Below are 115343 nucleotides of genomic sequence, written 5' to 3' on the forward strand. Positions count from 1 at the left end.
TAATTTTTCGCCACAAATTACACGAATCTCCGCGAGTAGCTCGATAATGTAAAACAAGTTGGTGTTAATTTCTTGAGGAGACCCTTCGTTCCTCAGGGTGACAATATTGTGTAAGAAAGATAGACTAAATTATCATCTGCATTCCATTCTATACACAGCCGAAACCCATATAAAACGAAGAAAGCTCATGAAATTTCATGAGCTTTCTTAAATTCTGTAAGTAAAGGAAATTGTTGCTACACGGCTATCAAGATTATATCTTTTATCAATACTGGTTTGTCCGATAACCGAATTGATATTGTATTTATTGGTATTAAAAATATCGGTAACATTAAATTTTACGCTGCCTTTTTTAGCAAGTAGTTGTTTTGATAATCCGATGCTAAAATCGAAGAAACTATCTCTCTCATAAATTCCAACATTCGATTTTGATTGATATTGTGCATTAGCCTCTGCTTTCCAAGTATCTGTAATTGTAAATGAGTTTTGAACACTTAAGTTTAATGTAACTATTGGGTTGATTGTGTTGGTATTGATTATGTTTCCTTCAAATTTATTCTCGAAAACATTTAAGAGCGTGTTTACAGACCACCATTTATAGATATCGGTTGTATTGGTGATATTTATACCATAATTATATGATTTATCAGCATTGATTTGTGTTGTCACTGTAGTGTTATCTGCGGGATTATAAACATAGATTTCGGTAAAAACATCTTTTGTTTGGTTAAAATATACAGAAGCCATAAAAGCGCTTTTCCAAGAATATCCTATTTCTGACGAATGAGTGATTTCTGGAACTAGATTTGGATTTCCTTGTGAGTAATTAAACGTATCATCGTAAAAACGGAAAGGGTTTAAATCAAATTGACTAGGTCTATTGATTCTCTTACTGTATGAAGCATGCATAGAATGGTTACTACTCAATTCATATTTTAGCGAAAGGCTTGGGAACCATTTTAAATAATCGTCTTTGTGATTCTCATTTAATGTTTTCTGGTTAATATTAATCGCAGTATATTCAGTTCTTACACCACCCTGAATACTCAGCTTCTCTAGTCGATATTTGTAATTGGCATAAGCAGCATAAATTTGTTCATTGTATTCGAAATGATTTGTGGAATTAAGATCAACGATCCATTGATTATTATTGTAATATTCATAAACTGAAGGATTATCATTATTTTTTAGACCAGCTTTAAAGCCCCATTCCAAAGTTTGTTTGTCTTTTAATGGATTTGTAAAATCAACTTTTCCTGTAAAAACCTTCAATTGAGACGGGATATATCCTCTCCGGTCATTAATAGTTGTTCCAGGAATTAAATTTTGTGCACTTTGGAATTGATTAGATCTAAATTTTGAAGTTTCATATTCAAAATCAAAAGACATATTTTTACCTTCCGTATTAAACTTATGTACTCCCGAAAAAGCATATGTATAATCATACCACTTTTCCTTACTATCATTATAAGTCAAAGCATCAAATTGTAATACATTCAAATTATTATATAGTGTATTTCCTCCGTTAGCAATATTTTCGTAGCGACCAATTTTTGCGTCAAGCGAAACTTCTAAATTTGTTTTAGAAGATATTTCATACGATGTTCCTACTTTGAAATTATTGGATGTAAGCGGTTCGTTTGTTGTAGAATGCTGATAATTCTTCGTAGAAATTTCTTGCCTGGTGTTATCAGTATATTGAATTTGTTCGAATTTTTTGCGTTCTTCTTCACCTCTAAAAGTGTAGCTGTAATTACCAAAAACGCCAAATTTATCTTTGTTATAGCTTAAATTCAATCCAGAATTTGTTCTGTTTTTTCTACCTCTCCCATAACTGGAAAATACGGTTCCTTTTATGCCTGCAGTACCTGGTTTTTTTAATATAATATTGATCATTCCAGCTTTACCGGTTGCATCATATTTAGAAGAAGGATTTGTAATAACTTCTATTTGTTTAATATTAGATGAGGTTGTCGATTTTAAATAATTGGCGAGTTCCTTTTGCGAAAGCGGTGTTAATTTGCCATTTATCATAACGCCAACACCTTGTTGTCCTCTTATCGATAATTCTCCATCCTGAGAGACTACAACACCTGGTGCACGCATTAAAACATCCAGAGCAGTTCCTCCTTCGGACACAATACTGTTTTCTACATTAAAAATCATTCTATCTGATTTTTGTGTGTAAAGAACTTTCTTTTTTGTAATTACAATTTCATCTAATACGTTTATTGATGTTTCGACAATGCTATCTTTTTCTTTCTCTGTTTGCGAGTATCCATATACAGAAAAGGCGAGCATGATGGATGTTATAATATTTTTCATATTATCTGTTTTAATTTTTGAAGAATAATAAAACGGCTTATAAGTTGATTAAGCCTTAAGGGTATAGTTTATTTATGAGAATTTATTTTATGGAATAGAAGTTTTAGATAATTAAATGGAATCTTTAATTGGTAAAAAAATCAATTTATTTGGATGTTTTTGCGGAAGATAAAATAGGCTGTTTGTAAGTGTAGAATGCAGCGTTTTTGTGGTGTAAAATAAAAACATGATGATATGTTATTTGAAGTTTTTAAACCTCAAATATATAACTATTTATAACAAGTCTAAATAAAAATAATTTTAAATTTAACTTGAAATTATAACTTGTTGGGAATTAGTTGTTAGCGGAATAAACGATAGATTTGTAATGTAAGATATGACTTGTTTATAGGGCTAAACATTTAAAATTTATAAAAGACAAAAAATGGAAGAAAGTATTGATTTCGCTTGGCACGAATAGAAATGATGTTTAAGATACTTTTGGATTAGCTTATAATGGAAATCACTTTTTGAAATTTTAAAAGATAGCTTAACAGAGACAATTTTGGGTTTAGATATAATGATTGAATTATATTGAAAAGGCTCGTTTAATCAACGAGCCTCTTATTTAACTTGAGATAGATTTACTTAAAATCTAAAATTATAGAATCACCATATCTTCCATTATTATAAACGCTAACTCGCGTACTTCTTGGAGATTGTTGTCCCATAAAAGAAGGAAACATTTGATATAAACTCATATAATATTTTAATGTTGTTTTTTCTGGATTTAATGTGACATGGTATTCTGTAAGATTGTATGTGTTGCCATTAGCAGGAATGCTAAGTCCTGGAATTAGATTTGTGCCAGTAAGGATTAATGTGTCCGAATAATTATATGAAGTTTGATTGGCTGATATAATTTTTGGAGCATTTTCGGCTAGGACATCAATAGTGTAATTGGTTTCAGCTTTAATTTCTCCGTTCAATTTAACTCTTAATTTATAATTATTGGCGGTTAGTATTCTTTCATCAAATTTAAAATAAAAAGCAGTATGTATTTTATTTTCACTAGTGTAACTTACAGGGTCAAAATAATTTAATAAATAAGAATTTTTATCATTTTCAAGATACAATTTATAATTTGAATCAGATAATAAATCAATGTTACTTAATTGTCCTAATGATACTGCTCTAATATAACATTTTGTAATAGTTGATGTAATTTCTGGTTTTATGATATGAACTTTGTAGACATTACTTGTACCATTTTGGGCAGTTACTGTATATTCTAGCCCAGAGGTAAAGTCTTGGCTGATTTCTGCATCAGGTGATATTTTAGCTAAGGGTGAGATTGTTATTTTAGGAAAAATATTTGTAATATCTTTATATGTAGTAATATTAATCGATAAGTTGGTTTGGTCTATTATTCCTGTGAAAGTTTCATTATCAATATTGAATTTAAAATCAAGAATTTTCTTTTCATTTGATAAAGGAGTATTATTTGTGATAACGTTATAAATAACTTTGTTACCATTTTCAGCAGTAATTGTATATGTGATTTGCTTATTGAAATCTTGTGGGATTTTATCAGGAGAAATTGTTGCTTTTTCAGAAATTTCAATATCAGGAATTATTTGATTTTCTAATTCAATACCTTTTGTAGTTAGAGTGATTGTCTTTGCAACATCGTCAATTTTGCCAATATAGATGTCACCCTTTAGAGATGTTAATTTAAATGTAAGGATTTTGTTTTCAGAACTTAATTTTTGGGAATCATCTTTTGAACAATTAAATAATAATAAAGTGGTAAGAAAAATTAGGAGTGTTTTTATTTTCAATTTTTTGGTTTTTAGTTATAGTTTTTAATTTTAGTTAAATTATTTAGTAATCTCTCTAAATACTGCTTCCAGGTTTTTATTTTTCTGGTTTAATTGAAGCGTTTTTAATCCATTGGCAGTTGCAAAGTCAAAAATAGCCGGACGCATATCTTTTTCTGTAACAAAAGTCAGTTCCCAAGTCATGTCATGAGTATTTGTATAAGAAGAGATGTTTTCTAGTTTTGCAATTAATTGTTCTTCAATTCTATAATCAAATTCTACCTCGATAACTTGTTCTTTGTTTTCAGAGATTAGCTTATCCAGTTTTTTGTCAGTAACAATTTTTCCATTGTTAATGATAATTACTCTGTCACAAATAGCTTCAACTTCCTGCATAATATGTGTTGATAAAAAAACAGTTTTGTCTTTACCTACATTCTTAATTACGTTTCTAATTTCTATTAACTGGTTAGGGTCCAGACCTGTTGTGGGTTCGTCAAGAATTAAAACATCAGGATTGTGTAATAAAGCATTTGCCAATCCTACACGCTGACGATATCCTTTAGATAATTGCCCTATTTTTTTATGACTTTCGGCTGACAGTCCTGTCAGTTGGATAACTTCTTCGATTCTAGATTTTACAACCTTATAAACATCAGCATTAAAAGCCAGATATTCACGAACGTACAAATCTAAATATAACGGATTATGCTCTGGTAAATACCCAATAGAAAGCTGTACCGCCTTGGTATCAGTCATGACATCATGACCGTTTACAAGGGCAGAGCCTGAATCGGCTAGCAAATAAGTAGTTAAGATTTTCATCAAAGTTGACTTTCCTGCTCCGTTCGGTCCAAGAAATCCAACGATTTCACCTTTTTCAATCGAAAATGAAATTTTATCCAATGCTTTTTGAGTACCGTAACTTTTTGATATGCTGTTTACTTCTATCGACATGACTTTTTTATTTGATGCAAAAGTAAACAGAAATCTGCTTGATTGCTAAATTTTTGTCTTTTAAAGAAATCATAAAAAAAACTTAAATACCAGCAGTAGCGGCACCGTTATTGTTAAAGGAGTATTAAATTTAATATATTACAAATGAAAAAAATGTTAGTTGTTATTGCATTAGCTGTAGTTAGTTTTGCAAATGCTCAAAAAGGAACTGTATTAGTTGGTGGAAGTGTTGGATACTCTTCTCATAATGTTTCAAACCGTGGAAATGATTCAAAAGAAAGTGTATTTAATTTTTCTCCTAGAGTAGGATACCAATTTAATGATAATTGGACTGTTGGGGGTGAATTTACTGTAGCTACTGCAAAAGAAGAGTTTGGTAATAATGAGAATAAAATCAACAATTTTGCATTAGGTGCTTTTCTTCGTTATACTTTGCCTTTGAACCAAACTTTTTCAGTTTTCGCTGATTTAGGTGCAGGTTTCCAAAATCAAAAAGATGAAGTTTATAATGGTTTTGTTACTACTACCGCAAAAGCAGATGGTATGTATGTAGGTATTACACCAGCTATTTTTATCAACGTTAAGAAAGGTTTTGGTTTAAACTTTAATATTGGTGGTTTAGGATATAGTGCATTAAGCTATGAGCACAATGGACCAGATGTTAATGATTTCAGCTTTAGTTTTGGTAAAGCATTTAACATCGGAATTTCTAAGAATTTCTAATTTTTAGCATATATTTCAATTTCAAGAAAGCACTCCAGTTGGGGTGCTTTTTTTGTTAAAGTGTTTTTTGAAAATAAAATTTCTCGTTTAGCCTCGATAGAAACGGTATCCTGTTGTGGCGTTGTTCGCCATAATAGATATAGTGTATAGCGAGACTCAAGATGTTTTGAAAACTAAATTTCTGCTCCTAAAAAAATAATGTCAACATTAGTGAAGTCGAAATTAACTCATAATTACAAGAATTTCGACTCCACTAGTTGACATAAAAAAACAAAAATATAGCTAAATAAAAATTATTAGTTCACTGGGTTTTCTACAGTTGCTCTCATTTCCTGAGCAGCAGCAACCATTTCGATTAGGGCTTTTTTGGTTTCATCCCAATGGCGCGTTTTTAAACCACAATCCGGATTTACCCAAAGTTGGTCTACAGGAATTACAGCCGAAGCTTTTTCTAATAATTTTACCATTTCTTCGCTGGAAGGAACGCGAGGAGAGTGAATATCATAAACCCCAGGACCTATTTCGTTAGGATATTTAAAATCGGCAAAAGCATCTAATAATTCCATTTGCGAACGCGAACATTCAATTGTGATAACATCGGCATCCATATCGGCAATATTCTGGATAATGTCATTAAACTCGCTGTAACACATGTGAGTATGTATTTGAGTATCATCTTTTACGGCACTTGCCGAAATACGAAATGCTTTTACAGCCCAATCAAGGTAAGTTGCCCATTCTTCTTTGCGTAACGGCAATCCCTCACGAATAGCTGGCTCATCGATTTGGATAATTTTAATTCCAGCATTTTCTAAATCTACAACTTCGTCTCGTATCGCCAATGCAATTTGAGTGCAAGTTTGAGAACGTGGCTGATCGTTACGTACAAATGACCATTGCAAAATTGTTACAGGACCAGTTAGCATTCCCTTAACCCATTTAGGAGTTAATGATTGTGCATATTCCGACCATTTTACAGTCATAGGTTTTGGTCTCGAAACATCACCGTAAATTACTGGAGGTTTCACACAACGGCTACCATAACTTTGTACCCAACCATTTTTGGTAAAGGTAAAACCAGCCAATTGCTCGCCAAAATATTCCACCATATCGTTACGTTCAAATTCTCCATGAACAAGAACATCGATACCAGTTTCTTCCTGAAAACGAATCGTATCTTCGGTTTCTTTCTTAATTAAATTGTCGTATTGTTGTTGCGTTAATTCCCCTTTTTTAAATTTGGCTCTCCAGCTTCTTACTTCAGGAGTTTGTGGGAATGAACCGATTGTTGTAGTAGGGAATAATGGAAGATTTAAAGCGTCGATTTGTTTTTTACGACGAATAGCAAAAGTGTTTTTACGCTGATCATCACCAGAAGTAATGTTTGCCACACGATTTTTAACCGATTCGTTATGGATTAATTTTGATGTTTTTCTATTTTCGTTAGCCAAAGTGTTTTCTGCAAATCGAATAGAGTTTGCTGTATCTATTTCTTTTGAAGCAAATTGTTTCAATAAAACAACTTCTTGTATTTTTTGTTTAGCAAAAGCCAACCATTGTTTGATTTCGGGAGTAAGCGTTTGGTTGTTGGTTTCTAATTCTAAATCGCAAGGACTATGAATTAATGAGCAAGAAGGAGCAATTAATATTCTGTTTTCACCAAGAGCCTTAGTCGCTTTTTCGATAATTGCCAATGAATTTTTAAAGTCATTTTTCCAGATGTTTCTTCCATCTACCAAACCTAGAGAAAGATTTACATTTGGAGATAAGAGATTAGATTCTAAAATATCATCTAATTGTAACGGACAACGAACTAAGTCTAAATGTAAAGTATCTACTGGCAAAGCCAATGCTGTAGCTAAGTTTTCTCCAAAACAATCGAAGTAATTAGCAAGAATAATTTTTATATTCGGAAAACGCTTGTTGATTTCTGCATACACTTTCGTGAAAACGTTTCTTTCCTTATCCGTTAAGTTTAAAGCAAGGAAAGGTTCGTCTAATTGAATGTAAGTTGCATTTTCGGCTTCTAATTTTTCGAAAATTTCAAAATACACAGGAAGTAATGCTTCAATAAGGTCAATTCGGTGAAAACCTTCTTCTTTTTCTTTTCCTAAAAGTAAGTAAGAGATTGGCCCGATAAGTACAGGTTTTGTAGTAATACCTAAATCATTTGCTTCTTTGAACTCATTGATTATCTTTTCTGAAAACAAAGAGAATTTTTGGTTTTTTGTGAATTCAGGAACAATGTAATGGTAATTGGTATCAAACCATTTTGTCATTTCCATGGCAACAACATCTTGTCCGTTTTTTTGCGAACCTCTTGCCATTGCAAAATACAAATCGATAGAAGAGTTGGTTCTTGCAAAATCATTGTAACGCTCAGGAATTGCTCCCAAAGTCAATGTTAAATCCAGAACCTGATCGTAAAATGAGAAATCATTCGACGGAATTAAATCAATACCGGATTCTGCTTGTAATTGCCAGTTTTCTTTACGGATGTTCTTTCCAACAGCCAGAAGCTCTTCTGCCGAAAGTTGTCCAGCCCAGTATAATTCACTAGCTTTTTTTAACTCTCTGTTGCTACCAATTCGGGGATAACCTAAATTATTTGTTTTCATTTTGTTTCAGTATTTTTTACTGAACAAATTTATTGTATTGGATTTTAAAACTTATATTTGGATTTTATTTAAGTAAATAAACTTTAATTAGTTCGTTTTTAAAGATTATAATACTGATTAATTCTCGTCAAACGAACTCTAGCCGTAAAAATTACTATGGAAAATTTAGATAAAACCGATTTGGAGATCTTGAGACACCTTCAAGAGGACTCAAATATCAATACAAAAGACCTAGCAAGCAAATTATTCCTGACTGTTACGCCTGTTTACGAACGTATAAAGAGATTAGAACGAGACGGATATATTACCAAATATGTTGCGCTGCTAGACAAGAAAAAAATGAATTGTGGTATGACCGTTTTTTGTAACGTTCGATTAAAAGAACATGCGAAAAACGTAGGAAGCAATTTTGTAAAAGATATTGTCGCGCTTCCCGAAATTATAGAATGTTATAATATTGCCGGAGATTATGATTTTATGCTAAAAATTCTTGTTCAGGATATGACCAGTTATCAGGATTTTGTAATGAATAAATTATCTACTATTGAAAACATAGGTAATACAAACAGTATTTTTGTAATGGGAGAAATCAAACACAGTACGGCATTAGAGTTTTAATACTATTTTGCCACGAATTTCAGGAGTTAACACAAATCATTGTGCTTAATTAATTCTATCTAACTCTTTGCGAAAGGAACGCGGATTATGCGGATTCGCTAAGGCGAAAACACGGATTAAAATGGATTTTATTTTTGATTGTTTTTAAATCAGTTTTAATCCGTGGCTTTACTTTTGTAAATCCGTATCATCTGCGTCCCTTTATAGATAATTTAAGTTAGCAACACTTTGTTAAAGTCCCAACAAACCTACTTTCTTCAAATCTGTTGCATATTTTTATTCAATATTATCCTAAAATAAAATGTAATTTTGGGGTTTTAGATGCCAATCTAAAAGCTAAAATCAGAAATCAACAATTAAAAATGAACTGGGAACAACTTTTATCACTAAAACGCCAAGGCGATACTAGCAAAAGATTACGTGTAGAACAAGATGATACGCGTTTGGGATTTGAAGTAGATTATGACCGAATAATATTTTCATCGGCTTTTAGAAGTCTACAAGATAAAACGCAGGTAATTCCGCTTTCCAAAACAGATTTTGTCCATACCCGATTAACGCATAGTTTAGAAGTTTCGGTAGTAGGACGTTCTCTTGGACGTTTGGTAGGAAAAAAAATCATCGAAAAATATCCTTTTTTAAAAGAAGTTCATGGTTATCACATGAACGATTTTGGAGCTATTGTTGCAGCAGCATCATTGGCACACGATATTGGGAATCCACCTTTTGGACATTCGGGAGAAAAAGCCATTGGAGAATATTTCTCAATAGGAAACGGACAACAATATAAAGAGCATTTATCGGATAAAGAATGGCAGGATCTAATAGATTTTGAAGGTAATGCCAACGGATTTTCTGTTTTAACGGCAAGTCGCCCGGGAATAGAAGGAGGTCTCCGAATTTCATACGCTACATTAGGCGCTTTTATGAAATATCCAAAAGAGAGTTTGCCTAAAAAACCAACCAATAATATTGCGGATAAAAAATACGGTTTCTTCCAGACCGACAAAGACTTTTTTAATAAAGTAGCTGCCGATATGGGAATGTTACCTAATAAATCGGGAGAAGATATCGGTTTCGAAAGGCATCCTCTTGCTTATTTAGTCGAAGCGGCAGATGATATTTGTTATACCATTATTGATTTTGAAGACGGAATAAATCTTGGTTTAGTTTCCGAGGATTATGCTTTGGAATACTTGATTAAACTTGTAAAAGATAATATTGGTGTTGCCAAATATAAAACGTTAACTACCAAAGAAGATCGTATTAGTTATTTGCGAGCTTTGGCAATAGGAAGTTTGATAAATGATGCTGTTAGAGTTTTTATCGAAAATGAAGAAGCTATTCTTGAAGGTAAATTTCCATTTGCATTAATGGATAAAAGCCAGTATAAAGCACAAATGGATGATATTATAAATCTAAGTGTTCAGAATATTTATCAAAGCCGTGAGGTAATCGAAAAAGAAATTGTGGGTTACCAAATTATCCAAACACTTCTGGATAAGTTTATAACGGCTTTTAATAATAAATACAACGGAAAAACATCTAACTATGATACTTTGATTTTGAAAATGTTGCCAGAAAAGCATCATTTAGAAAAAGAAGGATTGTACGAAAGATTATTACATATCTGTCATTATGTTTCATTATTAACCGATGGAAATGCATTGGAATTATATGAAACTATAAACGGCAGAAAAACAACTTAGTATTTAAAAGGCGTACACTACACCAACTCCTAAAACTTGTTTTAGTTGCGCCTTTGGTCCTTCTGTAACTTGCACGCCATCAATTTCTTTTTTGGATTTGATGTCATCGTCATAAACAAAATGCACACCTATGTTGGCTTTAACATATTCATTTACAACCAAGTCTAATTTAGTGGCGTAATCGATATCAATATTTCCAAATCTATTAAGGTAATCGGTATAAAGACTGAGACGATTTTCAAAAAACATATTTTTGAAAATTTCATTTTTGGTATACCCTGTTAATAAAATACCAAATTCAGCTTTTATTTTTTGCCCATTTTCAATAAGAATTTGGTTATTAGGATCGAATGGGTCAGGTGCATAAACTGCTTTTTTAACACCAAATGCTCCTTGATCTGCTAAAGTTTGGTCTAGAACCAAAGTAGTTTTTAAAGTGATTGGTGAGAAATAAAAGGTGCGATTTTTTTCTTTATTTGCGTTTTCAGCTCCTGCTCCTAAGAACACATAGGCTGGGGCAAAAAGTTTCGAAATCGGGTTATCTGTATTTGGGTAAGAATATCCATTAGTGAATTGCGAATTGAAATTGAATTTGGCCGAATAATACCAATTCGAAAGTGTGTCTTTTCTAAATCCATAAGTAGAGTTAAACATGAAAGCATCATCGGTCTTTCGTAGTTCAATACCATCCTGCTTGTTTAAACCATATTTTAAGAGAAGTTCATTGGCCCATTTATGATTGCCATTTGTATATACCCTTGTAAATTCACCTTTAAAAAGACCAGAAATAGAGCTTGTTCCCCCGGCACTCCAGTTTACAAAAGCAATTTGGGTAATGTCAAATCCTAGTTTATTCTTTTTAGCCCAATTTGAGACAGTATCTGGTAATTGAGTTTGAATTACGGGTACCAATTGAGTTTGAATTAAAGATTTCTGAGCGAAATTTTTAGACGAACAAATTATAAAAAGTACTAAAATAGATAAACGGAATAATTTCATTATGGCATTTTTTGTTTTGGCTTCGCAAAATAATTATTTTTAACCAAGAGAAAAAAGATTTTCTAAACTTTTAACGTCAATATTACACAATTGTTGTAATTGAGTAATAGTTCCATGTTCAATAAATACATCAGGAATCCCTAATATTTTTATCTTGGCAGTATAATTATGAAGCGCCGAAAACTCTAAAATAGCGGTTCCAAAGCCTCCATTTATAGTACCGTCTTCAATAGTAATTATAGTTGTGAAATTGGTTAAAATGTAGTGTAATGTCTTGTTGTCTAGAGGTTTAATGAAAGGAAAGTCATAGTGGGCAATCGAGTCTGGGTTGCCCATATTTGCAAGAGCATTTATCACATTATTTCCAATAGCTCCACTTGATAAAACAGCAGTTTTATTACCTTCTTTAAGGCAAGTCGCGGCTCCAATTTCGATTGTAGCATAATTCTTAAAATAATTCTTTTGCCAATCGGCAATTACACCTCGACCTCTTGGATATCGAATCGCGATAGGATGTTCTAATCCTAGTTGTGCAGTATATAAAATGTTTTGTAATTCGATTTCATTTAATGGTGCATGAATTATCATATTCGGGATGCAACGCAAATAGGCAATATCGAAAACACCATGATGAGTTGCGCCATCTTCTCCTACTAAACCGGCTCTGTCCAAACAAAAAATAACTGGTAAATTTTGTAATGCAACATCATGTATAACCTGATCGTAGGCACGTTGTAAAAAAGTAGAGTATATGTTGCAAAAAACAATCATACCCTGAGTTGCCATTCCAGCAGCAAGTGTTACAGCATGTTGCTCGGCAATACCTACATCAAAAGCACGCTTAGGAAAAGCATCCATCATAAATTTAAGGGAGCTTCCAGAAGGCATTGCAGGTGTTATACCAACAATTTTTTCATTCTTTTGAGCCAAATCCAAAATGGTTAACCCAAAAACATCTTGATATTTTGGCGGAAGATTATCTTCAATTTTAGGGATAATTTCTCCAGTCGAAGCATTAAACTTTCCAGGAGCATGATATTGAACCTGATTTTCTTCAGCTTGTTGTAAGCCTTTTCCTTTGGTAGTAACAATATGCAGGAATTTAGGACCTTTTATGTTCTTTAATCGTTTTAATTCTTTTATCAAGGCAAAGATATCATGCCCATCGATAGGACCCGAATAATCGAAATTTAATGATTTGATCATGTTATTCTTCTTCGGATTTTTTCCTTCTTTTACAGCAGTGAGGTATTTTTTAAGCGCACCTACACTTGGATCGATCCCAATAGCATTATCATTTAAGATAACCAATAAATTTGCATCTGTTACACCAGCATGATTCAAACCTTCAAAAGCCATTCCCGATGCGATTGAAGCATCACCAATTACTGCTATATGTTGTTTGTTGAAATCGCCTTTTAAATTAGAAGCAATTGCCATTCCCAGCGCTGCCGAAATAGATGTGGAGGAATGTCCTACACCAAAGGTGTCATAGTTGCTTTCGGCTCTTTTAGGAAAACCGGAAATGCCATGAAGCTGGCGATTGGTGTGAAAATTTTCTCTTCTTTCAGTCAATATTTTATGCCCGTAAGCTTGATGACCTACATCCCAAACCAATAAATCGTCGGGCGTGTTAAATACATAATGCAATGCAATTGTCAATTCAATTACACCTAAACTGGATCCTAAATGTCCTTCTTTTACCGAAACAACATCAATGATAAACTGGCGTAATTCCTGAGCAACCTGACTAAGCTGTTCTTCTTTTAAAAGACGTAAATCGGCGGGATTGTATATGTTCGAAAGTAAGTTGCTTTTCATTGTAGGATAAAAAGCGAATTTACGGTTTTAAATTTAATTTTCTTTGTTTTCTGTTTTTGTAGAGTCAATTGCTGGTACTGATGATGTTGGTTTAAGTGTTGAATCTATTGCAGGTTTTAAAATATTTTCAGATTTTAAAACTGGTTTTACTAACACAATGCCAGCTATCATTCTTTTTAAAGGTGTTCCACCTGTAGTTTTTATATCGTCTACATATGGCGGAGGTAGTGGCGGCGGAGGTATTGTGTCATTTGAAGTACTTTTTTTTGATATTGTTTTTCCAATGGTTGGATGTTGTTTAGTAGTAGTTTGTATAACTTCTATTTTGTCAATTTTTTGTTTGTCTCCGTTTTTATCTTGACAACTAAACAATGTAGTTCCCATAGCAATAAACAATGCTAATAAAAAGATTTTATGATATTGAGTCTGCTTGTATAAAACTTCAGTCGGAATTTGAATTATTATGTTTTCTAATTGAGAATTTTTAAATCTACCACAAACACTTTTGTTCTGATTTGCCATAAAAAAATGCTGTACTTCATCAGGTAACATCTTTGTGAAATCAACTACAGTTTTAGAACAACTAAGGCAAAAACGACCGTTTTCGGCAGGCGTCATTTTATCCCAATTTTCATTGCAAGGCTCAGGAATACTTATTTTGTGTTTTGTAGGCATATTTTATAAATCAAAAAATAAATGTAATAAAAATTACTCCTTAAAAATGTATTTTTGTTTTATGATAGATATTTTTACCGATGAGTATTTTATGAAAAAGGCTTTGCAAGAAGCCGAAATGGCATTTGATAAAGATGAAATTCCTGTTGGAGCCATAATTGTAATTGATAATAAAGTCATTGCAAGAAGTCATAATTTAACCGAATTATTAAATGATGTTACGGCTCATGCCGAAATGCAAGCGATAACTGCTGCAGCTAATTTTTTAGGAGGAAAATATCTAAAAGACTGTACGCTTTACGTAACACTGGAACCTTGCCAGATGTGTGCAGGTGCTTTATATTGGAGTCAGATTTCTAAAATTGTTTTTGGAGCAAGCGATGAACATCGTGGTTATGAAAAAATGGGAACACAATTACATCCTAGAACTTTTGTTGTTCGTGGTGTTATGGCAAATGAAGCTTCGGATTTAATGAAACGTTTCTTTGCCAAAAGAAGGAAATAAAAGATTCTTATTCTTTTGAAAAAAGAATAATTACTACCGTAGTTTTTCTTCTTAGAAGTAATTAAAATTTACAGTACTTTTATTACAATATAAAGACCATTTTATTAGTTATGGTTTTGAATTGTAAAAGGCATGTTTTTATGTGCAATTGTAATTTTGTAATAATTAACTCTATATGAAAGTGAAAACAAAAGGATTAGTTTACGTGTTTTTTGTATTTTTTATTTTTCAGGCTTGTGGCAGGAAATCTGCTGCCGATTTTAACTCTGATTTTTCATTGTTCAAATCGTATATAACCAGTTTTACAGGTGGGATTGTCTCGTCTCAATCGGATATACGTGTTGTTCTGGCTTTTGATAAAAAAGACTGGAAAATCAATCAGGTTCTGAATGATGATTTAATTGATATTTCTCCAAGTATTCATGGAAAAGTTGTAGCGCTTTCGAATAATACAATTGCCTTTATTCCAGAAAAAAAATTAAAGGCAGGAACCGAATATCAGGTAACGTTGAATTTGGATAAATTAATTACGCTTCCAAAGAAAGGGAATGATGATAAAGATCTTTCCAAATTCAATTTTACTGTAAAAACCATTAAGCAGGATTTTATTGTAAATACGATGGATGTTCAATCGTATAGCAAAGAATATCAATACCTGAATTGTGTATTGAAAACAGCCGATAATATAGATTTAGAAACAGCCAAAAAGCTGGTTTTAGCAAGCCATAACGGAAAAAATCTCAATATTAAATTTGATAAAGCAACAAGTTCCGGAAAAGAATTTAAGTTTATTATTGATAGTATTCAGCGTTTATCTGCCGAGAGTAATCTGGAGATTTCTTATGATGGAAGTGGTTTTGATATTGATCAAAAAGGCAAAATGGATTTCTCGATTACAGCAATAAATGAGTTTAAAATTATAAAAGTCGATATCCCGGATGAAAGTAATCAATCGGTATTAATTAATTTCTCGGAACCATTAGAGAAAGGACAGGATTTTAAAGGGTTGGTAACAATACAAAATACTAATAATTTAAAGTTTTCGACACAAGGGAATATTTTAAAAGTTTTTTTTAGTAATGAAAAACCAGTTAAAGAGGTCGTACATGAAGTTGCGGTCGCGATTGTTGATTCAACGAGTACAGTAGTAGATAGTGCAGCAGTAGACAGTGTTGCTGTGGTTGAGCCAGTAGTGCAGGAAGACGTATCGGAACCAGTATCTGATCAAACTATAACAGGCGAGTTATTATTAGAAGTTTTTCAGGGAATAGAAAGCCAGTATGGTCGAAAAATGGCCAACAATTATTCTGATAAAATTACTTTTGACCAGATAAAACCAAATATTCGTTTTATAAAAAATGGTACTATCCTACCAAGTTCAAATAACCTTAAATTGAATTTTGAAGCAGTAAATCTTGCAGCTGTAGATGTAAAAGTTTATAAGATTTATAAAAATAATATTCTGCAGTTTCTTCAAAATAATGAATTAAACGGAGCTCAAAATTTAAAACGAGTCTCTCAACCCGTTGCAAAAACTACACTTAATCTTAAGGAGAATACATTAATTAATCCGACCAAGTGGAATACTTTTGCTTTGGATTTATCCAAAATTATCACGCCGGAACCTGGAGCAATTTATAGGGTAGAGTTCTCATATAAAAAAGCGTACTCTCTGTATAAATGTGAAACTAGCGAAGAAAACCCAGATAAGACTACAGAGGAAGAAGATGTTGATGAAAACGATGTGAACTACAGCGGAAATTCATATGATGACTATTATTATGATGATTACCAGTGGAGAGAAAGTCAAGACCCTTGTACAGGTTCGTATTATTATAATGCCAAAATTGGAACTAATATCCTAGCTTCAGATTTGGGGGTAATTGCCAAAAGAGGAGAGAATAAGTCTTATTTATTTGCAGTAAATAATATAATTACTACCGAGCCGGTTTCAAATGCAAGAGTAGATTTATATAGTTTTCAGCAACAAAAATTAGCAACAGGAACAACCAGTAGTGAAGGAATTGCTTCTTTTCAGTTGGATAAATTTGCTTATTTTGCTATTGTTACTTTAGGTACTCAATCGACTTACGTAAAGCTTGATGATGGAAATTCATTGTCTGTAAGTAATTTTGATGTTGCCGGCGAAACGTTGCAAAAAGGGCTTAAAGGGTTTATTTATGGAGAGCGTGGTGTTTGGCGTCCGGGAGATAATTTGTATTTGTCTTTTATGCTAAATGATGCTGCGAATAAATTGCCTAAAGCGCATCCAATAAAATTTAGATTAACAGATCCAAACGGAAAAGTCACTTATCAAACGGTTCAAAAATCGAATGATTTAAATCATTATGCATTTACAGTTCCCACAGATCCAGATGCGCCAACAGGAAATTGGGAAGCTATGGTAAGTGTGGGAGGCGCAAAATATTATAAAAGCATAAAAATTGAAACTATTAAACCTAACCGTTTAAAAATTAAAAATACTTTCAAAAATGCAATATTATCTTCTTCATATCCAAACGTAAGTAATCTTGAAGTTACTTGGCTTCATGGTGCTATTGCTAAAAATCTGAAGGTAGAAATACAGGCAAAATTTTCACAACAGCACACTACTTTTAAAGGATATGAAAAGTTTGCTTTTGATGATTTAGTTCGTCAGTTTAGTACCGAAGAAATTAACATTTTTTCAGGTAAACTAGATGAAAATGGTAAAGCGTCGGTAAATATTGAGCCTAAATTACAAGGGCAAGCACCGGGAATGCTTAAAGCTGCTTTTATTACCAAAGTGTATGAAGAAGGAGGGGATTTTAGTACCGATGTTATCTCAACTACTTACTCACCTTACAAAACATATGTGGGAGTAAAATCGCCAGAACCTACAAAATATGGAATGCTGGAAACCCGAGCAATGAACCGATTTGATATTGTTACCGTTGATGAAAACGGAAGGCCAAAATCGGTGAGAAACCTTGAGGTAAAAGTATATAAAACCGAATGGCGCTGGTGGTGGGATGCTTCGAGTGATAATTTGTCCAATTATAATTCGTCAAATTCAACGACTTCGTACAAAACTTTTAGAGTAAATACGGATGCAAGCGGTAAAGGGAGCGTACAGTTTGCATTGGCTGATGAAGAGTGGGGACGTTATTTAATTCGTGTTTCGGATGAAATAGGCGGGCATGCATCAGCAATAACAGTAAATATCGACTGGCCAATATGGTCTGGAAAAACAAGAAATACTGATGCTTCGACTGCAAATATGCTTGTTTTTTCTACAGATAAAAAGAATTATGCATTAGGAGAAAAAGCAAAAATATCTTTCCCTTCAAGTGAAGGCGGACGTGCTTTGGTGTCTATTGAAAATGGCTCGAAAGTAGTACAGACACTTTGGGTGAAAACCGAAAAAGGAGAGACTAAAGTCGAAGTTCCAATTACGGGAGCGATGGCGCCAAATGTGTACTTTAATATTACACTTTTGCAACCACATGCATCGACTAAAAATGATTCGCCAATTCGTATGTATGGAATCGTTCCAATTGAAGTAATTGATAAGACCACAATTCTTACTCCAAGTATTTCAATGCCTGATGTGCTGAAACCTGAGCAAACGTTTCCTATAAAAGTAAGTGAGAAATCGGGAAAAGAAATGACCTATACAATCGCAGTTGTCGATGAAGGTTTACTTGATTTAACTCGTTTTAAAACTCCAAATGCATGGGATAGTTTCTATGTACGTGAAGCTTTGGGTGTGAAAACCTGGGACGTATATGATGATGTTATCGGTGCGTATGGCGGTAAAGTGAATCAGATTTTTAGTATTGGTGGAGATCAGGATTTAGGCGGTGGAAAAGCAAAAAAAGCAAATCGTTTTAAACCTGTAGTTATTTATCTTGGACCATTTAAATTAGGAAAAGGAGAAACGAAAATACACCAGGTAAAATTACCAAAATATATAGGTTCGGTAAGAACTATGATTGTGGCTGGAGATGCAAATACGAGTGCTTACGGAAGTGTAGAGAAAGCAACTCCTGTACGTAGTCCGCTAATGGTATTGGCTTCATTGCCTAGAAAAATTTCGCCATCGGAAAAAGTGACTATTCCTGTTACGATTTTTGCAATGGAAAAAAATATTAAAAATGTTACTGTACAAATAAAAACAAGCAATGGATTAAGAGTGGTAGGAAGCCCAGCCCAAAGATTGACATTTACACAGCCAGACGAAAAAATGGCTTATTTTAATTTAGAAGTTGGAGGTATGACAGGTATTGCCAAAGTGCAGGTTATCGCTACATCAGGAACAGAGAAATCAGTTTATAATGTTGAAATAGACATGACGAATCCAAATCCTGTAACGAATACTTTTACCGATGTAATTTTAGAGCCTAATAGTTCTAAGACGATTGTATGGAAAACATTTGGAGTTTCGGGAAGTAATAAAGCAAAACTAGAAGTATCCTCAATGCCAACTATTAATTTAAATGGGCGATTACAATTTCTTATTCAATACCCGCATGGATGTGTGGAGCAAACAACTTCATCAGTGTTTCCTCAGTTATTCTTAAATGATGTTGCTGATATTGATGCTACACGCCAACAACTTATTCAAAAGAATGTTGCGGCAGGAATTGCACGATTAGGGAGTTTTCAATTGTCAAATGGTGGACTTTCATATTGGCAAGGAAATACAATTGCCGATGATTGGGGAAGTTCATACGCAGGACATTTTATGGTTGAAGCGGAGAAAAAGGGCTATGTTTTACCGATAAATTTCAAATCAAAGTGGCTTTCGTATCAACAAAGAGAAGCGAAACAATGGAGATTTGAGCCGCGTTATGGGAATGATTTGGCGCAAGCATACCGTTTGTACACATTGGCTTTGGAAGGTTCGTCTGATTTGTCTTCAATGAATAGGTTGCGTGAAACCAAAGGGATTTCTAATGAAAGTAAATTACGATTGGCTGCGGCTTATGTTCTGGCAGGGCAAAAAAGTGCTGCTTCGAGTTTGTTATTAAGTAGTAAAATTGATGATGAATCGACAAATTATAATTATTACTATTATGGTTCGAGTGATAGAAATCGCGCAATGGCATTGGAAACAATGTTATTATTAGACCAGAAACAAAAAGCATTTGCAATGGCAACGAAACTAGCTAAGAGTATGGCAAGTGACCAATGGATGAGTACACAAACTACTGCTTATTGTTTATATGCAATGTCTAAATTCTCAATGAATAATGGTGTAAAAGGAATCGATATACAGTTTAGCCAAGATGGAAAAAGCCAAACTATAAAAACTTCAAAAACTGTTGCTGATAGAAGTTTAGTGGCTAAGACAGGTTCTAATAGTATTACCTTGAAAAACAATAAAAAGAACACAATTTATATTCGAGTGTTAAATACTGGAATTCTTCCTATAGGTCAGGAAAATGTCGTTCAGAGTAATGTTTCGGCTAGTATAGTTTTCAAAAACAGAAAAGGAGGAGTGATTAATGTTTCGAAAATTGCTCAGGGAACAGAATTTATCGCTGAAGTAACTGTTAGGAACCAAAGAAACGAACGTGTTGAAAATGTAGCGTTGTCTCAGATTCTACCTTCAGGATTCGAAATTGTAAATACACGTTTCACCGATTATGGAGATGCAATCAATAATGTTGCCGATTATATTGATATTCGTGATGATAGAACAAATTTCTATTTTGGACTTAAAGCTGGTGAAACCAAAGTGTTTAAAATTCTCTTGAATGCGTCTTATTTAGGAAACTATTATTTGCCAGGATTACAATGTGAAGCAATGTACGATAATACATTCTTAGCAAGAACTAAAGGATTCTGGGTTGAGGTGGTGAAGTAGAATTCGTATCCTAACAGGTTTTGGAAACCTGTTAGGTATTGTTTGTAATTGATGAGAAATTTTTAAAAGAGATATATAATTATTTTTTTAACTTACTAAGTGTTTATTAGAAAAGGAAAAGTATTAAGAATAAAAACTAAAAAAGATACCTAACAGGTTTCCAAAACCTGTTAGGATATAAAAAAACAAAAGATGTAATGAAAAAAGATATTTTCGAGACAGGCCAATATTATCATATATACAATAGAGGAAATAATAAGGAGAATATTTTTATTGAAGAAAAGAATAATAATTACTTTCTTGAAAAAGTGAAAAAATATCTTTTGCCTATTGCAGATATTTATGCCTATTGTTTACTCAAAAATCATTTTCATATAGTATTGAGAATTAAAGACGAAAAGGAATTGCCTGAAAAATTAAAAGAGAAATTACATTTACCTTTTTCGAATTTGTTTAATTCTTATTCCAAAAGTATAAATAAATCCTATGTTAGGACAGGAAGTTTGTTTCAGGAGCATTTGCAAAGAAATAGGATAGAAAGTGAAGTTTATTTAAAGCAATTAATTGTATATGTTCATTTGAATCCTGTAAAGCATAAGTTTGCGAAGTATTTTGAATCCTATTTGCATTCTTCATATCGCTCTTATTTGTCTAGTAAAATAACAAGTATTGATAGAGATTATATTCTTGAATTATTTGGAGGATTAGAAAATTTTAAGGTTTGTCATGATGAAAGAAGAATTGTTTATGAGGGGATGATTAATGATATAAGTTTAAGTGACGAATAAAAAAATAGTAAGTTATCCTAACAGGTTTCTAAAACCTGTTAGGTATTATTAGTGGGTCATGTTAAATAAGAAGGAAAGGATTTTATCTAGGATTGAAATAGATGCCTAACAGGTTTCCGAAATCTGTTGGGGATTGTTAATAGGTTATATTGAACAGGAGGAAGGGTTTTTATCAAGGATTGAAATAGATACCTAACAGGTTTTGGAAACCTGTTAGGATATGAAAACAATGAGATTAAATTGAAAAATAAATTAAAAGCGTCGCTTCAGCGCATTATAAATTGGATTAAACGGAATAAGATAAAATCACTACTAGCATTTTTGTTAGTGGTGATTTATTATTTTTCATTACCACGAACATTATTTCAAGAGCCTTATTCTACCGTTATTGAGAGTAAGGAAGGAGAGTTATTGGGGGCGAAGATTGCTCGTGACGGACAATGGCGTTTTCCTGCGCAGGATAGTGTTCCGGATAAATTCAAGAAATGTATTGTATATTTTGAAGACGAATATTTTTATAGACATCCTGGTTTCAATCCCGTGGCTATGGTAAATGCGATTAAACAAAACAGGAAAGCAGGGAAAGTGGTTCGAGGAGGAAGTACGCTTACTCAACAAGTAATTCGATTATCGAGAAAAGGAAAAGGCAGGACTTATTTTGAGAAATTTCTCGAAGTTATTCTTGCAACAAGGCTTGAGTTAGGATATTCCAAAGATGAAATATTAGAGTTATACGCTGCACATGCGCCTTTTGGGGGAAATGTTGTGGGATTAGAAATGGCTTCATGGAGGTATTTTGGAGTAAAATCTAATCAATTATCATGGGCAGAGAATGCAACTTTGGCGGTATTGCCAAATGCACCGAGTTTAATTTACCCAGGAAAAAATCAAATAAAATTATTAGAGAAACGCAATCGCCTTTTGCGTAAGCTTAATGAAGAAGGGATTATTGATAAACAAACTTATGAGCTTTCTATAGATGAACCACTGCCTATGAAACCATTTGATTTACCTCAAATCGCACCACATTTATTGCAACGCATTGCCAAAAAACAAGAAGGAACGCGAGTGAAAACTACAGTAGAGTTTGCGTTGCAAAATAGAGTGAATCAAATTGCAAAATATTATTACAATCAATATAAGCAGAATGAAGTTAGTAATCTGGCAATTTTGGTAATTGATGTTTCTAATAGAAATGTGATAAGTTATGTTGGGAATTCCCCAACGGATAGGGATCATCAAAAAGATGTTGATATTATAGATGCACCCAGAAGTACAGGAAGTATTTTGAAGCCTTTATTATATGCTGCAATGCTTGATGATGGTGAATTATTACCTAATACGCTAATTGCTGATGTGCCAACTCAAATTGCAGGTTATACACCTCAAAACTTTAACTTGACGTTTGATGGTGCTGTACCTGCGCATCGTGCTTTATCACGTTCTCTTAATATTCCTGCAGTTTTGATGTTACAGGATTTTGGCGTGGATAAATTTTATGAAGAACTACAAAAATTTCAATTAAGAGATATTTCAAAATCAGCGGATCATTACGGATTATCACTTATCCTTGGTGGTGCCGAGAGTAATCTGTGGGATTTATGCCGTACGTATGCAAGCATGTCATCGACGGTAAATTATTTTAATAAAAGTAATGGGAAATATAGAACAAAAGAATTTACAGAATTAAATTATGAAAATGATTTTAAGACCGATTTTGGGAATGAAAGTAATCAGAAGAATATCTTAGGTGCTGGATCAATTTGGTTAACGTATAATGCGATGGAAGAGGTTAACAGGCCGGAAGGAGATGAAGCATGGAAGTTTTATGATAGCTCGCTTAAAATTGCATGGAAAACAGGAACAAGCTTTGGTAATCGCGATGCTTGGGCTATAGGAACAAATTCCAGATATGTTGTTGGGATTTGGGTTGGAAATGCAACGGGAGAAGGAAGACCAACGTTAACAGGAGTTACAAGTGCTGCACCAATTTTATTTGATATTTTTAATTTATTACCGAGGCAAAAATGGTTTACAACTCCTTATAAGGATTTGGACGAGGTTGAGGTTTGTAGTTTAAGTGGTTATTTGGCTAAGGAAGGATGTCCGATAATTAAACAATGGGTTACCCGAAAAGGGAAAACTACCTCTATATGTCCATATCATAAAACGGTGCATTTAGATAAAACAGAGGGATTTCAGGTAAATAGCAGTTGTGAAAGTGTTGATAATATGATTGTAAAGAATTGGTTTGTTCTGCCTCCAGTAATGGCATGGTATTATAAAAGCAAGCACATAGAATATATGCAGTTACCACCTTTTAGAGAAAATTGTGTTGGGACACAAACGGCTTCTATGGATTTTATTTATCCTAAGACAAACAGTAAAATTTATTTGACAAAAAATTTCAATAGTGAAGTGCAACCAGTGATTTTTAAAGTAGCGTATTCACAAAGAGAAAGTCAGTTGTTTTGGTATGTCGATGATGTGTATAAAGGGGTTACTAAAATCTTTCATGAAAAACCAATTGTCCTGACTGCCGGATTTCATTACATTACAGTAGTAGATGAATTTGGGAATGAGATTAAGAGAAGAGTTGAGATTGTACGGGAATAAAATATGATAAAATTAAAACATTCTTAAGTGACCATAAACATTTTTATTATTGGTGAATCTAAAAGTAATGCCTAAAGTAAACCCTTGGATTACTGGTTTTTTTTCTTTGTTGAATGGTGTTGTATAGCCAAAACCTAAATCTAGTATGTTTAAAAATGTAAGACCAGCGAGTGCATAAGCATTTTTATTTGAGCCACCTGCTTTTAAAAATATTGATTTCTGAATGTTATATGATAAATGCACATCTGGCAAACCGTAATATTTACCGTCGTAACTAGTGATTCCATATCCTAAGCCTAGAAAGAGTTTGTTTTCTTGCTTGCAATCTAAGCAGAATTCCAATCCGCCAGTTAATTGACTTTTGGTTGCAATTGAATATCCTAAATAAAGAATTGGCCACTCAGGAATTTCAAATTTAGAATTGTTGTTGGTTTTGTAATTGAAATCTCTGAAGTCTAGAAGAGTTTTGTTTTCGTTATACCATTTTGCTTTTCCGACCAGATATTCACCTTCTTTATCTTTTGAATATCCTTCAAATTGTAATTTGTTACTTTTTAAATAATAATCATTAATTATATAAACGGAATCAATGGATGTTATTTTGTATCCAATGGCATTTTTAGTTTTTATTTTTATCGGTTTGATTCTGTAGTAAATAGCAGATTCTCTGGAGGTGTTTTTCCAATTCTGGTCAAAAAAGATCGTGTCATTTTGAGCGGAAATTCTTGATGCAAATAATACAAAAATTGCCAGGAGGTAATATATGTTGTTCCTTTTAAAGAAATTATAGGTGTATTTTGTTGAAAGCATTTTGCAGTTAATTTGTGTTGTTTTAAAACTAATTCAAATCTAGGAAAAATACTTTTATCGATTGGGTTTGTTTGAATAACTTATAGATTGATTTTCGGGATTATTAATTAAAAAGCACAAAAAAACCGCCAATCTTTCGAAAAGCGGTTTTTTGTTTTATTCTTTAATAACATTTCCATCTTTATCATAGAAATGATATTCTAAATACGTGTAAGCGTCACGAGGTATGATTTTTACCCATTTTTTATATTCAAAAAACCATTTTGAACGTATTGATGGAAAACCTTTACTGAGGTATGCAGCCACAAATGGATGTGTGTTAAGCACAACTTTTTTGTGGGTTTTTAAATGTCTTTCCAGATCAGCTGTGATTTTATCAATGATTAAAATTGGCGCTTCAATCTCGCCATGTTCATTGTTAGGATCTTCTTCTCTGGTTTTAATGTTTACTTCGGGTCTTACTCTTTGTCTTGTAATTTGAACTAATCCAAATTTGCTAGGCGGTAAGATTTTATGTTTTGCTTTATCGTCGCTCATTTCTTCTCGCAAGAAGTCGAACAAAACCTTCCTGTTTTCAGGATTAGACATATCGATAAAATCAACTACGATTATTCCACCCATATCGCGCAAACGTAATTGTCTGGCAATTTCGGCAGCAGCAATCATATTAACTTCCATGGCTGTGTCTTCTTGATTAGTGGCTTTATTAGAACGGTTTCCGCTATTTACGTCTATAACGTGTAAAGCTTCTGTATGTTCAATAATAAGATAAGCCCCTTTGCTCATAGAAACAGTTCTTCCAAATGAAGTTTTGATTTGTCTTTCAATATTGTATTTCTCGAAAATGGGAGTGTCATTTGATTGATAAAACTTAACAATCGATTGTTTTGAAGGGGCAATTTCTTGTAAATAGTCCTTCGTTTGATGGTACAACTCTTCATCATCAATTTGAATACCACTAAAGGTATCATTAAATACATCTCTCAATATTGAAGAAGCTCTGTTGAGTTCCCCTAATACCTTAGATGGATGATGAGCAGTTGGTAATTTTTTACACATTGCAGTCCATCTGCCAAGCAGGTTCTGCAAATCTTTTTCTAATTCGGCTACGTTTTTGCCTTCGGCTACTGTGCGAACAATAACACCAAATCCTTTAGGTTTGATCGATAATACAAGTTTTTTTAAACGATCCTTTTCTTTTTTGTCTTCTATTTTTTGTGAAATAGAGACACGGTCAGAAAAAGGAACTAAAACAATAAAACGTCCAGCCAAAGATAGTTCTGCACTAATTCTTGGACCTTTAGTTGATATTGGTTCTTTTACTACTTGTACTAAAACAGATTGATTGGCACTTAAAATATCAGTAATGGTACCGTCTTTATCAATCTCTTTTTCAAACTGAAAGGTTTTTAGGGAGAAATCTTTTAATTTACCTGCGCTTACAAGTTTTATGAATTTCAGTTGGGAAGCTAAGTTAGGTCCTAAATCGTGATAATGTAAAAAGGCATCTTTTTCAAAGCCAACATTTACAAAAGCAGCATTAAGTCCAGCAACTGGTTTTCTTATTTTGGCAATAAAAATATCACCAACCTGAAAATTGCTTTTCTCTTCTTCCTTGTGTAATTCAATTAGTTTTCCATCTTTTAATAAGGCAAAATCTACGAAATCAGAACTTGATCGAATGATTAATTCTTTATTCATTTGTAAATTTTTATCCACACTCTTCGATTTTAGATTTTAGAATTTAGGATTTAGATTTAAAAAAAAAATCTGAAATCAGAAACCTTTAATCTGCAATTAAATTGTAAGGATGGATTAAACAATAATTTTTAACAGGTATTGAACCCGGGGAAAATTAGCTGGCAGTAAGCAGTTTTAAGTAATCAGTTGACTGAAGGCTATATACTGATGGCTGAATACTAATTTTCAATTTCAATGAACGTTTAAAAAGAAAAAAGTAGTTTAAAACTACTTTTTCTTTTTGTGACGGTTAGCTCTCGCTCTTTTTTTACGTTTGTGCGTTGCTACCTTATGTCTCTTTCTTTTCTTACCACTTGGCATATCTTGTCGATTTTATGATTAATTAATAGTATTATTTTGCTTCGTTATTTGTTTTTACTCCTTCTACAAAAACTTTTGCAGGTTTAAACGCAGGAATGTTGTGTGCTGGAATTTTAATAGTGGTATTTTTAGAAATGTTTCTTCCAGTTTTTTCAGCTCTGGTTTTTACAATGAAACTACCAAAACCTCTTAAATAAACATTGTCTCCAGTTTCTAATGAAGTTTTTACTTCATTCATAAAAGTCTCTACAGTTGCTTGAACATCACCTTTTTCAAGACCTAATTTTTCTGAAATTTTCGCTACGATATCTGCTTTCGTCATTTTCTTTCCTATTTATAATGGTATACTATTTTTTTGAGTTTGCAAATATAGGAATTAAAAAAACAAATATTCAAGCTAATTCGTTAAATTTTAATTACATAAACTTTTACTTTTGTTGTCTAATATTTAATGATGAGTTTTTCTAAACAATTGATAAAATGGTATTTACAGAATAAACGCGATTTGCCATGGCGAAATACTACCGATTCTTACCCTATTTGGCTATCAGAAATAATGCTTCAGCAGACAAGAGTAGCGCAGGGAATGCCTTATTTTTTGTCATTTACAAAAACATTTCCTACTGTTTTTGATCTTGCTAACGCTCATGAAGAACAAGTTTTGAAACTTTGGCAAGGTTTGGGGTATTATTCTCGTGCTCGAAATTTGCATCAAACGGCACAATTTATAGCAAATGAATTGAATGGAGTTTTCCCAGGTAATTATGCCGATCTATTAAAATTAAAAGGAGTAGGGGAATATACCGCCGCCGCAATTGCTTCTTTTTCTTATAATGAAGCTGTTCCTGTAGTAGATGGGAATGTGTTTCGGGTTTTGTCACGCTATTTCGGTATTGAAACTGATATTGCAGCAGCTTCGGCCAAAAAAGAATTTTCAGCTTTGGCTAATGAATTAATGCCAAAAGATAATCCTGCTATTTTCAATCAGGCAATAATGGAGTTTGGTGCCTTACAATGTGTTCCCAAAAGTCCAGATTGTTCCGTTTGTGTTTTTAATGATAGTTGTGTCGCTTTACAAAAGAAGAAAGTAGATGTCCTACCTGTAAAATCTAAAAAAATAAAAGTGTCTACTCGCTTCTTTAATTATTTGGTTGTTGAAGATGATTTAGGGAATACGGTTATACAAAAGAGGACAGCAAAGGGAATCTGGCATAATTTATATGAATTTCCATTGCTGGAAACAGATGCCGAAAAAGACTTTGATTTTGTTTCGGCACGTATCCGTGATGATTTTTTTAGTGACTATTCTATTATAGGTGTGGAAGAATGGAATTCGAAAAGTATTATCCATAAATTGTCACACCAGCATTTGCATGTCAAATTCTGGAAAATTAAGGTAAAAGGGATTGTTTTGAAAGGAATCAATGCTCAGGATTTGAAAATATATCCTTTCCCGATTGTGATTCATAATTTTATCGAAGCAGAATAAAATAAGTTTCCAAAAAAATGTATCTTTGATAGAAATACTATAGAATATCATGAACGGAACATTAAATAAAGTGATGTTAATAGGTCATTTGGGTGACGATGTGAAGATGCATTATTTTGATGGTGGGAATTGCATTGGGCGATTTCAGCTGGCAACTAATGAGATTTATATTAATAAGACTACTAATGAAAAGATCACTTCGACAGAGTGGCATAATTTAGTTGTTCGAAATAAAGCCGCGGAAATTTGTGAAAAATATTTATCTAAAGGTGATAAAATTTATATCGAAGGACGAATAAAATCCCGTCAATGGCAAGCAGAAGATGGTTCAACAAAACATACAACAGAAATTCAGGTAACAGAGTTTACTTTTTTGACAACGAAAAAAGAGACGGAGGGACAGAAGCAAATTCCTCCTTCAGAATCATCAAAAAACACTAACTTTGACGCTTCGAATGATGGTTTGCCTATTAATGATTTACCATTTTGATTGTTTAACTAATTCTTTTTAATTTGGACCCAGAGCCCAGTTTATACCTTACTAACACTTTAGATACCAACATGATCGTTGGTTTTATTGGAATTTTTATTTTACTATTCTGTTCGGCAGTAGTTTCAGGTGCCGAAGTAGCACTTTTTTCGTTGTCTCAAAAAGATATTGATGAGGCATTGCAAGAAAATGTATCCAAAGGCAGGATAATTTCGAACCTTTTGGATAAACCCAAAAAACTTTTAGCAACATTGCTTGTAGCAAATAATTTTATTAATATCGGAGTTGTTATTTTATTCTCCTTTGTTGGTAGAGATATTTTTGAAGCAGTAGCAGAGATTTCTCCTGTATTGAAATTCATTCTGGAAGTAATTTTGGTTACATCCTTAATATTATTGTTTGGAGAAGTTTTGCCAAAGGTTTATGCGAGCCGCAATAATCTCAAATTTGCCCAGCGGGTAGCTTATCCTATAGCTATACTGGATAAATTGCTTTCTCCGATAAGTTTGCCAATGCGTTCGGCAACTATTTATTTGCATAATAAATTAGGAAAGCAAAAGACTAGTTTTTCGGTAGGTCAATTATCTCAGGCTTTAGAACTTACAGATTCTGATGATACCTCAACCGAAGAACAAAAAATATTAGAAGGGATTGTTTCTTTTGGAAATACAGACACAAAGCAAGTAATGAGCCCGAGAATTGATATTTTTGCATTGGAAATTTCAGAACCTTTTGCAACTATTTGCCCTAAAATCATTGAAAAAGGATATTCCAGGATTCCAGTTTATAGAGATAATATTGATCAGATTGAAGGAGTTTTGTTTGTTAAGGATTTACTTCCTTATATAGATAAAGTAGATTTTGATTGGGTAACGCTTATTCGGGAACCTTTTTTTGTTCCTGAAAATAAGAAGTTGGATAATTTGCTAAAAGATTTTCAAAGCATGAAAAGTCACTTAGCAATTGTAGTTGATGAGTATGGTGGTACTTCGGGATTGGTTTCTTTAGAAGACGTGATCGAAGAAATTGTTGGGGATATTAGTGATGAATTTGATGATGAACATATTAATTTTTCTCAAATAGATGATAAGAATTACCTGTTTGAAGGAAAAATAAATCTTAAAGACTTTTACAGAATCATTGATGTAAATGAGGATTTATTTGAAATACAAAAAGGTGAAGCGGAAACATTAGGAGGATTTATTCTAGAAATCATTGGGAATTTTCCAAAAAAGAATCAAAAAATAACTTTTGAGAACTGCATTTTTACAATAGAGGCAGTGGACAGTAAGAGAATTAAACAAATAAAAGTAACAATAGAATAATGCTTAAAAAATCAATTGCCATAATTATACTTTTTATAATGACATTAATGGTGTTTAGTTGTAAAGATGATGTTGTGCCTAAGCCGGCAAGTTATTTACGATTGGATTATCATGAGGCTAAATATGTGAATTTTGAGAATCAATGTCCATTTGCTTTTGAGATGAATGCAGATGCTATTATAAAAGGAGAGAAAAATTGTGGGTTTACGATCTTATATCCCAAAATGAAAGCAACGATCTATCTTACTTATAAACCGGTAAATGGCGATATAAATAAATTATTAAAAGATGCTCAGAAATTAACCTATGAGCATGTTATTAAAGCCGATGATATATTGGAGCAACCGTATTTAAATAAAGATAAAAAATTATACGGTATGTTTTATCAAGTTGATGGAAATGCGGCTACAAACTCACAATTTTATATTACAGACAGTATTAAGCATTTCGTTACAGGTTCGGTTTATTTTTATGCAAAGCCCAATTTTGATTCTATTATGCCGGCTGCAAGTTATATTAAAAACGATATGCAGCATTTAATGGAAACTATTAAGTGGAAGTAGAAAAAACATCATATACAAAAAAAGAGCATTCGTTACGGATGCTCTTTTTTTGTATGACCAAAATCGATTAAATTACGATTTCATATTCGAAACTTTATATGTTTTTCCGTCTCCTGTAGCTTGAACTATTTTAGTTAAGTTTTCTGGATTTTGAATAGTTTTGTCAAAAGTTACAGTAGCAGTTTTTTTCTCAAAATCTACTTTTGCGTCTTGTACACCATCTAAGTCAGATAATTCGCTTTCGATAGTTTTAGCGCATCCCATTGCACAAGTCATTCCTTCGATATTAAAACTTGCAGTTTGTACATTTTGAGCAGCAATTTCTTTGTGTACTTTAGGAGCGGCTGCTTCAGTTGTAGCTACTTCTTTAGTTTCTGCTTCATTCTCATTTTTTTTACAACTAATAAATAAAAGACCTGCGATTGCTAAAGTTGCTATTGATTTTGCGATTTTCATATTGTTTTGTTTTAATAGGTTTTCAATTGAATTTGTTTGCAAAATTAATAAAAAACGAATGTGTAATTCATAAATTTATTACAATTTTGCATAAAAAACGGGTATTATGAGTTCAAAACAATTAAAATGGGTTTACTTAACAATATTGGCGTTGGTTTGGGGAAGCTCTTTTATATTAATAAAAAAGGGGTTGGTTGGTTTAACGGCTATTCAATTGGGATCTTTGCGAATTATTTTTGCATCCTTATTTTTGTTGTTAGTTGGTTTTAAAAGCTTAGCCAAAATTCCGCATCACCAATGGAAATATATTGCGCTGACTTCTGTTTTTGGAACGTTTACTCCTGCCTATCTTTTTGCTATTGCCGAAACACAAATTGATAGTTCGATTACGGCAATTTTAAATTCATTAACGCCTTTAAATACTTTGATAATTGGAGCAATGATTTTTGGAATTCAATTTCAGAGAAGGCAAATCTGGGGTGTTTTTATTGGTTTAGTGGGGTGTTTATTATTGGTTTTTAATGGAGCAATAAGTCATCCGGAACAAAATTATTATTATGCCGTTCTAGTGGTGATAGCTTCGCTTTGTTATGCGATAAATGTAAACTTGATTAAGAGATATTTGTCCGATTTAAGTTCGTTGAGTATTACTACAGGTAATTTTGCAGTATTGTTAGTTCCTGCGGTCTTAATCTTGAGTTTTACCGGATTTCATGAAGTGATTTATGACGAAAAAGTTCAGCATTCTATTTTGTTTATAATTGTCCTGGGGGTAGTGGGGACAGGTATCGCAAATGTTTTGTTCTTTAAGTTGATACAAATGTCTTCGCCTGTATTTGCAACTTCGGTTACTTATTTAATTCCTATAGTGGCTTTCTTTTGGGGATTTCTGGATAATGAAATGCTTACGCCAATTCAGCTTCTGGGTGCTTTTATTGTTTTAATAGGGGTTTATTTGTCAGCGAAGAAATAGACTTTTGTGAAAAGTAAAATATAAAAAAAGGATTGTCAAAGCTTTTAAAACTTTGACAATTCTTTTAAAAATCTTAGTACCTCAGTACCTTTGTGACTTCAAATTTTTAAAGGAAATCTTTATCCGTAACGTCTTCGTTAATCTTTACTTCCGATATTTTTATATCTAATTCAAAGCCTACATTTTGAATGATGTTAAAGGGAACTTTAACTCCTTTTATTTCTTTGTAATCACCAAAATTTGTTGTTTGTGTAATTGTTTGTCCGCCTTGTTCGGCTGTTTTGGACTTTGCAACTTTTAATCCGGATTTTGTGTCGTAAAAGTATGTTGTCTTGCCGTCTTTTATTGCGTATGCCTCGTTACCGTTAACAGGTTCGATACGATCAATCGTTAATCCGTCTTTTTTAGCAAGTTGTAATTCTTCAAATGGAGCTGCGCCAGCTTTCATGTCTGCAAGATCAGAGCCTTCAAGGGTCTTTTTTTGTCCTTGTTGTTCGATGTAAGCGCCTTTTTCATTAACGACCTGTTTCATTAAATTCATGGTGCCCATTGCAAGCGAAACCATCATTTTTCCTTTTGCATCCATTTTGGAAGTAAAACTTAGCGGGGAAGGAGCTTGTGGGATTGTGGTTGATCCAAACATTGCAATAGTTTTTACAGCTGTAACATTTTTCTCTCCACCAATAGCTTTTATGTAATTGTTAAATACGCTTTTGGCAGTGATTCCGGCGGGAACTTCTTTTTTTAATGTTGGTTTCTCTGTTGGATTAGCGTATTTGTCAAAATAGCTTATCGGAATATTTAATTTCTCTAAGCCTAGAATTACTTCAGAACCTTTTCCTGTAATCACAATTCTCATATTATTAAGAAGGAAATACTTGTTGGCTACTCGAAGTATTTCATCTGGAGTTACACTGTTAATTGTCTGGATATATTTTTCATAAAAATCGGCAGGAAGGTTTTCTGTTTCTATATTCAAAGCATATCTGGCTACAGCTTGCGGTTTCTCGACCTGCATAACGAATCTTCCTATGTATCCCGCCTTAACTGTTTTTAATACTTCATCTGAAACTTTTTCGGATCGGATTCTTTTTATTTCTTTTATGAATTCGACTACAGCGCTATCAGTAACAGCATTTCTAACTGCTGAAGACGCTTTGAATTTTGTTACATATTTTCCGCTTCCTATGCCCGAACTAGCGCCGTATGTCCATGCATGTTGTTCGCGCAAATTCATGTTTAAATAACTATTAAAATCTCCACCTAGTATTTGATTTGCTATTACGGCAGGGAAAAAATCTGGGTCGTTCATCTTTAAATTTACTGTGTTGACCAAGGTTATTTCGGATTGTACAGCATTTGGAACATCAACAAAATTAATTTGAAGTTTAGAAACATTCTCAGGGGTAGGGTAGGTTTCTTTTGGTTGTGTCTTTTTCTCCCATTTTCCAAAAAGTTTTTCTACTGCTGCTTTGGTATCTTTGAATTTTATATCACCAATAACTACCAAGTAAGCATTCTCAGGAACAAAATGGGTTTTGTAATTATTCTCTACATCGGCTAGGGTTACATTTTTTAATGTCTCTTCGGTAGTGAATTCTCCTGATGGATGGTTTTTTCCAAAAGCTAATGCGTCAACCACTCTGCTTTCAATTGCTGGAACGCTTTTTTCATCGGCTTTAAGTCCTTCTACTAATTTAGCTTTTTCTTTATCAAATTCGGCTTGTGTGAAATTTGGTTGTAAGGCACCTTCGGCTAAAAGTTCCAGGATTCGTCCTGAATATTTCGAAAGTGAGCTTGCATAAGCGCCTTGTGAGCTAAAATTAAGGCTTGCTCCGTAAAAGTCTATTTCTTCATTAAAAGCTTCTTTGGTTGTTTTTTTAGTTCCGTTTCCAATTAAACTGCTTGTTAGTTCATCTACACCTTTTTTGTTTCCTTCGGCAAAAGGGGCATTGTCTAAAGTAAGATTAAAACTTACTCTTGGGAGTTTATGGTTTTCAACAACCAAAACCTTCATCCCGTTTGCTAAAACAAAGGTTTGTGGTTTTTTTATGTTTACTACGGGCGAATTTCCTGGTTTTGGTTGCGGGCGATCTTGTGCTTGCATAATTCCTGTTACGAATAAAAGGATTAAAATAATTTTTCTTTTTTTCATGATTCTAAGAGTCTTAATTTTGTGCCTTTGTAGTAGGAACGTAGTCTAAAATTAAACGTTGATTAGGATTCAGATATTTTTTGGCCACATCTCGAATTTCTTCTCGAGTGATAGAATGATATAGGTCGATTTCGGTATTTATAAGGTTTACATCACCATAAAGTAAGTAGTATGTTGCTAGGTTTTCGGCTATTCCTTCTACGCTTGAGTTTGTGTTGACATAATTATTGTCAAACTTGTTTTGTAGTTTTTGGTAATCTTTCTCCGAAATTAAATTGGTTTGAAGTTTTACAATTTCTTCATCAATTTCTTTTAATAAATCAGCCGATGTATAAGGAGTCATTGGTAGACCGTATAATATGTACATACCATAATCTTCTTGGCTAAAGCCTACTGCGCCAATTTGTAAAGCCATTTTTTTATCGTCGACTATTTTTTTGTACAGTTTAGAGCTTTTTCCATCACTTAAATAAGAAGAGATTAAATCAAGAACTCTCGCATCTCTGGTTTTCATAGATGGAGTTCTGTATGAAGCAACGAGCATCGGAATTTGAATGTTTGGATCTTCATAAGTTGCTTTGATAGTTTGAGTAATAGGCTCTTCTGTAAAGGTTTGTTTTTGTAGTTTCTCTCCTTTTTTTATTGGACCAAAGTATTTTTGAACCCATTCTTTGGTTTTTGTCTTGTCAAAATCTCCTGCAATTACTAAAACAGCATTGTTGGGAGTGTAGAATTTTTTATTAAATGCTTTAAATTCGTCCAGAGTGGCAGCATCCAAATCTTTCATAGAGCCAATTGTAGTCCAGCGATACGGATGATTCTTGAACATGTTTTTCTTTACTTCCGGAAGAATGTTTCCGTAAGGCTGATTGTCATAACGGGTTCTTTTTTCTTCTTTAACAACTTCGTTTTGAGTATCAACTCCAATTTTATTAATTACAGGATGCATTAATCGTTCTGATTCCATCCATATTGCTAATTCGAGGTTGTTCGAAGGAAAAACTTCATAGTAATAAGTTCTGTCATCAGAGGTGTTGGCGTTATTGGTTCCGCCATTGGCAGTTACAATTTTCATCCATTCACCACGTTTTATATTCTCGGTTCCCTCAAATAATAGGTGTTCGAAAAAGTGTGCGAAACCAGTTCTGTCCGGAGTTTCATCTTTGGACCCTACGTGGTACATTACAGATGTTATAACAACTGGTGCCGAAGAATCATTGTGCAAAATAACGTGCATGCCATTATCTAAATCGTATTCTTCGAAAGCTACTTTTTGAGCCGAAGCTACTCCACCTAACATAAGTGCTGCACTTAGCATAATTATTGGATTTTTCATAAAGGTTAATAATTTTTTCATTTACAATTAATAAGTAAAGATTAACTAAAATAGTTACATCAAAAATAACTTTTTTTAATTACTAATTGAAAAACAGTCTGTGTTTTGATAAATCATTAACAGTGTATTACTATAATATTGATTTTGCATTAGTTAGAAAGCCTTGAAAAATAAGAATTAATACTTGTGTAATAAATTTACTTTAAGAAATTGCACAGTAAATTATTAATTGTATATTTGCAACCTTAAAAATCAATAAATCAATTTGGTATGTATGCAATCGTAGAGATAGCAGGGCAACAATTTAAAGTAAGCAAAGACTTAAAGGTTTTCGTTCACAGATTAGCTAATGAAGAAGGTTCAAAAGTTTCTTTTGACAAAGTTCTTTTATTAGATGATAATGGGAATGTAACTTTAGGCGCCCCAGCTATAGAAGGTGCTTCAGTAGAAGCTAAAGTGTTACAACACTTAAAAGGAGACAAAGTAATCGTTTTCAAAAAGAAAAGAAGAAAAGGTTACAAAAAGAGAAATGGTCACAGACAATATCTTACTCAAATTGTAATTGAAGGTATTACTGCAGCAGGAGGAACTAAAAAAGCAGCGGCTAAAAAAGCAGTTGTAGCAGAAGAAGTAGCTACTGAAGAAGTAGAAGCTCCTAAAGCGAAAAAAGCAGCTCCAAAAGCAAAAAAAGAAGCTACTAAAGAATAATAACAATATTTAAACTCATACGTCATGGCTCACAAGAAAGGTGTCGGTAGTTCGAAGAATGGTAGAGAATCAGAATCAAAACGTTTAGGCGTTAAGATTTTTGGAGGTCAAGCTGCTATTGCTGGGAACATCATCGTTAGACAAAGAGGTTCAAAACATAATCCAGGTGAAAATGTTTACATCAGTAAAGATCACACACTACACGCAAGAGTAGCTGGAGTTGTAAAGTTCCAAAAGAAAAGAGATAATAAATCATACGTTTCTATACTTCCATTCGAAGCATAATAAGTAAGATTGTATATCATTATAAAAACCCGTTTCTTTCGAAACGGGTTTTTTGTTTTTAGGAAATTGATCATAAAAAGATAGATCAGTTATGGTATTTTAATTTGTGTAAGTTTTTTAGCTAAATAATAATCCGGTCAAATTTTAGATTAATTTATTATCAGTACTTTTGGACTGATTAATCTATTTGAATTTTGAAAAAAATAATATTACTACTGCTATTGCTTTTTTGCGTAAGCATGTCTGCTAAAGAAATAAAAGAAACATCTGGTAGTTTTACTAATCAAGTGGCGTCGTTAAGCGATTCGCAAAAAAGTATATTGTATGAATTTGCTGTTTTGCAAAATAATGGTTCTGATGCCGATGTGTATTGGTCAAAACATAAAAGTCAGTTTCCGGTATTTAGTAATGATGTAAGGGATGGATTAGCCAAAGAAATTTTTGCAAATTCCCATGTGTTGTATATTCCTGTAAAGGATTCGCCTATCGAATTATGGATGCGTGCGCAATCACTCACAACCTGGATGTTGTATTTAGCTGCATTTATTGCGGTATGTGCGGTGATGGGATTGTTGCGCAATTACTGGGGTTTAATTATAAATATACTTATAAAACAATTTGCACCTTTGTTCAGGGTATTGTTTTCGGAAATTTTACTTACCTATGAATTACTGTTAATTGGTGCTGTTTGTATTGTTTTTGGGTGTCATATAGATGATATGGTGTTTCGTACGGTTGTGATACATGTTGGTGTTTTTTTGATATGGAGTCAGTCAACTGCCATTTTTACTAAAAAGTATCTGGTTAGAAAGTATATTTACGAAATAAAAAATAATTTCTGGGAAAATGAAAAATGGGAAGTGGTAAAGACAATTTTTCTTCCTGCGGTTTTTGTTACAGCGGCTATTTTGTGTGTATTGTATAAAGTACCAGGTGATATATTTTATAATTATGAAGTTGTTTTAACGAGTCTCGTGGGTATTTATGCTTTGCCTATTTGGCGTCCAATTGAGAAATATATTTATCCTATCCTGATTCCTTATAAGGATACTTATATAGAAAAGAGCATTTATGCGCTTGCAACTTGCACTGTTCTGGCATTACTGATTGATACTTTGTTTGTATGGCTATCAAATGTTGATTTATCTTATGTGATAACGGCTTTAACATCTTTGCTGATTATATCATTTTTAATTTTGTCTCTTAAGGTTAATTACCAACACAATTATAAAAATTATTTTTACTTGCAGTTTGTTATAATTCTTTTCTTTTTATCTGTTTTGTTGTATAGTTATCATATTCAATCGGGTGAAATGATTTGGGTATCATTGCTTGGGGCTTGTATTTTTATTGTTATCAAGTATTGGGAAATTCCAACGTTTTTCTTTAGTTGGAAAAGACGAAATGGTTCGATGGCGTGGGGTTTTTTAGGAATGGCCGTTTTATTATGGTTGCTTGCTAAAGGGATTTTGTATGTTTCGCATTTGTTATACGTGGTTTAGTTTTTGTGTTGAAAATGTATTTCTTTTTTTAGATATATTTCTTTTTGGAGAGTATCTTCCTGAGTGTTTTCTTTAAAATAAAATTCTTTGTACTCTAGTGATTCCAGTGTTTTTATTAAGACAGTATCTTCTTCCAGGGCTTTAACCCAGATTAAATCGTACTTCCTTTGTGTTGCAATTTCCTCGGTGCGTTTAAAAAGAGTTAGTATTTCTTCCTGACTAAAGTAAATAACATGGTCAATGCCAATCGGTTTATCGGCTCCAAGATTTTGGTTGTAGAGTCTTGAGGAATTCAGTTTCATGAAAGATAGCGGAGTTTCGCCTTCGTAAACGGTTAATATTTCGACTGAAAAATCATTCTGTATTTTAAATATTTTTTCGCGAGAGAGGTTTTTTGCTGCATATTCTTCGCCTGATGTTTTGGATTGGCTAAATAAATCGCTGTAGAAACGTTTGGCTTGATTTTCCATCCAGGCAACATTTTCAAGAATTATAACTACAAATTTTGCAACTTTAGGCATGTCTTTATTTTTTATCAATTACTAAATTATTATTCAGCAAAGCTGCGTTTATTAGTGCAGTTTATAAAGGGCTAGATGGTGTATATGTTGGTCATAAAGGCGGTAGTGCTTTATGATATTTAATCCTTCTTGCGGTATTCCATTGGGGATAAACCAGTGTGGTTTTTGAAAAATTTACCAAAAACAGATTGGTTGGTAAAGTTTAGTGTATCGCTTATTTGGTTTATAGTTAAGGATTTGTTTTGTAATAATACTTTTGCTTCCAGAATTACGACATCATTTATCCATTCTCCGGCAGTTTTTCCGCTAATGCTTTTAATTACTTCCGATAGGTATTTGCGTGTTACATTTAATTGATCGGCGTAATATGTGACTGTTCGGTGGGTTGAGAATTCTTTGAAGAGAATTTCTTTAAATTTTTCAAACAACGGGTTTTGAGTTACGCTATTCGAGATTTTTTCTTTTATACTATCAAGTTCATATATTAGTATATAAAGATAACTTCTTAAAATGGCGGCTTGATGGTTGGTGTTGGTATTTGTTGCTTCTTGAATTAGATTGAAAATTTTATCAAATTTAATTTCAGTCTTTTTCTCAAGATTGAATACATGCATTTGGCTGTTTTCGAAAAAATCGTATTGTGTCAGGAAAAAGACATTAGCCTGATTTTTGAGGAAAAATTGAGGTTTAAAGAAGATAATATCAATTAGAATTTCATCACTATTTTTTGCAAAGCTTCTTATTACGGTAGGGGATAATGCAATTATTGCCGGAGCATGAATTATAGTTTTTGTAAGTCTCGTTTGCATTATGATGCTGCCTTTTATCAGGAATTCTATGGCGTAACTTTCTGCTCGATAGGGTTCTTCTATATAGGGATGACTCTGTGTTTGAATAAAGAAGTAATCGTCTTCGTTGTTTATTGTTGTGAATAAGCTTTTGTGATGTTCAAGGGAATATGTTGTGATTTTGTTCATCAAAGAGACTTTTGTTTTAAATAACTTTTTTAAAAAGTGTGTAACTTTTAGTATTGTTAGATTAATTTAATTCCCAAGCTTCTATAAGAATCGAGTACACTGTCATCGCTTGGTAAATCTGTAATAAGAGTGTTTATATCTTCAAGATCACAAACTTTAAATGGTTCTGTATTGTTTATTTTTTCAATGTTCCCTAAAGCAATTGTTCGCTTAGAATTGGCTAACATTATGCATTTTACTTCTGCTTCATCATTAAAAGTTGCCGATATTCCAAATTTACTCTGTATTGCACATGCGCCCATAAAGTAAACATCGGCGATATAGCTTCTAGTTTCTTCACAAGTTTTAGAGCCCAAATTAGTTTCAGTGTGTCTATTATAAATACCTCCTAAAATAATAATTTCGATATCTTTAAATTTCTTCAGGATTGGTATGAGTGCTATATTATTAGTTACAATTCTTAGATTTGAATTCAATGGAAGATGAGAAGCTATTGCGCACACAGTAGTGCCACCGTCCATAAAAACTGTCTGACCGTTTTTAATAAATTGTTGCGCTTTTAGGGCAATTATCTGTTTGCCATCCGAAAGGTATGACGCTCGATCTTGAAAATTCAAAGGATTTTTTGATATTGAAATTGCCCCCCCTCTAACTTTTGATAATAGCCCATTATTGTGGAGAAGGTCAATATCTCTACGTATGGTATCTTCAGATACTTTGAGGTCTAGCGCCAATGTATCATAAGTTACTTTGCCTTCTTGCTTCAGTAATCCAAGTATGTGGTCAAAACGTTCTTCTTTAATCATGGAATTTTATTATTAATACAAATATAGTAGGTTAAACAATTTTTAAGAGTTTTGATAACTGATTAATTTCTTCAAAAACAACTGCACCCATATCTGTCATTCCTTTTTTATTGAATCCATTAGTAAGTCCGTATACGTTAAAACCGTCTTTTATCCTGTCTTTTATTTCGGAAATATTATCCACAATCACAACACATTGCTTCGGTTGATATCCCATAGTCTTTGCAGCATCCAGATATAATCTATTGTTTGGATTACTGTTTGTTATTCCGCAGGTTGTAAATGTTTTTTCAGGAGGAAAAAAATGATGTAGGTTTGTTGATTTTAGATTAAGTTCAATTTTCCCCCGAGGGATATCGGATACTATACAAAATGGAGTTTTTAGTAGTTCAAGCATTTCTTTGACTCCTTCTTTGGGTTCAAGCCCTTGTCTTAATTCGGTGTATATTTTTTCTTCCAGCTCTTTTTCAAAGTCGACAGGAAGATTAATCTCAAAAAGATTTTTAAGAAGTATTATGTTTTGTTCTATTCCTTTTTCGCTAAAGAGACGAACAGCTTCATCCAGTTCTATGTTTATTCCATGTTCTTCGGCTTTGTCTAGGAGAACAGAAATTATTATCGTTTCTGTATTTAGTAGAACAGTATCATGATTAAATATAATACACTCGGGAACCTGAGGAATTTTTTTATTTTTCATATCTTAAAATATTTTATTCCTGTTTTTTTAACCTATAAACTGTTGCCACCAATACCAATAAGACGCCGCAGAAGCCTAATGCTATCGGTAAAGAGAATAAGTTTGCAATTAAACCAAGTAAAGCAGGTCCTGCCAATTGTCCTGCATATCCCATAGTCGTAATAGCAGGAATTGAAACTGTTGGGGATATGTCCTTTAATCTGCCGGCTTCACTTAAGAAAACAGGAACAATATTAGCTGCTCCTAACCCTAAAAGGATAAAGCCAAATAATGCTGTTATAGTCCATGGAGTAAATACTGCCAGAAACAACCCTGAAGCAGCAACGAGACTTCCTGTAATGATAACTATTTTACCGTTAAAACGCGATACTATTTTGTCGCCTGCCAAACGCATTGTTGCCATGGCAATTGAAAACATTGCATATCCTATTCCTGCAAACTCTTGGTTGATACCTCGGTTTTCATGTAGGAATAGTGCGCTCCAGTCGAGCATTGCGCCTTCTGAAAGAAAAACGACAAAACACATAATCCCCAGAAAAGCGACACTCTTTTTTAGCCAAGAGAAAGATTTTATTTTGGTTTCTTTTTCTGAAGTAAAACTCTTTATAGCAGCTTTTTCGGTCGCCATATCAAAAAGAGAACGATATTGTGAGGAAACAATCAAGATAAGTAGCATCGAAATACTTACCGCAGCTGTAATAGGTTCTAGACCTAACTTCATTAAGAATCCTAAGCCTAAAGAGCCAAAAAGTCCACCAATGCTAAAAAGCCCATGTAGAGAAGACATTATAGGCTTACCGTATAGATTTTGTACCTGAACACCATGTGAATTCATGGCGACATCTACCGTACCAACCGATGCACCAAAGATAAATAATGCGATGCCCATTGTTAATGGAGTGTTTAAGATTAATAGTAATGGTAGTGTTGTTGCCATAAGCAATGTGGCGCAAAGAATAACGATCCTGTTGCCATATTTGTGTCCCAGATACCCGCTTACAGGCATCATGGTTATTGCGCCACAACCTAACATTAGGAGTAGTAAGCCTAAACTGGCATCATCAAGGTTTAATCTTTGCTTTGCATTTGGAACCATTGGTGCCCAGCTTGCTATTCCTAATCCGCATACTAGAAACATTGCTTTTGTTGCATTTTTAGCTTTAACTATATTGTTATTCATAATTCATCTATTTATAATATTTGCAAATTAATGCAAATATGCATTAATTTGCAAATATTATTTAAGTAATTAAATTTTAATGATGAGAAGAGCGAACTTCTGTGTTAGGTAAAAAGTAAGAAAATTGTAAGTAATTGTGGTTATAGGTTTGATTTAATCCTTGTGTTGAGAATTTGTAATCAGACACTCGTAATAGTGAGGATTAAATGAAGAGTTTTTTATGAAAATATAAGATATAATAAGCTTCTTACGAACCTGTTTGCGAATTATTTTTGCAGGATTTAAAGAAAAATTTCAATAAGATAATGCTTAGAAGTCATTTGTATTTCTGTTTAAAAGAGTTGATAAATTGTAGTAAAAATATTTATTATATTCGCTTGAAGAAAAACTAGCTTTTTGTGTAAAGCGAAATCTATATTTTGAAGGCTTGCTTATTTTGCATAGCAATTGGAAAAAATTATGAACCTTAATAATGTTAAAAAATATAATGAATGGGTAAGATTGATTTATTAATTATTGTAACGGTTGTTTCCTTGTTTATTTCATTATTTCTTGCTTTTTTTTTGTTTGCAGTTAAGACAAAACATAAGATAAGTAATTATCTTTTTGCTACTTTTTTAATATTATCAGCGATAGATACCAGTCAGACTTTATTTAACTTAATAGTTGATAAACCTTCAAATTTTGGAATGTTAAGAGGTTTATGTGCTTTCTTGCAAATTCCTGTTTTTTACCTTTATGTATTATCTGTTTGTTACTCTGATTTTAAGCTTAAACCTAAACACTTATTGCATCTGCTTCCATTTGTAATTGCAAATGCAATTTTGATACCTCGTTTTTATGCCGTAGATGTTGCTTCTAAGATTAATTTTATTCAAAATTATCAAAATAAGATTGAAATACAGTTCAATCATATACTTATACATGTTCAGTTAATTGTATATATTATTGCTGTTTTTATGGTTTTAAGAAAGGCAAAAAAACTATATCTCGAAAATTGTACAGGTACAAGTATTAGTTCTTATAATTGGCTGTTTCAGTTTACAGTTGTATTGACTATTCTGTATTCGGGTGCTCTTTTAAAAAATGTTTTCAAGTTCTCTGATTATCCCTACGTTTCTGAATGGATAAAAATTGGACTCCTCGTATTTCAGTTATTTATTGTTTGTTGGTATTTATTTAAAGCATTAAATAATCCTGGATTGTTCAGGAGTATTGATTCAAAATTACAACTGGTTTCAGATATTGTTTTAGAAGAAAAAAATAATGCACAATTGGCTGTAAGTGAAAAAGAATACAATGAGGATTTATTAAAATTGCAGCAATATATGGCCGAAGAAAAACCATTTCTAGATCCTTCCTTAACAATTCAGGATGTTTCTAAGGGTATTGCAATTCCTGTTAGGGATCTCTCGCTTTTAATTAATCATAGGTTAGAACAGCATTTTTACGATTTCATTAATACCTATCGTATAGAAAGTGCTATGAATATTTTAAAAGATGTTACAAAAAGTAAGGTCACTATTTTAGAAATTTTGTACGATGTAGGTTTTAATTCAAAATCTTCTTTTAATACTGCTTTTAAAAAACACACCGGTTTTACTCCTACAGATTATCGCAAAGCATTGTAATTTATCGCTTTGTAGTTACTCGTACTTGTGTTTTTAAATATTCGTACTAGTTTTTAAGAACAAATGCGTTCGAATATTTTTACTCGGTCGCGTAGGTTTAACTTCTCCAGCATCTTTGTATCGAAATAAATTCTTAACCTTGAAAATTACGATACAATGAAAAACATTATCTATTTATTACTTCTTATAGTAACAGTTGCAAGTGCTCAAACAAACAAAAAAGTAGCATCAAAAGAGAAAGATTATAGCTTTCTTACAGACAGTTTAAATATTGATAAACAATTAGAAAAGTATAAACTGGCAGGATTTAGTCTTGTTGTTTTTAAAGACTACAAGATTGTTTATACAAACCAATTTGGTGTAAAATCAATAGATTCTAAAGAGAAAATAGATCAAAACACTGCTTTTTCTACAGCTTCAATTTCTAAACCAATCACTGCGCTTCTTTGTTTTATGCTCGAAGAGAAAGGATTGATTAATTTAGACGATCCTATAGATGGTTATCTAAAACGCTGGCATTTGCCAAAGAGTAAGTTTATCGAAAATAACCGCCCAACGTGGAGACAATTTCTTAATCATACGGCTGGTACAACACAAAGCGGATTTGCAGATTATTATGAAGGAGATACAATCCCGACAATAAAAGAAAGCCTTTTAGGAAAGATTCCGCGCTATGATAAAGAAATTGATTTCTTGTTTACGCCAGGAACGGGTTGGGCGTACAGCGGTGGTGGTTATGTAATTGTTCAGATGGCATTAGAAGATACTTTTAATAAATCTATTGCAGAATTGGCGAAGGAATATATTTTCTCTCCTCTTGGATTAAAAAATACTACAATGATACAGCCTAATGAAAAAGGATTCCCTAAAAATGTAGCACTCGTTCATGACGAAAATGAAAAGGTTATTAGAACAGGTTTGCCAATCACGCCACAAGTTGGGCCGTCAGGAATGTGGTCTACACCGACAGATTTAGCTAAGCTTGCTATCGAGATGCAAAATGCCTTACGTAATAAAAACAACAAAGTGATTTCTTATAATGTTGCAAAAAAAGTAACAGAAGTAACTGCTTTAAAAGATGCTGTTGGTGGGTGGAGTTACGGATGGCAAAAGTCTTTTGGTTATAATAACTATGATTGGTTTATATGTAATGGTTCAAATACAGGAGTAGGAGGTAGTGTTTTTGCTACTATGACAGATGGAAACGGATTTACATTTCTTACCAATGGCGAAAAACCGAATCGTTTTCCTGTGATGGGACAGACACAAAAAAAACTTCTTAGCCTGATGGATTGGAATGGAAAAGAATCTAATGAGGAAATTCAGGAAATGCCTGCAAGTTTAAAAGAAAAACTAATCGGAACTTATGATGATTTTCTTTATGCACAGGGAGTGGAAACCAAAATTGTAGAAAAGAATAATCGTCTTTATGTTGAATCTATGCTATTGGATCATTTTAAAGGGAAAAATGATAATGAGTTGGTGTATCTTAAAAACGGATTATTTAAAATTATAGATTATCCAAACTTATTAAAATTTGATTTCAGCAACGGAAAGCTTAGTTCTGTAACCTTAATGAGAGATAATCTGACGAGTGAAGTATCGGTAGTTGCTAAAGTGAAATAAACTATTAGGATTGATTGAAGATTTTATTTTTACTTTTAGTTGTTTAATTGTTGTTGAAAAAAAAACTCCATTAGAAATAATGGAGTTTTTTGGTGGTTATTAAGAGGTTGTTTGTGTGGTATATATTCCTTTATTTATTTGAAATGAATGCTTACAAAATATATTAAATATTTTGATTTGTTTATGTTTTATTACTATTACTTTTTTGGGCAAAACATTTCCTATATTAGCAGAAAGGAAACTCATTTGTGCTCAAGTATTAAAATTATTGCAAATATTTGGTTTATGTTTGATATTGATAATTGAGTGGAAAACTTTGAAAAACACTACAATATGTATACAAAAATACTATTAATTCAAGAAGTTCTTGAAAATGATAAACCAGATTTTCGCTTAATAAAATCTGATTACTTCCAATGGACTTTCGAGCATCGGAGAACCAAGTCAAATGATGATCCGGATTATTTCCCATTTCTTATTTTTGGTGAAAACTTAAATGTTATGCGTCAAAATCCAGGAGCTGAAACAAAAATTTTTAAAAATAAAAATGAATTAACTTTTATAGATAACTATTGTGTTCCAGCAGGATTTACAATTGCTGTTTTATTTCCAAAAAATTATATTCCAAAAGCTTTGAAATTCAAGGATAAATCAATTATACCAGTAAATTATCAAGGACAATTCGTAGCTAAAGCTCCTGGACAGTTTGAAATCGCATATAATTTTTTAGAAAAAAGATGCGCAATAATATTCAACATCCATGAGAATGTTTGTTTCGGGTTTAAATGCAAAACTATAAAAGTTGAAGATGAGGATTTTCCGCGAACAGAAAATACTTATGCGGATGAATTTTTTGAAGTAAGTATCGATGCAGAACTGCTTAAAGTTGAAGTTATTAGAAATGAAGATTTGCTTATTATTAATGAAGTTCTCAATACTACAGATTTAGAGGATTTAAAAAATTCTATAAATGAAGTGTTAATTTCATTAAAAGACGGGAATAAACCGAAAGCTAAATCTGCTTTTGACAGATTTACGAAATATGTTTTAAACGGTACATCATTGACGGGAAATCTTACTAAGATAATTGACTCTTACAATGAGGGAGGTACTCCGCAAAAATTTGTCGCGAGTTTGTTAGAGCATATAAATTGGTAAAGAGGTTTGGTTGTGTATATTCACAATCCGTGGTCATAATATTGGTTTGAAATTTTTCAAAAACCATAAAAAAAACTCCATTAGAAATAATGGAGTTTTTGGTAGTTTTAAAAGGTTTATTTTCCTTTTAATAATTTTTCTAAATATTCAATCTTTTCTTTTTCAGATTGAAGTAAACGTTCGTAAAGTTCAACTACTTTATCAAGTGGATTGAATGAACAATTATGATTTACGGTTGGACCACTGTTAATTACTGCTCCTTCATAATTATTTTGAATGTTATTTAAAACTGTTTCGTCGCTATAATTTTTAATTGCTTCTGCTGAAACTCCTAAAATATTTGCAATTGCTTGTAATTTATCTTCTTCTACAGTCTCGCTTCCTTCAATATTAGATATAGATTGTTGGCTTACTCCAATTGCAGTAGCCAAAGCCTCTTGTTTCATACCACGTAGCTCTCTAATTCGGCTAATATTTCGGCCTATATGTTTTGGTTTTGTTGCTGTGCTCATAGTTCAAAGATATTTAAAATTCTTTTAAAAAACTGGTTTTGGTAAAAAACAAGTGCCACTTGGTAAGATACAATTCATAATGGTTCGATACAGTACTAAGTCGTCTTTCCTTGCGTGTAATAAACAAAAATAGAGAATATAAGTAATTGTTTAACGTGTAAAAAACAAAATTATGGGAGCACAAGAAATTAAAAACTCTGAGGACTTTAAGCGATTAATCGCGAGGTATTTCACGACAATAAAACCCACAAATGATAAAACGGGTATTTATATCGCAGAAATCAGCGTGTCTGGTTACTGTGAGCTTTCATATGTTATTTCTAATATCCTAAAATTATGCATTCTGGCATTAGATCATGAAACACTTGGAATTTCAAAGACAGCCAAAGATTCTTCTATCGATATTGCATTAATATTAAAAGTAGTTACGCAGTTGCTTCCTATAGATGAAATAGAATTTCTGGATGAGATTAATAAAATGGTTGTTACGGATCTTGATTTAGTGGATTTGGAATCTGTGCTCAGAACAGTAAATTGTGAGTGAAAAAATAAGACATAAAAAAACTCCATTATTTCTAATGGAGTTTTTGGGATATTATTAAGCTTTAGAAAAAGAAATAACCGACAGATACTTGAAATACGCTGTTTTTATTTTTAAAAGAAGAATTATCTACATTATTAATATCAGTTAATCCTAGATTATATCTTACGCCAAAATTAAGTCCATTGTCAAGTTTATAGCCTAAGCCAAAATTAACACCAAAATCAACAGTATTAAACGAATCTTTTACGTTTGTCTTTTCATTTTTGGCGGCAAGTAAAAAGCCTATTTGCGGTCCGGCTTCAACACTCAATCCTTTTGTTACATAATATTTTCCCATTAAAGGAATGTTCAGATAACTTAAGGCAATTGTATTATCATTGAAACTATATCCCTGACCAGAATACATTAATTCAGGTTGAAAAGAGAATTTATCTGAAATTGGAATTTCTGATAAAACACCAAAATTAAATGATGTTACAACATCAGCATCTTTGGTATTATCTCCGCTGATATTTGCAAAGTTTAAACCTCCTTTAACGCCAAATTTAATTTTTTGGGCATTAACATTTGTGAATCCTAAAACTGTAACAACAGCTAGTAATAAAAATTTTTTCATAAAAATTGATTTGAATTATTTGAAGCCAAAAGTCGCATAAGAAAAAGTAGAAAAGGTTTCAAAAGCTTAAAATTGGATAAATCGGTACCTATTTGCTGGTGTTTTTGTATTCATTTGGTGTCTGACCAGTAACTTTTTTAAAGGCTTTATAAAAAGTCGTTTTTGAAGTAAAGCCAGATTCTAATCCCATCGTCAATAAATTATAGTTTTCATATTCAGAATTTGAAATCATTTCCTTAACAGCTTCAATCCGATAGTTATTTATGTAATTGGCAAAGTTATCCTCTGTTATCGTGTTTATAATTTGTGAAACATATCCTGGGCTTATGCCTAGTTTTTCGGCAACTTTTTCTCTGTTTAATGTACTATCAGTATAAATGTGCTGATCCTTGCAAAGATGTTCTAGTTTTTGAAAATAAAGATTATCTGCTGTGATAGATTCTCTATATTCTTCTGGTACAATATTTTCTGCAATTTCCAGATTGCTATACGAAATAGCTAAATCTTTATTATTTAGAAAATTGTAAATAGCACCTTTGTCTTTGGCTAGTTTGTATTTGTAAATGCCTATATAAGCTGTCCAGTGAATTATGAATGTTGCAGATAAAGCTAGGACGTTCATAGTAGGGGAGATGTCATATTGAAAAAATAAGCCGGCTAGGCAGGTAATAAGCCAAGCAAATAACAATGAAGAAATAATTGTTAATAAAGTAATTGTCCATTTTTTTTCCTGTGAATCTTTTAAATGCCTTATCATAAAATAAGAGTAAAGCGGCAGAAATGGGATGAATGTAACGGCTAAAAAAAGTTGAATCAGACCAAGTGTTGTAATTAGATTGATGCCTGACTCGGGAATAGTATAAATTCCAGCAACACGATCAAGATCGTATGTAATATTAAGGACAGCGGAGTAGGTAAATGGAATAAAACACAAATAAATTTTTTGTTTGCTTTTTACAGTATCATCAACCCGGTTTATAATAAATAGGAATATGAAAGCAGGTATTAGAAATACCCACTCGATGTGGTCAATAAAGCGTAGAAATGGATAGGAAGTAAATGCGTCTTCAATCTCAAAGACATGATTCAGTAAAATAATTGAAAGTGTAAATATTAAGTATGCCAGGTATTTATTTGAATTACTATTGAATAAGGAAGACTTTAAAATAATTAAGCCTAAGACTATTCCCTGAAAAATCGCAATATTTAAAAGTGTTGTGTAAATCAAATTTTTAATATAAAAGTTGTTTTTTTGATTTGTTTTGGGATATCATGGTAATTAGGAATTTTTTAAAATATAGCCTATTTCATACGAATTGATGAGGCGAAATTATGTTAATACTGATGACTTCCTTAATAGATTAAGAAATGATTAACTAAAATGATTTATTAATTTGTATAAAAAAATAGCCCTAACTCTCCAAAGTGTTCCTGATAAAAGCTATGCTAATATATCTGACTTTGTGCAATTTTTTTAGTGGTTATAAATTGTACATTTCTAAAAATATCCCGATAGCGTGGATTTACAATCCGTGTCTGCAAAAGATTTTCAAGAAATGGAAACATAAGAGAGGCTGTCTCAAAACAAAAAAAGGATGTCTCTTTTTATTTTGAGACAGTCTTTTCTTGGTGTAGTGTCAGGGATTGTAGTCAAAGACTTAATACCAATTTTGACGTTTTTCGATAATATGAAATAAAAATATTTTGATCTGAAAATAATTATGTGCAACTATGTAAAAAGTTTTTATTTAATTATTGTTTTAAAACCTATAGCCTAAATTAAAAACAAATCTCGTAACATGATTGTGTGATTTTTTGTTATTGAAAACACTACCAGAAATAATTAAATGACGTAATACAAATGTCGGAAGAAAATTGAAAAATGTTATAAGTATTCAGAAATATCAATCCAGGCAATAGAATTATGAATATGTCCGGGATATATTGCACTAAAAATTAGTTTACTACCATTAGGGAAGAATTTTGGGTGTTGTGCATTAAGTTTACCCGTTGGGTCTGTCAGTCTTACGGGATGGTTTTCAGGCTTACTTAAATTAAATAAATAGATTGCGTAGCAGCCATCTCGGTTGCTCTCGAAAGCAATATAGTTTCCATCTGGTGAAACAGCAGGGGCTCGTCCTTGAAAACACTTCTCAGGGTGATTTAAATTTGCTAAAGGCTCCATAGGCATCGATAAAAATTCTTTGCCGTCTTCGACATTAAGGAAAATATAGTTTTCATTCTGATTGTAACTAGTATTACCTTCGCTTGAAGCCTGGCCAGCAAACGCAATTAATTTGGATTTATTTGGGAAAACTGCAGGCATGCCGCCAAGCACTGCATTGCCATTAATATCCTTACCGTTCATGTTGGCAATAATAATATTTCCGTGAACATCTAATAGTGTACTCCGCGGATGTGACGGCTGCTTACTGTTCATTACAACGAAACCTTTAAATGGTGGATTAATGGCCCATTGCGGATAAATACAATTAATTGTATTTTTAATCTGTTTTAGGTTGTTACCAGTGGCATCAACTGTCCAAACAGTAAGGTTGCCCCCATGTTCTAAATTTAAAGCTATCGTATCGTCAGTCCAAGCAGGTCTGGTTTGTTGGAGGGAATCACAGTTATTAAGAAAAAGTTGTGGAACAGGCTTGTTTAGATTATGGACAATAAAGAGCTTGGTGGACAACGGCCTCAATTCAGAAGCGTAGGATGTTCGTTCAAATACTACAGCTTTACCGTCCGGACCAATAGCTGGTCGGTAGTCATTAAAACTGCCTTCTAATGTAATCCAATTTAGTGATGGATAATCGTTCATATTTTGATGGGTGTTATTGATTAAATAATCAGTTTTTACATTCACCAAAAGCAGACTTGCTGCTTGGAATCATAATATTCAAAATAAATATTATGGAACTTATAGATAAGAATACTTTATGTTATGTCAAAGTAGCCAATAATCTACGAACTACGATATTAAGATATGATTCCTTCAATTTCAAAAAAGGATTATAAAGTACTCAAAATTAGAATATTTTTATTCTTGGACTATACGTAAAAATACGTGATTTTAATAAACAGTTATAAAAGCTGATACGAGAAAAACAGCCATTTTATTTTGACAACAAAAGTACAAATGCTCCAGCCGAATCATTCAGTGCTAAAATAAAAGCATTTCGGTCAAGATTCAAAGGTATTGGAACTATAGAATTCTTCTTTTTCTGACTAACTAATATTTATGCTTAATTTTTATCGCTTCACAGATTTTGGTATTGATTCTCTAATACTTATGATTTGCAATCTGTGGACACTCGCTAAGGCATAAAAAAATTCCTTAATTCCTTAAGAAGTTTCTGGGTGGTCCTTACGAGCCTGTTTATGAATCATTTTCTACATGATCTAAAGAAAATTTCAATGAGGGGAGGATGAGGAATTATTTTTATTTATCTTAAAAAGGTTAATGAATTGTAGTGAAAATATTTCTTATATTCGCCTGAATAAAAGTATCTTATAGCTAAAATTCGACAAAAAAAAGTTGCATTGATGCCATTTTATGGCTGGAATAACTAAGTTAGTGGTAATAGTAATGACACATAGAAGATATGAAAATAGACAAAACAAGTCGGACAGCTCAATATATGGCTTTATTTAGGGCATTGGAAACAAAACACATTTCAAACGATAAATTGTTTTCTGACCCTTATGCCATACACTTTCTCGAAGCTAAATTGAGATTTGTTACCCGTATGTCTAGATTTCCTATTCTAAGGAAATATATAAGCAAAATTATTCAGAAGAAAATTCCAGGTGCATTTTCATCAGGAATTGCAAGGACGAAATATATTGATGATTTGTTGCAATCAGCGATTATAAATGGAGTAAAACAAGTTGTTATTTTGGGTGCAGGCTTTGATACGAGAGCGTTACGCCTTGATTTTCTTCAATCACTTCCTGTAATAGAAATTGATCATCCAAACACTTCAAACTTTAAAGTCGGAGTATATAAAAATCGTATTAGTCATGTTTCTAAAAATATTAATTTTTTCCAAATTGACTTTAATAAGCAAAATCTAGAACAATTAGCCGAACAGCATAATTTTGATTTTACAAAACCTACCGCTATAATTTGGGAAGGTGTCACAAATTATTTAACTGAAGATGCAGTAAAAAATACTTTTGCATTTATTTCAAAATTTGCAAAGAATACTCATGTAATTTTTACTTACATCCATAGAGAAATTCTTGAAAATCCAGATTCTTTCATAGGTGGAAAACAACTTTTAAGAAATCTAGAAAAGCTTGAAGAACAGTGGACTTTTGGTTTTTTTCCAGAAGAATTACCAAATTATTTAAATCAATTTGACTTGAAACTTATTGAAGATCTTGGCGCAACCGAGTATCGTGAAAAATATTTGCCAAATCGAACAGAAAATGGATATGAGTTTTATAGAGTGGCGATGGCTATAAAGGAATAACTGTTTTAAAAGAAAAAAACCTATGAATCTTTCGATTTACAGGTTTTTAAATGTTTCGGGGTTTGAAAAGATTGATAAAGTTGCCTTTTACTTCTTTTGCCCTTTTGTGGGGAGAGCAGGATTCGAACCTGCGAAGTTCACACAGCAGATTTACAGTCTGCCCTCGTTGGCCGCTTGAGTATCTCCCCAAATCCGATTGTGTGGATTTCAAATCCGTGGACACTCGGTAAGGCATAAAAAAACTCCTTAATTTCGTAAGGAGTCTTTTGGTGGGCGATGAGGGGTTCGAACCCCCGACCCCCTCGGTGTAAACGAGGTGCTCTGAACCAGCTGAGCTAATCGCCCTATTTTACTAGGTTGCTATCGTTATGTGATTGCGAGTGCAAATATAAGACTGTTTTCTGCATTACCAAAACATTTTTAAATAAAATATAATAATAATTTACAGTTAGTTTTTATGCTATTGATATTTAGTTATTTGGAAATGAATTTTTTTTAATAAATTTTTATCATCTGGCTCAAAAGATTCGTTTTTGAACTATTCCTCTTTGTTTAATGGCAATTCGGCTACTACAAATGTGCTTCCTCCCACAAAAATAAAGTCGTTTTTGGTCGCATTTTCCTGTGCTGCGATAAAAGCATCCGAAACTGAATCGTAAGTTTTACCTATTAAATCATATTTTTTAGCATTTTCCTGTAAAATTAATGTGCTTAAACCTCGAGAAGAGTTAGGACTACAGAAATAATATTGTGCTTTTTTAGGAAATAGGGGCAAGACAGAATCTAAATCTTTATCATTTACAACTCCTAATACAATATGTAAGTTATTAAAAGTCTCCTTCTGGATTTGGTTCATTACTATAGCTAGGCCATTTTTGTTATGAGCCGTGTCGCATATTATTTTAGGATCCTTGCCAAGTTGTTGCCATCTTCCTTGTAAACCTGTATTGGCAACAACGTTTAATAATCCAGTTTTAAGATTTTCGTCGGATATTTTAAATTCATTTTGAGTATTCAGGATATGGATAGTTTCCTGAACAGTCTTTTTATTATGTTGCTGATAATCGCCAATTAAATCAGAAGGGTAAACTTCGGTAATTAAATCTGAGGCAAAATATATTTCAGAATGAGTCTCTTTTGCTTTAGCTAAAAAAACAGGTTTTGTTTCGGGAGTATATTCTCCAATTACTACAGGTACATTTGGTTTAATTATTCCTGCTTTTTCGCCTGCAATTGCTGCTGGAGTTGTTCCTAGAAACTGAGTGTGATCTAAGTCGATATTGGTAATAACAGAAATCAGGGGAGTAATGACATTAGTTGCGTCTAATCTTCCGCCTAAGCCTACTTCTATTATAGCGATATCTACTTTTGCAGTAGCAAAATAATCAAAAGCTAAACCTACAGACATTTCAAAAAAACTCATATCATTAGATTCAAAAAAAACTTTGTGTTTGCTTATGAATTTAGAAACAAAATCTTCTGAGATTTCTTCACCGTTAATTTTAATACGTTCACGAAAGTCTTTTAAATGTGGCGATGTATAAAGCCCGACTTTATAACCAGCTTCTTGCAATACCGAAGCAAGCATATGAGAGGTAGATCCTTTTCCGTTTGTTCCAGCCACATGAATACATTTTAATGAATTTTGCGGATTGTTTAGATGGTCAACCAATAGTAAAATGTTGGTTAAGTCTTCTTTATATGCCGAAGCCCCTTGTAGTTGGTACATTGGGAGTTGGTTGAACATCCATTCGGTAGTTTCTTGATAGTTCATTTATTTTGAGTAAAATAGTTGTTGATTGAAATAATTTTCGTTTTTTTTAGTTTAATATAACAGCGAAAAGTATCTTTATTGCAAAATTGGAATATTTTTTAGAATTAATTATCAAATACAAGAATTAATATATGTTTAGCTTCATTCAATTACAAGCGGATACTATTGCAAATGCCGCATCTAACGTAGTTATCGAAAAAATTGCACCAAATACAGAGATTTCTGTTTTAGGATTTATTTTAAAAGGGGGATTTTTCCTGATTCCAATTGCCATCTTATTATTCTACACTTTTTACGTTATCATCGAACGTTATTTATACATAAGTAAAGCTTCAAAAATTGACCCTAGATTAATGATGGATGTAGGTGTAAACCTTAATTCTGGTAATCTAGATATGGCGAGAAGTATTGTAGAAAGAAGTAATACTGCTGCTGGAAATATTCTTAAAGAAGGTGTTCTGGTTATAGGAAGACCAATTGCCGAGATTGAATCGAATATGGATCGTGCTGCCGATATTGAAATAGGAGAGATGGAAAGACGTTTAGGTCACCTTGGTCTTATTGCAGGTATTGCACCAACATTAGGTTTTATTGGTACTATTTCGGGAGTTATTAAGATTTTTTATAGCATTTCGGTTACAGAGAATATTAGTATTGGTAATATTTCTGGTGGTTTATATGAGAAAATGATTAGTAGTGGTTCTGGTTTAATTGTTGGTATTATCGCTTATAGTGCATACCACCTGTTGAATGGGAAAATTGATGATTTCGCATTAAAAATTCAAAAGCAAATACTTGAATTTGTAAACATAATTCAAAGATCATAAGATATGTCTATTAAAAGAAAAAGAAGATTTCATGCCGAGGTGGCAACTTCATCGCTAAGTGACATTATGTTTTTCTTGCTGTTGTTTTTCTTGATTATATCTACATTGGCAAATCCTAATGTTATAAAAATGACATTGCCAAAAGCCAAAGCAAACGAAAAAACAAACAAACAATTTATAAGCTTATCGGTTACAGAAGATAAAAAATTTTACATTGATAAACAGCCAGTAGATTTTGAAGAGTTAGAAACAACGTTAATGTCTAAATTAGGTACAGATAAGGAGCAAACAGTAATCGTAAGGATTCCGTTTAATCTTCAGGTACAAGATTTGGTAGATGTGTTACAAATAGGGGTTAAAAACAATCTTAAGTTTGTTATCGCAACAAGTCCTAAGTAAGTTAGGATTATAGTAATAAAAAAGGCTTTCTGAAATTTTCAGAAAGCCTTTTTTATTGTCTTATACTTTTTAATTTAAATTGAAATTGTAAATAATCTTACCAACTTGTTTTTCGGGAGCATCGCTACTAGCATCCCATTTTGTATTCATAGCTGCTATTTTAGCTTGATCTAGTAGACATTTTGCTGTGTTTGTAGTTCCTTTAATTCCTGCAATAGCGCTTATCGTTCTTCCGTTTCGGTCTACAGAAACTTCTACAACTACTCTTCCTACTTCGTTGCAGGTATAGTTTGGAGCTGGTTTAGATAATGCCTTTCTGTTTCCAAGAGAATAACCTGATCCACCACCAGAACCACTTCCTGATCCTCCGCCACTTCCAGAACCGTATCCGCTACCTGTTCCTATACCGTTGCCAGTTCCGTTTCCTCCGCCGGTTCCACCGCCAGAACCTCCAGTTCCATAATATCCGTTAGAACTTAAACTTCCATTTGATTTTCCTTTGTTTCCTGAGACTTTATCATCGCCATCGCCACCTTTATTAGAGCCTTTTAAAAGACTTGATAAGGCATCGTTAGTCGAATTCGAAACTTTAGGTTTTTCAACAACAGGTTTCGGGTCGGGTTTGGTAACTGTTATAGGCTTTTTGGTTTTTTCCTTTTCAGGAATAACAACGCTTTCTTCTGTAGAGTTTTCTTGTGTTAGTGTAGCTTCTTCAGGAGTTGATTTTACAGGCGTTTGTTTTGCGTGATTTTTAACTTCTAGAACTTCACTTTTGAAATTTGCACCAGAGCCCAGATCGCTATCACCAAAGTTTACGGTAACGCCACCACCTCCGCCACCTCCAGCGAGTTCGGTCAGACTATTTGCTGGTGGCCAAAATCGGATGAAGAACAACAATAATAGTATTGTTGCATATATAAGGGTAGAGAGTAGTAATGATTTCTTTTTATCTGAAGAAATGGATGAACTCATTTTTATGCTGAATTTTTATAAGTGTATTAGTAAAACGCATAAAATTACTGAAAATTGTTTACAATCAAAGGGAGTAAGGGATTTAACCGCAAAGTTTTTAAATATTTGGCCTTGGGTATTTAACTGCAAAGGTTTTAAATCTATTGGAGAGAATTAACCGCAGAGAGCGCAATCCCGAAGCTTCGGGATACACAAAGATCGCAAAGGTTTGGAACAAGGTTAATTTTTTTAATCCTTTAATCTGTGGCGAGAAAAAATTAACCACAATGCGCGCAAAGGTTTACGCAAGGTCACAAAGTTTTTAAAATGTGGTAATCTTTTTAATTCTTTTAATCTGTGGCAAGAAAAAATTAAAGACAAAGTTTATGAATAAAAAAAACGAACCAAATCGATTTTAATCTAATTCGGTTCGTCTTTAAATTGTGGTATAAAAAATTATACTAATTGTTTCAGTGCAATTTCAAATGCTGTTGCACTGATATTTGTTTTTGATGCATTTAAAGCGTGGGCTTTTTGGATTGCATTTTTTATAATATCCGAAGTATCATTAAAGATTGCTTCATCGGTCATTTGTACTTTCTTTTCCATGAAATATGCAAAAACACGAGCCATTCCACAGTTAGAAATAAAGTCAGGAATTAAACTCACTTTACTATCTACTTCTTCCATGATAGAGCCAAAGAAAATTTCTTTATCGGCAAAAGGTACATTTGCACCACAAGAAATTACTTCAAGACCATTTGCAATTAAAGCATCGATTTGATTTTGAGTTACCAATCTTGAAGCAGCACATGGAGTGAAAATTTCGGCTCCGATTGTCCATATCTTTTCATTAATTTCTTCAAACGGAATCATGTTTTGAGCAACAAGTTTGTTACCATCTTTTGCTAAAAATAATGCTTTGATTTCTTCAAAAGAAAAACCTTCTTCGTTAATCAAACCACCATCTCTATCGATAATCCCGATTACTTTTGCGCCCATATCTGCCAAGTAAAAAGCAGCTGCAGAACCTACATTTCCAAAACCTTGTACAATTGCTTTCTTACCTTTTACATCACCACCATAAGTAGCGTAAAAATGACGAACAGCCTCAGCAACACCAAAACCGGTAATCATATCGGCTACAGTATATTTTTTGGTTACATCTGGTGAGAATTTAGGGTTTTCGATTACCTTGATTACACCCTGACGTAATTGTCCAATTCGGTTAATTTTATCAGCTTCGGTAGGTTTAAAGTGTCCGTTAAAAACTCCTTCTTGTGGATGCCAAACACCGCATTCTTCGGTCATTGGAATTACTTCGTGAATTTCATCAACATTTAAATCGCCACCAGTTCCATAATAACTTTTTAGTAATGGAGAAACTGCTTTGTACCAGCGTTGTAAAACACCTTTCTTTCTTGGGTCATTTGGATCAAAATTAATACCAGATTTAGCGCCACCAATCGCAGGACCAGAAACTGAAAATTTTACTTCCATTGTTTTTGCCAATGATAAAACTTCGTTCATATCCAAACCTTTTCGCATACGAGTACCACCACCGGCAGCCCCACCTCGAAGAGAATTAATTACTGTCCATCCTTCGGCTTCAGTTTCAGAATCCTTCCAATTGAATACGATTTCAGGTTCTTTATTTTCGAATTTCTTTAATAAATCTTTCATTTTCTGCGATATGTTTAATTTTCACAAATATAAAAAAATGGATAATGCGAAATGTGTATTTAGTAAAATATTTCAGATGACTTATTTTATGTTAAATTTTTAACTAAAATTCTTTAAAAATAATTATTTACCTAATAACTGATTCTTTAGTTTTTCATCAGCAGGTTTATCAGATAACCAGATTCCGAAGAGTGCTTTTTTGAATTCAAGTCCCTGAATTTTTCCTTTTAACTGATTGTTTTTATAAATCCAAACAGAGGTGTCTGAAGGAGAATATACAAGTTTAAAAATATTTTTTTTATTGATATCACCCATAAAGTAGCTTTTGAATTCTTCTATTTTTGGTCGTAATGTTTCTATGTTGCCTGCGTATGTTTTTTTGAAATTATCATCTATTGCTTTCATTAATTTCGCTGAAGATACTGTTGCAGAAGTAACTTCAATTCTAACGCCCATTGGTGTATCGCTATCCAGAATAAATTTTGGATCTTGGCTCAATTGAGATAAATATAATGCTTGAAGATATGTTCCTGGCCACATTGTCGATTTTCCACCACCACCATTTAACGATAATGTTTTACTTTGAAATTGAATTGTTCTCGGTATTGTTACTCCATCAATAGTGAAGGTTTTTTGAGCTGCTACAGTCGAGAATTGTAAAGTAAGAATTAATGTAAATAAAAGTAATAAGTTTTTCATTGTATGGTATTTTATGATTTTTGCTAAAATACGCCTAATTTATATGTTCTTAAAGTATTTTGCGTCCCATTTTTCAGGAAATGCCTTATACTTAAGTATTTTGAAAACAGTATTTATTTGTAAATCAGTATATTGTAAAACAAGAATAATCCCGAAACAAGAGAAGTTTTCTAGAGTTGTTATACCAGTTAAAAAACCTATTTAGTTTTGCGATTTTGATATTATAAGAAGTAGAAAAACAAAAGTTACTTTAAGTTTAAGAATCTTGTTTTCAGGAATTATGATGTTTGTATTTGATTAAAGAAATTGGATTTATCTAACCAAAAAATGATTTTAAACAACGATACAATTTATAAAAACAGGTCTGTTTTTATAAGGTAAAAAGTACATATAATTTTCGGGATGCAATAATTTGCAAAATCCAGTAATTTGCTTGTAGCTTAAATACTATAATATTTGATTGCTAGTAGTAGAAAATCTATATGAATCCGAATTGTATCAATCAGTCGAGGATTTATTTTGAGGAGAATTAAAAGAATGCAATCTATTAAATACAGCTTCTCTAGTTTTCTTTACCCAATGAAGCTGTATTTGTTACTGATGTTTTTTTTAATCAAATTATTAGAGAGGATTATTTACCTAATAATTGATTTTTCAACTTTTCATCTGCAGGTTTATCAGATAACCAGATTCCAAAAAGGGCTTTTTTGAAATCAAATCCCGGAATTTTCCCTTTTAAAACGTCATTTTTATAAACCCATACAGAGGTGTCTGTTGGAGAGTAAATAAGTTTGAAAACATCTTTTTGTGTGATTTCATCACTTAGTAAACTTTTGAATTCTTCGATTCGTGGTCGCAATGCTTGTAGGTTGTCTCCAGCCGATTTTTCGAAACCACTATTCATGGCTTTTGTTAATTTGTTTGAAGATACCATTGAAGAAGTAATTTCAATACGAATTGCCATTTCTGTATCGCTATCGATAATAAATTTTGGATCTTGACTTAATTGTGATAAGTATAATGCTTGGACATATACTTCTAACCACATTTTTGATCTTCCGCCAGCGCCATTTAATGATAAAGTTTTACTTTGAAATTGCATTGTTCTTGGAACCGTAACGCCATCAATATTGAAAGCTTTTTGTGCCATAACATCTGTAAATTGCAAAGTTAAAATTACTGTAAGTAGTAGTAAAATTTTTTTCATCTTCTTGTAATTTATATGGTTTTGACAAAAAATACTTTTAATTTCTATATTTTTAAGAAAAAATAGTTGTCTTTTTTACGAAAATGACTTCTGTAAGAATACTTCTACTTGAAACTTATTGTTTTGGCTGTTAGTAGTTTATGCTGTAATGGTGTTTCTCCTGCTGTACTCTTTTTTAACTTCGGTAGCACTACTTAAATTATTTATTTTATATTGTAATTATAATAATTCAAAAAAACCTAAAGTTAAACTTGGGGATTTTTAAATTGTTAATTTTTGGTCTTTAATTCAAATTATATGTGTACTTAATCTACGTCACGACGCGAAGTTCCTGACATTATTACGATAACGTTATAGTAATCTGTTGTGATCGATCAAAAAAACTTTGCAAAATTGAAAATTTCAGTATAAAAAAGTACCTTTGAGCACATTTTTTGAACAAAAAACAACTTTTATTTTATAATACTATGGATTTTAATCTTACCGAAGAGCATTTAATGATACAACAAGCCGCTAGAGATTTTGCTCAAAACGAATTGTTACCTGGTGTGATAGAAAGAGACGAAAAGCAAATTTTTCCGACGGAACAAATAAAAAAAATGGGACAACTCGGGTTCATGGGAATGATGGTTGATCCTAAATATGGTGGAAGTGGTTTGGATACTATTTCATACGTAATTGCTATGGAAGAGATTTCGAAAGTTGATGCTTCGGCTTCTGTAGTTATGTCGGTAAATAATTCATTAGTTTGTTGGGGACTTCAGGCTTTTGGAACCGAAGAACAAAAACAAAAATACTTGCCAGGATTAGCTTCTGGAGAGATTCATGGTGCCTTTTGCTTAAGCGAGCCTGAAGCTGGTAGTGATGCCACATCACAAAAGACTTCTGGAATTGATATGGGCGACCATTATTTAGTAAACGGAACCAAGAACTGGATTACCAATGGTAATACGGCTTCTGTGTATATTGTAATTGTACAAACTCATGCCGAGAAAAAGCATAAAGGAATCAACGCTTTAATTATGACTAAGGATATGGCAGGTTTCTCTGTTGGTCCTAAGGAACAAAAAATGGGGATTCGTGGATCAGATACGCATTCATTAATGTTTAATGATGTAAAAGTGCCAAAAGAAAACCGTATTGGTGAGGATGGATTTGGATTTAAATTCGCCATGAAAACATTGGCAGGAGGAAGAATTGGTATTGCATCTCAGGCATTAGGAATAGCTTCGGGAGCTTATGAACTTGCTTTAAAATATTCAAAAGAGCGTAAAGCTTTTGGAACAGAAATTTGCAATCACCAGGCAATTGCTTTTAAATTAGCTGATATGGCGGTAAATATCGAAGCAGCTCGTCATCTTTGTATGAAAGCGGCTTGGGATAAAGACCAGCATAATAACTATGATGTAAGTGGTGCTATGGCAAAATTATTTGCTTCGCAAGTTGCTATGGATACTGCGGTAGAAGCGGTGCAAATTCATGGAGGAAACGGTTATGTGAAAGAATATCATGTAGAGCGTTTTATGCGTGATGCAAAAATTACTCAGATTTATGAAGGAACTTCTGAGATCCAAAAGATAGTTATTTCCAGAGCTGTTATCGCCGGATAATTAAAACTACAAAATTTATATTTAAACCCTTTCAGCTTTCTGGCTCGAAAGGGTTTTTTGTTTTTGGGATATAACTACAATTCCCATTTATATTAAACAGAAAAAAAATCACTTTTTTTTCTGTTTTAGAAAACCATAAACTAATTTAAAACGTAAATGATATAAAAGCCATCAACAAGTTTTATAAAATAGGAATAATAACTCAATTTATTGTGTTTTGGGAGCCATGCCCGAAATACGGTATTTTTTGATAATTATCTGTGGAGTTTTATTCCTATTTCATGTCCAAATAGGTGTGATTTGTTTAATAACAACTTACACATCATATCTATAATATTTGAGCAAAGTAAAAATTGTAAATTTTTGATATCATGAAACAAGTCAAAAACATTTCGGTAGGTTTTCTAGTTAGTTTTTTAGGTTCAATTCCGCTTGGATATTTGAATTTAGTAGGTTTTGAAATTTATAACAGATCTGGATTTGATAATTTATTTCTGTTTTTACTGGGGATTGTTTTTGTAGAATCCTTTGTTATTTATTTTACCTTATTATTTGCCAGACAGTTGGTTGATAATAAAAAATTAATGAAAGGAATAGATTTTTTTACCGTTATATTCATGCTTGCCTTTGCCTATTTATTTTATATACATTTTGATTCAAATATAAATGAGCATAGCTATTTGGAGAAATATATTATGTACTCTCCCTTTGTAATTGGGGTGCTGCTTAATTGTTTTAATTTTTTACAATTACCTTTTTGGACCGATTGGAATTTGTATTTAATAGATGAGAATTATATTTCTACAGAAAAAGACTTTAAATATTATTATATTGCAGGAACTTTAATTGGATTTTTTTTAGGAATGCTTAGTCTGATCTTGATATTACAATTCATATTTAATAATACATCATTGTTTTTTAACTACTTGATGTCAGTTTTAATTCCGTTGTTTTTCATTGTCTTGGCAGGTATTCAAATTTTTAAAGTGTACAATAAGTATTTTAGATCAAAAACTACAAAAACTTTGCCTAACCAAACCAGCTCTATTTAATGAAAAAACTATTCTTTTTATTCCCATTTATTTTTTTTGGATGTAAATCTAATTCGACAATTGCAACTGATGCAACGGAATCAATATCAAAGTCAGAAGTTAATTATAAAGTAAAAGAAGATGATGTTGCTTCGATTTTAAAATATCTTTCTTCGGATGAGTTAGAGGGTCGGGAAACAGGTACAAAAGGGATAGAGAAAGCAGCAGTATATCTGGAAGATTTTTTTAGAAAGAATAGCATAAAACCTTATTTTTCTTCTTATCGAGATACTTTATCCACATTTAAAACTCCTGCATACAATATAGTTGGATATTTGGAAGGAACAGATTCAAAACTAAAAAGTGAATTTGTGATTTTAAGTGCACATTATGATCATATTGGTTTAGATAAAAAAGGTCTTAATGGGGATTTTATAAATAATGGTGCAAACGATGACGCATCGGGAGTTACTGCTGTTGCCGAAATGGCAAAATATTTTAGTAAAACCAAATCGAATAAAAGAAGCATACTTTTTGTCTTTTTTGCAGGCGAAGAAAAGGGATTGCTAGGGTCTAAACATTTGGCTAAAAAACTTAAGGCAACGAATTTTAATTTATACACTCAGTTAAATATAGAAATGATTGGTGTGCCAATGAAACGTGATTATCTAGCCTACATTACAGGTTATGATAAATCAAACATGGCAACAAAAATTAATGAATATACCGGTGATAAGACTATTGGGTTCTTACCAAAAGAAGCCGAATATCAATTGTTTTTCAGATCGGATAATTTTCCTTTTTTCGAAGCATTCAAAGTGCCTTGTCAATCTATAAGTACATTTGACTTTGAGAATTTTAATTTTTACCATCATGTATCAGATGAATTTAAGGTTATGGATGTTCCACACATGACTTCCTTTATTCAGGAATTATTGCCTGCAGTGACTCATATGGCAAGCTCTCCAACAAAAGAAATTTTGATGACTAAATAAAAGGTGCTTTTTTATAGGTTTTCCTTATTTTTGCTACATGAAAAATATTATTATTACAGGAACGAGTAGAGGGATTGGTTATGAGCTTGCTTTGCAATTTGCAAATGCGGGAGATCAAGTATTGGCTATTTCTAGAAAAATTCCTCAATTGCTTTTGGAGCATGCTAATGTTACTTGTCTTTCTATTGATTTATCAAATGAATCAGAATTATATAAAGTAGAGGATTTTCTTTCTTCGACTTGGAAAAAAGTTGATGCTTTGGTGCATAATGCAGGAGCGTTACTTTTGAAACCTTTTGCAGAAACGACTCAGGCCGATTTTGAAAGTATTTATAAAGTCAATGTTTTTGCAGTAGCAAATCTTACGAGAGTTTGTTTGCCTTATCTTCAAAGCGGAAGCCATGTTGTAACAATAAGTTCTATCGGTGGTGTTCGTGGAAGCCTTAAATTTGCTGGACTTGCAGCTTATAGTTCCAGTAAAGGTGCAGTAATTACGTTATCGGAATTATTGGCGGAAGAATATAAAGAAAAAGGAATCTCATTTAATGTCTTGGCATTAGGTTCTGTTCAAACAGAAATGTTGCAAGAAGCTTTTCCAGGATATCAAGCACCAATTTCGGCCAGCGGAATGGCAACTTATATCTATGATTTTACATTAAACGGTAATAAATATTTTAACGGTAAAGTATTGGAAGTTTCTTCGACTAATCCGTAATTGTTATAAGTTATAGTTTTTGAATTTTGAGTGAAAGTGTTGCGAAACACTATTATCTTAAAGAAAACGTATAACTTATAATTAATAATTTATAATTAAAATTGTTTTGAACGAAACGCTATCCAAATACATCCCTGAACACGCTGTAAAGCCAGTTTTTGATCTCATTGTTGATAATCGTGTACATCTTAAAATTGTAAACGAAAGGCAAACACGTCATGGAGATTATAGAAAAGGGCCAAGCGGTAAACATGAGATTACAGTAAACTCCAGCTTGAATAAATATAAGTTTCTGATTACTTTAATTCATGAGATTTCGCATTTGGTTGCGTTCGAGAAGTTTGGAAGAAAGATTAAACCTCATGGAAATGAATGGAAATATTCTTTCCAGAGGTTGATGGTTCCTTTTATACGTCCAGAGATATTTCCTAGTCACTTACTACCATTGCTTGCAAGGCATTTTAAGAATCCTACGGCAAGTAGTGATACAGATACTACTTTGTCATTGGCTTTAAAGCAATACGACAAGCAAAACGACAAGAATTATATTTTCGAAATTCCCTATGGAAGTGTTTTTAGAATTCACAACGGGAAAATCTTTAAGAAAATAGCGGTTCGAACTAAACGTTTTGAATGTTTAGAAATAAGCTCAGGAAGAACCTATCTTTTTAATCCAAATGCCGAAGTCGAGTTGTTGATCGCCAAAGACTAAAATTACCCTTTTAAATATGCTTCTCTTACTTTTTTGAATAGATTAGAAGAATAAACAAACTCAACAATAGCTTTATTATCGGTTACGAAGATTTCTTCTTTGGTACCTTGCCATTCTTTTACTCCGTTTTTTAGGAATAAGATGTTCTCTCCAATTTCCATTACCGAGTTCATATCATGCGTATTGATTACTGTGGTAATGTTGTATTCTTCGGTGATTTCTTTAATCAAGTTGTCAATTAAAGTCGAAGTATTTGGATCCAAACCAGAGTTTGGCTCATCGCAGAATAAGTATTTTGGGTTGTTTACAATAGCACGGGCAATGGCCACACGTTTTTGCATTCCTCCGGAAATTTCCGAAGGTAATTTTTTATGCGCATCAACTAAGTTTACTCTCTTTAAAACGAAATCAACACGATCCTGAATTTTAGATCCAGTGTCTTTCGTAAACATTCTAAGTGGGAAAGCTACGTTTTCGGCTACAGTCATAGAATCGAAAAGTGCACTTCCCTGAAATACCATTCCGATTTCGGTACGTAATTCTCTTTTCTCGTCTGGATCTAGTTCTGAATAAACTCTACCGTCAAACTCAATTGTTCCTGAGTCTGGTGTATGAATGCCTAACAAACTTTTTAATAAAACCGTTTTTCCAGATCCACTTTGCCCAATAATAAGGTTTGTTTTTCCGGTTTCAAATACGGTCGAAACACCTTTAAGAACTTTGCTGTCGCCAAATGATTTTTCTATGTTTTTTACTTCTATCATGAGCCTAATAACAATTGTGTTAGTATATAATTAAAAAGAATAATGGATACAGATGTCCAAACGAAAGCTACTGTACTTGCTTTTCCTACTTCTAATGCCCCACCTTTCATGTAATAGCCATGAAAAGATGGAATGGTTGCCAATAACATGGCAAAGATTATAGTTTTAATAAAAGCATAAGTGATATGAAACGGAATAAATTCCATTTGGGCTCCCATTATAAAATCATCACTGGTTGTGAATCCGCCGTAAACTCCAGCTAACCAACCACCAAAAATACCTAAGAACATACTAATTCCAATTACGAAAGGATATAATAGTAAGGCGATTATTTTTGGAAAAACCAAATAGTTTAATGAGTTTACACCCATAACTTCCAGTGCATCGATTTGCTCTGTAACGCGCATTGTACCTATGCTTGAAGTAATAAAAGACCCCATTTTTCCTGCCATAATAACAGAAATAAATGTTGGAGCAAATTCCAAGATTACAGATTGTCTGGTTGCAAAACCAATTAAGTATTTAGGAATCAAAGGGTTTGTTAAGTTTAGTGCTGTTTGAATTGCAACAACTCCTCCAACGAAGAATGAAATGAAACAAACAATACCAAGGGAATCAATAATTAAGTCATCAATTTCTTTAAAGATTAGTCTTTTCATTACAGACCATTTAGTCTGTTTGTTGAAAATTTCTTTAAGCATCAAGAAGTATCTTCCTATTTGGGATAAATAACGAATGAGCATCATAGTTTTTACGAATATGGGCTAAATTACGAAAATAGTTGCCAGTTTACGGTTTAGGTTTTGTAGTTTTTTTGTTTGCTTGAACTAAAAAAGCTTTTTTTTCATTTTTTGCAAACGATAATTTCGAATGAATTTTGCTTGCATTTCAGTTACCAATAAAGGTGTTTTTGCTTTTTTTGCTTTCAGGAATCCTTTAATGTAATCAAAGAATAGTAAAGGTTTTTTCTTCATCATTGCCAACTTTGCAGATGCAATTGCGGTGATCCAAAAACCATATCCTAAAGTATAAAAAGCTTCGCCTTGTTTATAGCGAGCTGTTTTGCTGTAATTTGCACCTGTTGGTTTAAGGTGTTTTACGTGTAAAGAAGAATCGGTAACTATTTTCCAATCGTAATATTTACAAAGTAATTCATCTACTGTGTCCCAACCCATTGAAGCTTTTAAACCACCAATTTGCTGAAAAGTTTCTTTTCGATAGGCTTTTAGAGCGCCACGAATATGATCTTTATCAGTTAGATTTTCTAATATCCAATCTCCATTTTTTTCTATATAGCAAAATCCTCCTGCCATTCCGATTTTTGGATCGGATTGAAAGTGAGAAATAATAGTTTCGAAATAGTTTGGAGGAAAAATTAAATCTCCATCTAATTTTACGATGATATCATAATTGTCATCAAGAGTTTCAAATCCTTTATGAAATGCTTGGATTACTTTGCTTCCCGGTAAATGTATGGCACTCGAGGTTTTGTTGACTAATGATATATATGGGTTTTCCTTGGCATAATCCAAGACAATTTCTTCCGTTTTATCGGTAGAATTATCGTTGACTACAACAATTTTTTTTGGTAAAACGGTTTGTGAAATTAACGATTGTAACGTTAAACCAATAAGATCTTGTTCGTTATGTGCCGGAATAACAATGTAGTAAGCCCCCCAACCCCCAAAGGGGGAGCTTGACGTATTTTGTGAGTCTGAGTTGTTCATTTTGTGAAATTTGTTCGAAACTATTTTATTCCCCTTTGGGGGTTAGGGGGCTTTTCTCCGCGTAAACGATATAATATCTATTGGTAAAGCTTCGCAATAACGGACGTATACCAAATTTTTTCACTGGATTTGTCCATTTCTGTCTGTCGATGATTTTCCAGCCTGTTTTTTCTAGAAGCCAGTCCAATTGCCAATCTTCAAATTCATGATAATGTCTGTCCCACATATCTGTTTTGCTACGATACGCTGGGGAAAACCATAAACGCATAGGAATCGAGATAAAAAGTTTATCTGATTTTATTTCGTTTAAGATTGTGAATGGGTTTAGTAAATGTTCGAAGATTTCGAAAGCAGTAACCACATCTTGTTTTTCGGTAGAAAATACGGTTTGATCGATATCTAAATCTTCTCCGGTAGTATTTTTTACTTTAAAACCTTCGGTTTTCATAATTTTTGAAAACGGATTTTCAACTCCTAAATCCAAAACAGTTTCGGATGTTGTGATGTGCTTTTTTAGAAAATCTAAAGTATGTTTGAATCTTTTATTCGGAAATGTTTTTTCGTACATAGTTATCGCGCGGAACGAAGCAATCTCTCGTTCTTAATTTTAATTAGGTTTCAAAGGTACAAAGATATCTTCTTTTTTTATTGTTTTTTAGCCCATATAGAAATGAAAAGCCCACATTTAAAATAATATTTTTAAATGTGGGCTTTATTAGTTTTAAGTTTTGGTCTAGGTATTCAATTAAACTGAAAACTGAGGCAAAAACTATTTTATAAATTTAATATCTGTATACAAATGCATTAACATTCATTCCTGCACCAACGGATGCAAAAATCACAACATCGCCTTTGTTGATTTCGTGATTTTCTAATTTTCCTTGTATTAATAGGTCATAAAGTGTCGGTACAGTTGCTACACTGCTATTTCCTAAATCATGAATGCTCATTGGCATTATGTTTTCTGGAGGAGTTTTGGAATATAATTTATAAAAACGATGGATAATTGCTTCGTCCATTTTTTCATTGGCTTGATGAATAAGGATTTTCTTTACATCATCAATTGCAATTCCGCTTTTGTCTAAACAGCTTTTCATGGCAGCAGGAACTTGGCTTAAAGCAAATTCATATATTTTACGACCATACATTTTTATGTATTTAGTATCTGGATCTGAATCGGGTTTGTATGATTTTCCGAAGTATAAATAGCCAGCTTCTTCATTTGCAAAAGTAGCACTTTCGTAAGATAGTAATCCTGTTTCATCATCTGAAGCTTCGATTACAGATGCTCCAGCTCCATCAGAATATATCATGGAATCTCTGTCATGATCATCAACAACTCTGGAAAGTGTTTCGGCACCAATAACTAAACAACGTTTTGCCATTCCCGATTTGATAAATGCATTTGCTTGTAGCACGCCTTCTATCCATCCAGGGCAACCAAAAAGTATGTCATAAGCGACACATTTTGGATTCTTAATGCCTAATTTGTTTTTTACACGTGTTGCTAAACTCGGAAGTATATCTGATTGTGTTGTACCATATTTTACATCACCAAAGTTATGTGCGAAAATAATATAATCCAGAGTTTCCGGATCGATTTTAGAATTTTCGATTGCTCTTTGTGCTGCAAAATAGGCTAAATCGGAAGAAGTATATTGATCTTCGGCATACCGTCTATTTTCAATTCCAGTTATACTTTTAAACTTATTAATGACAACCTCGTTTGGGTATCCAAATGGAGTTCCGTCTTCATTTAAAAATACATGTTCGCTAAAATCTGTATTCCTTATTTCTTTCTGTGGAATATAGCTTCCTATTCCCGTTATTTTTATTTTCATGACTCAGTTTTCCAAAAAAATTTAGGCTAATTTAGAAATAAAATAATAATTACAGCTATAATATTTACTATGCATGCATATAATTATAAAATAATATGCGTTTGCTTTAAAAAACTGATTATATTTCAATGAATATCTTTTATTGTTGGTTTTTTAACAGAGTAAATTACTGCTGCTTTATTTTTTATTTTTAAATTATTTGATTTATATAAAAAAAATGCCCCGATTAATCGAGGCATTTGTAAGAATAATTTTTGTTTTTACTCTTCCATGTAGGCTTCAATAGGGGCACAACTACAAACTAAATTTCTATCTCCAAAAGCATCATCGGCTCTGCGTACAGTTGGCCAGAATTTGTTCTCGGCAATATAATCTAATGGGAAAGCTGCTTGCTCTCTTGTGTATGGGAAATCCCAAACATCGGTAGTAAGCATTGCCAATGTATGTGGTGAATTTTTTAAGACATTGTTTTTGTCTTCGATAGTCGAAGCTTCTATTTCGTTACGAATAGAAATCATTGCATCACAAAAACGGTCTAATTCTTCTAAGTTTTCACTTTCTGTAGGTTCAATCATTAATGTTCCTGCAACTGGGAAAGAAACTGTTGGAGCATGGAAACCATAGTCCATTAAACGTTTTGCGATATCTGTAACTTCGATTCCTTTTTGTTTAAAAGGACGACATTCCAGGATCATTTCGTGAGCTGCACGACCCATTTCTCCAGAATATAAAGTATCGTAATGACCGCTTAATTTTTCTTTGATATAGTTGGCATTTAAAATCGCATGTTCTGTTGCTTGTTTTAAACCATCGGCTCCTAACATCGAGATGTATCCGTAAGAGATTAAACAAACTAATGCTGAACCCCATGGAGCTGCAGAAATAGCTGTAATTGCATGATCTCCTCCTGTTGCTATAACTGGGTTTCCTGGTAAAAATGGGACTAGTTGTGGCGCAACGCAAATTGGTCCAACTCCTGGTCCACCACCACCGTGAGGGATTGCAAATGTTTTGTGTAGGTTTAAGTGACAAACGTCGGCTCCAATTGTAGCTGGATTTGTTAATCCTACCTGAGCATTCATATTTGCACCATCCATATAAACTTGACCACCGTTATCGTGGATCAATTGTGTGATTTCTTTAATTGCACTTTCATAAACTCCATGAGTAGATGGGTAAGTTACCATTAAACAAGAAAGGTTGTCTTTATGCAAGATTGCTTTTTCACGTAAATCTTCTACGTCGATGTTTCCATTCTCTAATGTTTTTGTAACAATAACTTTCATTCCAGCCATTGCAGCAGATGCAGGATTTGTTCCGTGTGCCGATGATGGAATTAAAGCAATGTTTCTGTGGTGATCACCTTTGGATTGGTGGTATGCACGAATAACCATAAGTCCTGCATATTCTCCTTGTGCACCAGAGTTTGGTTGCAAAGTTGTTCCTGCAAAACCTGTGATAACATTTAATTGTTGTTCTAGTTTTTTCAACATTTCCTGATATCCTTGTGCTTGATCAAGCGGAGCAAAAGGGTGAATGTTGTTCCATTGTGGGCTGCTTAAAGGTAACATTTCTGAAGCTGCATTCAGTTTCATCGTACAAGAACCTAGCGAAATCATCGAGTGATTTAAAGCTAAATCTTTACGTTCTAACATTTTGATGTAACGCATCAAAGCTGTTTCAGAATGGTATTTATTGAAAACATCATGCTCTAAAAATGATGATGTTCTTTTTAAATGCTCTGGGAAATGATTTGTATTTGTTAAGCTATCGATTGTTGTAGCTTGTTGATTTGTAGCTGTAGCAAAAACAGAAATGATTTCGTTTACTTCGGCAACACTTACAGTTTCATTTAATGAAATAGAAATTGTGTTATCGTCGATGTAGTAAAAGTTAATTTCGTTTTGTTCTGCAATTGTGCGTACTTTTTTAGCATCGGCTTTAATGACGATTGTATCAAAGAATGCAGTATTAGTTTGCTTTACACCTAATTTTTTTAATTCGATTGCAAGTGTTGCAGTTGCAGCATGAACTTTATCGGCAATGTATTGTAATCCTTTTGGTCCGTGATATACTGCATACATTCCTGCCATTACAGATAATAAAACCTGTGCTGTACAGATGTTTGAAGTTGCTTTATCACGTTTTATATGTTGCTCACGTGTTTGTAATGCCATACGTAAAGCGCGGTTTCCGTTGGTATCGATTGTAACACCAATGATACGTCCTGGCATGCTTCGTTTGTATTCGTCTTTTGTTGCAAAATAAGCAGCGTGCGGTCCACCGTATCCTAACGGAATACCAAAACGTTGTGTAGTTCCTACAACAACAGCAGCTCCCATTTCTCCCGGAGGAGTTAATTTGGCCAAACTCAAAATATCTGCTGCAACAGCAACTTTAATTTCGTTTTCTTTTGCTTTAGCGATAAATGCTGCATAATCATGAACTTGTCCGTATTTTCCAGGATATTGAAGGATTGCTCCAAAATATGCTGTTGAAAAATCGAATGTTTCGTGATTTCCTATAACGAGTTCAACTCCGATAGGTGTTGCACGAGTTTGTAAAACAGATAATGTTTGTGGTAAAATTTCTTCGGAAACGAAAAACTTATTGATTTCGTTTTTCTTTTGGTCTCTTGATCTTACATCAAATAAAAGTGCCATTGCCTCAGCAGCAGCAGTTGCTTCATCTAATAAAGATGCATTGGCAATCTCCATTCCGGTTAATTCTATAACTGTAGTTTGGAAATTAAGAATTGCCTCTAAACGACCTTGAGCAATTTCGGCTTGGTAAGGTGTATAAGCAGTATACCATCCTGGATTTTCAAAAACATTCCTTTGAACAACGGCTGGAACGATAGCTTGGTTATATCCTAAACCAATATATGATTTAAAAACCTTATTTTTATTTCCTAATTGATGTATGTGATTCGAAAACTCATATTCTGTCATTGCAGGGTCTAAGTTTAGCGGTGCTTTTAAACGAATATCATCTGGAAGCGTTTCATAAACGAGTTGTTCAATAGATTCAACCCCAATTGTTTTCAACATTTGTTGATGGTCAGTTTCTCTTGGGCCAATGTGTCTTAAAGCAAAAGCATCTGTTTTCATAAAGTAGTTAAAGTGTTGTTTTTTTGTGATGCAAAATTAAGTATTATTAATAATTTAATAGCTATTTATTGCTGCATTTTTTATCAAATTTACAAGTAAAGGGTTGATTTCTTATTAATTGATTAGTTTTGTTATATGAGGGTAATTACACAGGTATTTAATTTTTATCTTAATAGTAGTATTCACGTGGCTTTGTCATGTTATGCTTTGGTACGTTTAACGTTTCATATGTTTGGTATTGAGTATGATGAATCGATGGCTTTGTTTGTGTTTTTTGGAACAATTGTAGGATATAATTTTGTAAAATACGATGCTTTGGTCCGGGTAAAGAGAGTGCCAATAGGAAACCAATTAAAAATTATTGCAATTTTTAGTTTTTTTTCTCTTTTATTGGTTGGATATTATTTTTTTCAATTACAGCGAATAACTCAAATTGTTTCGGTAGGAATTTTTGCCATTACAGCACTTTATACGCTTCCTTTTTTTCCGAATAGAAAAAATGCTCGAAATTGGGCTGGAGTCAAAATATATATAGTTTCACTTTGTTGGGTTGGAGCCACTTTGGTTTTACCATTAATAAATGCTGAAATTGCCTTTACTTCCGATTTTTATTTAAAATGTGTACAGCGTTTTATTTTGGTTTTTGCGCTGATTTTAATTTTTGAGATTATTGATCTTGCAAATGACGATCCGCATTTGCAAACTGTTCCTCAGCAAATAGGAGTAAAGCGTACTAAGATTTTAGGGTTATCGCTTTTAATTCCGTTTTACTTTCTTGAGTTTTTAAGATTGGCTCTCGACAAAAATCAATTGATAATTAATTTAATTATGGTTCTTGTGTTGTCCCTTTTTATTGTTTTTGCAAATGAAAAACGACCTAAATATTATACTTCTTTCTGGGTTGAAAGTATTCCGATTTTCTGGTGGCTCATGGTTGTGTTTTGTGGATGAAAAATGGAGAAACGAGTTAGCCGTAATTTGTGAATATTTTGTTCAACACATAGAAACATAGATTTTAAGTGAGAATAAAGAGAGTAAAAAGAAATATATTTCTTCCACACAGTTTTTGGTACAGTGTCGCTTTAATTAAGTGAAACGCCTTTTTGAGAATACAAATTCTATGTTCCTATGTGTTAATTAATCTATATTTAAAGGTTGAAAACAAAAAAACCGATGTACGAACATCGGTTTTTTATAAATGAAATTTTCATTTCGTTTTTTGAGCAGCAAGAGCTTTATTTAATTCAGCTTTAGCTTCGTCTAATTTCTTTTTCTTCTTGTCGATTTTTTCTTTCGATTCTTGATTTTTAACCGCTTTGTTGTACTCATCGGTTCTTTCCTTAACTTCTTTTTGTTTTTCTTTTACTTTTTTGTCAAGGTCATTGGTAACTGTTTTTGTAGTGCAGTTCTTTTTAGTTTGTGCTATTGCTTCTTCAACTCCTTTAATCTGACTTTGATTACCAGCTTTTTTAGCGGCGACTAATTTTGTGTTTAGTTCACATAGTTTTCTTTCGCATCCTTTTAATTCTTTGCAATTACTTTGTGCAAACCCGATAAAAGAAACTGCAAAAAATGCTACTGACAGAATTTTAGTTTTTAATGACATATACTTTTTTTTAAGGTTGTTTTACTGATTATTTGTTATACATAATAATTATAAAGGTAAGGAATTTACTTTAGTTATCTTTTTCAGATGCTTCTTTTAGGATTTTGTTTCTCTCTGAAAGGAATTTAATTAAATGTTTCTTTAAAAATAAAACATCAAATAATTTCCCTAAAATGCCAAATGGAGTTTCATATTGTAATTTATCTGTCATTATTGTAATTCCATTTTCTTCCTCAAAAAAATGTTCGTGTTTGAATGAATTGAATTTTCCACTTTCCATTTCATCTACAAAATAGTCGTAATAATCCATTGCGGTAATTCGGCTTTTGTGTGTTAAGTAAAACCCGAAGTGTTTTCCTCGCCACGTTACCGTTTCGTTATAATTTATTAATCCAGTTGTTACGCCAGCAATTGCAATTTCTTTTGTTTTGCTAACAGATTGTTGATGAACATCAATATCTCTAGAATTATCAAAGACGATTTGTTTTGGGGCTTTGATTTTTATTGTAAGATGAATCGTTGTCATAATTAGTCAGTGTTATTTTTAAAATTTAAATTAAAAAATAACCCAGTAATAATTGATGATATTGAATATGAAAAAGCGATAAAATACCATAAAGTCCCATCTATGAAGGCTGTAGTTATAAAAACTCCAATTACTGGTATTGATATTAAAATGGTTTTTGAATATGGAATTGATGAAATTTCATTAGTAAGGTAGTTGTAAACGAAAGCATATATAATATACGTTGGAATGGAAAAGATAAGACTGGCAATAAATACTATTGGAAATATTTCTAATAAACCAATTGCCTGACTGGGATAAAAAACAGGAATAAACGCAATTATTTGAGAGATAATTGGACCTAATATCAAGGTGAAAACCCAGTGTTTAAGCATATAACCCCAATCTGTATCTTGTATTTTCATTTGCTGATTAAATTTTCAAATGCGTTATTAATATCCCCAAACTTAAATTTAAATCCTTTTTCTAAAAGTTTTTTCGGAATCACGTTTCTGCTTTTTAAAACTAATTCGGGTTGTGTTCGAATAAAGAAAGCTCCTATTTTAAGAAGAACTGTATTGAGTGGAATTCCGAAAGGGAAACCAACAGCTCTTTGAAGTTTCTTCATAAAGTCGGCATTACGAATCGGTTTAGGAGAAACCACATTAACAATCCCAATCATTTCTTTTTGGAGTATAAAATCTATTGCATTTGCAAAATCGTCTTCGTGAATCCAACTAATAAATTGATTTCCTTTTCCTTGTTTTCCTCCGAATCCAATTTTGGCTAAGGTTTTAAGCGGAATTAAAGCGCCGCCTTTTTTTCCTAAAACTATCGATGTTCTTAAAGCAGTTTTTAATGTATTTGGAGTTTCGGTTTTAAAGAATGCTTTTTCCCAAGATAGAGCCACATTTATAGAGAAATCATTCCCGATTTCGCCACTAGTTTCATCCATTTCTTTATCTAATGAAAATCTATAAATTGTAGATGTAGATGAGTTTAGCCAATGTTTGGGCGGAGTTTTACAATTTAAAACAGCTTTGTTTAAAACACGTGTACTTTCGATTCGAGAGAGCAAAATTTCTTTTTTATTTTCTTTGGTATAGCGACAATCAACTGACTTTCCTGCAAGATTTATTAAAACCGTTGCGCCTTCAAGCTCATTTTCCCAACCAGAAAAAGTTTTTGCATTCCAGTTAACGTATTTAATTCCGTCGATGGTTTGTGATTTTCCTCGGGTCAGAATTACAATTTCTTCAAATTTATTTTTGAAATGATCTACTAAAACTTGTCCTAAAAAACCTGTTCCTGCTGCTATAATTAGTTTTTTCATTTTTTGTTAAGTATTAAATCTAGTAGTCTTGAAGCCTCGGGATAAAACCTGTTTAGGTTTGGTTATCAATTAAACTTTTAAAACTAATCTTTCTTCTAGTTGAGTTTCTTTAGCTTTTCTTTTTCCTCTAAAAAAGAAGTATAAGTTGAAGAATAACATTACACCAAGATAAATAGAAAAACCTCCAATTTTATAACTTAAATTTTCAATTAATTCCTGATAGCTGTCTCGGCTTAATTGCAATTCTAATATCATAAGGGCAAAGCCAATATTTAAAAGATAAAATCCTGTTTCGAAAAGTTTATTAGTTGCTTCTGCAATATCTTCTCGACCTTTAAAAATGTCAAGCATAAAGATTTTACCGTTTTTGAAAAGCGTTTTAGAAACATAATAAGTAAGTAATAAAGCAACTGGTAAATAAATGCTGTAACCAATTAAGATTTTTGTAGTTTCCATGATATTTAATTTTAAGATGTTATTTAATTAATTTTTGAACGTATTTGGTTAGTATAATTATGTTGAGATAATGCAATATTGAAATGATGAAAATTATAATAGCAGTTCTAATTCCGATTGTTTCTATAAGTTGAGTTGATGATATGATTTTTTGCCAGGAAATTAAAGTCATAGCGCAATAGCCAATGTTTAAAAGATAATAGCCTAAAAGCAAAACCTGATTGATTCTTTGACATAAATCAATGTGATTTGGAATAAGTTCTGCGACATAAATGTTTCCGTTTTTATAGCAGATTTTGCCAACTTTCAGAATGATGAAAATCGTAATGCTGAGGTAGATAAAATACCCAATAATATTGAGATTCATAACCTGCTTTTTTGGTTGTAAATAATGTAGGTCAAGAAAAAGATTAATGAAGCGGGCAATAGAAATAACCAATTAAAAGTGTGCCTGTCCCAAATCAAAAAGAAGGTAATTACTAAACCAAAGTAGATGTATATCAATTTATTTTTTGGGAATAGTAAGAAAAAGAAAATTGCTGTTATAACTTGTAAAGCTCCTGTAATTGCTAAACCGTACCCACCTAGTATGAGAAATAATAAGGCGACTATGTTTATAAATTCTACAATTTTGAATGTTGTTTTCATAGTTCTTGTTTGTTTTAAACTTTCAGAAAAAAATGAAAGTTGTGATTAAATTTTTTTAGTTTAATTTTTACTTCATAATCTTTAGAACCAAACGTCCCAACCAGTTTTCATTAATTTCAGTCATTTTATCTAGCATATTGTCTGCCTTTAATACAAAATCATACAATTTGGTAGTTTGCTCAACAAAGTGTTTTTCTTCTGCTGAATCTTTCGAATTTATCGAGGAAACTTCTTTTAAGATTTTAAGAGCAGGCTTAATTTCACGTTTGCTTCTTTCTCTTGCAATTTTCACAGCAAGTTCATCTAAGTCTTTCTCAGCAGTAAAAAACTCTCTTCTTTCTCCAGCTTTGTATTCTTTATAAACAATTCCCCAATCCATCAAAGCTCTTAAGTTCATACTGGCGTTTCCGCGGGAAATTTGTAATTCTTCCATCACATCTTCCATAGAAACAGGCTCGTTGGAAACCATTAATAAAGCATGGATTTGTGCCATGGTTTTATTAATTCCCCATTGAGAACCTAATGCTCCCCAGGTTTGTACGAACTTATTTTTTGCTTCTTTGAATTCCATACATCAAATGTAAGTAAAAGTTTTTAAACTTTCAAAAATAAATGAAAGTTTATTTAAGGCAATCAAAATGTGGCGTTTTGAGTCACTAAATATCATCAGAAAAATCTTGAGACATATTTACGAGATCTTGTGCCTTAATATTTGTTTTTTGTGGCATTTTTCTACTTAAATAAAAAGCATTATCATTAGTTTTGAGATAGATAAGTGATGTGTAGTATAGATTTTATTAAAGATGTTGCTAAATTTTTGGCAGACTTCTTAATGATTTTTTCTGTTTTATTGATCTCTTCTCTATAATTATTACTTCTAAAACCCTACTAATTATGAAAGAATTCGAAAGCAAAAAAAACATGCTTAATATAAGCGATTGTTTTTCTGATGCAGATTTTTTAAAGCAAATTGATGCTATTATACAAGAAAAAAAACAGACCCTTCATTTGGAGTTTCACAACTAGCCGATCAATTAAAAATCAGTAAAGCACAACTTAATCGGAAAATACAAAATCAAATGAGTTTCTCTCCCGGGAAACTCATTTTGCATTATAAGATGGAGCTGGCAAAGCATTTTTTAGATTTAAAGAAGTACTCTATTGAAGAAACAGCTCTTAATTGCGGCTTTAGCTCAGCAGCTAATTTCAGCCGTAAATTTAAACAGGAGTTCAGTCTTTCTCCGTCAGCATATCGGGAAAATGGGCTAACCACCGGATTTAAACCAGATGACTGGAAAATTCCTTTAAGCAATGAATGCTTTACCAAACTCATACAGTTAAAAAGTGAATATATATGGTTAGCAAAGTTGCTGGTCATTGTAATTGATAATCTTGACAATGAAACATTCTCTATCGAGATTTTATCGAACAAACTTTTTATGAGTTCGTCAAACCTTAACCGGAAAGTGAAATCTTTATTTGGATTGCCTGTCATACGTTTGTTTCGTGATATAAGACTTCAATATGCTACAGAACTCTTAATACTTCAAGAGAAATCAATTACCGATGCAGCTTCTCTTGCCGGTTTTTTTGATATCGCGCATTTTTCTCGTGTTTTCAAACAAAATTTTAAGTGTCCTCCCAGTAAATATAAGAATGACATCAGTTTATTTCCTTTTGTTGGCCTATTAAAAAAACAGTTATGATTCAAATTGACAAAAAGTAGCTGATTCTGTACAAATTAAAAGAGAAATAAACTTATAATTTTGACTTATTAGAATTCAGGATTTGTACAAATTGAACCTAAAAAAATCATGGACTGGTACTGCAGATTAGGAAATGATTAAATCAAGAGTAGAAAAAAACCAATCTGTTCAACAGTGTAAATGGGATTTTTATGCCAAAAAAAAAATAGAAGTACAGTTTGATTGATACAGTTTGTTTAAAAACTATTCGAGATTATGGCTAAAAACACTAGAGAGTCTAGTAGCTAGTAAAAAAACTTTGTAAGCATGAAGCTTATAATAGTATTAAACGAATTATTATGGCAGATATTAAAAAAGGAACCGTAATTCGAGGCTTAAAAAATGCCAATCTTAAGCCTTTTTCCAGTGAGGAAGTAGACCAACATGGTCGATTATTAGATGCTAGTGTAAATAGCATTGAAGGCTCAAACAATATTGCAGCAATTATGGTAGGAATGGCTCCGGCAATGCATGCTTATGGAACCCGAACATCAACAGCCGAAAAGATAATACAAAAAGGCGGCAGGGTTTTGAAGGCTCCAATACCAGGTAATCCTAATCATTGCCTAATATCGGGTTTAGAACTAAAAGATGCAAATAATCTGTTTAGCTGATATTGTTAAGGATTATGTGATATACTAGTTCATGGAAATTAAAATGTTAATCCATTTTAGTGGAGCAGTACTCACTTAAAAAACGAACTGTTCGCATTCAGAAAATAATGTGAAGCGAAACCCGAAAAGCTTATGAGTAGGGACAAACAACCAAAAAATATAAACTATGTTAAATATTCAAGCATTAAATTCGACAACTAATTATACTATTTATTTAAAAAATGAAGGTAGTGGTGGTAAAAATTTCTGGTGTTTTTTAGAAAAACCAGAAGGGGTACCAAATGATGCAGTATTTGCAAATTCATCTGCTTCCCTATATGTATTGCCAAATTATGGAGGAATAAATAAGTTTACCATCCCACTTCAATATTCTTTGGGGGCTGGTGCATCAAATAAAGCCGTAGGACTTGGTGTACAAATTGATGCAAGTATTATTCAAGACGCTCAATTAAAAGAAACTTGGGAGGCTCAATATGCAACAATACCACCTAAACAAGGACCAAACTTGAATCTTGTACAAGGTCAAAAAAGTTCAGATGGTACTATTGGTATATTGTCTAATGATTTTGATAAAGGTATAAACGAAAATGGTAAGTGGTTTAGCAACATGAGTTTTGGTATTCAGACACAAAATGGATTTTTGGGAGTTACGTGGTCTCCATCTCCAAATGATGACCATACAATTACTCCAAAGTTTTCATTCTATATTGCTACCGGTTCTTTTACAAGTTATGAACTTGCTGATATTGCAACAATTTCCAGAAAATCTGCAAAAGTTGAAATAAGTAGTTTTAAAAACTTAGAGGCAACTATTACCTTGACGGGTAAAGGAGAATGGTTAGTAACCCCTGGAAAACGATAGAAGTATTTAGAAGGGCTGCATATTAGGCAGCCCTTATTTTAAATTAACACTTTATGAAAACATTCGATAATAAAGGATATATAGATGAACATCTATATGCCTTGCAACAGCGAAATCTTATATATAATCATGATTTTAGATATTTCAGTAATCAAATTGAATTTAATTACGGAATTCCTGATGGTTGGTGCTATGAAGACAAGGGAGCAAATGGGAGTATTAATTTTGATAAAAATACAGAACGTTGCATTATTAAGAAAAGTGGAGGTAATAGCTTAATGACTTTTAAGCAAGCGCTCCATGAATTTCCTCGTTGGAAACAAATGCTTTTAGAAAAAGTCATTTCAGTTAAAGTTGTTTTGAACTTAAGCATTGCTGGTGATGTAAGTATGACACTTTCAGATGGTATTGATTCAAATACTATTGTGAAAAATGGTATAGGAGATTTTGAAGTTGAAGTAGAATTAAAAGTTAATAAAGCAGCTAAATCTGTTTGGATAACAATTAGTTCGTCAGCGCCATCGATTGTAATTGCTATTTCAAAAGTATATGGAAATGTGGGGTTAATTGCTATAGAAAATTTACCGTGTATTGTGCAAGGTATTATAGGAGAACGTAAACAATATATTGCAACCAAAAATCCTCCTGCTGAAGAATTGTCTTTATGCCAAGCTCCAGTAGAACTTAGTAATGATTATTCAAGATTAAATTCGGTAATTAATAATAGATTTGGTAAGGGACAAAACGGAAATTCAATGCTTATCGATATGCGGGGATATTTTAGTAGGGCATGGAATAATGGCGCCAAGGTTGATCCTGATGCTACGAATAGAAAGCCACCTGGAACAGGTACCATCGAAGGGGATCATGTAAGCACTTTTGAGCAGGACATTTTTCTTAAACATGATCACGAGTTAGGCTTTTCAATTGATAAGACTATTTTAATGGGGGATAAGAGTTCTACAACAATTATAAATACTGCCAGCACTTCTAAAACCAAAGAAACGGCTGATGGAAAAGAAACCCGTCCAAAAAATATTGCAGAGCTTTATACCATCAAATGGGCATGATTAATTATTTAATATATTTTATAATCATTTCTAAAGAAAAAATTCGAAGTAATTTACTTCGGATTTTTTTATCGTTTTTACCTTTAGGATAATAGGATGATTTTCATATTATGACTATACAGTTGAAGATGTACCAATAAAAACTATCCCAAGTTTGAATGAGGAATAAACATAAAAATAATTTACTTGAAAAAGATTGTTTATTCAGGTGGTCTTTTTTTTTGATTATTAGTTTGTGTTAGTTGAAAATCAGGTATTTATACGTTAAAAAAATTTACCGAATTATTGTTTCTTTATTATGGTCTAATAAAGTGGTTTGATTTGATAACTAAAAACAACTAAAAATTATTTTATAAACGGGCTAAATACTTAACCTATAAATATTAAAATATGTTGCACATCCCCCAAAATCTAGGCTCAGGTATATGGATTTATCGGAGTCTTCTCTATGATCCGGATTTATTTATTGATCTTGATTTTGTTGAATTGAAAAAGAAAATTTTGAAAAGAGAAGTCTTATCAGTTGTCTTTTCCATAAGAGCAATTCATAATTAAGATATAGAATCCTGATCCCAAAGAGTCGTTTTATAGACTTCTTATAACGGATGTAATTAAAAAGTACATCTTAAATTCTAAAATTAAAATAGAAAAACTAGTTAATAACCAATAAGCGATGAAAAAACTAAACGTAAAAATTACGGTTGTATCGATTGCAACAGTAATACTCCTTTTTTTAGGATGTAAGAAAACAGATCTATTAGCCAATTCGGATAAAGATTATGAAAATTTACCACAAGATGTAAAACAATCTTGTGTTGTTACAGATGCCGAATTTAAAACTTGGTTTAAGGGTGGAGCTGTAACCGAAAACGGATTAGTTGTACCTGCAAATAGTGTAACATTTGGTCATGAAAACAATTGTGATTTTTATCAATGGTCAGAGCAGATGTTTTTATGGATTACTTCACCAACTTCTAGCGGTTCATATAAAAGCGGAGGGACAGTAATGGAATCTCCCGTATTTTATACTGTTTCGGCAGAAGACAGTTTGCATAATCGTGTATTGACTCCTCATAAACCTAACACTATAATGAGTGCGGTAAGTAATATTCTTCAAACAGGACCAAATAGATTGCCGATTGTGTTTGATAAAAATGGGAAAATGTTTGAAGTAGAACCTCAAGCGAAAGATGAAACAGTTAAAGATGCGACAAATAAATCTGTTGTTGTAGGTAGTGTAATTGCCAATGCGAATGGATTACCTTCTTTTATAGATACAAAAGGTAAAGCAATTTCAAGGCCTAAAGCTATAATTGAGAATAAAGTTCATCCTGAAAATATTGTACAAGAATTTAAACAAGGGAATAAAACTATTCTACTTGATTCAAAAGGGGATATAATAGATACTGAACAAGGGCAGGCAGGTTCTAATGGGGCATTAATTGCAAGAAATAAGTCATTAGTTTATTACATAACAATGGTAAATGACGTTTATGCTTACTTTTTGACTGGTGTGAAAAATATGAAATTAAAAGGAAGTCATTTTCCAACTACTCAGGCTGAACTGAAAAATATTCTTGCCTATGCAAAAGACAATGGTTTTGCAACGCCACCAGATCCAAATGCTTTGGCAATGGAATTAAAAACTTCTTGGGTTGAAGTTAAAGATTTACCAAACGCAGACAGTTATATTAAAATTAAAGCTATGGTTCCAGTATATGATAAATCAAATCCTAAGCTTTGGAAATTAACAAATAAAACAACGCCAACAACATTGGCATTAGTTGGAATGCATGTGGTAGGAAGTGTTGCTGGACATCCTGAAATGATTTGGTCAACTTTCGAACATAAAAAAAACTCACCAAATACAGCATATTCATACAGAGATGTTAATGATAAAATTAAACAAGTAAAAGCCGATAGTGGTACAGACTGGCTTTTTAACGTTAATGCCGATGATACTGTAAAGAATACTCAGAAGATGACAGTAAATAAGAATACAATTATAATAGCAGATTCTTTACATCCAGAATCAATATATAAGCCTAATGTAAAAAGAATTATGGCTTGGGGTGCAGCTTCTAATGTAGAGCCAAATCCAGAGGATAAAACTCCTGCAGATTCCAATAGTGAAATTATTTCTATTAATAATGCTATACATAAAATGTTAGTTGGTAACGACATTAGGAAAAATTATTTACTCATAGGGGCAACCTGGACTGCAGGAGGTGTAACGCCAAATGGTTTTTCATATCCTTATAATGGACATCCAGTAACAGTGGGTAATGCGATTGGTACCGGGCGATTAGCAAATAGTACTATGGAAACCTTTTTTCAGGCACCAAACTCAAATGCAGTTCCGAACAGTGGTACTAATGCCGTTACTTCTTGTTTATACTGTCATGGTTATTCACTGGATCCAATGAACAAAACGGGTTTGAGTCATGTATTTAGTGATATTATTGCATTACCAACAAATTAAGAGTAACTCAATGAACAAAAAATAACTTACTAATTCAAGAAAAAAGCCAGTACTAATTTTAGTTACTGGCTTTTCATGTTTTATATCAATCCCGCTCTTTTTAATAAAGCTTCAGGTTTTGGCTCTTGACCTCTAAAACGTTTGTACAAAATCATAGGATGTTCTGTTCCTCCTTTAGAAAGTACGTTGTCTTTAAATTTTGTAGCAACTTCATGATTAAAGATTCCTTTTTCCTGAAAGTATTCAAATGCATCGGCATCCAAGACTTCTGCCCATTTGTAGCTGTAATATCCCGAAGAATATCCACCGTGAAAAATATGTGAAAATGCTGTACTCATTGCATTTTCTTTTACGTCTGGATATAATTGAGTGTCTTTAAATTGTTCGGTTTCGAATGTTTTTAAATCGGTAATATTTGTTGGGTCTTGCGAATGCCAAGCCATATCCAACAATCCAAAACTTAGCTGGCGCAATGTTGCCAGACCTTCTTGAAAACTTGCACTTTCTTTGATTTTGGTAACAAACTCAATCGGAATGATTTCGCCAGTTTCATAGTGATTTGCAAACAAAGCCAAAGCTTCTGGTTCGTAACACCAGTTTTCCATAATCTGACTAGGTAATTCTACAAAGTCCCAATAAACCGATGTTCCCGATAAACTTGGGTAAGTTGTGTTTGCTAACATTCCATGTAATCCGTGACCGAATTCGTGAAACAAAGTAGTTACTTCATTAAATGTAAGTAATGAAGGTTTAGTTTCGGTAGGTTTAGTAAAGTTACATACGTTCGAGATATGTGGTCTTTCATTTATTCCGTCTTTTCTGGATTGAGATTTAAAAGAGGTCATCCAAGCACCATTTCGTTTTCCTTTTCTTGGGAAAAAGTCGGCGTAGAAAATAGAAACTAATTCGTTATTCTCATCTGTAACTTCATAAGTAGTTACTTCTTCATGGTATTTGTCAATGTCAAATACTTCAGTAAAAGTAAGTCCGTATAGTTTTTTGGCAACAGTAAAAGCACCATCTAATACTTTTTCTAACTGGAAATATGGTTTTAGCTTTTCATCATCTAAATTAAAAAGCTGTTGTTTTAATTTTTCCGAATAGTAAGCACCATCCCATTTTTCCAATTGTTCGATTCCGTCCAATTCTTTTGCGAAAGCAGTAAGTTGAGCAAATTCTTTTTTGGCTGCAGGCTTGGCTTTTGCCAATAAATCATTGGAGAAGGAGAAAACTTTTTCTGGATTTTCGGCCATGCGTTCCTCCAGAACAAAGTGAGCGTGAGTTTTATATCCTAATAAATTGGCTCTTTCAAAACGTAGTTTTACAATTTTAAGCACAATTTCCTGATTGTCGAATTCGTTGTTTTGGAATGCTCTTGCTCCAAAAGCGATTGCTAGTTTTTTACGCAATTCACGATTATCGGCATACGTCATAAACGGAAGGTAACTTGGATGGTCTAATGTGAAAATCCAACCTTCTTTTTCTTGGCTTTTAGCCAATGACTGAGCTGCTTCAATAGTTCCTTCTGGTAATCCGGCCAAATCTTTTTCGTCGGTAAGATGTAATTCGAAAGCATTCGTTTCTGCCAAAATATTCTCTCCAAATTGTAAGCTTAATTTAGATAATTCTTTGTCGATTTCGCGTAATTGGTTCTTCTTTTCTTCTGGTAAATTGGCTCCGTTTCTTGAAAAACTTTTGTATTGTTTGTCTAAAAGAGTTGTTTGTTCCGGATTAAGATTTAAACTTTCTTTTTGATCGTAAACTGCTTTTACTTTTGCAAATAAAGCAACATTTAAACGAACATCATTTCCGAATTCTGATAATAAAGGCGAAACTTCCTGAGCAATTTTTTGCATTTCGTCATTAGTCTCGGCAGAATTTAAATTGAAGAAAATACTTGAAATACGATCTAGAATATCTCCGGTATAATCCATTGCTTCGATAGTATTCTCGAAAGTTGGTGCTTCGGGATTATTTACAATTGCATCAATTTCGGCTTTCGCCAAAGAAATCCCTTCTTGAAAAGCAGGAAAATAATCTTCAATTTTGATTTTCGAAAAAGGTGCTGTATTATGTTTGGTAGTAAATTTTGAAAGTAAAACGTTCATTGTGATATAATTATTTTATTAATTGAAGTCGATATTTTTGAATTTCAAAGATAGCAATTTATAAAAATCTAGCGTTCTAAACAAGATTGATTCTCGGCATAAAATCCTCTTAAATTGTGTTATAGATATGTTATTTATTGCTGCGGGAGATTTAAAAATCTTAAATTGTAAAAATAAGAGGATTATAAAATTCTAATTATAAACAATTGTAAATAAAAAAGATGAACTACCAAATTATAATAAAACGTATTGATACTGTTAATGAAGTGGAAGGATATTGGTCAGATGAAGATTTTATTCAGTTATTAGAAAAATTCAACTTTCCGGATGGGGCGACTGCGGAGAAAAAGAATTTACCGGAATTATTAGAAATGGCTATTTCAGATTATGAGCCTAATGAAGCTGCCGAAATAGTCTTGAAATACAAATTGGGTAATCAATTAAACGATGGTCAAATTGAGCAAATAGCACATAATATGTTAATTGATAAGGTTTGTGAGGAATATCCCGAAATAGAAATGCAAGGGACTTTGTTTCATGTGAATCAATTACTTTTTAAAGCATACAACGGAAAATTTCCAAATGCAAAAGCTTCTGTTGTGCATTTTTCAATGACACCAACTGATGGTGAAGTACAAAAGTTGACAGCCGAAAATGTGCTAAAATTATTGAATAACGGCTTGTCTGATAGAAATCTTATTAAAAGATTGTTTGAAAATCAAATGTCTCGAAATATTCCATTTCCAGAAGCTCAGGGAATTGTTTGGGAATTAACAACACAAGATAATATAAATTATAGCTTGGTTACTTCAGAGAATTGGTTGAATAATGAAGATATAACAGTATCTGAATTTGAAGCTATTCTGGAGGAAATTGAAGACGAAGCATAATTTTAGTTTTTAGTCGCAGTTTATACTGAAAACTGCGACGACTAAAACTAAAAACTATTTCAAGCCTTCCGAAGATTTGTAAACGGCTTCTTTTAGGCTTTCTTTATATGCTATGATTTTGTCTAAAATTAATTTATCATGGCTTCCTATGATTTGTGCTGCAAGGATTCCAGCATTTTTAGCTCCGTTTAAAGCTACAGTCGCAACAGGAACTCCACCTGGCATTTGCAGAATCGATAAAACCGAATCCCAACCATCTATAGAATTACTTGATTTTACAGGAACTCCAATTACAGGAAGTGGCGACATCGAAGCAACCATTCCAGGTAAATGTGCTGCTCCACCTGCTCCGGCAATAATTACCGAAATGCCGCGTGTATGTGCATTTTTACTAAAATCGAATAATTTTTCCGGCGTTCTATGTGCCGAAACGATATCTACTTCAACTTCTATATTAAATTGTTTTAGTATATCGATGGCATCTTGCATGACTGGCATGTCGGAGATGCTTCCCATTATAATGGCTACTTTGCTCATTTTATTTTATTTTTTTAAATTCAAGGTTTAAAGTTGCAAACAGTGACTGCAACTGCAATTACTCACTAATTACCTTAATCGTATTCTTAACATCTTCGGCAATTCGTCTTGCTTCGTTCATATCTCCATTTACGATTGTAACGTGACCCATTTTTCTGAAAGGGCGGGTTTGTTTTTTACCATATATATGTGGAGTAACGCCATTCCATCCTAGGATAGTTTCGATGTTTTGATAAATTACATCGCCAGAGAATCCTTCGGCTCCAACTAAGTTTACCATAACACCAGCTACTTTACTATCGGTATTTCCTAACGGAAGATTCAAGATAGCACGTAAATGATTTTCGAATTGTGAAGTATAACTTGCTTCGATTGAGTAATGACCTGAATTGTGTGGGCGAGGAGCAACTTCGTTTACCAAGATTTCATCGTCTTGAGTTTGGAACATTTCAACTGCCAGAAGTCCTACATGATTGAATTTCTCTGAAACATTAAGCGCAATTTCTCTTGCTTTTTGAGCTACTTTTTCGTCGATTCGTGCAGGGCAAATTACATATTCTACCTGATTTGCTTCAGGATGAAATTCCATTTCGACAACAGGATATGTTTTTATTTCTCCCGATGGATTGCGACAAACAATAACAGCAAGTTCGTTCTTGAACGGAACCATTGTTTCTGCAATACATTCTACATTAGGTAAATTATCTAAATCTGAAGCTTGGCGAATAACTTTTACACCATTTCCATCATATCCAAACTCTGTACATTTCCATACAAAAGGCATCTCGACTCTGCTCGATGTGACAGCAGATTTTAGGGTTTGCAGATTTTCAAATCTTTCAAATGGAGCAGTAGGAATATTGTTTTTAATATAAAAATCTTTTTGGATTCCTTTATTCTGTATTCCTCTTAAGGTTTTTGGTGAAGGATATACTTTTACGCCTTCATTTTCTAGTTTTTCCAGCGCTTCGAGGTTTACAAGTTCAATTTCGAAAGTCAAGACATCTACTTGTTTCCCAAAATTGTAAACAGTTTCAAAGTCCATTAAATCGCCTTGAAAGAATTTATTGCAGGCAATCTTGCTGGGAGCTTCATCGCTTGGATCTAAAACATAGGTTTGGATATCAAATTTACGTGTATCAAAAAGTAGCATTTTGCCTAATTGTCCACCACCTAATATTCCTAATTTAAAATCAGAAGAAAAATAATTCATTGTTGTGTGTTTGTGATGCGCAAAGATAATTGATAAAAAACAAATGCCAATTTATTGTTTGTTGAAATACTGTTTTTTCATATTTAGTAGTTATTTAGGTTGCTTGAAAAACGCTATTTTATTTTAAGATTAATTTTACTTTAAATTTTGTTTTTTATGAGCGAATTCTTAGGTTTGATGCGATTTTCATCCACTCTGAATTAGTTATATAAATGAGCACAAATAATTGGGCCAAGCACATTCAAAAATTCCTTTTTTTATTAAAAGATGAATTTTTCGAATTTCCTTATCTTTCTAATTCTCCTCAGGTTATGGTGGATAGTTTGATCAAAATCCCAGTAATTAAACACAAGCCTTTACAACAGTTAATATATTCTGACAATCCATTTTGGAAAGGTACAATGCGTTATAGGGAAATAGAAAGTGGTTTTTGGATTCTTGAAACGAATATTGAACTTAAGCAAAATATAATTGCAAAAGCAACCTATGATGAAGACCACTTAAGGGATTATTATATATTATCATTTTCGGTTTTTGAATATAAATATCCCATTAAGGATTCGGAGGATGTAACGCTTTTAAGTACTTGTTGGACATTTTATAAGCCCGAAACCGAAGTTGCTACTTATTTTTATAAAGGAACAAAGGGAAAATTCTTTAATCTGGCAATTAGTAAGGAATGGGTAACTAAGAATATTAAGTCGTCTAAAATTTATAAAAAAAATATTGATGATTTTTTTAATACTCAAAAAGGATTTTATACCTGGCTGGATGTTGCTCCAAATGCACATATTTTATCCAAGAGTATATCAGATATATTGGAAGCTGATAATGAAATTGAGTTTAATGCCAAAGAATTAAAAAAGAATTGTGTCAAGTTAATCGATGATTTTTTTGATAATGCTTTTCATGATAGTCGTATTCCGGATAATGTTTCATTAAGTAATCTGGATTATTATAATGTTGCTAAAGCAGAGAAAATGATTTTGCATAATTTGCACGTTCCTTTTGTTGGAATTGAACACATCGCATTTGATGTGAATACCTCTCCAACTAAATTAAAATCTAATTTTAAAACCGTATTTGGATTCTCTTTGTTGCAATATCACAAAGAAAAAAACATGCTTTTGGCAAAACAATTACTTGAGAAAACGGATGTCGAAATTCAGACTATATCAGTTATAACAGGTTATGAAAGTGCGAGTAAATTTGCTGCTGCTTTTAAGAAACGTTTCGGGAAATTGCCTTCGGCATATAGAGACGAACGATTTACAATGTGCACAATTTAACAATAATTAAAATCTGAAATAATTATATGAATCTAGGAAAGTGGATTAAATTCATAAAAGAAAATATAAATTTTTATAGAGATGGTTTTTTCGAATTACCTTATTTATCCAATTCTCCCGAAGTTCTAGTAAAGAGTATTATAAATTCTCCATCTGTTCGTCATGTCCAAGAGGAACAAGCTGTGTATAGAAATAATCCTTTTTCTAAAGGAGTTATGCGCTATCGGGAAATCGAAGAAGGTTTCTGGATTATAGTAACGAGCATTACATTTAAGAAAAACGTAATGCTGAAAGCCGTTTATGATGAAGATGTTCCAAGCGATTACTATACAATTACATTTTCGGTTTTTGAAAGTGAAGTAAAATTACAAAATACATTTGCCGATAAAACACCATTTTCAAGTAAATATTGGGGGTTTAAAAGACCGGGAACAGAGGTTGGTGCTTATTTTTATAAAGGTTCTGTTTGTGAATTTTATCTATACGGATTTAGTAAAGAATGGGCTGAAAGGAATTTTTCTTTCGAAACACTCCCAGAAGATAATCAGATTAAAAAGTTCCTAAATTCCGACAAAGGGTTTATTACTTATCAAGATATTGTACCAAATGCAGCGGAATTATCGAAAGAAATTTTGATTAATTTGCAAAATAACAATCGCGATTTATTGAGTAAGTCGATTCTTAAAACACAGACTTTTCAATTAATCACAACTTTTTTTAAGAATGCTTTTATAGATCAACGTATCGGTAATTATATACCGACTGATACACCGGATTATAGAAAAATTGCTAAAGCCGAAAAATTACTTCTTGATACAGTGTCAGCTCCTTTCTTGGGTGTTGAATATATTGCCGAAAAAGTAAGTATGTCTCCGACTAAACTTAAGTTGACATTTAAATCTGTTCATGGAACTTCGATGATGCAATATCATAAAGAAAAGAAGCTACTTCTGGCTATGCAAATAATTCAGAATACAGATATGCAGATAAAGAATATTGCGTTTGCTACTGGCTACAAAAGTTCAAGTAAGTTTACGGCAAGTTTTAAAAAGCGCTTTGGTAAATTGCCTTCAGAAGTACGTGGTTTTTAGTTTATAGCTGTTTTTCAATTCTATTTTTAAGAATATTTCTCTCCTTTTTTTTAGTTTTTATTATACGATATGTTTTTGGTTTTAAAACATATTGTGTTGATTTTTATTGCTTTATTAGTAACGAAGTGATTTCTTACACTCTTTAGCTTTTAAAGAAAATATTCGGTTGGTCTTATTGGGCTATCGATGTGTCCGAATGGGCTATTCAGAGCTTTTATTTCATTCTACTTTTGCAAAAAATAACTCTAAAGAAACCTGAATGAAATAGAAATACACCTCACCGCGAATATATTTCGCACTTATAAAAAACTCTTTATTTAAGATGTGCATAAAAAGGGATGCATCCTTGTTTTTAAAACAGTTTTAATTTTTTCCAAATCAAAATAATTTGTCTTGCGATAAATATAGTCCAATTAATAAAGCAATTGGATAGGGGAAACTTATGCCTGTTTTTGAAATCAATAAATTAAGAGAAACAATAAATTTCAATTATAAACCAAATAAACAATGTATGCAAAAACAGACAAATACTCAATTAAATATTTTAAAATCTAAACGTACAAGAGAGGTGATTTTTATATCTCTTTCTTTTCTATTCTTTTGTTTTGGAGGATATTCTCAACAAAAAAATAATAACGTGACCAAAGCGAATACTACAGAAAGAGGTTCACATAAAAGCTCCAAAGTAAATGTTGATTTTGAAGAATTATTTCGTTTGCTGAACAATGAAATTAAAGAGAAAAAATCATTGCTTAAAAGTAAATCTACTCAAGTTCTTTTAAAATCGAATGATAAAAATGCTCTTGATGTTTTCTTGAAAAACAATAAAAAGGTTTTGGGAATGACTGTAGTTAATGATCTTGCTTCTAAGACGAATGGTTATTATCAGTTGGATTTAAATGTTTCTTATTCAGCTTACCATGTTGAAGTGGTAGTGTCTGAAGTTAGTGGATTAATTGTGACAGAAAAAGAGAAATATTGGATTAGTATGCCAAATATTCAATTGTATTAATTTTAAATATTCGATTAAATGAAGAAAATTACTTTGATTTTACTTTTGTTATTTATAAAGTTATCAGCACAAAATACCGCGGGTTATATAACTGGTGGCACCGAGCCTTGGGGTCGACAAAGCAATATAATGGCAATGAATTTTGTATATGGTGGAGATTGGGATAAATATACTTACAATAACGTTGATGCTACAGATGTTTTTGTGCCTTCCCGAAAGTTTGTATACATAGAAGGTGGGGCATCTAACACTATATTCATGATAGATTTTATTGCTGCAAATAAAGTGATAATGGAGAACTGGGTTAGTGCAGGAGGAGTATTGCTTATAAGTGCAGCTACGAATATAATAAATACAGATTTTAGTGGTGGATTTGGAATAACATTCAAGAGAAAAGGACTAAGTACTGTTGAACCGGCTGATGTTGATCATATGTTTTTTACAGAGAGTTCTTATACGCCAATTTTAAATAACAGATATGATGGAAATTCTGTGGCACATAATGTGGTTTACGGGCCAGGATTGGTACCTATTTTAAAAGAGTTTGGAGGGCCAGAGATTGCTTTGGGTGAGTTGGAATTTGGAAGTGGATTGGTTCTTTTTTCAGGATTGACAGCACCTTTTTTCGATGTGTGGACCCCACAGCCTATAATAACTAACGTATTGAATCGAATGATTTCCTATGATGGGGTGAAAAAACCAGTAATATCGACAATTACAAATAAATCTACCTGCATTAACGTTCCTGCTTTGAATATTCCTTTTACGGCTACAAATAGAGGAGCGTTACCAGATGATTTGGTTTTATCGGTAAGTTCTTCAAATGTAGCTTTATTGCCGCTTGGTAATATTGTTTTTGGAGGGACAGATGTAAATAGGACTTTGTCTTTAACACCAACTGCTGGTGAGACAGGAACTTCTAATATTGTTGTAACCCTTACGAATAAATTAACAGGACAAACTGCTACTACTTCATTTGTTTTTACAGTTAATCTAACTCCTGTTGCTACAGCAAAAAACATTACTGCCCAATTAGATGCAAATGGTAGTGTAACGGTAGATGCAAGTCAATTAAATGGTAATTATAATGATTGCGGAATTAATAATTTTAAGCTTGTACCTGGAAGTATGGGGACATCTTGTGCAATAGCTATGGAAGGTAGTAATTTAGTGATTTCTGCACCGCCACAGTTTGTTTTTAATAATGTGCTATTTGCTAGTTATGGAAATTCAACCGGAAGTTGTGGTAATTATATTAAAGGAGGTTGTGATGCTGGTAATAGTTTAAGTTTTGTATCTCCTGAGTTAATAGGAAAGAACACAGCTACTATTTTTGCTAGTAATGATATTTTTGGAGATCCATGTAGTGGAACTCCTAAAAGGTTAGCTGTTGAGGCTAGTTATGTTCCAGCAGTTTCTGGGGTAGCTTCTATAACATATAGTTGTGCCGATACAGGTGTTCATAATGTAGTATTGGTTATTACTGATGATTATGGAAATATTACTTCGATAAACGCTACTATAACTGTTGAAGATAAAATTAAACCAACGATTACTTGTGCTACGCCAGCAGCATCGTATAATAAGGTTGCGGGTACATGTGATTATACGGTAACTGATACTAGTTTGGATCCTATTGCAGTTGCAGATAATTGTTCAGGACCACTAGTAGTTTCAAATGATTATAATGGATCAGATTCGCTTAATGGAGAAACATTTGATGTAGGGACAACAACAGTAATCTGGACAGTAACGGATGCTTCATTAAATACTACAACTTGTAAATATGATATTGTTGTAAAAGAAACAGAAGCACCTACAATTACTTGTGCTACACCAGATTTGTCATATAACAATGATGCAGGAGTTTGTAGTTATACGGTGATTGACGATAGTTTGGATCCAATTGCATTTGGTGGTAATTGTGCAAATTCGACAATTTCAAATGATTATAATGGTTTAAGCACGCTTGAGGATGCTGTATTTCCTATTGGGACCACTACAGTAATCTGGACTGTAACAGATACTTCATTAAATACTACAACTTGCCAGTATGATATTGTTGTAAAAAGTACAGAAGCTCCAGAAGCATTTGCAAAAGATATAGCAGTTTCACTTGATGCAACAGGAAGTGTAACAATTGTTGGAGCCGATGTTGATAACGGATCGACTCATATTTGTGGAGCTCCTACTTTGTCGGTTTCTCCGAATACATTTACTTGTGCAAATATTGGAGCCAATAATGTTGTTTTAACAGCGACAGATGCATCCGGTAATTCTTCTTCTGCAACAACAATAGTAACTGTTGAAGATAAAACGGCGCCAGTTGTAGTTGCAAAAGATATTACAGTAGAACTTAACGAAGTAGGAAATGCTACAATTACTGTAGCTGATGTTGATAATGGTTCGTCTGATAATTGCGGAATTAAATCATTAGCGCTTGACGTAACTTCTTTTACTTGTGCCAATATTGGTCCTAACGAAGTTGTTTTAACGGCTGGCGATGCATATGGAAATACTTCTTTTGCAAAAGCAATAGTAACTGTTGTGGCCAAAAGTGCTGCGATATTCACTAATAATATAACTATTAATCTTGATGATACAGGAAATGCTTCGATAGTTGCAAGTCAGCTAGATAATGGAAGTAAAAGTTCTTGTGGAATAGCTTCAATAAGTGTTACTCCAAAAACTTTTAATTGTAGTAATGTTGGTATTAATACAGTGACTTTTACTGTTGTTGATGTTAACGGGAATATCTCTTCTGCGAAAGCTATAGTAACGGTTCAGGATGTTTCGGTTCCAACGGTTTTTACCAAGGATATTACAGTTGAACTTGATGCGGCTGGAAATGCTTCAATATCTGCAAGCCAAATTGATAATGGTAGTTCAGATACTTGTGGAGTAGATATAATTAGTCTTGATAAAACTACTTTTAATTGTACTAATGTTGGAGTAAATACGGTTGTTTTAACGGTAAAAGATAAAAATGGAAATACTTCTTTTGCTTCTGCAAAAGTAACAGTAGTAAATAATTTCGACGATAATGATGGTGATGGAATTAAAGATAATTGTGATGATGATGATGACAATGACGGAATTCTGGATGTAGTAGATAATTGTCCGCTTACTTATAATCCAAATCAGGAAGATTACAATAAAAATGGTATTGGTGACGCTTGTGATTCTACCCAAATAAACGTAGCTGAAGCTATTACTCCAAATGGCGACGGAATAAACGATACATGGTTTATTTCTAATATAGAAAGTTATACAAACTCTGTTGTGCGTGTTTTCAATCGTTGGGGTACAGAAGTGTTTATGGCAAGAAATTACCGAAATGATTGGGATGGACATTATAAAAACGATGCCAAATCTCTACCTGAGTCCAGTTCATATTACTATCAAATTGATTTAGATGGCGATGGAACATTGGATAAAGAAGGTTGGATATACATTAACAGGTAATTGTAAAATATAAAATTTCAAAAATGAAAATAATTAAGAATATATTGGCAGGTGCATTACTCCTTTTTAGTAGTATGCTTTTTGCTCAACAAGAAAGTATATTTACAACATATCGTTACCATATGAATGTTGTAAATCCCGCTTATGCAGGTGTAGATGGTGAAACTGTTATTACTAGTACGTTTCGTAGACAATGGACAGGAGTTAAAGATGCTCCCGAAACTCAGGCGGTTTCTTTTGCTACATCGGTAGGAGGAAATCTTGGATTAGGTGTTTCTATGGTTTATGACAAGACTTTTATCGAAAAACAAACTCAGTTAGGAATTGATCTATCTTATAAATTACAAATAGGAGCTCTTACCGATTTGTATTTAGGATTAAAAGCGGGAGGGAATTTCTATAATGTTAATACTTCTGGTCTTGAAACCTATTTGCCACAATCGGATCCTGCTTTGTCTTCAATAAGTGAATTTAATCCTAATGTTGGTATTGGAGCCTTACTTAAGAACGAGAAATACTTCGTGTCACTTTCTGTTCCAAGAATGTTAAATACAGAAAGAGCAAAAAATAATGATGGATATGCTTCTGTTGCTACAGATAGACCTCATATTTATTTAAGCAGTGGATATAATTTTGATTTTGGAACCATTACACCTTTGGTTTTAAAGCCATCGTTTATGTTACGATATGTTAATGGCGCGCCAATTTCATTGGATGTTAATACAATGTTACAAATTCAGGAATTTTTCGAAATTGGAGCCAGTTATAGAACCGATGATGTTTTTGCCGGACTAATTAATTTAACCATTAGTAATCGTATGATGCTTGGTTATGCTTATGAAGTTAATACCGGGAAAGTATTGGCTAGTGCAAAGAATTCTAACGAATTTTTTATACGCTTTAAGTTTTAATAAGCTGTAAGAAAGAATTTAAAAATTGTCATTTTTTATTTCTATTAGTAGAAAAAGAGGGTATCTTTAATTAGATATCCTCTTTTTGGTTTGTAGTAATTTTGTTTTTATAAACCGATATAATTTTTGATGAAATGTTATTTTATTTTCTTAAGAAGTTCCCGTGCAACAGCTTTGTAGGCAGCGGTATGATTCGCATAATCTTTGGTCATGATAATTTGTAATTCGGGATGAATCCAATCGTATTGTTTTCCTAATATGTATAAGGTTCGCATTGCATATGCCTTTGCAGCTACTTTGGTATCGGTTATTAACCAATCAAAACAAGTTTCGATTATATCCTGAAGTTGTGTTTCGGAAAGTGTAATAATAGTTTCCGATTTTTTATAATGAGCAGTAACCAGAAGTTGACAGATTTTAGCAATCGGACGAATAGCACTTTCATCTTTTAATTTTTTTAGACTAGAGCAGAAAAAATTAAGATGAGGTTGTAGCCATTCCAATTTTTCATAAGATACAAATTCTAAAACCCAACAAGCTTTATGATAGTTTTTATTTGAAATATCGAAACAAGCGAAAATTAATTCGGTAAAATAATCAGGGTTTTCTAGAACTGATTGTGCGCCTTTAAGCCTATTTTCTCTGTAAGCGTTTACGTAATCAAGGGTTTTCTGTAATTCTGATGACATTAATTTTAAATTTGATTCGTAATTCAAGATCTAAAATAGATAATTTAATTTCTTTAAAGCAATAAAGGTTCGGCTATTTATTTGCGCTAACTCTCCAGATCGTGTTTCCACTGTCATCATTTACAAGGAGAGATCCGTCTTTCATAACTGTAACAGCAACAGGTCGTCCATAAACTTCGGCTTTATCTTCATTGGCTACAAAGCCAGTTAAAAAATCCTCAGGTTTTCCAGAAGGTTTTCCATTGGCAAAAGGAACGAAAACAACTTTGTAACCAGATATTTTTGCTCTATTCCAAGAACCGTGCTGACCTACAAAAATTCCGTTTTTATATTTTGCAGGGAAACTGTTTTTGTTATAAAATGCCAATCCCAAAGAAGCTGTATGTGCACCAACAGAAACATCCGGAACAATTGCTTTGACGGCCAGATCCTTACCTGCTCCTTTCATTCTTGGGTCTAAAATGTTGCCGTAATAAGAATATGGCCAGCCGTAAAAACCATTTCGTTTTACACTAGTTATATAATCCGGAACCAAATCATCGCCTAATTCATCACGTTCATTAACAGCTGTCCAAAGTTCATTATTTACAGGATTCCAATCCATTCCTACAGGGTTTCTAAGTCCGGAAGCATAGATTTTTTCACCAGTTCCATCAGGATTAATTTCAAGAATATTTGCCCGACGTATTTCTTTATCCATTCCGTTTTCTCCATTATTACTACCGGAACCTACAGAAATGTAAATTTTCGTTCCATCGGCATTCGTAATTAAATTCCTTGTCCAGTGATTGTTGTAACCACCGGCTGGAAGTTCAAGGATTTTCTCGCCTTTAGATTCTAATTTTAAAGGATTGTTTTTATATGGATATCGGTATAATCCATCTGTATTGGCAACATAAAAAAAGTCTTTTAGTATTAGCATTCCAAATGGTTTGTTGAGATTCTCAAGAAAGACTTCGCGGGTTTCAAATTTTCCATCTTTATTGGAATCTCTAAAAATTGTAATTTGATTTTTACTCGTTCTTGTTCCACTTTCTACTACGAAAATATCATTGTTGGGTCCAATATATGTCCAACGAGGATTCTCAAAGCCATCAGCAAATTTTGATACTGTAAAGCCTTGAGGTGCTTTTGGCATTTTCCCTTCTGGCCATTTAATAACTTTGCTATTGTTTGTTTTTGATTCTGTAGCATAGGGTGGAGGTAATGTAATTTCTCCAACAGCCGTTTTTACGATGTTGCCTGTTTGATTTGCCAAAGCTTTTTTTTCATCTTGCTTTACTTGTCCATTGCAAGCTGTTATTAGCATTAATAAAGGTACCGAAAATATTTGTGAGGTTGATTTCATTGCGGGTTTTGGTTAAAATGTTATAGGATAGTAATTTATAAAATTAAGAAATATTTGTAAAGAAAGATTTGTAAATATTAAGTGATATTTAATATTCTTAAAAAAAATGGATACAGCGTATATTTGATACTTACATTTTGTTTGTAATTCTGTATCTTTGCGCATTATTTTAAATGTAAAAAATAATGATACAACTTCACGATAAACAATTTGTTCCGTTTATTTCGGCTAAAGAAATTGATTTTGCAATTACTAAAATGGTAGCTCAGGTAGAAGATGATTTTGGAGATGATATTCCAATTTTTATTGGCGTACTAAATGGGTCTTTTATGGTTGTTGCCGATTTTTTGAAAAAATATAAAAAACACTGTGAGGTTTCATTTATCAAGATGGCTTCTTACGAGGGTACAGAAACAACTCATGATGTTAAACAATTGATTGGTTTAAATCAGGATTTGACAGGTAGAACGGTGGTCATTATCGAAGATATTGTAGATACTGGAAATACATTAGTAGAGCTTAAAGAGCTGTTTAAAAAGCAAAATGTTAAGCATTTAAAAATAGCTACTTTGTTCTTTAAACCTGAAGCATATAAAAAAGATATTAAGATTGATTATATCGGAATTCGGATTCCTAACAAATTTATTGTTGGTTACGGTTTAGACTACGATGGTTTAGGAAGAAACTTGGCTGAGGTATATAAATTGGCAGAATAAATTTGAACCAAAACCAAAGGATTATAAATTTAACTATTCATTTTAAACTTCTTTAAAATAATAAGGAAGTACGACACAACACACAAACTATGATTAATATTGTTTTATTTGGGAAACCTGGAGCAGGAAAAGGAACTCAGGCAGAATTTTTAAAAGAAAAATACAAATTAACGCATCTTTCTACAGGAGATATTTTTCGTTTTAATTTGAAAAATGATACAGATTTAGGTAAAAAAGCAAGAGTTTTTATGGACAATGGAGAATTGGTTCCTTGCGAAGTTACTACTGCAATGTTAATTGATGAGGTGAATAAACATCCTGACACAGCAGGTTTTTTGTTTGATGGTTATCCAAGAACTTTAGATCAGGCAGAAGCTTTAGATAAATTTTTACCAACTATTGGGTCAAGTGTTACTGCTACAATAGCATTAGAAGCTGATGATGAAATTCTGGTAGCGCGCTTATTAGAAAGAGGGAAAACAAGTGGTAGAGTTGATGATCAGGACGAAGAGAAAATTCGTGTAAGATACCAAGAATACAATGAAAAAACAGCTCCATTGATTGGATATTATAAAGAGCAAAATAAGTTTTACGCTGTAAATGGTATCGGAACTATCGAAGAAATTACAGAGCGTTTGACTAGTGTAATTGATAACTTGTAGTAAAAAAAAGTTTAAAGTTTAAGGGGTTTAAAATTTACCTAAGTAGTATTTATTTGGGATGAATTTTAGGCTTTAAACTTTAAATGTTTAAATATAAAAATGGAAATACTAATAATATTTTTTCTAATAATTTTAAATGGGGTTTTCTCTATGTCAGAAATCGCATTGATTTCGGCAAGGAAGAATAGATTAGAGACGGCAGCCAAAAAAGGGAATAAAAGTGCTAAAATTGCACTTGATTTAGCCAATTCACCGAATAAATTTTTATCAACAGTTCAAATCGGTATTACACTGATAGGGATTTTGACAGGTATTTATAGTGGGGATAAAATTACAATGGATGTTGAGGTTTTTGTAAATCAATTCCAGTTTCTGCAGCCTTATGCGCATTCTGTTTCAGTAGGTATTGTGGTTGTGATTTTAACGTTCTTTTCTCTTGTTTTAGGTGAGTTATTGCCTAAAAGAATTGGTTTGAATCACCCAGAAGCTATAGCCAAAGCAGTAGCTTTACCGATGAAGGTAATTTCGATTATTACAGCTCCGTTTATTTGGTTGCTTACTAATTCGACAGATTTTTTATTGAATATTTTGCAAATTAAACCTACTGCAGATGGTAAAGTAACAGAGGAAGAGATTAAAGCTATTATTAAAGAAGGTACAGAAGGTGGAGAAGTACAAGAAATCGAACAAGATATTGTAGAACGTGTTTTTCATATCGGTGATAGAAAAGTTAACTCGTTAATGACGCATAGAAAATCGGTTGTTTTCTTGCCATTAAACTCCGACAAAGAGCGTGTAAAAGAATTGATTTTGGAAGATTTACACTCTATTTACCCTGTTTATAGTGAGAATTACGATGATATTTCGGGAGTTGTAAATTTAAAAACAATCTTTGCAAATATTGAAAAAGAAGATTTTAGTTTGGCTTCGATAATGACCGATGCTCCTTTTATAATGGAACAAACAACGGCATATAAAGCATTGGAGAATTTTAAAAAAACAGGAATACATTATGCTTTTGTTTCTGATGAGTATGGGATTTTTCAAGGAATTATTACTTTAAATGATATTCTGGAAGCGCTTGTAGGAGATGCGGCCGATTTTTATAAAGATGAATTCCAGTTAATAGAAAGAGAAGATGGAACGTGGTTGGTAGATGGGCATTATTCATTGCATGATTTCTTAACTTATTTTGAGTTAGATGAATTAATCAATGATTATGAAGTAACTACAGTTAGCGGATTAATAATGACCGAATTATCACGAATTCCAAAAGAAGGTGAAAAATTGATTTGGCAAAAGTTTGAGTTGGAAGTCATCGACATGGATGGCGTAAAGATTGATAAGGTGCTAATAAAAGCACTAAAAGTTTAAAATAAAATAGTTTCCAGTTTTAGTTTTCGTCCGTAGTTTGCGTCGAAAATTGTTACTGTAACTGAATACTAAAGAAAATGACAGAAGGAAATTTTGTAGATTACGTTAAAATATTTGTTTCTTCCGGAAAAGGAGGGAAAGGTTCTACGCATTTACATAGAGAAAAGTTTATTGAAAAAGGAGGTCCGGACGGAGGAGATGGTGGACGTGGAGGTCATGTTTTTTTGGTTGGGAATAAAGGTCTTTGGACTTTATTTCATTTAAAATTTGCGCGTCACATTAAAGCTGGACATGGTGGAGATGGTGGAGGAGACCGAAGTACTGGAGCCGATGGTGATGATAAATTCATCGAAGTACCTTTAGGGACTGTTGTTAAGGATAAAGAAACAGGAGAAACTTTATTTGAAATCACCGAAGATGGAGAAAAACAAGTTCTTTCAAGAGGAGGAAAAGGTGGTTTAGGAAACTGGCACTTTAGAAGTCCAACAAATCAAACACCTCGATATGCACAGCCAGGTTTGCCAGGTGTAGAAATGGATGTTATTTTGGAGCTTAAAGTTCTTGCCGATGTTGGATTAGTTGGTTTTCCTAATGCTGGAAAATCTACTTTACTATCTGTTTTGACATCTGCAAAACCTAAAATTGCCGATTATCCATTTACTACATTAAAACCAAATTTAGGAATTGTAGCTTATAGAGATTTTCAATCTTTTGTAATTGCTGATATTCCTGGAATTATTGAAGGAGCTGCAGAAGGGAAAGGATTAGGTCATTATTTCTTGCGTCATATTGAGCGTAACTCTACTTTATTGTTTCTTGTTCCTGTTGATACACCAGATATTAAAGCGGAATATGATATCTTGGTAAATGAGTTGACTAAGTATAACCCGGAAATGCTCGATAAAGAACGTTTGTTGGTAATATCAAAATGCGATATGCTTGATGATGAACTTAAAGCTGAGTTGAAAGTTGAGCTTGATGTTGCTTTTAAAGATGTTCCTTATATGTTTATTTCATCGGTTGCTCAGCAAGGATTAACGGAGCTAAAGGATAAATTGTGGAAAATGTTGAATGATTAATGTTTTTTCATTAATGATATATAATAAAAAAACCACCAATTGGTGGTTTTTTATTTTAATGGGGCAAGGTGTTTTTACAAACTGAAGTTTTTAGAAATACCAATGTTCATTGTTTTTCCAAAATTGAATCCAATACGTTCTTGTCTTGGGTCATTTTTGCCGTCAATATTGTCATAATTTAGTCCACCTATTGAAAAGTTTAATCCAAAACCTTTTTTCATGTTTATAAATAAAGCTGGTGTGATATAAGCGTACATCCCTTTAGCGTCATTTATAGAGTTTTGTTGGTACCCAGATCCTATGTCTGCAAAAACAGCAAACGTTTCGTTAAGTGGTCTAGAGTAACGAACGAATCCTCCAATTTTTTGATTGTTAGAATTGTCAGCAAGATCATTATGAATACTACCAATAGTAGCATCTACTCCAGCTGTCCAGTTCTCTGAAAATTGATAACCAAATCTAGGTGAAAATTCAAATGATTCAGCTTTTGCATCACCAATTTTTTCAGAAGAATATCCAACATTTCCTCCTACAAGTACTGAACCTTTTTGTGCAGTAGCCATTGCAGAAACAACTAAAGCAACACATAATAGTAATTTTTTCATCTCTATATAAATTTAATTTATGCAAAAGTATAAATTTATTTATAAGAAATTAATTATATATAATTAATTTTTAATAAATTATTTATTACATATTTAATTGTGAAATAAAATGAATTTTCTAAGATGTAATTGTTTTTGAATCTGTGAAATTCACAAATATTAGGTGTAATTTGATTGATATGTTTATTTTTGGGATTGTGGCTACATGTTTAATTGTGAAAATGCACTATATTCGCGGAACTAAAAATATTTAATACGTATGAAAAAAATAATTTTATTTTTGACAATGTGCCTTATGGCTTTTCCTGTGAGAGCAGATGAAGGAATGTGGTTCTTGATGTTTATCGAAAGATTGAACCATAGAGATATGGAAAAAATGGGCTTGCAACTTACAGCCGAAGAAATTTACAGTATCAACAATCATAGTTTAAAAGATGCTGTTGTACAATTTAATGGAGGTTGTACTGCCGAAATCGTTTCTAAAAACGGTTTAGTATTAACAAATCACCACTGTGGTTACGATGCTATTGCTGAACTTTCTACTGAAGAACAGAATTATTTAAAAAATGGATTCTGGGCAAAAGATAAAAGTGCCGAAATGAAACCAAAATCATTATATGTTCGTTTCTTCGTTCGTATGGATGATGTTTCTAAAAGAATTTTATCAAAAGTAGATGATAAAATGACAGAAGCTGAAAGAAATAAAATTATTCAGCAAGAGATTGCTTTAATTGAAAAGGAAAACAATGAAGGCGGAAAATATACCGTTTCAGTTCGCCCTTTCTTTCAAGGAAATGAATACTATTACTTCGTTTATCAAGATTATAAAGATGTTCGTTTAGTAGGAACGCCACCAGAAAGTGTTGGAAAATTTGGAGGAGATACAGATAACTGGGAATGGCCACGTCATACTGGAGATTTTTCTATGTTTAGAGTATATGCTGATAAAAATGGAAATCCTGCAGATTATTCTAAAGATAACGTGCCTTTAGAGCCTAAACATTACTTGCCAGTAAGTTTAAAAGGAGTAAAAGAAAATGATTTTGCTATGATCTTAGGTTATCCGGGAAGAACAAACCGTTGGATGCCAGCTGGTGGAATCGAGCAAAACATAAAGTATGCTTATCCTGCTTGGGTTGAAGGTGCAAAAACCGGAATGGACCAAATGAAAAAGTATATGGATAAAGACGCAACTGTTCGTTTGCAATATGCATCTAAATATGCTTCTACAGCAAACTATTGGAAAAACCGTCAGGGAATGATTGATGCTTTAACAAAAGCGGGAACAGTAGCTACTAAAACAGAACAAGAAGATAAGTTCTACGAATGGGCAACTAAACCAGCTAATAAAGAAAAGTACGAAAATGTAATTCCAACGATTAATAGTTATTATAGAGAAACTAATTTAAAAGCGACTCACGATAATTACCTGATGCAACTTTTGCGTACTTCAAGTTATGCGGCAGGACCTGCAAATTTAGGAAACGCATTAATTGCATATTACAAGGAAAACGATGCGAAAAAAGCAGAGATGTTACCTAAGATTAATGCTATGATTGAAAATATTTATGGAGAGTTTTATGCACCACTTGAAAAAGATGTATTAACGGCTCAATTGAATTTATACGCTGCTAAAGCTGCAGAGTATGGTTTAGCTCCACAAATAGCTAAAATGAAATCAGAGAATAATGGTGATTTTACTGCAGACGTTGTAAAAGCAACTGAAATGAGTTATTTTACATCTAAAGATAAAGTACTAGCATTTATGGCTGATCCTAAACCATTGGCAATTGTACATGATCCATTGTATATTATCTCTAATGATTTACTGACTAAATACCGTACAAAGACAGAGGGACAATTAAAAGCGGATGATGGATTTGCAGTTGCTTACAGAGAATTAGTGGAAGGTTTAAGAGTGTCTAAATTAAATACTATTAAATATCCAGATGCAAACTCTACTTTGAGATTGACTTACGGAAAAGTTCGTGCTTTACCAGAAGATAAGAGAAATGATGCTAAAACTAATAATTATACTACAATGGCTGGTATGGTTAAAAAGTATAAAGCGGGTGACCAGGAATTTGATTTGCCAGCTAGATTATTAGAATTAAACAAAGCTAAAGACTTTGGTCAATATGCAGATAAAGCTGGATATATGCCAGTGAATTTCTTAACAGATAATGATATTACAGGAGGAAATTCAGGTTCACCAGTTCTTAACGGAAAAGGAGAATTAATCGGAATTGCTTTTGATGGTAATATCGAAGCTATGGCTGGAGATGTTATTTTTGATCCTAAATTACAAAGAACTATCAATGTTGATATTCGTTATGTACTTTGGATTATCGATAAATATGCAGGAGCTAAACACATTGTTGATGAAATGACAATTGTGAAGTAAAAAATAAATGTATTTTTTTAAATTAAGCCACCAAGATTTTAATCTTGGTGGTTTTTTGTTATTTTCTAATTTCAAGATGTATTACAAATAGCTTGGGTCTCAAAAACAAATTTTTGGACAAATTACTAATTTATACTTAAAAAGAAATGATACGCTTTATATTTCCACTATTTTTGAAGAATGAAACAAATGGTGCTTATCTTTCTTTTATTTCCTATCTTAATTTGGTCACAATCCAATTTTGAGAAGGCAGAAAAGTTGTTTGAGATACAGAAATTTGATAAAGCCAAAACTCTTTTTGAAACTGTTTTAAAAGAGAATCCGTCAGATTTAAAAACACTCGAATATTTAGGAGATATATCCAGTCATAATAAAGAGTGGGATCAAGCTGTAGGTTATTATAAAAAAATGAAGCAATTGAATCCTTTCGAAGCTAATTATTTCTATAAATACGGTGCTGCTTTAGGTATGAAAGCATTAAATGTAAGCAAGTTAAAAGCTTTTGGAATGATTGATGAGATAAGGGGATCTTTTGAAAAAACGATTGTACTTAATCCAAAACATATAGAAGCACGCTGGGCACTTATAGAAATGAATTTGGAATTGCCTGGAATAGCAGGTGGAAGTCAGGCTAAGGCGATAAAATACTCGGATGAATTACTGAGATTGTCATCAATAGACGGATATTTATCCAGAGGACATATTGATGAATATTTTAAAAGATATTCGGATGCAGAAAGACAGTATAAACATGCAATCATTGTAAGTAAATCAAAAAAGAGTTATCAAATGTTAGCTAGTTTATATCAAAAAAAAATGAATCAACCTGCAAAGGCTAAAAGTGTTTTAGAAGAATATAGAAAAAATCAACATTGATTAATCAACCAAAATAATAAACGAATAACCGTAAAACTAAAATGAGAACACATTTTATAGCCATAGGTGGAAGCGCCATGCACAATCTAGCATTAGCATTACTTAATAAAGGATTTCAAGTTACTGGTAGTGATGATGCAATTTTTGAACCTTCAAAATCACGTCTATTAAGAAAAGGAATATTACCTCATGAAATGGGATGGTTTCCAGAAAAAATAACATCTGATATTGAGGCTGTAATTTTAGGAATGCACGCAAAGGTTGATAATCCAGAACTGTTGAAAGCTCAGGAATTAGGGTTGAAAATTTATTCTTATCCGGAATTTTTATACGAACAGTCAAAAAATAAGACACGAGTTGTCATTGGTGGTTCTCATGGTAAAACAACAATTACTTCAATGATTCTGCATGTTATGCATTATCATAATATTGATGTTGATTATATGGTTGGAGCACAATTAGAAGGTTTTGATACAATGGTACATCTTACCGAAAAGAACGATTTTATGGTTCTTGAGGGAGATGAATATTTGTCATCTCCAATCGACAGAAGACCAAAGTTTCATTTATATCAGCCTAATATTGCTTTGATTTCTGGAATCGCATGGGATCACATTAATGTGTTTCCAACATATGAAAACTATGTAGAACAGTTTGAAATCTTTATTGGAAGAATTACAAATGGAGGAATATTAGTTTATAATGAAAATGATCCGGAAGTAAAACGCGTTGCAGAAGCAGCTACCAATCCAATTCGAAAACTAGCATATCACACACCAAATTATACAGTGAGTGATGGGATAACTCTCTTGGAGACTCCAGAAGGAAATATGCCAATAGAGGTCTTTGGTGCGCATAATTTAAATAATCTTGCTGGAGCAAAATGGATTTGCCAGAATATGGGCGTCGATGAAGCCGATTTTTATGAAGCAATTGCGAGTTTTAAAGGAGCATCAAAGCGTTTAGAGAAAATAGCCGAAAGTAAAAATAAGGTTGCTTATAAAGATTTTGCTCATTCACCTAGTAAGGTTGCTGCAACTACAAAAGCTGTGAAAGAACAATATCCAAATCGTAAATTAATTGCTTGTTTAGAACTGCATACGTATAGTAGTTTAAATGCCGAGTTTTTAAAAGAGTATGAAGGAGCGTTAGAATATGCAGATGTTGCAGTTGTTTTTTATTCTCCGGATGCTGTAAAAATTAAGCAACTCGAAGAAGTGACTTATGAGCAAATTGCCACAGCTTTTAATCGTAAAGATTTAATCATTTATACAAATCCAAAAGATTTTAAAGATTACCTTTTCGATCTAAATTTAGATAACTCAGCTTTGTTGTTAATGAGTTCTGGGAATTATGGAGGATTGAATTTTGATGATGTAAAAGGATTAATTACAATATTATAATTTTTTGATGAAAGAAAGTTCTTTTTTATCTATAAGCAATTGGTCAGAAGATGATAAGCCACGTGAAAAATTAATGCTTAAAGGCAAAAATGTTTTAAGTGATGCCGAATTGATCGCTATTTTGATTGGTTCGGGAAGCAGAAATGAATCGGCAGTTGGTTTAAGTAAAAGAATTTTATCAAGCGTAGATAATAATTTAAATGCATTGGGTAAATTATCTATTGCACAATTAATAAATTTTAAAGGAATAGGTGAGGCAAAAGCAATTTCTATTATAGCAGCCGCCGAATTAGGAAGACGCAGAAGAGCCGAAGATGTAGCAGAATTAATTAAGATTACATCGAGTAGAATTATTTTTGAAATCATGCAACCTATCATTGGCGAATTGTCACATGAGGAATTTTGGATTATCTATTTAAATAATTCAAATAATGTTATCTCAAAATCACAACTTAGTAAAGGAGGTATAACCGGGACTATTGTCGATGTGAGATTGGTTTATAAAATGGCTCTCGAAATAGGAGCTATATCTTTGATTTTATGTCATAATCATCCCTCGGGATCATTAATTCCCAGTGATTCGGATAAACAGATTACAGAAAAGCTTAAATTGGCAGGCGATAGCCTAGATATAAAAGTACTAGATCATTTAATAATTACAGAAACTGGATATTGTAGTTTCGTAGATGAAGGAATTTTTTAAGAATGAAAAATAATAACATAATTACAGATGTGTTTTTTGATTTAGATCACACACTTTGGGACTTTGATAAAAATTCAGAGTTAGCATTTGGAACTATTTTAAAAAAGAACCACCCAACAATTGAAATGAAAGATTTTATCGAAAAATATTTACCGATAAACCAGGAATGTTGGAGATTGTACCAGAATGACAAAATTTCGCATGAAGAATTGCGTTATAATAGATTGAAACACACTTTTGATGCTTTGAATTACAACGTTTCGGATGTATTAATTGATGAGATGGCAGAAGAATATATTCAGTTATTGCCAGAAAGTAATCATCTTTTTGATGGGGCAATAGAAATTTTAGAATATTTAAAAGATAAATACAGGCTGCATATCATCACAAATGGATTTGCAGAGGTTCAGACTAAGAAAATAAATAATTCTAAGATAGCTACCTATTTTCAAACAATAACAAATTCTGAAAAAGCAGGTGTGAAGAAGCCTAATCCTATTATTTTTGAATATGCTTTAAATTCTGCTAACTCTAAAAGAGAAAATAGTATTATGATTGGAGATTGTTTGGAGGCCGATATTCAAGGAGCTTTGAATGCCGGAATAGATGCGATCTTTTTTAATGATAAAAAAATTCAAGCTCCACAAAATATTAAGCAAATTAATTATTTATTAGAACTAAAAAAATATTTATAAAATTATGAAAACAAGATTTCTATTATTTATGATATTCGTATCTAGTTATGGTTTCTCTCAATCAATTAATGATTACCGAGCAGTTATTATTCCATTGAAATATGATTTTATGAAGTCGGATAATCAATATAGATTGGCCACACTCACTAAATTAAATCTGAATAAATCAGGTTTTGAAGCTTTTTATGCAAATGAAGTTATTCCACATGATTACAATAGATGTGACCTTTTATATGTAGATGTGATAAAGGAAAATGGATTTTTAATAACGAAATTATATGTAGCTCTTAAAGATTGTTATGGTAAAGTTGTTTTCGAATCTCAAATCGGAAAAAGTAAAGTAAAAGAATACGATGCTGCATATGCTGAGGCATTAAATGAAGCTTTTGCATCGATAACTGCTTTAAGATATAAGTATAATGGTAAAGTCGCAACAAATACTACAGGTTCTGTGACTGCGGTTGCTACTCCAGTTACTTCATCGACTAATGCAGTTGTAAACTCGGTAGTAAATAATAATGATCCCAATTTATTGTATGCACAACCTACAGAAACAGGTTATCAGTTAATTGATAAAACTCCAAAAGTAGTTATGAAATTAATGAAAACTTCTCGTCCCGATTCTTTTATTGCTATAAAAGGGGATGTTCAGGGTTCTCTAAATGCTAAAGACAATGAATGGTACTTCGAGTATTATCAAAACGATAAATTAGTTTCAGAAAAAGTATCAGTAAAGTTTTAAGTTACTTTTCTTCGGAATTAATAACCGTATTTATTTTTCCAACGATTTCTCAAAAATTCCCGGTTGCTATTCTCTCTAGAGTTGTTACCGGGATTATATAATACAGTCTCAGATATTGCATCTGGTAAAAACTCCTGTTCTGCAAAATTATTGGCGTAGTCGTGTGAATATTTGTAATCGTCACCATAACCCAGTTCTTTCATTAATTTTGTCGGAGCGTTGCGCAAATGAATCGGTACGGGTAGATCTCCAGTTTGTTTTACCAATTGTTGTGCGCTGCCAATTGCCATGTACGAGGCATTGCTTTTTGGTGATGTCGCCAAATAGATAGCGCATTGGCTTAATATTATCCTGCTTTCTGGATAACCTATTGTTGTAACGGCTTGAAAAGTATTATTGGCCATTATAAATGCCGTAGGATTTGCATTTCCTATGTCTTCACTAGAAAGAATAAGCATTCTTCGAGCGATGAATTTAACATCTTCACCACCTTCAATCATCCTGGCAAGCCAATATACCGCTCCATTAGGATCGCTTCCGCGAATAGATTTTATAAATGCCGAAACGATATCATAATGCTGTTCGCCACTTTTGTCATATAAAACAGTGTTTTGTTGCACTAACTCAAATACGCGATCGTTGGAGATTGTAATCTCATCGTCTGGTGATGCATTTACGACCAATTCGAAAATGTTCAATAGTTTTCTTCCATCTCCGCCAGAAAGTCTCAATAAGGCTTCTGTTTCTTTTAGGTTGATCTTCTTTGTCGCCATAACAACATCAGTTTTCATGGCTCGATGTAATAATAACTCTAAGTCTGTTTTTGTAAAAGCATTCAGGATATAAACCTGGCAACGTGACAATAGTGCAGGGATTACTTCAAAACTTGGGTTTTCGGTTGTTGCTCCAATGAGCGTAATCCAGCCTTTTTCTACTGCAGCCAAAAGAGAATCTTGTTGCGATTTGCTAAATCGATGAATCTCATCAATAAATAAAATAGGATTTTTGGCAGTAAATAGACCACCGCTTTGTTTGGCTTTTTCTATAACATCACGAATGTCTTTTACGCCAGAGTTAATTGCACTCAAGATGTAAAAAGGACGTTTTGATTCTTGCGCAATAATTTGTGCCAAGGTTGTTTTTCCTGTACCTGGAGGTCCCCAGAATAGCAATGAAGGTATAATTCCTTTTGCAATTTGTTGCGTTAATGAACCGTTTGGTCCAACCAAATGACTTTGACTAATGTAGTCTTCTAATTTCTGTGGTCTTATGCGTTCTGCTAATGGTGCTTCCATTTTGTAAAATTACTATTTTCAATTTTAATTTATTACCTCATTTAGTTTTTTTAGGAGCTAATTCCAGCTATTCACTATATCTTTATTGTTGCAAAAAGAGCAACAATAAAGGATGCCGTTCCTATCTGGGCTATGAATGATGATTTTTACCAGGCTAGTATCTGACAAAATAGCATTAAATTTATTTTGGATGAATTTTTGACTAAATTTAAAATGACTAATATTAATAAAAACAATAGTGGATAATCATTTTAAATATACCAATTCGGTCATCGCATTGCCTTTGTTTTCTGTTTTATTTTTATGGATTATATATTGGATTCAAATTCGGTATGATTTCGATTTTTATAATAACGGAATATATCCACGTACCTTCTCGGGTTTGCAAGGCATAGTTTTTAGTCCGTTTATACACGCAGATATAAGTCATTTGTATAACAATTCAATCCCATTATTAGTTTTGCTGGCTGCGCTTCAGTTTTTTTATCCAAAACAAACTGTTTCTGTAATTGTTTATGGAATATTGTTTTCAGGTTTAATTACTTGGATTATAGCAAGACCTAATTATCACATTGGGGCAAGTGGGCTAATTTATGTTTTGGTAAGTTTTATCTTTTTTAAAGGTATACAAACAAGATATTACCGATTAGTTGCTTTGTCTCTATCTGTTATTTTATTATATGGAGGTATGATTTGGTATGTTTTCCCCGAGGTTGACTCTTCTATATCTTGGGAGGGCCATTTGGCTGGTTTTATAACAGGGTTTGTGATGTCAATAAAATATAAAACTCCCGAATATCAAAAACCTATTTTATATGAGTGGCAACGATCAGATTTTAATCCTGAAGATGATGCATTCATGAAACATTTTGATGAAAATGGTAATTTTGTGAATACAGAAATTCCTGAAGAGATTTCATATTTCAATTCAGATGTTCTTGTAGAATATACTATCATTAAAAGTAATAATGCGTCTGCGGAAGACTAACTTATTTGTGGTTAGTTTAATACCGTTTTTTAATGACTACTTTTGTGAGAAGGTTATTAATTGTTTTAATCGATTAGTTATGGGAAAGATAATTTTTTTAATGTTGTTGTTTTTCTCAGGGCCCTTGCTTTTGGCTCAATGTGAAATTCATAATAAGATTCAACCAGATGGTTCCATGTTTTATTATTTTAAGCCAGCTACTTTTTATACGACTAAGTCAAAGTCCTTAAAGATTAATATTGTAACCGATAAAGAGAATTATTTTATTGCTTTACAGCCAATACCTTTTCCATCAAAAGAAGAGGGAAAGAAGATCAAAGACGATTTGTTTTTGGAACTGGCAGATAAAAATAAATATACTTTGAAGCATTATGATACTCGCTACTTAAAGCAAGATTCTATCTTGCAGGTTCTTTATCTAATAGATAAAAAGGATTTAAAAGCATTTTCGACATTTGAGGCAATATCAGCCGATATTAATATGCAGGGAACAGAATTTATTAGAAATTACGTTTTTAAATTGCATAAGAATGCTATATTGGAGCAATTGAATTGTTTTATAAAAACGAATGATTAGTATTAATCTTCTTTAGATACTATTTCATTTTTATGAAATAGTTTTTTATTTACATTCTTAAAAAGATTATTAAAGGTAAGGGTAAGAGAAGCGGCATTTACAATTTGATTTTCACTATCTCTCGGTAAGTACTCATTCGCATAAGTTAATTCTACTTGGATATCATCCGTAAATAGATATCCTGCGCCTAAGTTCAGTCTATTACGATCAAAGAAGCTTAATCCAGTTACCTTAGTGTCAGATTTAAAGAATAATTCATCCGAGATGATAGCATAAACAACACCTTCACGCAATGCTTTACTATTTATAGGTTTTAGATATTTTATTTGTTGGCGGTATCGATATACATCTTCATAGTTACCGTTTTCATCCCTTATATGTCGTAATTCAATCCTCATTCTTGTACTGAGAGTATATCCTATTTTATGAAAGTAGTATATCCCTTGTAATGAAAATCTCCACTCAGGAGATTTAAATTGCCCAATTTCAGGAACGTCTTTATTATCATAATAGGCCAAAGAAGTGGATAATTTCCACCGGGGAGATAAAAAGTAATGTCCCCAAGCTCTAAATTCTTTTTGGGTATTTTTTTCAAAAATTGAAGATGATGTAGTGGTGCTGCTATAAGTGTTTCCAAGGTTTAGCTCGGCAGACCATTTGTCATTTATTGTTCTGTTAAATTGAACTTCACTCCAGAATTGATTGTATGTAGTAGTTTGTCCATAACTTATACTTGTAATCATAAATATTACAAGTATAGATAAGGCTTTTTTTGTGGGAATGGGAATAGAATTGGAATGCATAAAATTTGTTTAAAATTATTCATTAACCATCTAATCTTATAATGTGAGTTTAGCTTCTTTGGCGAACAGCTTCGTATAAAAAAGCGCCACAAGCAACCGAAACGTTTAGTGAACCTATAGTGCCAAACATTGGGAGTTTTGCTTTTTCATCGACGATTTTTAATACAGAAGGATTGATACCCCTATCTTCCGATCCCATTATTATTGCTACTGATTCATTTAATGCAATATCATATATGTTTTTGTCTGTTTTTTCAGTTGCAGCGACAGTTTTTACGCCAGATGCTTGTAAATAAAAGATAGCGTCTTTTATGTGTTCTACTTTACAGATAGGCACATTAAATACCGCACCTGCAGATGTTTTAACAGTGTCACCATTAACAGGAGCCGATCCCGATTTTTGTACAATAATACCGTTTACACCTGTACATTCTGCAGTTCTTATTATTGCACCAAAATTACGTGCATCAGAGATTTGATCTAGTATTAAAAATAGGGGAGTACTTCCAGATGCTATAGTAGAATCTACCAAATGCTCTAATTCTATAAATCCTATTGGAGATATTGTTGCAACTGCACCTTGGTGATTATTTGGAGTTAGTCTGTTTAGCTTTTCAACTGGAACATAAGAGAAATTGATGTTAGCGCGTTTCATCACTTTCATCAAATCTTTCATTAACTCACCTGATATTTCTTTTTGTATGAAGACTTTGTCTACTTCTTTTCCTGATTGTATTGCCTCAATAATGGCTCTTATTCCGAATATTTGATGTTCTTTTTCCATAGGGCAAATATAGGTATAATGTTTATATAAAAAAAAACCACTCTGAATGAACAGAGTGGTTTAGTTGTATTAAAGAAAAGAATATTAGTTTGTACGTAATACACCTTCTTTGTAAGAGAATATTAATTTTTGACTAGTATCTCCTGAAACTTTATCAGTAACTTTCAATATTCCGTAGTAATCTACGTCTTGAATGTCTGGTTCGTCAGCAGTTCCAAAGTCAACTTTTCTAGTTACTTTGTAAAGAACAACATCACCAGTGCTTAAACTGGTTAATTGGGTAACTTTAGCACCAGCATTATACGCTGTATTAGCCATAAATAAATCAGCAGTATCATAGTTTAAAGTAGATGCCACTAAAGTAAGTGGAGTAGTACCATCAACTTTTATACCGAATGGGACAACAAAAGCTATTTCAGCATCTTTAGTATTGTCATAAGACAATCCCGTTAAGAAGCTAAATTTAGACGAGTTAGGGTCATTAGATATGCTTCCGCTTTTGTCAGCGTCGAATTCTTGATTAGCAAATGTAATTTTAGTTGAAATTACATCAGTTTGTGTTCCAGCTGTTACAGTGAATCTGTATGTAATAGCATCGCCAGCAACAAGTCCACCATATGTACTATATGGTATCGCAGCAACATCAATATCCTGAGTAGTTTTTGCAAATGTACCTGGTAAAGGAGCGAAAACAGTGCTATTGTTTTTTGCCCATTCTCCAACTACTGAAGTAATAACTGTAGTTGATTTATTAACTACTGCATACTTGATGATAGCTTTACTAGTATGATCGTTATAAAGCACACTTGAAA

General features: G+C 32.7%; 102 protein-coding genes and 2 tRNA genes (1 of these 104 running past the window's edge). 52 read left to right on the top strand and 52 right to left on the bottom strand.

What is annotated here, in order from left to right:
* Window positions 1-207: 207 nt before the first annotated feature.
* The 3 genes from OIU83_RS06330 to gldA form a co-directional block, all read right to left on the bottom strand.
* Entirely contained in the window at window positions 208-2325 is a 2118-nt protein-coding gene (locus OIU83_RS06330; RefSeq protein ID WP_264205432.1) for a TonB-dependent receptor domain-containing protein, read from the bottom strand.
* Between the two features lie 623 nt (window positions 2326-2948).
* Complete coding sequence (locus tag OIU83_RS06335; RefSeq protein ID WP_264205433.1) at window positions 2949-4145, bottom strand: DUF5018 domain-containing protein; 1197 nt, start codon at window positions 4143-4145, stop codon at window positions 2949-2951.
* A 39-nt stretch (window positions 4146-4184) separates the two neighbouring features.
* Window positions 4185-5081 (bottom strand): gliding motility-associated ABC transporter ATP-binding subunit GldA, encoded by an 897-nt coding sequence (gene gldA / locus OIU83_RS06340; protein WP_264205434.1) that lies wholly within the window; start codon window positions 5079-5081, stop codon window positions 4185-4187.
* A gap of 144 nt (window positions 5082-5225) precedes the next feature.
* Between gldA and OIU83_RS06345 the strand changes: the two genes are divergently transcribed.
* Complete coding sequence (locus OIU83_RS06345; RefSeq protein ID WP_264205435.1) at window positions 5226-5804, top strand: porin family protein; 579 nt, start codon at window positions 5226-5228, stop codon at window positions 5802-5804.
* 296 nt (window positions 5805-6100) lie between these two features.
* Here the strand turns inward: OIU83_RS06345 and metE are convergent, their stop codons facing one another.
* A complete protein-coding gene (gene metE / locus OIU83_RS06350) occupies window positions 6101-8422 on the bottom strand; it encodes a 5-methyltetrahydropteroyltriglutamate--homocysteine S-methyltransferase (RefSeq protein ID WP_264205436.1) in 2322 nt (773 codons plus the stop codon).
* Window positions 8423-8578: 156 nt separating this feature from the next.
* On the opposite strand from metE, the gene OIU83_RS06355 reads away from it, so the two are divergent.
* Window positions 8579-9040, top strand: coding sequence for an Lrp/AsnC family transcriptional regulator (locus OIU83_RS06355; RefSeq protein WP_264205437.1), 462 nt, complete (start codon window positions 8579-8581; stop codon window positions 9038-9040).
* Between the two features lie 362 nt (window positions 9041-9402).
* Window positions 9403-10749 (top strand): deoxyguanosinetriphosphate triphosphohydrolase, encoded by a 1347-nt coding sequence (locus OIU83_RS06360; protein ID WP_264205438.1) that lies wholly within the window; start codon window positions 9403-9405, stop codon window positions 10747-10749.
* Window positions 10750-10752: 3 nt separating this feature from the next.
* Here the strand turns inward: OIU83_RS06360 and OIU83_RS06365 are convergent, their stop codons facing one another.
* The 3 genes from OIU83_RS06365 to OIU83_RS06375 are packed head-to-tail and all read right to left on the bottom strand — an operon-like array spanning window position 10753 to window position 14244.
* Window positions 10753-11748, bottom strand: coding sequence for a DUF3078 domain-containing protein (locus OIU83_RS06365; protein WP_264205439.1), 996 nt, complete (start codon window positions 11746-11748; stop codon window positions 10753-10755).
* A 39-nt stretch (window positions 11749-11787) separates the two neighbouring features.
* Complete coding sequence (locus OIU83_RS06370) at window positions 11788-13569, bottom strand: 1-deoxy-D-xylulose-5-phosphate synthase (protein ID WP_264205440.1); 1782 nt, start codon at window positions 13567-13569, stop codon at window positions 11788-11790.
* Between the two features lie 33 nt (window positions 13570-13602).
* Window positions 13603-14244, bottom strand: coding sequence for a hypothetical protein (locus OIU83_RS06375; protein ID WP_264205441.1), 642 nt, complete (start codon window positions 14242-14244; stop codon window positions 13603-13605).
* Window positions 14245-14305: 61 nt separating this feature from the next.
* Between OIU83_RS06375 and OIU83_RS06380 the strand changes: the two genes are divergently transcribed.
* The 4 genes from OIU83_RS06380 (at window position 14306) to pbpC (ending at window position 24004) form a co-directional block, all read left to right on the top strand.
* Complete coding sequence (locus OIU83_RS06380; RefSeq protein WP_264205442.1) at window positions 14306-14749, top strand: nucleoside deaminase; 444 nt, start codon at window positions 14306-14308, stop codon at window positions 14747-14749.
* A 181-nt stretch (window positions 14750-14930) separates the two neighbouring features.
* Complete coding sequence (locus OIU83_RS06385) at window positions 14931-20600, top strand: alpha-2-macroglobulin family protein (protein ID WP_264205631.1); 5670 nt, start codon at window positions 14931-14933, stop codon at window positions 20598-20600.
* Window positions 20601-20797: 197 nt separating this feature from the next.
* Complete coding sequence (locus tag OIU83_RS06390) at window positions 20798-21388, top strand: transposase (protein ID WP_264205443.1); 591 nt, start codon at window positions 20798-20800, stop codon at window positions 21386-21388.
* A 240-nt stretch (window positions 21389-21628) separates the two neighbouring features.
* The gene (pbpC, locus tag OIU83_RS06395; protein ID WP_264205444.1) at window positions 21629-24004 is read left to right on the top strand and encodes a penicillin-binding protein 1C; all 2376 of its coding nucleotides are present in this window, start codon (window positions 21629-21631) and stop codon (window positions 24002-24004) included.
* Between the two features lie 12 nt (window positions 24005-24016).
* Here the strand turns inward: pbpC and OIU83_RS06400 are convergent, their stop codons facing one another.
* The 3 genes from OIU83_RS06400 to OIU83_RS06410 form a co-directional block, all read right to left on the bottom strand.
* Window positions 24017-24814 (bottom strand): hypothetical protein, encoded by a 798-nt coding sequence (locus OIU83_RS06400; RefSeq protein ID WP_264205445.1) that lies wholly within the window; start codon window positions 24812-24814, stop codon window positions 24017-24019.
* Window positions 24815-24970: 156 nt separating this feature from the next.
* Window positions 24971-26515, bottom strand: a complete 1545-nt coding sequence (locus tag OIU83_RS06405; protein ID WP_264205446.1) for a ribonuclease E/G — start codon at window positions 26513-26515, stop codon at window positions 24971-24973.
* Window positions 26516-26906: 391 nt separating this feature from the next.
* Window positions 26907-27197, bottom strand: coding sequence for an HU family DNA-binding protein (locus tag OIU83_RS06410; RefSeq protein ID WP_024981932.1), 291 nt, complete (start codon window positions 27195-27197; stop codon window positions 26907-26909).
* Between the two features lie 132 nt (window positions 27198-27329).
* Between OIU83_RS06410 and mutY the strand changes: the two genes are divergently transcribed.
* The 4 genes from mutY to gldD are packed head-to-tail and all read left to right on the top strand — an operon-like array spanning window position 27330 to window position 30742.
* Window positions 27330-28364 carry an A/G-specific adenine glycosylase gene (gene mutY, locus OIU83_RS06415; RefSeq protein WP_264205447.1) on the top strand — a complete coding sequence of 345 codons (1035 nt, stop codon included), beginning with the start codon at window positions 27330-27332 and terminating at the stop codon, window positions 28362-28364.
* 49 nt (window positions 28365-28413) lie between these two features.
* Window positions 28414-28854 carry a single-stranded DNA-binding protein gene (locus OIU83_RS06420; RefSeq protein ID WP_264205448.1) on the top strand — a complete coding sequence of 147 codons (441 nt, stop codon included), beginning with the start codon at window positions 28414-28416 and terminating at the stop codon, window positions 28852-28854.
* A 23-nt stretch (window positions 28855-28877) separates the two neighbouring features.
* Window positions 28878-30179, top strand: coding sequence for a gliding motility-associated protein GldE (locus OIU83_RS06425; protein ID WP_264205449.1), 1302 nt, complete (start codon window positions 28878-28880; stop codon window positions 30177-30179).
* Window positions 30179-30742 carry a gliding motility lipoprotein GldD gene (gldD, locus tag OIU83_RS06430; RefSeq protein WP_264205450.1) on the top strand — a complete coding sequence of 188 codons (564 nt, stop codon included), beginning with the start codon at window positions 30179-30181 and terminating at the stop codon, window positions 30740-30742. The genes OIU83_RS06425 and gldD overlap by 1 nt, the downstream gene beginning before the upstream one ends.
* Window positions 30743-30814: 72 nt before the next feature.
* On the opposite strand, the gene OIU83_RS06435 is transcribed toward gldD, so the two are convergent.
* Complete coding sequence (locus tag OIU83_RS06435; RefSeq protein WP_264205451.1) at window positions 30815-31198, bottom strand: heavy-metal-associated domain-containing protein; 384 nt, start codon at window positions 31196-31198, stop codon at window positions 30815-30817.
* A gap of 106 nt (window positions 31199-31304) precedes the next feature.
* Between OIU83_RS06435 and OIU83_RS06440 the strand changes: the two genes are divergently transcribed.
* The gene (locus OIU83_RS06440) at window positions 31305-32171 is read left to right on the top strand and encodes a DMT family transporter (RefSeq protein WP_264205452.1); all 867 of its coding nucleotides are present in this window, start codon (window positions 31305-31307) and stop codon (window positions 32169-32171) included.
* A gap of 106 nt (window positions 32172-32277) precedes the next feature.
* Here OIU83_RS06440 and OIU83_RS06445 read toward each other — a convergent pair whose 3' ends face one another.
* Both OIU83_RS06445 and OIU83_RS06450 read right to left on the bottom strand, forming a co-directional pair.
* Complete coding sequence (locus tag OIU83_RS06445) at window positions 32278-34326, bottom strand: M16 family metallopeptidase (RefSeq protein WP_404827657.1); 2049 nt, start codon at window positions 34324-34326, stop codon at window positions 32278-32280.
* Window positions 34327-34339: 13 nt separating this feature from the next.
* Entirely contained in the window at window positions 34340-35662 is a 1323-nt protein-coding gene (locus OIU83_RS06450; RefSeq protein ID WP_264205453.1) for a M16 family metallopeptidase, read from the bottom strand.
* Between the two features lie 270 nt (window positions 35663-35932).
* On the opposite strand from OIU83_RS06450, the gene rplU reads away from it, so the two are divergent.
* From rplU to OIU83_RS06465, 3 genes are all read left to right on the top strand, one after another.
* The gene (gene rplU, locus OIU83_RS06455) at window positions 35933-36370 is read left to right on the top strand and encodes a 50S ribosomal protein L21 (RefSeq protein ID WP_035619759.1); all 438 of its coding nucleotides are present in this window, start codon (window positions 35933-35935) and stop codon (window positions 36368-36370) included.
* 24 nt (window positions 36371-36394) lie between these two features.
* Complete coding sequence (gene rpmA, locus OIU83_RS06460) at window positions 36395-36655, top strand: 50S ribosomal protein L27 (protein WP_035685981.1); 261 nt, start codon at window positions 36395-36397, stop codon at window positions 36653-36655.
* Window positions 36656-36849: 194 nt separating this feature from the next.
* Complete coding sequence (locus OIU83_RS06465) at window positions 36850-38157, top strand: hypothetical protein (protein ID WP_264205454.1); 1308 nt, start codon at window positions 36850-36852, stop codon at window positions 38155-38157.
* Here OIU83_RS06465 and OIU83_RS06470 read toward each other — a convergent pair.
* From OIU83_RS06470 to OIU83_RS06490, 5 genes are all read right to left on the bottom strand, one after another.
* Window positions 38154-38678 (bottom strand): hypothetical protein, encoded by a 525-nt coding sequence (locus tag OIU83_RS06470; RefSeq protein WP_264205455.1) that lies wholly within the window; start codon window positions 38676-38678, stop codon window positions 38154-38156. The two genes, OIU83_RS06465 and OIU83_RS06470, sit on opposite strands and share 4 nt — an antisense overlap.
* A gap of 119 nt (window positions 38679-38797) precedes the next feature.
* Window positions 38798-39655 (bottom strand): helix-turn-helix domain-containing protein, encoded by an 858-nt coding sequence (locus OIU83_RS06475; protein ID WP_264205456.1) that lies wholly within the window; start codon window positions 39653-39655, stop codon window positions 38798-38800.
* Between the two features lie 56 nt (window positions 39656-39711).
* Window positions 39712-40461 (bottom strand): DeoR/GlpR family DNA-binding transcription regulator, encoded by a 750-nt coding sequence (locus OIU83_RS06480; RefSeq protein ID WP_264205457.1) that lies wholly within the window; start codon window positions 40459-40461, stop codon window positions 39712-39714.
* Window positions 40462-40492: 31 nt separating this feature from the next.
* Window positions 40493-41158: an HAD family hydrolase gene (locus OIU83_RS06485; protein ID WP_264205458.1), complete on the bottom strand. Its 666-nt coding sequence runs from the start codon at window positions 41156-41158 to the stop codon at window positions 40493-40495.
* A 13-nt stretch (window positions 41159-41171) separates the two neighbouring features.
* Window positions 41172-42338, bottom strand: a complete 1167-nt coding sequence (locus tag OIU83_RS06490; RefSeq protein ID WP_264205459.1) for an MFS transporter — start codon at window positions 42336-42338, stop codon at window positions 41172-41174.
* Window positions 42339-42829: 491 nt separating this feature from the next.
* Here OIU83_RS06490 and OIU83_RS06495 point away from each other — a divergent pair, with 491 nt between their 5' ends.
* The 3 genes from OIU83_RS06495 (at window position 42830) to OIU83_RS06505 (ending at window position 46753) form a co-directional block, all read left to right on the top strand.
* Window positions 42830-43969 (top strand): helix-turn-helix domain-containing protein, encoded by a 1140-nt coding sequence (locus tag OIU83_RS06495; protein WP_264205460.1) that lies wholly within the window; start codon window positions 42830-42832, stop codon window positions 43967-43969.
* A gap of 156 nt (window positions 43970-44125) precedes the next feature.
* A complete protein-coding gene (locus OIU83_RS06500; RefSeq protein WP_264205461.1) occupies window positions 44126-45595 on the top strand; it encodes a serine hydrolase domain-containing protein in 1470 nt (489 codons plus the stop codon).
* A gap of 333 nt (window positions 45596-45928) precedes the next feature.
* Window positions 45929-46753 carry a hypothetical protein gene (locus OIU83_RS06505; protein ID WP_264205462.1) on the top strand — a complete coding sequence of 275 codons (825 nt, stop codon included), beginning with the start codon at window positions 45929-45931 and terminating at the stop codon, window positions 46751-46753.
* Between the two features lie 116 nt (window positions 46754-46869).
* Here the strand turns inward: OIU83_RS06505 and OIU83_RS06510 are convergent, their stop codons facing one another.
* Entirely contained in the window at window positions 46870-47265 is a 396-nt protein-coding gene (locus OIU83_RS06510) for a helix-turn-helix domain-containing protein (protein ID WP_264205463.1), read from the bottom strand.
* 172 nt (window positions 47266-47437) lie between these two features.
* Here OIU83_RS06510 and OIU83_RS06515 point away from each other — a divergent pair, with 172 nt between their 5' ends.
* Entirely contained in the window at window positions 47438-47809 is a 372-nt protein-coding gene (locus OIU83_RS06515) for a hypothetical protein (RefSeq protein WP_264205464.1), read from the top strand.
* A gap of 61 nt (window positions 47810-47870) precedes the next feature.
* On the opposite strand, the gene OIU83_RS06520 is transcribed toward OIU83_RS06515, so the two are convergent.
* The 3 genes from OIU83_RS06520 to OIU83_RS06530 form a co-directional block, all read right to left on the bottom strand.
* Window positions 47871-48425, bottom strand: a complete 555-nt coding sequence (locus tag OIU83_RS06520; protein ID WP_264205465.1) for a porin family protein — start codon at window positions 48423-48425, stop codon at window positions 47871-47873.
* Window positions 48426-48513: 88 nt separating this feature from the next.
* Complete coding sequence (locus OIU83_RS06525) at window positions 48514-49653, bottom strand: helix-turn-helix domain-containing protein (protein ID WP_264205466.1); 1140 nt, start codon at window positions 49651-49653, stop codon at window positions 48514-48516.
* A gap of 657 nt (window positions 49654-50310) precedes the next feature.
* Window positions 50311-51249 carry a TolB-like translocation protein gene (locus OIU83_RS06530; RefSeq protein ID WP_264205467.1) on the bottom strand — a complete coding sequence of 313 codons (939 nt, stop codon included), beginning with the start codon at window positions 51247-51249 and terminating at the stop codon, window positions 50311-50313.
* A 784-nt stretch (window positions 51250-52033) separates the two neighbouring features.
* Here OIU83_RS06530 and OIU83_RS06535 point away from each other — a divergent pair.
* Entirely contained in the window at window positions 52034-52906 is an 873-nt protein-coding gene (locus OIU83_RS06535; RefSeq protein WP_264205468.1) for a class I SAM-dependent methyltransferase, read from the top strand.
* 107 nt (window positions 52907-53013) lie between these two features.
* Here the strand turns inward: OIU83_RS06535 and OIU83_RS06540 are convergent.
* The 3 genes from OIU83_RS06540 to OIU83_RS06550 all read right to left on the bottom strand — a co-directional run bounded on the left by OIU83_RS06540 (window position 53014) and on the right by OIU83_RS06550 (window position 54680).
* A tRNA-Tyr gene (locus tag OIU83_RS06540) sits at window positions 53014-53094 on the bottom strand.
* Window positions 53095-53173: 79 nt separating this feature from the next.
* Window positions 53174-53251, bottom strand: a tRNA-Val gene (locus OIU83_RS06545).
* A gap of 193 nt (window positions 53252-53444) precedes the next feature.
* Window positions 53445-54680: a bifunctional folylpolyglutamate synthase/dihydrofolate synthase gene (locus OIU83_RS06550; RefSeq protein ID WP_264205469.1), complete on the bottom strand. Its 1236-nt coding sequence runs from the start codon at window positions 54678-54680 to the stop codon at window positions 53445-53447.
* Window positions 54681-54811: 131 nt separating this feature from the next.
* On the opposite strand from OIU83_RS06550, the gene OIU83_RS06555 reads away from it, so the two are divergent.
* Both OIU83_RS06555 and OIU83_RS06560 read left to right on the top strand, forming a co-directional pair.
* Window positions 54812-55507: a MotA/TolQ/ExbB proton channel family protein gene (locus tag OIU83_RS06555; RefSeq protein WP_264205470.1), complete on the top strand. Its 696-nt coding sequence runs from the start codon at window positions 54812-54814 to the stop codon at window positions 55505-55507.
* A gap of 3 nt (window positions 55508-55510) precedes the next feature.
* Window positions 55511-55906 carry an ExbD/TolR family protein gene (locus tag OIU83_RS06560; RefSeq protein WP_035619731.1) on the top strand — a complete coding sequence of 132 codons (396 nt, stop codon included), beginning with the start codon at window positions 55511-55513 and terminating at the stop codon, window positions 55904-55906.
* 69 nt (window positions 55907-55975) lie between these two features.
* Here OIU83_RS06560 and OIU83_RS06565 read toward each other — a convergent pair whose 3' ends face one another.
* From OIU83_RS06565 to OIU83_RS06580, 4 genes are all read right to left on the bottom strand, one after another.
* Window positions 55976-56878 carry an energy transducer TonB gene (locus OIU83_RS06565; RefSeq protein WP_264205471.1) on the bottom strand — a complete coding sequence of 301 codons (903 nt, stop codon included), beginning with the start codon at window positions 56876-56878 and terminating at the stop codon, window positions 55976-55978.
* A 435-nt stretch (window positions 56879-57313) separates the two neighbouring features.
* On the bottom strand, window positions 57314-58540 hold the full coding sequence (locus OIU83_RS06570) for a Glu/Leu/Phe/Val dehydrogenase dimerization domain-containing protein (protein ID WP_264205472.1): 1227 nt from the start codon (window positions 58538-58540) through the stop codon (window positions 57314-57316).
* Window positions 58541-58663: 123 nt separating this feature from the next.
* Window positions 58664-59239, bottom strand: a complete 576-nt coding sequence (locus OIU83_RS06575; protein ID WP_264205473.1) for a chalcone isomerase family protein — start codon at window positions 59237-59239, stop codon at window positions 58664-58666.
* 631 nt (window positions 59240-59870) lie between these two features.
* Window positions 59871-60446, bottom strand: coding sequence for a chalcone isomerase family protein (locus OIU83_RS06580; protein WP_264205474.1), 576 nt, complete (start codon window positions 60444-60446; stop codon window positions 59871-59873).
* A 467-nt stretch (window positions 60447-60913) separates the two neighbouring features.
* Between OIU83_RS06580 and OIU83_RS06585 the strand changes: the two genes are divergently transcribed.
* The 5 genes from OIU83_RS06585 (at window position 60914) to OIU83_RS06605 (ending at window position 65509) form a co-directional block, all read left to right on the top strand.
* Complete coding sequence (locus OIU83_RS06585) at window positions 60914-62056, top strand: acyl-CoA dehydrogenase family protein (RefSeq protein ID WP_264205475.1); 1143 nt, start codon at window positions 60914-60916, stop codon at window positions 62054-62056.
* Between the two features lie 371 nt (window positions 62057-62427).
* Complete coding sequence (locus tag OIU83_RS06590) at window positions 62428-63108, top strand: hypothetical protein (RefSeq protein ID WP_264205476.1); 681 nt, start codon at window positions 62428-62430, stop codon at window positions 63106-63108.
* On the top strand, window positions 63108-64082 hold the full coding sequence (locus tag OIU83_RS06595) for a M20/M25/M40 family metallo-hydrolase (protein WP_264205477.1): 975 nt from the start codon (window positions 63108-63110) through the stop codon (window positions 64080-64082). The genes OIU83_RS06590 and OIU83_RS06595 overlap by 1 nt, the downstream gene beginning before the upstream one ends.
* 37 nt (window positions 64083-64119) lie before the next feature.
* Complete coding sequence (locus tag OIU83_RS06600; protein ID WP_264205478.1) at window positions 64120-64797, top strand: SDR family NAD(P)-dependent oxidoreductase; 678 nt, start codon at window positions 64120-64122, stop codon at window positions 64795-64797.
* Window positions 64798-64903: 106 nt separating this feature from the next.
* Window positions 64904-65509: a SprT-like domain-containing protein gene (locus OIU83_RS06605; protein WP_264205479.1), complete on the top strand. Its 606-nt coding sequence runs from the start codon at window positions 64904-64906 to the stop codon at window positions 65507-65509.
* Between the two features lie 2 nt (window positions 65510-65511).
* Here the strand turns inward: OIU83_RS06605 and OIU83_RS06610 are convergent, their stop codons facing one another.
* From OIU83_RS06610 to gcvP, 6 genes are all read right to left on the bottom strand, one after another.
* A complete protein-coding gene (locus OIU83_RS06610; RefSeq protein ID WP_264205480.1) occupies window positions 65512-66273 on the bottom strand; it encodes an ABC transporter ATP-binding protein in 762 nt (253 codons plus the stop codon).
* A complete protein-coding gene (locus OIU83_RS06615; protein WP_264205481.1) occupies window positions 66270-67019 on the bottom strand; it encodes an MlaE family ABC transporter permease in 750 nt (249 codons plus the stop codon). Before OIU83_RS06615 ends, OIU83_RS06610 begins: the two co-directional genes overlap by 4 nt.
* A gap of 81 nt (window positions 67020-67100) precedes the next feature.
* Window positions 67101-68000, bottom strand: a complete 900-nt coding sequence (locus OIU83_RS06620) for a glycosyltransferase (protein WP_264205482.1) — start codon at window positions 67998-68000, stop codon at window positions 67101-67103.
* Window positions 68001-68025: 25 nt separating this feature from the next.
* Window positions 68026-68568 carry a class I SAM-dependent methyltransferase gene (locus OIU83_RS06625; protein WP_264205483.1) on the bottom strand — a complete coding sequence of 181 codons (543 nt, stop codon included), beginning with the start codon at window positions 68566-68568 and terminating at the stop codon, window positions 68026-68028.
* 214 nt (window positions 68569-68782) lie between these two features.
* Window positions 68783-69841, bottom strand: a complete 1059-nt coding sequence (locus OIU83_RS06630; RefSeq protein ID WP_264205484.1) for a 3-oxoacyl-ACP synthase III family protein — start codon at window positions 69839-69841, stop codon at window positions 68783-68785.
* Window positions 69842-70101: 260 nt separating this feature from the next.
* Window positions 70102-72951: an aminomethyl-transferring glycine dehydrogenase gene (gene gcvP / locus OIU83_RS06635; RefSeq protein ID WP_264205485.1), complete on the bottom strand. Its 2850-nt coding sequence runs from the start codon at window positions 72949-72951 to the stop codon at window positions 70102-70104.
* Between the two features lie 135 nt (window positions 72952-73086).
* On the opposite strand from gcvP, the gene OIU83_RS06640 reads away from it, so the two are divergent.
* The gene (locus OIU83_RS06640) at window positions 73087-73902 is read left to right on the top strand and encodes a hypothetical protein (RefSeq protein WP_264205486.1); all 816 of its coding nucleotides are present in this window, start codon (window positions 73087-73089) and stop codon (window positions 73900-73902) included.
* Window positions 73903-74158: 256 nt separating this feature from the next.
* Here OIU83_RS06640 and OIU83_RS06645 read toward each other — a convergent pair whose 3' ends face one another.
* The 7 genes from OIU83_RS06645 to OIU83_RS06675 all read right to left on the bottom strand — a co-directional run bounded on the left by OIU83_RS06645 (window position 74159) and on the right by OIU83_RS06675 (window position 78070).
* Window positions 74159-74557 (bottom strand): DUF1090 domain-containing protein, encoded by a 399-nt coding sequence (locus tag OIU83_RS06645; RefSeq protein WP_264205487.1) that lies wholly within the window; start codon window positions 74555-74557, stop codon window positions 74159-74161.
* Between the two features lie 70 nt (window positions 74558-74627).
* Window positions 74628-75083 carry an SRPBCC family protein gene (locus OIU83_RS06650; RefSeq protein WP_264205488.1) on the bottom strand — a complete coding sequence of 152 codons (456 nt, stop codon included), beginning with the start codon at window positions 75081-75083 and terminating at the stop codon, window positions 74628-74630.
* 2 nt (window positions 75084-75085) lie between these two features.
* Window positions 75086-75487 (bottom strand): hypothetical protein, encoded by a 402-nt coding sequence (locus OIU83_RS06655; protein ID WP_264205489.1) that lies wholly within the window; start codon window positions 75485-75487, stop codon window positions 75086-75088.
* Window positions 75484-76395, bottom strand: a complete 912-nt coding sequence (locus tag OIU83_RS06660) for a TIGR01777 family oxidoreductase (RefSeq protein WP_264205490.1) — start codon at window positions 76393-76395, stop codon at window positions 75484-75486. The genes OIU83_RS06655 and OIU83_RS06660 overlap by 4 nt, the downstream gene beginning before the upstream one ends.
* A gap of 69 nt (window positions 76396-76464) precedes the next feature.
* A complete protein-coding gene (locus tag OIU83_RS06665; RefSeq protein ID WP_264205491.1) occupies window positions 76465-76851 on the bottom strand; it encodes a hypothetical protein in 387 nt (128 codons plus the stop codon).
* 19 nt (window positions 76852-76870) lie between these two features.
* Entirely contained in the window at window positions 76871-77218 is a 348-nt protein-coding gene (locus OIU83_RS06670; RefSeq protein ID WP_264205492.1) for a hypothetical protein, read from the bottom strand.
* Between the two features lie 348 nt (window positions 77219-77566).
* The gene (locus OIU83_RS06675) at window positions 77567-78070 is read right to left on the bottom strand and encodes a GbsR/MarR family transcriptional regulator (protein WP_264205493.1); all 504 of its coding nucleotides are present in this window, start codon (window positions 78068-78070) and stop codon (window positions 77567-77569) included.
* Between the two features lie 323 nt (window positions 78071-78393).
* On the opposite strand from OIU83_RS06675, the gene OIU83_RS06680 reads away from it, so the two are divergent.
* From OIU83_RS06680 to OIU83_RS06705, 6 genes are all read left to right on the top strand, one after another.
* Window positions 78394-78525 carry a hypothetical protein gene (locus OIU83_RS06680; RefSeq protein ID WP_264205494.1) on the top strand — a complete coding sequence of 44 codons (132 nt, stop codon included), beginning with the start codon at window positions 78394-78396 and terminating at the stop codon, window positions 78523-78525.
* A 53-nt stretch (window positions 78526-78578) separates the two neighbouring features.
* Window positions 78579-79205 (top strand): helix-turn-helix transcriptional regulator, encoded by a 627-nt coding sequence (locus tag OIU83_RS06685; RefSeq protein WP_264205495.1) that lies wholly within the window; start codon window positions 78579-78581, stop codon window positions 79203-79205.
* A 338-nt stretch (window positions 79206-79543) separates the two neighbouring features.
* Window positions 79544-79858, top strand: coding sequence for a hypothetical protein (locus OIU83_RS06690; RefSeq protein WP_264205496.1), 315 nt, complete (start codon window positions 79544-79546; stop codon window positions 79856-79858).
* A 166-nt stretch (window positions 79859-80024) separates the two neighbouring features.
* A complete protein-coding gene (locus tag OIU83_RS06695) occupies window positions 80025-80720 on the top strand; it encodes a hypothetical protein (RefSeq protein ID WP_264205497.1) in 696 nt (231 codons plus the stop codon).
* Between the two features lie 53 nt (window positions 80721-80773).
* Window positions 80774-81790 carry a hypothetical protein gene (locus OIU83_RS06700; protein ID WP_264205498.1) on the top strand — a complete coding sequence of 339 codons (1017 nt, stop codon included), beginning with the start codon at window positions 80774-80776 and terminating at the stop codon, window positions 81788-81790.
* 673 nt (window positions 81791-82463) lie between these two features.
* A complete protein-coding gene (locus OIU83_RS06705; protein WP_264205499.1) occupies window positions 82464-84272 on the top strand; it encodes a hypothetical protein in 1809 nt (602 codons plus the stop codon).
* Window positions 84273-84352: 80 nt separating this feature from the next.
* Here OIU83_RS06705 and OIU83_RS06710 read toward each other — a convergent pair whose 3' ends face one another.
* Window positions 84353-86380 carry a M3 family metallopeptidase gene (locus OIU83_RS06710; protein WP_264205500.1) on the bottom strand — a complete coding sequence of 676 codons (2028 nt, stop codon included), beginning with the start codon at window positions 86378-86380 and terminating at the stop codon, window positions 84353-84355.
* Window positions 86381-86601: 221 nt separating this feature from the next.
* On the opposite strand from OIU83_RS06710, the gene OIU83_RS06715 reads away from it, so the two are divergent.
* Window positions 86602-87270 (top strand): hypothetical protein, encoded by a 669-nt coding sequence (locus OIU83_RS06715; RefSeq protein ID WP_264205501.1) that lies wholly within the window; start codon window positions 86602-86604, stop codon window positions 87268-87270.
* A 54-nt stretch (window positions 87271-87324) separates the two neighbouring features.
* On the opposite strand, the gene purE is transcribed toward OIU83_RS06715, so the two are convergent.
* Together purE and OIU83_RS06725 are read right to left on the bottom strand one after the other, a co-directional pair.
* A complete protein-coding gene (purE, locus tag OIU83_RS06720; protein WP_264205502.1) occupies window positions 87325-87807 on the bottom strand; it encodes a 5-(carboxyamino)imidazole ribonucleotide mutase in 483 nt (160 codons plus the stop codon).
* Between the two features lie 58 nt (window positions 87808-87865).
* Window positions 87866-89020 (bottom strand): 5-(carboxyamino)imidazole ribonucleotide synthase, encoded by a 1155-nt coding sequence (locus OIU83_RS06725; RefSeq protein ID WP_264205503.1) that lies wholly within the window; start codon window positions 89018-89020, stop codon window positions 87866-87868.
* A gap of 212 nt (window positions 89021-89232) precedes the next feature.
* On the opposite strand from OIU83_RS06725, the gene OIU83_RS06730 reads away from it, so the two are divergent.
* The 5 genes from OIU83_RS06730 to OIU83_RS06750 all read left to right on the top strand — a co-directional run bounded on the left by OIU83_RS06730 (window position 89233) and on the right by OIU83_RS06750 (window position 96788).
* A complete protein-coding gene (locus OIU83_RS06730; protein WP_264205504.1) occupies window positions 89233-90309 on the top strand; it encodes a helix-turn-helix domain-containing protein in 1077 nt (358 codons plus the stop codon).
* A gap of 26 nt (window positions 90310-90335) precedes the next feature.
* Window positions 90336-91400 carry a helix-turn-helix domain-containing protein gene (locus OIU83_RS06735; RefSeq protein ID WP_264205505.1) on the top strand — a complete coding sequence of 355 codons (1065 nt, stop codon included), beginning with the start codon at window positions 90336-90338 and terminating at the stop codon, window positions 91398-91400.
* A 511-nt stretch (window positions 91401-91911) separates the two neighbouring features.
* On the top strand, window positions 91912-92412 hold the full coding sequence (locus OIU83_RS06740) for a hypothetical protein (RefSeq protein WP_264205506.1): 501 nt from the start codon (window positions 91912-91914) through the stop codon (window positions 92410-92412).
* An 18-nt stretch (window positions 92413-92430) separates the two neighbouring features.
* Window positions 92431-95877 (top strand): T9SS type B sorting domain-containing protein, encoded by a 3447-nt coding sequence (locus OIU83_RS06745; RefSeq protein ID WP_264205507.1) that lies wholly within the window; start codon window positions 92431-92433, stop codon window positions 95875-95877.
* A gap of 23 nt (window positions 95878-95900) precedes the next feature.
* Window positions 95901-96788: a PorP/SprF family type IX secretion system membrane protein gene (locus OIU83_RS06750; protein WP_264205508.1), complete on the top strand. Its 888-nt coding sequence runs from the start codon at window positions 95901-95903 to the stop codon at window positions 96786-96788.
* A gap of 137 nt (window positions 96789-96925) precedes the next feature.
* Here OIU83_RS06750 and OIU83_RS06755 read toward each other — a convergent pair whose 3' ends face one another.
* Both OIU83_RS06755 and OIU83_RS06760 read right to left on the bottom strand, forming a co-directional pair.
* The gene (locus OIU83_RS06755) at window positions 96926-97477 is read right to left on the bottom strand and encodes a hypothetical protein (RefSeq protein ID WP_264205509.1); all 552 of its coding nucleotides are present in this window, start codon (window positions 97475-97477) and stop codon (window positions 96926-96928) included.
* A gap of 73 nt (window positions 97478-97550) precedes the next feature.
* The gene (locus OIU83_RS06760; RefSeq protein WP_264205510.1) at window positions 97551-98825 is read right to left on the bottom strand and encodes a PQQ-dependent sugar dehydrogenase; all 1275 of its coding nucleotides are present in this window, start codon (window positions 98823-98825) and stop codon (window positions 97551-97553) included.
* A 185-nt stretch (window positions 98826-99010) separates the two neighbouring features.
* Between OIU83_RS06760 and hpt the strand changes: the two genes are divergently transcribed.
* The 4 genes from hpt to obgE all read left to right on the top strand — a co-directional run bounded on the left by hpt (window position 99011) and on the right by obgE (window position 102656).
* A complete protein-coding gene (gene hpt / locus OIU83_RS06765) occupies window positions 99011-99541 on the top strand; it encodes a hypoxanthine phosphoribosyltransferase (RefSeq protein WP_264205511.1) in 531 nt (176 codons plus the stop codon).
* 89 nt (window positions 99542-99630) lie between these two features.
* Window positions 99631-100203 (top strand): adenylate kinase, encoded by a 573-nt coding sequence (locus OIU83_RS06770; RefSeq protein ID WP_056246022.1) that lies wholly within the window; start codon window positions 99631-99633, stop codon window positions 100201-100203.
* 99 nt (window positions 100204-100302) lie between these two features.
* Window positions 100303-101577 (top strand): hemolysin family protein, encoded by a 1275-nt coding sequence (locus OIU83_RS06775; protein ID WP_264205512.1) that lies wholly within the window; start codon window positions 100303-100305, stop codon window positions 101575-101577.
* Window positions 101578-101654: 77 nt separating this feature from the next.
* A complete protein-coding gene (obgE, locus tag OIU83_RS06780) occupies window positions 101655-102656 on the top strand; it encodes a GTPase ObgE (RefSeq protein ID WP_264205513.1) in 1002 nt (333 codons plus the stop codon).
* Between the two features lie 74 nt (window positions 102657-102730).
* On the opposite strand, the gene OIU83_RS06785 is transcribed toward obgE, so the two are convergent.
* Entirely contained in the window at window positions 102731-103261 is a 531-nt protein-coding gene (locus tag OIU83_RS06785; RefSeq protein ID WP_264205514.1) for an outer membrane beta-barrel protein, read from the bottom strand.
* Window positions 103262-103520: 259 nt separating this feature from the next.
* Here OIU83_RS06785 and OIU83_RS06790 point away from each other — a divergent pair, with 259 nt between their 5' ends.
* The 6 genes from OIU83_RS06790 (at window position 103521) to OIU83_RS06815 (ending at window position 110084) form a co-directional block, all read left to right on the top strand.
* A complete protein-coding gene (locus tag OIU83_RS06790; RefSeq protein ID WP_264205515.1) occupies window positions 103521-105665 on the top strand; it encodes a S46 family peptidase in 2145 nt (714 codons plus the stop codon).
* Between the two features lie 180 nt (window positions 105666-105845).
* Complete coding sequence (locus tag OIU83_RS06795; RefSeq protein ID WP_264205516.1) at window positions 105846-106541, top strand: tetratricopeptide repeat protein; 696 nt, start codon at window positions 105846-105848, stop codon at window positions 106539-106541.
* Between the two features lie 41 nt (window positions 106542-106582).
* Window positions 106583-107944, top strand: coding sequence for a UDP-N-acetylmuramate--L-alanine ligase (locus tag OIU83_RS06800; RefSeq protein WP_264205517.1), 1362 nt, complete (start codon window positions 106583-106585; stop codon window positions 107942-107944).
* A 7-nt stretch (window positions 107945-107951) separates the two neighbouring features.
* Window positions 107952-108647 (top strand): RadC family protein, encoded by a 696-nt coding sequence (gene radC, locus OIU83_RS06805; RefSeq protein WP_264205518.1) that lies wholly within the window; start codon window positions 107952-107954, stop codon window positions 108645-108647.
* Between the two features lie 2 nt (window positions 108648-108649).
* Window positions 108650-109342 (top strand): YjjG family noncanonical pyrimidine nucleotidase, encoded by a 693-nt coding sequence (locus OIU83_RS06810; RefSeq protein ID WP_264205519.1) that lies wholly within the window; start codon window positions 108650-108652, stop codon window positions 109340-109342.
* Between the two features lie 4 nt (window positions 109343-109346).
* On the top strand, window positions 109347-110084 hold the full coding sequence (locus OIU83_RS06815; protein ID WP_264205520.1) for a hypothetical protein: 738 nt from the start codon (window positions 109347-109349) through the stop codon (window positions 110082-110084).
* 17 nt (window positions 110085-110101) lie between these two features.
* Here the strand turns inward: OIU83_RS06815 and OIU83_RS06820 are convergent, their stop codons facing one another.
* On the bottom strand, window positions 110102-111379 hold the full coding sequence (locus OIU83_RS06820) for a replication-associated recombination protein A (protein ID WP_264205521.1): 1278 nt from the start codon (window positions 111377-111379) through the stop codon (window positions 110102-110104).
* A gap of 235 nt (window positions 111380-111614) precedes the next feature.
* Here OIU83_RS06820 and OIU83_RS06825 point away from each other — a divergent pair, with 235 nt between their 5' ends.
* Window positions 111615-112367 (top strand): rhomboid family intramembrane serine protease, encoded by a 753-nt coding sequence (locus OIU83_RS06825; RefSeq protein WP_264205633.1) that lies wholly within the window; start codon window positions 111615-111617, stop codon window positions 112365-112367.
* A gap of 79 nt (window positions 112368-112446) precedes the next feature.
* A complete protein-coding gene (locus OIU83_RS06830) occupies window positions 112447-112944 on the top strand; it encodes a hypothetical protein (RefSeq protein WP_264205522.1) in 498 nt (165 codons plus the stop codon).
* A gap of 2 nt (window positions 112945-112946) precedes the next feature.
* On the opposite strand, the gene OIU83_RS06835 is transcribed toward OIU83_RS06830, so the two are convergent.
* From OIU83_RS06835 to OIU83_RS06845, 3 genes are all read right to left on the bottom strand, one after another.
* Window positions 112947-113687 carry a DUF2490 domain-containing protein gene (locus OIU83_RS06835; RefSeq protein ID WP_264205523.1) on the bottom strand — a complete coding sequence of 247 codons (741 nt, stop codon included), beginning with the start codon at window positions 113685-113687 and terminating at the stop codon, window positions 112947-112949.
* Window positions 113688-113796: 109 nt separating this feature from the next.
* The gene (gene rlmB / locus OIU83_RS06840) at window positions 113797-114531 is read right to left on the bottom strand and encodes a 23S rRNA (guanosine(2251)-2'-O)-methyltransferase RlmB (protein WP_264205524.1); all 735 of its coding nucleotides are present in this window, start codon (window positions 114529-114531) and stop codon (window positions 113797-113799) included.
* An 84-nt stretch (window positions 114532-114615) separates the two neighbouring features.
* Window positions 114616-115343: the 3' portion of a hypothetical protein gene (locus OIU83_RS06845; RefSeq protein ID WP_264205525.1), read on the bottom strand. The gene runs 508 nt beyond the window's last position; 728 of the gene's 1236 nt are visible here — the last part of the coding sequence; the start codon falls outside the window, past its right edge; the stop codon is at window positions 114616-114618.

Source organism: Flavobacterium shii, assembly GCF_025847235.1.
Taxonomy (GTDB): domain Bacteria; phylum Bacteroidota; class Bacteroidia; order Flavobacteriales; family Flavobacteriaceae; genus Flavobacterium; species Flavobacterium shii.

Coding starts and splice junctions, on each gene's coding strand:
- OIU83_RS06595 (WP_264205477.1), top strand. CDS start 63,108: ATGAAAAAACTATTCTTTTTATTCCCATTTATTTTTTTTGGATGTAAA.
- OIU83_RS06770 (WP_056246022.1), top strand. CDS start 99,631: ATGATTAATATTGTTTTATTTGGGAAACCTGGAGCAGGAAAAGGAACT.
- OIU83_RS06410 (WP_024981932.1), bottom strand. CDS start 27,197: ATGACGAAAGCAGATATCGTAGCGAAAATTTCAGAAAAATTAGGTCTT.
- OIU83_RS06365 (WP_264205439.1), bottom strand. CDS start 11,748: ATGAAATTATTCCGTTTATCTATTTTAGTACTTTTTATAATTTGTTCG.
- OIU83_RS06810 (WP_264205519.1), top strand. CDS start 108,650: ATGAAAAATAATAACATAATTACAGATGTGTTTTTTGATTTAGATCAC.
- OIU83_RS06670 (WP_264205492.1), bottom strand. CDS start 77,218: ATGAATCTCAATATTATTGGGTATTTTATCTACCTCAGCATTACGATT.
- OIU83_RS06715 (WP_264205501.1), top strand. CDS start 86,602: ATGAACTACCAAATTATAATAAAACGTATTGATACTGTTAATGAAGTG.
- OIU83_RS06665 (WP_264205491.1), bottom strand. CDS start 76,851: ATGGAAACTACAAAAATCTTAATTGGTTACAGCATTTATTTACCAGTT.
- hpt (WP_264205511.1), top strand. CDS start 99,011: ATGATACAACTTCACGATAAACAATTTGTTCCGTTTATTTCGGCTAAA.
- OIU83_RS06555 (WP_264205470.1), top strand. CDS start 54,812: ATGTTTAGCTTCATTCAATTACAAGCGGATACTATTGCAAATGCCGCA.
- OIU83_RS06620 (WP_264205482.1), bottom strand. CDS start 68,000: ATGAACAACTCAGACTCACAAAATACGTCAAGCTCCCCCTTTGGGGGT.
- OIU83_RS06685 (WP_264205495.1), top strand. CDS start 78,579: ATGAGTTTCTCTCCCGGGAAACTCATTTTGCATTATAAGATGGAGCTG.
- OIU83_RS06330 (WP_264205432.1), bottom strand. CDS start 2,325: ATGAAAAATATTATAACATCCATCATGCTCGCCTTTTCTGTATATGGA.
- OIU83_RS06500 (WP_264205461.1), top strand. CDS start 44,126: ATGAAAAACATTATCTATTTATTACTTCTTATAGTAACAGTTGCAAGT.
- OIU83_RS06730 (WP_264205504.1), top strand. CDS start 89,233: ATGAGCACAAATAATTGGGCCAAGCACATTCAAAAATTCCTTTTTTTA.
- OIU83_RS06405 (WP_264205446.1), bottom strand. CDS start 26,515: ATGAATAAAGAATTAATCATTCGATCAAGTTCTGATTTCGTAGATTTT.
- OIU83_RS06360 (WP_264205438.1), top strand. CDS start 9,403: ATGAACTGGGAACAACTTTTATCACTAAAACGCCAAGGCGATACTAGC.
- OIU83_RS06510 (WP_264205463.1), bottom strand. CDS start 47,265: ATGAGCACAGCAACAAAACCAAAACATATAGGCCGAAATATTAGCCGA.
- OIU83_RS06700 (WP_264205498.1), top strand. CDS start 80,774: ATGAAAACATTCGATAATAAAGGATATATAGATGAACATCTATATGCC.
- OIU83_RS06800 (WP_264205517.1), top strand. CDS start 106,583: ATGAGAACACATTTTATAGCCATAGGTGGAAGCGCCATGCACAATCTA.
- OIU83_RS06370 (WP_264205440.1), bottom strand. CDS start 13,569: ATGAAAAGCAACTTACTTTCGAACATATACAATCCCGCCGATTTACGT.
- OIU83_RS06485 (WP_264205458.1), bottom strand. CDS start 41,158: ATGAAAAATAAAAAAATTCCTCAGGTTCCCGAGTGTATTATATTTAAT.
- OIU83_RS06820 (WP_264205521.1), bottom strand. CDS start 111,379: ATGGAAGCACCATTAGCAGAACGCATAAGACCACAGAAATTAGAAGAC.
- OIU83_RS06645 (WP_264205487.1), bottom strand. CDS start 74,557: ATGTCATTAAAAACTAAAATTCTGTCAGTAGCATTTTTTGCAGTTTCT.
- OIU83_RS06815 (WP_264205520.1), top strand. CDS start 109,347: ATGAAAACAAGATTTCTATTATTTATGATATTCGTATCTAGTTATGGT.
- gcvP (WP_264205485.1), bottom strand. CDS start 72,951: ATGAAAACAGATGCTTTTGCTTTAAGACACATTGGCCCAAGAGAAACT.
- OIU83_RS06755 (WP_264205509.1), bottom strand. CDS start 97,477: ATGTCATCAGAATTACAGAAAACCCTTGATTACGTAAACGCTTACAGA.
- gldA (WP_264205434.1), bottom strand. CDS start 5,081: ATGTCGATAGAAGTAAACAGCATATCAAAAAGTTACGGTACTCAAAAA.
- OIU83_RS06475 (WP_264205456.1), bottom strand. CDS start 39,655: ATGAACAAAATCACAACATATTCCCTTGAACATCACAAAAGCTTATTC.
- OIU83_RS06445 (WP_404827657.1), bottom strand. CDS start 34,326: ATGAAAAAAAGAAAAATTATTTTAATCCTTTTATTCGTAACAGGAATT.
- OIU83_RS06835 (WP_264205523.1), bottom strand. CDS start 113,687: ATGATTACAAGTATAAGTTATGGACAAACTACTACATACAATCAATTC.
- OIU83_RS06400 (WP_264205445.1), bottom strand. CDS start 24,814: ATGCTTTCAACAAAATACACCTATAATTTCTTTAAAAGGAACAACATA.
- OIU83_RS06420 (WP_264205448.1), top strand. CDS start 28,414: ATGAACGGAACATTAAATAAAGTGATGTTAATAGGTCATTTGGGTGAC.
- OIU83_RS06625 (WP_264205483.1), bottom strand. CDS start 68,568: ATGTACGAAAAAACATTTCCGAATAAAAGATTCAAACATACTTTAGAT.
- OIU83_RS06375 (WP_264205441.1), bottom strand. CDS start 14,244: ATGCCTACAAAACACAAAATAAGTATTCCTGAGCCTTGCAATGAAAAT.
- mutY (WP_264205447.1), top strand. CDS start 27,330: ATGAGTTTTTCTAAACAATTGATAAAATGGTATTTACAGAATAAACGC.
- OIU83_RS06580 (WP_264205474.1), bottom strand. CDS start 60,446: ATGAAAAAAATTTTACTACTACTTACAGTAATTTTAACTTTGCAATTT.
- OIU83_RS06735 (WP_264205505.1), top strand. CDS start 90,336: ATGAATCTAGGAAAGTGGATTAAATTCATAAAAGAAAATATAAATTTT.
- OIU83_RS06490 (WP_264205459.1), bottom strand. CDS start 42,338: ATGAATAACAATATAGTTAAAGCTAAAAATGCAACAAAAGCAATGTTT.
- metE (WP_264205436.1), bottom strand. CDS start 8,422: ATGAAAACAAATAATTTAGGTTATCCCCGAATTGGTAGCAACAGAGAG.
- OIU83_RS06355 (WP_264205437.1), top strand. CDS start 8,579: ATGGAAAATTTAGATAAAACCGATTTGGAGATCTTGAGACACCTTCAA.
- OIU83_RS06565 (WP_264205471.1), bottom strand. CDS start 56,878: ATGAGTTCATCCATTTCTTCAGATAAAAAGAAATCATTACTACTCTCT.
- obgE (WP_264205513.1), top strand. CDS start 101,655: ATGACAGAAGGAAATTTTGTAGATTACGTTAAAATATTTGTTTCTTCC.
- OIU83_RS06600 (WP_264205478.1), top strand. CDS start 64,120: ATGAAAAATATTATTATTACAGGAACGAGTAGAGGGATTGGTTATGAG.
- gldD (WP_264205450.1), top strand. CDS start 30,179: ATGCTTAAAAAATCAATTGCCATAATTATACTTTTTATAATGACATTA.
- OIU83_RS06495 (WP_264205460.1), top strand. CDS start 42,830: ATGGGTAAGATTGATTTATTAATTATTGTAACGGTTGTTTCCTTGTTT.
- OIU83_RS06535 (WP_264205468.1), top strand. CDS start 52,034: ATGAAAATAGACAAAACAAGTCGGACAGCTCAATATATGGCTTTATTT.
- OIU83_RS06695 (WP_264205497.1), top strand. CDS start 80,025: ATGTTAAATATTCAAGCATTAAATTCGACAACTAATTATACTATTTAT.
- OIU83_RS06760 (WP_264205510.1), bottom strand. CDS start 98,825: ATGAAATCAACCTCACAAATATTTTCGGTACCTTTATTAATGCTAATA.
- OIU83_RS06680 (WP_264205494.1), top strand. CDS start 78,394: ATGAAAGAATTCGAAAGCAAAAAAAACATGCTTAATATAAGCGATTGT.
- OIU83_RS06675 (WP_264205493.1), bottom strand. CDS start 78,070: ATGGAATTCAAAGAAGCAAAAAATAAGTTCGTACAAACCTGGGGAGCA.
- purE (WP_264205502.1), bottom strand. CDS start 87,807: ATGAGCAAAGTAGCCATTATAATGGGAAGCATCTCCGACATGCCAGTC.
- OIU83_RS06690 (WP_264205496.1), top strand. CDS start 79,544: ATGGCAGATATTAAAAAAGGAACCGTAATTCGAGGCTTAAAAAATGCC.
- rplU (WP_035619759.1), top strand. CDS start 35,933: ATGTATGCAATCGTAGAGATAGCAGGGCAACAATTTAAAGTAAGCAAA.
- rpmA (WP_035685981.1), top strand. CDS start 36,395: ATGGCTCACAAGAAAGGTGTCGGTAGTTCGAAGAATGGTAGAGAATCA.
- OIU83_RS06640 (WP_264205486.1), top strand. CDS start 73,087: ATGAGGGTAATTACACAGGTATTTAATTTTTATCTTAATAGTAGTATT.
- OIU83_RS06610 (WP_264205480.1), bottom strand. CDS start 66,273: ATGATAGAAGTAAAAAACATAGAAAAATCATTTGGCGACAGCAAAGTT.
- OIU83_RS06480 (WP_264205457.1), bottom strand. CDS start 40,461: ATGATTAAAGAAGAACGTTTTGACCACATACTTGGATTACTGAAGCAA.
- OIU83_RS06710 (WP_264205500.1), bottom strand. CDS start 86,380: ATGAACGTTTTACTTTCAAAATTTACTACCAAACATAATACAGCACCT.
- OIU83_RS06530 (WP_264205467.1), bottom strand. CDS start 51,249: ATGAACGATTATCCATCACTAAATTGGATTACATTAGAAGGCAGTTTT.
- OIU83_RS06660 (WP_264205490.1), bottom strand. CDS start 76,395: ATGAAAAAACTAATTATAGCAGCAGGAACAGGTTTTTTAGGACAAGTT.
- OIU83_RS06785 (WP_264205514.1), bottom strand. CDS start 103,261: ATGAAAAAATTACTATTATGTGTTGCTTTAGTTGTTTCTGCAATGGCT.
- OIU83_RS06795 (WP_264205516.1), top strand. CDS start 105,846: ATGAAACAAATGGTGCTTATCTTTCTTTTATTTCCTATCTTAATTTGG.
- OIU83_RS06435 (WP_264205451.1), bottom strand. CDS start 31,198: ATGAAAATCGCAAAATCAATAGCAACTTTAGCAATCGCAGGTCTTTTA.
- OIU83_RS06440 (WP_264205452.1), top strand. CDS start 31,305: ATGAGTTCAAAACAATTAAAATGGGTTTACTTAACAATATTGGCGTTG.
- OIU83_RS06515 (WP_264205464.1), top strand. CDS start 47,438: ATGGGAGCACAAGAAATTAAAAACTCTGAGGACTTTAAGCGATTAATC.
- OIU83_RS06380 (WP_264205442.1), top strand. CDS start 14,306: ATGATAGATATTTTTACCGATGAGTATTTTATGAAAAAGGCTTTGCAA.
- OIU83_RS06585 (WP_264205475.1), top strand. CDS start 60,914: ATGGATTTTAATCTTACCGAAGAGCATTTAATGATACAACAAGCCGCT.
- radC (WP_264205518.1), top strand. CDS start 107,952: ATGAAAGAAAGTTCTTTTTTATCTATAAGCAATTGGTCAGAAGATGAT.
- OIU83_RS06560 (WP_035619731.1), top strand. CDS start 55,511: ATGTCTATTAAAAGAAAAAGAAGATTTCATGCCGAGGTGGCAACTTCA.
- OIU83_RS06740 (WP_264205506.1), top strand. CDS start 91,912: ATGCAAAAACAGACAAATACTCAATTAAATATTTTAAAATCTAAACGT.
- OIU83_RS06705 (WP_264205499.1), top strand. CDS start 82,464: ATGAAAAAACTAAACGTAAAAATTACGGTTGTATCGATTGCAACAGTA.
- OIU83_RS06505 (WP_264205462.1), top strand. CDS start 45,929: ATGTATACAAAAATACTATTAATTCAAGAAGTTCTTGAAAATGATAAA.
- OIU83_RS06630 (WP_264205484.1), bottom strand. CDS start 69,841: ATGAAAATAAAAATAACGGGAATAGGAAGCTATATTCCACAGAAAGAA.
- OIU83_RS06775 (WP_264205512.1), top strand. CDS start 100,303: ATGGAAATACTAATAATATTTTTTCTAATAATTTTAAATGGGGTTTTC.
- OIU83_RS06575 (WP_264205473.1), bottom strand. CDS start 59,239: ATGAAAAACTTATTACTTTTATTTACATTAATTCTTACTTTACAATTC.
- OIU83_RS06650 (WP_264205488.1), bottom strand. CDS start 75,083: ATGACAACGATTCATCTTACAATAAAAATCAAAGCCCCAAAACAAATC.
- OIU83_RS06745 (WP_264205507.1), top strand. CDS start 92,431: ATGAAGAAAATTACTTTGATTTTACTTTTGTTATTTATAAAGTTATCA.
- OIU83_RS06390 (WP_264205443.1), top strand. CDS start 20,798: ATGAAAAAAGATATTTTCGAGACAGGCCAATATTATCATATATACAAT.
- OIU83_RS06520 (WP_264205465.1), bottom strand. CDS start 48,425: ATGAAAAAATTTTTATTACTAGCTGTTGTTACAGTTTTAGGATTCACA.
- rlmB (WP_264205524.1), bottom strand. CDS start 114,531: ATGGAAAAAGAACATCAAATATTCGGAATAAGAGCCATTATTGAGGCA.
- OIU83_RS06790 (WP_264205515.1), top strand. CDS start 103,521: ATGAAAAAAATAATTTTATTTTTGACAATGTGCCTTATGGCTTTTCCT.
- OIU83_RS06345 (WP_264205435.1), top strand. CDS start 5,226: ATGAAAAAAATGTTAGTTGTTATTGCATTAGCTGTAGTTAGTTTTGCA.
- OIU83_RS06615 (WP_264205481.1), bottom strand. CDS start 67,019: ATGATGCTCATTCGTTATTTATCCCAAATAGGAAGATACTTCTTGATG.
- OIU83_RS06570 (WP_264205472.1), bottom strand. CDS start 58,540: ATGAAAGATTTATTAAAGAAATTCGAAAATAAAGAACCTGAAATCGTA.
- OIU83_RS06470 (WP_264205455.1), bottom strand. CDS start 38,678: ATGCCTAAAGTTGCAAAATTTGTAGTTATAATTCTTGAAAATGTTGCC.
- OIU83_RS06750 (WP_264205508.1), top strand. CDS start 95,901: ATGAAAATAATTAAGAATATATTGGCAGGTGCATTACTCCTTTTTAGT.
- OIU83_RS06590 (WP_264205476.1), top strand. CDS start 62,428: ATGAAACAAGTCAAAAACATTTCGGTAGGTTTTCTAGTTAGTTTTTTA.
- OIU83_RS06725 (WP_264205503.1), bottom strand. CDS start 89,020: ATGAATTATTTTTCTTCTGATTTTAAATTAGGAATATTAGGTGGTGGA.
- OIU83_RS06550 (WP_264205469.1), bottom strand. CDS start 54,680: ATGAACTATCAAGAAACTACCGAATGGATGTTCAACCAACTCCCAATG.
- OIU83_RS06830 (WP_264205522.1), top strand. CDS start 112,447: ATGGGAAAGATAATTTTTTTAATGTTGTTGTTTTTCTCAGGGCCCTTG.
- OIU83_RS06450 (WP_264205453.1), bottom strand. CDS start 35,662: ATGAAAAATCCAATAATTATGCTAAGTGCAGCACTTATGTTAGGTGGA.
- OIU83_RS06655 (WP_264205489.1), bottom strand. CDS start 75,487: ATGAAAATACAAGATACAGATTGGGGTTATATGCTTAAACACTGGGTT.